Annotated in this window: 101 protein-coding genes, 1 tRNA gene and 1 pseudogene (2 of these 103 running past the window's edge); 56 read left to right on the top strand and 47 right to left on the bottom strand. The window is 41.1% G+C overall.

Annotated elements, in window-relative coordinates; genetic code table 11:
- The 6 genes and pseudogenes from GWK51_RS01755 to GWK51_RS01780 form a co-directional block, all read right to left on the bottom strand.
- Window positions 1–594: the 5' portion of a DNA-processing protein DprA gene (locus GWK51_RS01755; protein ID WP_161932435.1), read on the bottom strand. It extends 327 nt beyond the left edge of the window; the window shows 594 of its 921 coding nt (coding positions 1–594); its start codon is at window positions 592–594; the stop codon falls past the left edge of the window.
- Window positions 595–855: 261 nt separating this feature from the next.
- Window positions 856–1,257, bottom strand: coding sequence for a hypothetical protein (locus tag GWK51_RS01760; RefSeq protein ID WP_161932436.1), 402 nt, complete (start codon window positions 1,255–1,257; stop codon window positions 856–858).
- Between the two features lie 246 nt (window positions 1,258–1,503).
- A complete protein-coding gene (locus GWK51_RS01765) occupies window positions 1,504–6,234 on the bottom strand; it encodes an AAA domain-containing protein (RefSeq protein ID WP_161932437.1) in 4,731 nt (1,576 codons plus the stop codon).
- A 239-nt stretch (window positions 6,235–6,473) separates the two neighbouring features.
- A pseudogene (locus tag GWK51_RS01770) lies at window positions 6,474–6,827 on the bottom strand (IS3 family transposase); the annotation flags it as partial.
- A gap of 98 nt (window positions 6,828–6,925) precedes the next feature.
- The gene (locus GWK51_RS01775; protein ID WP_161932438.1) at window positions 6,926–9,295 is read right to left on the bottom strand and encodes a DUF262 domain-containing protein; all 2,370 of its coding nucleotides are present in this window, start codon (window positions 9,293–9,295) and stop codon (window positions 6,926–6,928) included.
- Complete coding sequence (locus GWK51_RS01780) at window positions 9,292–11,211, bottom strand: DUF262 domain-containing protein (RefSeq protein ID WP_161932439.1); 1,920 nt, start codon at window positions 11,209–11,211, stop codon at window positions 9,292–9,294. Before GWK51_RS01780 ends, GWK51_RS01775 begins: the two co-directional genes overlap by 4 nt.
- Window positions 11,212–11,602: 391 nt before the next feature.
- Between GWK51_RS01780 and GWK51_RS01785 the strand changes: the two genes are divergently transcribed.
- The 5 genes from GWK51_RS01785 to GWK51_RS01805 are packed head-to-tail and all read left to right on the top strand — an operon-like array spanning window position 11,603 to window position 21,851.
- On the top strand, window positions 11,603–14,347 hold the full coding sequence (locus tag GWK51_RS01785) for a nucleoporin FG repeat-containing protein (protein WP_161932440.1): 2,745 nt from the start codon (window positions 11,603–11,605) through the stop codon (window positions 14,345–14,347).
- On the top strand, window positions 14,347–15,354 hold the full coding sequence (locus GWK51_RS01790; protein ID WP_161932441.1) for a hypothetical protein: 1,008 nt from the start codon (window positions 14,347–14,349) through the stop codon (window positions 15,352–15,354). The genes GWK51_RS01785 and GWK51_RS01790 overlap by 1 nt, the downstream gene beginning before the upstream one ends.
- Before the next feature lie 12 nt (window positions 15,355–15,366).
- Window positions 15,367–18,573 carry a DUF1156 domain-containing protein gene (locus GWK51_RS01795; RefSeq protein ID WP_161932442.1) on the top strand — a complete coding sequence of 1,069 codons (3,207 nt, stop codon included), beginning with the start codon at window positions 15,367–15,369 and terminating at the stop codon, window positions 18,571–18,573.
- On the top strand, window positions 18,573–19,073 hold the full coding sequence (locus tag GWK51_RS01800; protein ID WP_161932443.1) for a hypothetical protein: 501 nt from the start codon (window positions 18,573–18,575) through the stop codon (window positions 19,071–19,073). Before GWK51_RS01795 ends, GWK51_RS01800 begins: the two co-directional genes overlap by 1 nt.
- Window positions 19,074–19,082: 9 nt before the next feature.
- Window positions 19,083–21,851 carry a DEAD/DEAH box helicase gene (locus tag GWK51_RS01805; protein ID WP_161932444.1) on the top strand — a complete coding sequence of 923 codons (2,769 nt, stop codon included), beginning with the start codon at window positions 19,083–19,085 and terminating at the stop codon, window positions 21,849–21,851.
- A gap of 442 nt (window positions 21,852–22,293) precedes the next feature.
- Here the strand turns inward: GWK51_RS01805 and GWK51_RS01810 are convergent, their stop codons facing one another.
- The 10 genes from GWK51_RS01810 to GWK51_RS01855 form a co-directional block, all read right to left on the bottom strand.
- Window positions 22,294–23,310, bottom strand: a complete 1,017-nt coding sequence (locus tag GWK51_RS01810) for an HNH endonuclease (RefSeq protein WP_161932445.1) — start codon at window positions 23,308–23,310, stop codon at window positions 22,294–22,296.
- Entirely contained in the window at window positions 23,311–23,901 is a 591-nt protein-coding gene (locus GWK51_RS01815; RefSeq protein WP_161932446.1) for a class I SAM-dependent methyltransferase, read from the bottom strand. It lies immediately after the preceding gene.
- A 76-nt stretch (window positions 23,902–23,977) separates the two neighbouring features.
- The gene (locus GWK51_RS01820; RefSeq protein WP_161932447.1) at window positions 23,978–24,208 is read right to left on the bottom strand and encodes a helix-turn-helix transcriptional regulator; all 231 of its coding nucleotides are present in this window, start codon (window positions 24,206–24,208) and stop codon (window positions 23,978–23,980) included.
- A gap of 86 nt (window positions 24,209–24,294) precedes the next feature.
- Entirely contained in the window at window positions 24,295–25,221 is a 927-nt protein-coding gene (locus GWK51_RS01825) for a recombination directionality factor (RefSeq protein WP_161932448.1), read from the bottom strand.
- A gap of 105 nt (window positions 25,222–25,326) precedes the next feature.
- Window positions 25,327–26,388 (bottom strand): YqaJ viral recombinase family nuclease, encoded by a 1,062-nt coding sequence (locus GWK51_RS01830; protein WP_161932449.1) that lies wholly within the window; start codon window positions 26,386–26,388, stop codon window positions 25,327–25,329.
- Between the two features lie 157 nt (window positions 26,389–26,545).
- On the bottom strand, window positions 26,546–27,598 hold the full coding sequence (locus GWK51_RS01835) for a DUF932 domain-containing protein (protein WP_161932450.1): 1,053 nt from the start codon (window positions 27,596–27,598) through the stop codon (window positions 26,546–26,548).
- Window positions 27,599–27,628: 30 nt separating this feature from the next.
- Complete coding sequence (locus GWK51_RS01840) at window positions 27,629–27,976, bottom strand: hypothetical protein (protein ID WP_161932451.1); 348 nt, start codon at window positions 27,974–27,976, stop codon at window positions 27,629–27,631.
- Window positions 27,977–28,081: 105 nt separating this feature from the next.
- Complete coding sequence (locus GWK51_RS01845; RefSeq protein WP_161932452.1) at window positions 28,082–28,462, bottom strand: hypothetical protein; 381 nt, start codon at window positions 28,460–28,462, stop codon at window positions 28,082–28,084.
- A gap of 342 nt (window positions 28,463–28,804) precedes the next feature.
- Window positions 28,805–29,764, bottom strand: coding sequence for a hypothetical protein (locus GWK51_RS01850; protein WP_161932453.1), 960 nt, complete (start codon window positions 29,762–29,764; stop codon window positions 28,805–28,807).
- A gap of 66 nt (window positions 29,765–29,830) precedes the next feature.
- A complete protein-coding gene (locus tag GWK51_RS01855; RefSeq protein WP_235941039.1) occupies window positions 29,831–30,829 on the bottom strand; it encodes a YagK/YfjJ domain-containing protein in 999 nt (332 codons plus the stop codon).
- Window positions 30,830–31,562: 733 nt separating this feature from the next.
- Between GWK51_RS01855 and GWK51_RS01860 the strand changes: the two genes are divergently transcribed.
- Window positions 31,563–32,624, top strand: a complete 1,062-nt coding sequence (locus GWK51_RS01860) for a hypothetical protein (protein ID WP_161932454.1) — start codon at window positions 31,563–31,565, stop codon at window positions 32,622–32,624.
- Between the two features lie 188 nt (window positions 32,625–32,812).
- Here the strand turns inward: GWK51_RS01860 and GWK51_RS01865 are convergent, their stop codons facing one another.
- Together GWK51_RS01865 and GWK51_RS01870 are read right to left on the bottom strand one after the other, a co-directional pair.
- Window positions 32,813–34,036: a tyrosine-type recombinase/integrase gene (locus tag GWK51_RS01865; protein ID WP_161932455.1), complete on the bottom strand. Its 1,224-nt coding sequence runs from the start codon at window positions 34,034–34,036 to the stop codon at window positions 32,813–32,815.
- 164 nt (window positions 34,037–34,200) lie between these two features.
- Window positions 34,201–34,277 (bottom strand) — tRNA-Arg (locus GWK51_RS01870).
- Window positions 34,278–34,456: 179 nt separating this feature from the next.
- On the opposite strand from GWK51_RS01870, the gene GWK51_RS01875 reads away from it, so the two are divergent.
- From GWK51_RS01875 to GWK51_RS01915, 9 genes are all read left to right on the top strand, one after another.
- Entirely contained in the window at window positions 34,457–35,392 is a 936-nt protein-coding gene (locus GWK51_RS01875; protein WP_161932456.1) for an ABC transporter ATP-binding protein, read from the top strand.
- Complete coding sequence (locus tag GWK51_RS01880; protein WP_100241047.1) at window positions 35,389–36,162, top strand: ABC transporter permease; 774 nt, start codon at window positions 35,389–35,391, stop codon at window positions 36,160–36,162. The genes GWK51_RS01875 and GWK51_RS01880 overlap by 4 nt, the downstream gene beginning before the upstream one ends.
- Complete coding sequence (queF, locus tag GWK51_RS01885; RefSeq protein ID WP_161932457.1) at window positions 36,162–36,977, top strand: NADPH-dependent 7-cyano-7-deazaguanine reductase QueF; 816 nt, start codon at window positions 36,162–36,164, stop codon at window positions 36,975–36,977. The genes GWK51_RS01880 and queF overlap by 1 nt, the downstream gene beginning before the upstream one ends.
- A 28-nt stretch (window positions 36,978–37,005) precedes the next feature.
- Entirely contained in the window at window positions 37,006–37,656 is a 651-nt protein-coding gene (locus tag GWK51_RS01890; protein WP_161932458.1) for a hypothetical protein, read from the top strand.
- A 136-nt stretch (window positions 37,657–37,792) separates the two neighbouring features.
- The gene (rodA, locus tag GWK51_RS01895; RefSeq protein WP_161932459.1) at window positions 37,793–38,935 is read left to right on the top strand and encodes a rod shape-determining protein RodA; all 1,143 of its coding nucleotides are present in this window, start codon (window positions 37,793–37,795) and stop codon (window positions 38,933–38,935) included.
- Between the two features lie 20 nt (window positions 38,936–38,955).
- Window positions 38,956–39,957 (top strand): lytic murein transglycosylase B, encoded by a 1,002-nt coding sequence (gene mltB, locus GWK51_RS01900; protein ID WP_161932460.1) that lies wholly within the window; start codon window positions 38,956–38,958, stop codon window positions 39,955–39,957.
- A gap of 292 nt (window positions 39,958–40,249) precedes the next feature.
- A complete protein-coding gene (locus GWK51_RS01905; protein ID WP_100241042.1) occupies window positions 40,250–40,861 on the top strand; it encodes a septal ring lytic transglycosylase RlpA family protein in 612 nt (203 codons plus the stop codon).
- A gap of 126 nt (window positions 40,862–40,987) precedes the next feature.
- Window positions 40,988–42,766 carry an amidohydrolase gene (locus tag GWK51_RS01910; protein ID WP_161932461.1) on the top strand — a complete coding sequence of 593 codons (1,779 nt, stop codon included), beginning with the start codon at window positions 40,988–40,990 and terminating at the stop codon, window positions 42,764–42,766.
- Between the two features lie 193 nt (window positions 42,767–42,959).
- Window positions 42,960–43,415 carry an Mpo1 family 2-hydroxy fatty acid dioxygenase gene (locus tag GWK51_RS01915; protein ID WP_161932462.1) on the top strand — a complete coding sequence of 152 codons (456 nt, stop codon included), beginning with the start codon at window positions 42,960–42,962 and terminating at the stop codon, window positions 43,413–43,415.
- A 62-nt stretch (window positions 43,416–43,477) separates the two neighbouring features.
- On the opposite strand, the gene GWK51_RS01920 is transcribed toward GWK51_RS01915, so the two are convergent.
- The 6 genes from GWK51_RS01920 to rpsB all read right to left on the bottom strand — a co-directional run bounded on the left by GWK51_RS01920 (window position 43,478) and on the right by rpsB (window position 47,909).
- Window positions 43,478–43,792 (bottom strand): AzlD domain-containing protein, encoded by a 315-nt coding sequence (locus GWK51_RS01920; protein ID WP_161932463.1) that lies wholly within the window; start codon window positions 43,790–43,792, stop codon window positions 43,478–43,480.
- A complete protein-coding gene (locus tag GWK51_RS01925) occupies window positions 43,789–44,502 on the bottom strand; it encodes an AzlC family ABC transporter permease (RefSeq protein ID WP_161932464.1) in 714 nt (237 codons plus the stop codon). Before GWK51_RS01925 ends, GWK51_RS01920 begins: the two co-directional genes overlap by 4 nt.
- 162 nt (window positions 44,503–44,664) lie before the next feature.
- On the bottom strand, window positions 44,665–45,495 hold the full coding sequence (locus GWK51_RS01930) for a helix-turn-helix transcriptional regulator (protein WP_161932465.1): 831 nt from the start codon (window positions 45,493–45,495) through the stop codon (window positions 44,665–44,667).
- Window positions 45,496–45,590: 95 nt separating this feature from the next.
- Window positions 45,591–46,070, bottom strand: a complete 480-nt coding sequence (locus tag GWK51_RS01935; protein WP_161932466.1) for a DUF3465 domain-containing protein — start codon at window positions 46,068–46,070, stop codon at window positions 45,591–45,593.
- Window positions 46,071–46,136: 66 nt separating this feature from the next.
- Window positions 46,137–47,012 carry a translation elongation factor Ts gene (gene tsf / locus GWK51_RS01940; RefSeq protein ID WP_100241035.1) on the bottom strand — a complete coding sequence of 292 codons (876 nt, stop codon included), beginning with the start codon at window positions 47,010–47,012 and terminating at the stop codon, window positions 46,137–46,139.
- A gap of 144 nt (window positions 47,013–47,156) precedes the next feature.
- Window positions 47,157–47,909, bottom strand: a complete 753-nt coding sequence (rpsB, locus tag GWK51_RS01945; RefSeq protein ID WP_100241034.1) for a 30S ribosomal protein S2 — start codon at window positions 47,907–47,909, stop codon at window positions 47,157–47,159.
- Between the two features lie 208 nt (window positions 47,910–48,117).
- Between rpsB and map the strand changes: the two genes are divergently transcribed.
- The 7 genes from map (at window position 48,118) to GWK51_RS01975 (ending at window position 55,977) form a co-directional block, all read left to right on the top strand.
- Window positions 48,118–48,963, top strand: coding sequence for a type I methionyl aminopeptidase (map, locus tag GWK51_RS01950; RefSeq protein ID WP_161932467.1), 846 nt, complete (start codon window positions 48,118–48,120; stop codon window positions 48,961–48,963).
- Window positions 48,964–49,270: 307 nt separating this feature from the next.
- Window positions 49,271–50,341, top strand: a complete 1,071-nt coding sequence (locus tag GWK51_RS01955; RefSeq protein WP_161932468.1) for an OmpW/AlkL family protein — start codon at window positions 49,271–49,273, stop codon at window positions 50,339–50,341.
- A 429-nt stretch (window positions 50,342–50,770) separates the two neighbouring features.
- Window positions 50,771–52,117: an MFS transporter gene (locus tag GWK51_RS01960; protein WP_100241031.1), complete on the top strand. Its 1,347-nt coding sequence runs from the start codon at window positions 50,771–50,773 to the stop codon at window positions 52,115–52,117.
- Window positions 52,118–52,209: 92 nt separating this feature from the next.
- Complete coding sequence (locus tag GWK51_RS01965; protein WP_161932469.1) at window positions 52,210–53,424, top strand: alginate export family protein; 1,215 nt, start codon at window positions 52,210–52,212, stop codon at window positions 53,422–53,424.
- 143 nt (window positions 53,425–53,567) lie between these two features.
- Window positions 53,568–54,779, top strand: coding sequence for an MFS transporter (locus tag GWK51_RS01970; protein ID WP_161932470.1), 1,212 nt, complete (start codon window positions 53,568–53,570; stop codon window positions 54,777–54,779).
- A complete protein-coding gene (locus tag GWK51_RS16435) occupies window positions 54,772–54,909 on the top strand; it encodes a hypothetical protein (RefSeq protein ID WP_171479137.1) in 138 nt (45 codons plus the stop codon). Before GWK51_RS01970 ends, GWK51_RS16435 begins: the two co-directional genes overlap by 8 nt.
- 108 nt (window positions 54,910–55,017) lie before the next feature.
- Complete coding sequence (locus GWK51_RS01975; protein ID WP_161932471.1) at window positions 55,018–55,977, top strand: TauD/TfdA dioxygenase family protein; 960 nt, start codon at window positions 55,018–55,020, stop codon at window positions 55,975–55,977.
- A 72-nt stretch (window positions 55,978–56,049) separates the two neighbouring features.
- Here GWK51_RS01975 and sthA read toward each other — a convergent pair whose 3' ends face one another.
- On the bottom strand, window positions 56,050–57,465 hold the full coding sequence (sthA, locus tag GWK51_RS01980) for a Si-specific NAD(P)(+) transhydrogenase (RefSeq protein WP_100241028.1): 1,416 nt from the start codon (window positions 57,463–57,465) through the stop codon (window positions 56,050–56,052).
- 195 nt (window positions 57,466–57,660) lie between these two features.
- Here sthA and lipA point away from each other — a divergent pair, with 195 nt between their 5' ends.
- The gene (gene lipA, locus GWK51_RS01985; protein ID WP_100241027.1) at window positions 57,661–58,674 is read left to right on the top strand and encodes a lipoyl synthase; all 1,014 of its coding nucleotides are present in this window, start codon (window positions 57,661–57,663) and stop codon (window positions 58,672–58,674) included.
- An 84-nt stretch (window positions 58,675–58,758) separates the two neighbouring features.
- On the opposite strand, the gene GWK51_RS01990 is transcribed toward lipA, so the two are convergent.
- Complete coding sequence (locus tag GWK51_RS01990; RefSeq protein WP_142769159.1) at window positions 58,759–59,016, bottom strand: hypothetical protein; 258 nt, start codon at window positions 59,014–59,016, stop codon at window positions 58,759–58,761.
- Window positions 59,017–59,258: 242 nt separating this feature from the next.
- Between GWK51_RS01990 and GWK51_RS01995 the strand changes: the two genes are divergently transcribed.
- Window positions 59,259–60,011 (top strand): hypothetical protein, encoded by a 753-nt coding sequence (locus GWK51_RS01995; protein WP_216071659.1) that lies wholly within the window; start codon window positions 59,259–59,261, stop codon window positions 60,009–60,011.
- A gap of 21 nt (window positions 60,012–60,032) precedes the next feature.
- Window positions 60,033–60,320, top strand: a complete 288-nt coding sequence (locus GWK51_RS02000; protein ID WP_161932472.1) for a hypothetical protein — start codon at window positions 60,033–60,035, stop codon at window positions 60,318–60,320.
- A gap of 127 nt (window positions 60,321–60,447) precedes the next feature.
- On the opposite strand, the gene GWK51_RS02005 is transcribed toward GWK51_RS02000, so the two are convergent.
- Together GWK51_RS02005 and GWK51_RS02010 are read right to left on the bottom strand one after the other, a co-directional pair.
- Entirely contained in the window at window positions 60,448–61,233 is a 786-nt protein-coding gene (locus GWK51_RS02005; protein WP_161932473.1) for a 3-hydroxybutyrate dehydrogenase, read from the bottom strand.
- Between the two features lie 58 nt (window positions 61,234–61,291).
- Entirely contained in the window at window positions 61,292–62,719 is a 1,428-nt protein-coding gene (locus GWK51_RS02010; RefSeq protein WP_161932474.1) for a GntP family permease, read from the bottom strand.
- Window positions 62,720–63,224: 505 nt separating this feature from the next.
- Between GWK51_RS02010 and GWK51_RS02015 the strand changes: the two genes are divergently transcribed.
- The 5 genes from GWK51_RS02015 to GWK51_RS02035 all read left to right on the top strand — a co-directional run bounded on the left by GWK51_RS02015 (window position 63,225) and on the right by GWK51_RS02035 (window position 67,431).
- Window positions 63,225–64,118, top strand: coding sequence for a LysR family transcriptional regulator (locus GWK51_RS02015; RefSeq protein WP_161932475.1), 894 nt, complete (start codon window positions 63,225–63,227; stop codon window positions 64,116–64,118).
- Window positions 64,119–64,330: 212 nt separating this feature from the next.
- Window positions 64,331–65,032, top strand: a complete 702-nt coding sequence (locus tag GWK51_RS02020) for a CoA transferase subunit A (protein WP_161932476.1) — start codon at window positions 64,331–64,333, stop codon at window positions 65,030–65,032.
- Window positions 65,033–65,034: 2 nt separating this feature from the next.
- Entirely contained in the window at window positions 65,035–65,691 is a 657-nt protein-coding gene (locus GWK51_RS02025; protein ID WP_161932477.1) for a CoA transferase subunit B, read from the top strand.
- 83 nt (window positions 65,692–65,774) lie between these two features.
- Window positions 65,775–66,956 carry a thiolase family protein gene (locus tag GWK51_RS02030; protein WP_161932478.1) on the top strand — a complete coding sequence of 394 codons (1,182 nt, stop codon included), beginning with the start codon at window positions 65,775–65,777 and terminating at the stop codon, window positions 66,954–66,956.
- Between the two features lie 85 nt (window positions 66,957–67,041).
- Window positions 67,042–67,431: a carboxymuconolactone decarboxylase family protein gene (locus GWK51_RS02035; RefSeq protein ID WP_161932479.1), complete on the top strand. Its 390-nt coding sequence runs from the start codon at window positions 67,042–67,044 to the stop codon at window positions 67,429–67,431.
- Between the two features lie 54 nt (window positions 67,432–67,485).
- Here GWK51_RS02035 and GWK51_RS16720 read toward each other — a convergent pair whose 3' ends face one another.
- Window positions 67,486–67,611, bottom strand: coding sequence for a KGW motif small protein (locus GWK51_RS16720; protein ID WP_268895757.1), 126 nt, complete (start codon window positions 67,609–67,611; stop codon window positions 67,486–67,488).
- 245 nt (window positions 67,612–67,856) lie between these two features.
- Here GWK51_RS16720 and GWK51_RS02040 point away from each other — a divergent pair, with 245 nt between their 5' ends.
- On the top strand, window positions 67,857–68,693 hold the full coding sequence (locus GWK51_RS02040) for an alpha/beta hydrolase (protein ID WP_235941041.1): 837 nt from the start codon (window positions 67,857–67,859) through the stop codon (window positions 68,691–68,693).
- 52 nt (window positions 68,694–68,745) lie between these two features.
- Here GWK51_RS02040 and purL read toward each other — a convergent pair whose 3' ends face one another.
- On the bottom strand, window positions 68,746–72,579 hold the full coding sequence (gene purL, locus GWK51_RS02045) for a phosphoribosylformylglycinamidine synthase (protein ID WP_161932481.1): 3,834 nt from the start codon (window positions 72,577–72,579) through the stop codon (window positions 68,746–68,748).
- Between the two features lie 426 nt (window positions 72,580–73,005).
- Here purL and GWK51_RS02050 point away from each other — a divergent pair, with 426 nt between their 5' ends.
- From GWK51_RS02050 to GWK51_RS02065, 4 genes are all read left to right on the top strand, one after another.
- On the top strand, window positions 73,006–74,343 hold the full coding sequence (locus tag GWK51_RS02050; protein ID WP_100241016.1) for a deoxyguanosinetriphosphate triphosphohydrolase: 1,338 nt from the start codon (window positions 73,006–73,008) through the stop codon (window positions 74,341–74,343).
- 114 nt (window positions 74,344–74,457) lie between these two features.
- The gene (gene ruvA / locus GWK51_RS02055; protein ID WP_016167371.1) at window positions 74,458–75,060 is read left to right on the top strand and encodes a Holliday junction branch migration protein RuvA; all 603 of its coding nucleotides are present in this window, start codon (window positions 74,458–74,460) and stop codon (window positions 75,058–75,060) included.
- 287 nt (window positions 75,061–75,347) lie between these two features.
- A complete protein-coding gene (gene ruvB / locus GWK51_RS02060) occupies window positions 75,348–76,355 on the top strand; it encodes a Holliday junction branch migration DNA helicase RuvB (RefSeq protein ID WP_100241014.1) in 1,008 nt (335 codons plus the stop codon).
- A 196-nt stretch (window positions 76,356–76,551) separates the two neighbouring features.
- Window positions 76,552–77,904, top strand: a complete 1,353-nt coding sequence (locus tag GWK51_RS02065) for an amidohydrolase (protein WP_161932482.1) — start codon at window positions 76,552–76,554, stop codon at window positions 77,902–77,904.
- 110 nt (window positions 77,905–78,014) lie between these two features.
- Here GWK51_RS02065 and GWK51_RS02070 read toward each other — a convergent pair whose 3' ends face one another.
- Window positions 78,015–78,587, bottom strand: a complete 573-nt coding sequence (locus GWK51_RS02070; protein ID WP_161932483.1) for a hypothetical protein — start codon at window positions 78,585–78,587, stop codon at window positions 78,015–78,017.
- 230 nt (window positions 78,588–78,817) lie between these two features.
- Here GWK51_RS02070 and ybgC point away from each other — a divergent pair, with 230 nt between their 5' ends.
- The 6 genes from ybgC to pal all read left to right on the top strand — a co-directional run bounded on the left by ybgC (window position 78,818) and on the right by pal (window position 83,629).
- Window positions 78,818–79,225, top strand: a complete 408-nt coding sequence (gene ybgC, locus GWK51_RS02075; protein WP_100241011.1) for a tol-pal system-associated acyl-CoA thioesterase — start codon at window positions 78,818–78,820, stop codon at window positions 79,223–79,225.
- 22 nt (window positions 79,226–79,247) lie between these two features.
- Window positions 79,248–79,946, top strand: a complete 699-nt coding sequence (gene tolQ / locus GWK51_RS02080) for a protein TolQ (RefSeq protein WP_161932484.1) — start codon at window positions 79,248–79,250, stop codon at window positions 79,944–79,946.
- Window positions 79,946–80,395, top strand: a complete 450-nt coding sequence (gene tolR, locus GWK51_RS02085; protein WP_161932485.1) for a protein TolR — start codon at window positions 79,946–79,948, stop codon at window positions 80,393–80,395. Before tolQ ends, tolR begins: the two co-directional genes overlap by 1 nt.
- A gap of 1 nt (window position 80,396) precedes the next feature.
- Window positions 80,397–81,581, top strand: a complete 1,185-nt coding sequence (tolA, locus tag GWK51_RS02090; RefSeq protein WP_161932486.1) for a cell envelope integrity protein TolA — start codon at window positions 80,397–80,399, stop codon at window positions 81,579–81,581.
- A gap of 159 nt (window positions 81,582–81,740) precedes the next feature.
- Window positions 81,741–83,024, top strand: a complete 1,284-nt coding sequence (tolB, locus tag GWK51_RS02095) for a Tol-Pal system beta propeller repeat protein TolB (RefSeq protein ID WP_161932781.1) — start codon at window positions 81,741–81,743, stop codon at window positions 83,022–83,024.
- Between the two features lie 32 nt (window positions 83,025–83,056).
- Complete coding sequence (gene pal, locus GWK51_RS02100; RefSeq protein ID WP_142769172.1) at window positions 83,057–83,629, top strand: peptidoglycan-associated lipoprotein Pal; 573 nt, start codon at window positions 83,057–83,059, stop codon at window positions 83,627–83,629.
- A gap of 54 nt (window positions 83,630–83,683) precedes the next feature.
- Here the strand turns inward: pal and GWK51_RS02105 are convergent, their stop codons facing one another.
- Window positions 83,684–83,875 (bottom strand): NF038105 family protein, encoded by a 192-nt coding sequence (locus tag GWK51_RS02105; RefSeq protein ID WP_161932487.1) that lies wholly within the window; start codon window positions 83,873–83,875, stop codon window positions 83,684–83,686.
- Between the two features lie 182 nt (window positions 83,876–84,057).
- Between GWK51_RS02105 and GWK51_RS02110 the strand changes: the two genes are divergently transcribed.
- From GWK51_RS02110 to GWK51_RS02130, 5 genes are all read left to right on the top strand, one after another.
- Window positions 84,058–85,032 (top strand): class 1 fructose-bisphosphatase, encoded by a 975-nt coding sequence (locus GWK51_RS02110; RefSeq protein ID WP_142769174.1) that lies wholly within the window; start codon window positions 84,058–84,060, stop codon window positions 85,030–85,032.
- A gap of 52 nt (window positions 85,033–85,084) precedes the next feature.
- The gene (locus GWK51_RS02115; protein WP_161932488.1) at window positions 85,085–85,861 is read left to right on the top strand and encodes a TrmH family RNA methyltransferase; all 777 of its coding nucleotides are present in this window, start codon (window positions 85,085–85,087) and stop codon (window positions 85,859–85,861) included.
- A 158-nt stretch (window positions 85,862–86,019) separates the two neighbouring features.
- Window positions 86,020–86,634, top strand: coding sequence for an RNA polymerase sigma factor (locus GWK51_RS02120; protein ID WP_161932782.1), 615 nt, complete (start codon window positions 86,020–86,022; stop codon window positions 86,632–86,634).
- Window positions 86,631–86,951, top strand: a complete 321-nt coding sequence (locus GWK51_RS02125) for a hypothetical protein (protein ID WP_161932489.1) — start codon at window positions 86,631–86,633, stop codon at window positions 86,949–86,951. Before GWK51_RS02120 ends, GWK51_RS02125 begins: the two co-directional genes overlap by 4 nt.
- On the top strand, window positions 86,941–87,345 hold the full coding sequence (locus GWK51_RS02130; RefSeq protein WP_100241000.1) for a DUF3106 domain-containing protein: 405 nt from the start codon (window positions 86,941–86,943) through the stop codon (window positions 87,343–87,345). Before GWK51_RS02125 ends, GWK51_RS02130 begins: the two co-directional genes overlap by 11 nt.
- A 123-nt stretch (window positions 87,346–87,468) precedes the next feature.
- Here the strand turns inward: GWK51_RS02130 and GWK51_RS02135 are convergent, their stop codons facing one another.
- The 4 genes from GWK51_RS02135 to cxpE all read right to left on the bottom strand — a co-directional run bounded on the left by GWK51_RS02135 (window position 87,469) and on the right by cxpE (window position 94,019).
- Entirely contained in the window at window positions 87,469–89,883 is a 2,415-nt protein-coding gene (locus tag GWK51_RS02135; RefSeq protein ID WP_161932490.1) for a CSLREA domain-containing protein, read from the bottom strand.
- A 15-nt stretch (window positions 89,884–89,898) separates the two neighbouring features.
- Entirely contained in the window at window positions 89,899–91,719 is a 1,821-nt protein-coding gene (gene rbtA / locus GWK51_RS02140) for a rhombotarget A (protein WP_161932491.1), read from the bottom strand.
- Window positions 91,720–92,081: 362 nt separating this feature from the next.
- Complete coding sequence (hda, locus tag GWK51_RS02145; RefSeq protein ID WP_161932492.1) at window positions 92,082–92,786, bottom strand: DnaA regulatory inactivator Hda; 705 nt, start codon at window positions 92,784–92,786, stop codon at window positions 92,082–92,084.
- Window positions 92,787–92,810: 24 nt separating this feature from the next.
- Window positions 92,811–94,019 (bottom strand): chloramphenicol efflux transporter CxpE, encoded by a 1,209-nt coding sequence (gene cxpE, locus GWK51_RS02150; protein WP_161932493.1) that lies wholly within the window; start codon window positions 94,017–94,019, stop codon window positions 92,811–92,813.
- Window positions 94,020–94,153: 134 nt separating this feature from the next.
- Here cxpE and purM point away from each other — a divergent pair, with 134 nt between their 5' ends.
- Window positions 94,154–95,224 (top strand): phosphoribosylformylglycinamidine cyclo-ligase, encoded by a 1,071-nt coding sequence (purM, locus tag GWK51_RS02155; RefSeq protein WP_161932494.1) that lies wholly within the window; start codon window positions 94,154–94,156, stop codon window positions 95,222–95,224.
- Entirely contained in the window at window positions 95,221–95,853 is a 633-nt protein-coding gene (purN, locus tag GWK51_RS02160; RefSeq protein WP_161932783.1) for a phosphoribosylglycinamide formyltransferase, read from the top strand. The genes purM and purN overlap by 4 nt, the downstream gene beginning before the upstream one ends.
- 48 nt (window positions 95,854–95,901) lie before the next feature.
- On the opposite strand, the gene GWK51_RS02165 is transcribed toward purN, so the two are convergent.
- Window positions 95,902–96,705, bottom strand: a complete 804-nt coding sequence (locus GWK51_RS02165) for an alpha/beta fold hydrolase (RefSeq protein ID WP_171519137.1) — start codon at window positions 96,703–96,705, stop codon at window positions 95,902–95,904.
- The gene (gene sppA, locus GWK51_RS02170; protein ID WP_161932495.1) at window positions 96,696–97,721 is read right to left on the bottom strand and encodes a signal peptide peptidase SppA; all 1,026 of its coding nucleotides are present in this window, start codon (window positions 97,719–97,721) and stop codon (window positions 96,696–96,698) included. Before sppA ends, GWK51_RS02165 begins: the two co-directional genes overlap by 10 nt.
- 130 nt (window positions 97,722–97,851) lie before the next feature.
- Here sppA and GWK51_RS02175 point away from each other — a divergent pair, with 130 nt between their 5' ends.
- Window positions 97,852–98,805: a lysophospholipid acyltransferase family protein gene (locus tag GWK51_RS02175; RefSeq protein ID WP_161932496.1), complete on the top strand. Its 954-nt coding sequence runs from the start codon at window positions 97,852–97,854 to the stop codon at window positions 98,803–98,805.
- Here GWK51_RS02175 and GWK51_RS02180 read toward each other — a convergent pair.
- The 3 genes from GWK51_RS02180 to GWK51_RS02190 all read right to left on the bottom strand — a co-directional run bounded on the left by GWK51_RS02180 (window position 98,795) and on the right by GWK51_RS02190 (window position 103,198).
- Window positions 98,795–101,200 carry a DNA internalization-related competence protein ComEC/Rec2 gene (locus GWK51_RS02180; protein ID WP_161932497.1) on the bottom strand — a complete coding sequence of 802 codons (2,406 nt, stop codon included), beginning with the start codon at window positions 101,198–101,200 and terminating at the stop codon, window positions 98,795–98,797. The two genes, GWK51_RS02175 and GWK51_RS02180, sit on opposite strands and share 11 nt — an antisense overlap.
- Window positions 101,201–101,283: 83 nt before the next feature.
- On the bottom strand, window positions 101,284–101,970 hold the full coding sequence (gene lolD / locus GWK51_RS02185) for a lipoprotein-releasing ABC transporter ATP-binding protein LolD (protein WP_161932498.1): 687 nt from the start codon (window positions 101,968–101,970) through the stop codon (window positions 101,284–101,286).
- Window positions 101,963–103,198 (bottom strand): lipoprotein-releasing ABC transporter permease subunit, encoded by a 1,236-nt coding sequence (locus GWK51_RS02190; protein ID WP_161932499.1) that lies wholly within the window; start codon window positions 103,196–103,198, stop codon window positions 101,963–101,965. Before GWK51_RS02190 ends, lolD begins: the two co-directional genes overlap by 8 nt.
- Window positions 103,199–103,223: 25 nt before the next feature.
- Here GWK51_RS02190 and GWK51_RS02195 point away from each other — a divergent pair, with 25 nt between their 5' ends.
- Window positions 103,224–103,793 carry a PilZ domain-containing protein gene (locus GWK51_RS02195; RefSeq protein ID WP_100240988.1) on the top strand — a complete coding sequence of 190 codons (570 nt, stop codon included), beginning with the start codon at window positions 103,224–103,226 and terminating at the stop codon, window positions 103,791–103,793.
- A gap of 9 nt (window positions 103,794–103,802) precedes the next feature.
- On the opposite strand, the gene GWK51_RS02200 is transcribed toward GWK51_RS02195, so the two are convergent.
- Together GWK51_RS02200 and GWK51_RS02205 are read right to left on the bottom strand one after the other, a co-directional pair.
- Window positions 103,803–104,714 (bottom strand): DMT family transporter, encoded by a 912-nt coding sequence (locus GWK51_RS02200; RefSeq protein ID WP_161932500.1) that lies wholly within the window; start codon window positions 104,712–104,714, stop codon window positions 103,803–103,805.
- A gap of 12 nt (window positions 104,715–104,726) precedes the next feature.
- Window positions 104,727–105,197, bottom strand: a complete 471-nt coding sequence (locus tag GWK51_RS02205; RefSeq protein WP_100241081.1) for a YaiI/YqxD family protein — start codon at window positions 105,195–105,197, stop codon at window positions 104,727–104,729.
- A 295-nt stretch (window positions 105,198–105,492) separates the two neighbouring features.
- On the opposite strand from GWK51_RS02205, the gene GWK51_RS02210 reads away from it, so the two are divergent.
- On the top strand, window positions 105,493–106,422 hold the full coding sequence (locus tag GWK51_RS02210) for a hypothetical protein (RefSeq protein ID WP_161932501.1): 930 nt from the start codon (window positions 105,493–105,495) through the stop codon (window positions 106,420–106,422).
- Window positions 106,423–106,841: 419 nt separating this feature from the next.
- On the top strand, window positions 106,842–106,982 hold the full coding sequence (locus tag GWK51_RS16440) for a hypothetical protein (protein WP_171334037.1): 141 nt from the start codon (window positions 106,842–106,844) through the stop codon (window positions 106,980–106,982).
- Window positions 106,983–107,038: 56 nt separating this feature from the next.
- On the opposite strand, the gene serC is transcribed toward GWK51_RS16440, so the two are convergent.
- Complete coding sequence (gene serC / locus GWK51_RS02215; RefSeq protein ID WP_161932502.1) at window positions 107,039–108,118, bottom strand: 3-phosphoserine/phosphohydroxythreonine transaminase; 1,080 nt, start codon at window positions 108,116–108,118, stop codon at window positions 107,039–107,041.
- A 121-nt stretch (window positions 108,119–108,239) separates the two neighbouring features.
- Window positions 108,240–108,884: a hypothetical protein gene (locus GWK51_RS02220; RefSeq protein WP_161932503.1), complete on the bottom strand. Its 645-nt coding sequence runs from the start codon at window positions 108,882–108,884 to the stop codon at window positions 108,240–108,242.
- 196 nt (window positions 108,885–109,080) lie between these two features.
- On the opposite strand from GWK51_RS02220, the gene GWK51_RS02225 reads away from it, so the two are divergent.
- Genes GWK51_RS02225 through GWK51_RS02240 form a run of 4 tightly spaced genes read left to right on the top strand, consistent with a single transcriptional unit; the run spans window position 109,081 to window position 113,983 of the window.
- A complete protein-coding gene (locus tag GWK51_RS02225; protein WP_161932504.1) occupies window positions 109,081–110,586 on the top strand; it encodes a TolC family protein in 1,506 nt (501 codons plus the stop codon).
- 18 nt (window positions 110,587–110,604) lie between these two features.
- A complete protein-coding gene (locus tag GWK51_RS02230; RefSeq protein WP_161932505.1) occupies window positions 110,605–111,762 on the top strand; it encodes an HlyD family secretion protein in 1,158 nt (385 codons plus the stop codon).
- On the top strand, window positions 111,762–112,892 hold the full coding sequence (locus GWK51_RS02235; RefSeq protein WP_161932506.1) for an ABC transporter permease: 1,131 nt from the start codon (window positions 111,762–111,764) through the stop codon (window positions 112,890–112,892). The genes GWK51_RS02230 and GWK51_RS02235 overlap by 1 nt, the downstream gene beginning before the upstream one ends.
- A 5-nt stretch (window positions 112,893–112,897) precedes the next feature.
- The gene (locus GWK51_RS02240) at window positions 112,898–113,983 is read left to right on the top strand and encodes an ABC transporter permease (RefSeq protein WP_161932784.1); all 1,086 of its coding nucleotides are present in this window, start codon (window positions 112,898–112,900) and stop codon (window positions 113,981–113,983) included.
- 88 nt (window positions 113,984–114,071) lie between these two features.
- Here the strand turns inward: GWK51_RS02240 and GWK51_RS02245 are convergent, their stop codons facing one another.
- Both GWK51_RS02245 and gyrA read right to left on the bottom strand, forming a co-directional pair.
- Complete coding sequence (locus tag GWK51_RS02245) at window positions 114,072–114,515, bottom strand: DUF3887 domain-containing protein (protein ID WP_161932507.1); 444 nt, start codon at window positions 114,513–114,515, stop codon at window positions 114,072–114,074.
- A gap of 183 nt (window positions 114,516–114,698) precedes the next feature.
- Window positions 114,699–115,343 carry the final stretch of a DNA gyrase subunit A gene (gene gyrA / locus GWK51_RS02250; RefSeq protein ID WP_161932508.1) on the bottom strand. The gene runs 2,337 nt beyond the window's last position, so 645 of the gene's 2,982 nt are visible here — the last part of the coding sequence; its start codon lies beyond the right edge, outside the window; its stop codon occupies window positions 114,699–114,701.

Here is a 115,343-nt window from a genome sequence, read left to right on the forward strand (position 1 = left end):
CAACCCATCTTGGTCTAAAATTCTTTTAGCAAGGGTTATGTTTTGCTTAGGATATATTTCTTGTAAACCATGAGCTAATACTGCACAAGTAAAACCATCTTGATTAAGTGCCCCTGTATGCCCCATAGCATCACAACCAAGAGCCAACCCACTAATTACATTAATATCTCTCTCAGCTAAAACTTCTCCAATTCTTAATCCAATTTTCTCACCATATTGTGTTGGTACTCGAGTACCTATTACCGAGATTGAAGGAGATGTAATTAATTTTTCTAAATTACCTTTATAATTTAAAATTAACGGAGGAGTCTTTAACATTTTTAATGCCTGAGGATAATTACTATCTGTATATATGATATTTTTTATATTATTCTGATCATTACTTTTAAATATTTGTTCATAAGTTCTTTGCCATTTCACATATTGTTCTGAATCAAATTTCTTGAGTTTATTCGGAATTAACTCTTGTATAAAATCAATTAGCTCTTTATCTGTATAATTACTTGAAGTCAATTTATTTATAATTGTTAATGCAGTTACATTACCAACTTGAGGTAAAAGTAAAATTTTTTGAATTAACTGATAAGTATTCATATTATTCAACTTTTCAATAGATTTATATTAAATTCAAACACTTAACCAAAGATAATATCAACAATTATTCTCCTTAACTATAGAGTCTTGTGTTAAATTCCTTATATTTTCAGGTTCATTTTGATGAAGTTAATTGTGTTCAAAATCCCCCCACTTTTCACTTCTACCAATTATAAACTAGAGGACTTCCCTCTAGTTTATAATTATTTCCTCATTCATCTGATAGTTAAATAGTCATATCCAAAAAAACTTATTTACTTTCTATAAAGCGGCTAAAAACTTCTGAATTTGGGGTGCTCTCTCAGAAGCATATTTGTATGTTTTTATTATACTTTCCAGCTGTTTTTTGGAACTAATAGGCATATGATAAGATCTAAGGCAAACTCCCTCTTTAAACCTACCAATACGTATACTCATCCCTAACTTACCATCTTTTGTGAATTCGCCACCACTTGGTATGGCTGATTTCAATTGTTCGTAGTCTTCCCAATTTTCTTTAAAGGCCAAAATATAGTCATTAATTGAACTGCCAGGAATCGAAACAAAAGTTCCATTATACCTAAGATCTACTCCAGCAAAATAATATGAAATCTCCCAAGAATTTTTATGGACTTTTAATGTTCCTCCACATGATAGTTCTTCTTGATAAGTTCCAACTGGCATTTCTTCATCCTCAAGATTTAACATTATTACAACAAAGTTTTCTAAAGTTCTAGTACTTAGAAAACCTAGCAATCAAAATTCAAATATTTTATCGTAAATATAATTGCTTTTTAAACTTAAGCCAAATTTACTTAAAATTAATTAATGTTCAAAGTCATTAATTCGTATCATTTAAAAAAACTACAAACCATATTTGGCTTTGCTGTGTAATGAAACAAAGCCAAATAATTCAAGTATATTAAACAATTACACCACTAATAAATCATCGTTAGTATCACTTTCACTAAAACTTTCAGCTTCACTATCCAACCATACTTTTTGTTCCACATCCTGCATGAAACTACTTGCTCCATGTGTAGGTTTTATACCCATTGCACCTAGTTTTTCCTTTAATGAAATAATCATATTTTCACGTTCAATTGACCAACTTGATGCAAAACATCTCCAGAATGTCCAACCTGCACGCTCCAAAGCTCTTTGACGAATCATGTCATCATGCCATTGTTCAGGTCCATGGTAACTATCACCATCACATTCGATGGCTAAACGTTGGTCTCCATCAGACTCAACGACTAAATCAATTCGATAGCTTCCAACCTTAACTTGTGGAGTAACTGTGTATCCCATTTCATGTAATACCACGAATACAGATTTTTCAAACTCTGATTCACATAACTCCAATTTCGCATCAAATGATGCTTTTTTATCTTCTTGCACATCATAAAAATGATTAAGTAAATTCAGCCTTAAATCTTTTGGAGATATATGATCACGACTCACCGAATGAACAAGATACATCCGTTCACGAGCACGACTTGCAGCCACGTTAAATCTCTGTTCATGATCGGTTCGACTCAAAGCATGACAATTTTCAGGATCTGCTACCATAGACAAGAAAATAATATCTCTTTCTGCACCTTGGAATGCTGAAGCATCTCCACAGGCAAATTGGACCTGAGTAAGAGCTCCTGCACCAAATTCATTCAAAGCTTCTGATTGAATGAACTCAGCCTGCGCTGGCCCTAACAACGAGATCACGCCAATTGATCTATTTGCATATCGTTCATCTTTAAGAAGTAGCTTCATTTCATCAATAATTGCTTTCGCTTCTATTCGGTTAATATGTTTGCTGTTTTTAGATTCTCTATACCCCTGCGGTGTATAAATTGCGACTAAAGCTGGACTTAACTGCTCAGATTTCTTCGATAATCGCATTGGCTTAATACGGTTACCATAAAAGTTTTTATTGCTGTAACTAATGATCGCAGGATGACAGCGGAAATGCTCTAGAAGCATCACACTTGACTCATAGATAGAAGAAGCCATGTCGTATAAAGACATATCTGGTGTTAAATATGCAGCATGTGGCTGACCATGTAGATAACGATTCCTTAATACATCAATTTGAGCACTTGCTAGGCCGACATTACTCGGAGAAACCTGCTTATTATCCCCCACAACTAATAACTTTTTAGCACGCATTAAAACAGGTAATACGTCAATTGATGATTGTGATGCCTCATCCACAATCACTAAATCAAAGAGACCTAATTCAGCAGGCATAGATTCAGATACCTGAAGATGTGACATGACCCAGCAAGGAATAGCTGCTGTTGCCTCTTTAAGGGCTACTTGAGCATCTTTTCGATAACGTGGAGCATTCTTGCCTGTCCCTTTTCCATAGTGTTGTACAGCAATTTTATAACGCTGTAATGCAACTAAAATCTTATCTGAGGCATTTTCCTTTAATGCCAACCACGTCTTGTTTGCTGCCAATTGAGCATAATTTTGAGACAGATTCTTCTCGTGAATACGACGACGCTCATACAAATTTTCAATTCGACTTGTATTACTAATCGTCATTACAAAAATCTCAAGACGTTTCCATTCCCAAGCCTCGAGCAATGTATTACGTAATATAGGGTCTTCCATTTCTTCGGCGTACGGAATCTCAAGAATCTCTTTGCTAAGAATCAAAGCATTTGTTTGGCTCAATTTAGTACTGGCTGATTTAACTCTTTCAAAATCTTCAGTTAAATCTTTCAAATGTGCCAATTGCTTTAATAGATCAGCATATTCTCTGAGTTCATTTTCATACAGCGAATCTGAATCAATCTGAGATACAATTTTTTGCAGGCGATTTGATATTTTATTATCAAACTCTGATAGATAAAGTATTTGATCAGACAGATGCTGCTGATAGACTTCTAAATTAAATATTTTTAACTTCTGGCCTAACAATTGAATCAAGTCATCAATATTTTTAGGTAATCCATAGAAATCAAAAGATTTAGCCCTACTAAAAACTTTTAGATAATTGGCACCAAATACATCCAAATACTTATTTTTAAAATCTAGGCATTTTTGGGTTCTACTGATGAGCTGTGTGAACTCTTTTAATATTTGATCGATACCACGATTATTTAACTCAATTAAAGGAATATCTAATTGTGCTGCAATACTATTCCATTTGCTCATAAAAATATTAAGAGTCTGCCTTCTATCAATATATTCTTTAACTCTTTTCCATTCATCTGCCGTATCAGGATATTTTCCAGAAACTTTAATTGACTTAAATAATTCTTGTAATTCAGCAGTACCAAAATGATACCAATTAAATGGCTTACCTGTATCAACAGCTCGTTGAACAGCTTGGTATTCTTTTGAGTTTGGGTATATCTCAAAATTCAGCTCTATGGGATCAGTTAATAGTGATTTTCTGTATTCCAATAAAGGTTGAACTTCTTGAATAAGGTTGGTATAGATATCCAGCTCCACAGCCTTATCTTCTGAATTTATCTTTTTGAAATAGCTCAATAACCATGGTTCTGAATGATCAAGAACAAGGTTTAGATCTTCCAGATAAATCTTTAACCAATCTCTTAGCTCATTAATTTCTACTTCAGAAGTAATTTCCTTGAATCTATGTTGGTCATTTTGCTTTAAGAATTCCTCAATCTCATCTTTTTCTTTTAAGAATTCACTTAATTTCTTGAGACTGGTCGAATCTAATAATCTCTCAGGAACTGGCAGAGGACCATAATTTATGTATGGTAAATCTGTACCTATTTTCTTCCTTGAGTCTCTCAATTGAATCAATTCAATCTGGGAAAAAGGAAATTGGTCTTTTTCCTCCAAAGTTAATTGGTCTGCAAACCATGAGTAAGATGCTCTACTTTCTAATACCGTTTTCACGATATCCATAGGTAATTTTTTATTACCATCCACCTCAATATTCTGATAATGCTTTTCTGCAAAGTTATATATTTCTCGATCAATCAACGCCATTTCATGATGGTTATGATCTATCTGTTGTTTTAGAACTTCGATCGTTTTTCGAACTTCTGCAACATTCATCTGGGTAATTTTTTGCACAATCAAATCAATTGAAGATTCAAGCTGATTTTTACTTTCTTTGCTTGTACCAATGCGACTGACTACTAAAGGCTTTAATTCATCAGGAATCTTTTCATGTACTGTTTTAAGGACATGTGACTGCTGTGCAGTGACCAGTACTTTTTTACCATTCGCCAAATAGTGACAAATAATATTTGCGATACTATGTGTTTTACCCGTACCTGGGGGACCTTGCACCACTACACCGCTGCTGGTTAGCAGATTCTGAACAATAGTAATTTGTTCTTTGTTATAAGGCAGCGGGAAATAAAGCTCTTCAACTTTTGATCCGAATCCTTCGGTACCAGAACGGCCCCTAAAACTGTAAGTCTCTTTTTGATTAATATCGTTTTTTAATTCTGTCACTAACGATAAAGGTTGTTCAGGTATAGCAACAGATGGATCATTAAGTTTAGTTTTCAATAACTCAATGTCATCACTTAAAATAGAATTTCTTTTAGGACGACTAAATAATACTGATGTTAATGTCACCACTAGATTTTTAGATGGTATCGCCCTATTTTCTGCTTCAACAATTACTCCTCTTGAAAAAATATTCGCAACGAAAGCTTCAACTAGATCAGAGTAAGTTTCCCCTTCAAATAGTTGTAATGAGCGACCATTATTTAAGTTTTCTTTTAAAGCTAATTTTACTTGTCCTGAAGTAGGCAGATCATCCTCTAATAAGATGGCATCCATTTCTATATTGGCACGTGTATCTTTGGCACCTACACGTATTAATCCATTTTTTTCTATCTCCATTTCTAATGGAATAGTAATGAGAGGATATGAATAAGATTTTTGAGTCGTTGGAAGTACCCAGTCAACTAAGCCTAAGCCTGCAACGATCTCTTCACCATCGCCTGTTCCACCTAAATTAATCGCTGTATTCCATGAGAATAATTTGTCATAAACAACAATAGATTTTTTAATCTCATCGTTATTTTGTTTCCAATCTTCCCAACTATTTTGATAGCTTTCGAATTCTTTGAACAGCTTCTGAAGTATGTCAATTTTAGTAATCAAATCACATGCCACGCTACTGTAGGGCAAGCGGAATTGATGAACTTTTTTGAAAGATACAATCTTATTTAAACTAGAAAAATTAACAGTAGGTTCTTTTTCGGCATCAACATGGATATAGGAAGAGAGTATTTCGGATGGTTTCGGCATCGATTTAAGCTGTAAGCGTTCAATTTGGAACCACCAATCGCCATCATTCAGAATCTTTAAGCCATGAAGTTTTTCTAGATCATGAGAATAAAATCTATTACCACTAATTTCATATTGAATTTTTTGAGTATCCTCAGCTTGGTGAGATACATAATCCAATAATTGAATCAGTTTATTCTTAGCAATGTTGTTCAATTCAAGTTCACAGTTCATCTTCGGTCTTTCTGAGTTTTTATCTAACGGCATTATAGCCAAAGACCAACGATAGGCTTCATCTTTTGAAAAAATATCTTGATTTTGATATAAGAAAGCATTCACCTCTTTCTTTTCAATACCAATAATTTTAGAAATTTCTCTGCCGGTTAGTTTAGGTTGGTTACTCAGAATATTCGTTATTAAATCCTTCACGTTATAAATTTTTCCAAATTATTTAAAAATAGATAAATTTTATCTTTGTTAGCATCTTAAAGGTATATTTCCAAATGCTTAGAAAGTGTTATTTTTTAGGTATATAAATTCAATGGTTTATTTATATTTAAACAGCTATTATTTAAGTGAGATAGCGTCAATTGAGCCAATATGACAATCTGAACCATACCGGGTTTTTCGGAGATAGTTTGTTTAAGTTAGGCAGCCTAATCTAAAGGTTACATTCTTTCATAATACATTGCTTCAAATTGAAATGGCGAAATATATCCAATCGCACTTTGTAATCGTTTTTTGTTAAATCAATCCTACCAATTCAACATCAGCTAAACCAATGTAATCAGATTTTAAATATTCAATCACCCCAAATTTATCTAAGCCATTCACTGTCTCAGCCAATGCATTGTCGTATGAGTCACCCATTGTACCTACTGATGTCTGGTATTGGCTGCTTCTAATCGATCAGTATAACGAATAGCCGAGTAATGTAAGCGTCTGTCGCTATGATGAATCACCTTTTCAGGCCTATCACTGCTATGAAGTGCTTGCTCAAGTACATCCAAAACCATATCCGTAGGACTTATTCATTTGGAAATTATATTGCTGAATAAGCCGTCATGAATTGGTTTGTGTAACAAAGCCTTAAAAAAGTGATAATAGATTTGACTGACTTTTACGCTACTCCCTCTATAGCATTTTTTACTTTAACCCAATTTACTATCTCATTTTGAACGTTATTGAAAAGGCTGAAGGGATCAATATCCTGATTCAATTCCAATAATTGTTCATTACCATGCGGATCCAGGCCATAAAACTCAGCTAAAAATTGACCTTGGTAAAATTTAATTTTTAATGTTCCATTGTTCCAATTTTTGAGTAAAACAGCTGGTTTATCGATACTATTTGCAACGTATTCATAATCGAGAGCCGCATTCGCATCATTTATTTTATTATTTATACCTTGTTGCTTTAGCTCTAAATATAGGGCATAAGTTCTTAGCTCGGCATGTGCACCATTCATCTGTCTAGAACTCAGTAAATAAATCTCATCATGGCTGATAAAACGGATTTGATATTTTTGACAGTAGCCAATCGCTTCAGGATGCTTGATAAAATATATTCGCCAGTCATCAACTTGAAATCCGTAGGTTTCAATAATGTCATCTAAACTATCCACATTAAAATCTACGGGAAGCTCATCCAGTAATCGCTGGAGTATTTGTCGTTTATTAGCACTATCAAAGACTTTACGCCAATTTTCGTTTCTATGTCGTACTGTTCTATATACTTCTCGACAGAAAGTTCTGTTCGCTCCATCTTTGGCCAGATAATTATCAAAACTCAATAAACTTCGTTGCAAACGGTATTGGTCATCATCTAAAAACTCTTTGGAAAAGAGTTTAAATGCTTTATCGGCATAGTTTTTAAATGTTTCTGGACAGACTTTTTGACTATTTTCATGTCTACTAAACTTAATTAAGAAATCAATTTGTCCATAAAAATAGTCATGTTGCTCGTAAGGCTTAAATAAGGACTTCCATTTTTCATCTTCCAAAATTAATTTTGATTTTTCAATTTCATGTACAAGATGATGGTCATCAAAAGCTATTTCAAATCTTTTAAATTCTTGCGAATCTTTTTGTAAAGCCGCAAGTTTTTCCAACACTGTCCCTTTACCAATAGAGGCCGCTAAACTATTTAAACCCTGAAGTACTTTAATCAAATTACTTTCAGCATTGTAGTAACCCTTCGCATTATTTACGAGTCTTGCGCTGATGTTAAACCAGTCACTAAATTGTTCGAATCGATCAATATGCTGAACGTAAAAGTATAAAATAGCAAAGTGGGCCTGATCTAAATATGAACTTGTTCCAGACTTGAACACTTGCCCGAGTATAGTTTCAATCTCTAATCCTTCGTTATGCTGAATTAGCAAATCAAATAATCGTGAAATATTCTTTAGGATTTCTTTTAGACTTCCATCAGAACTTTTTAAGATTCTTTTATATTCTTCACTTGATACGAATAAGTTCTTTCTTAACCGGCTTAACAATGATTTTTCATCAACTTCAGGTGTAGGATCTGATGATTGTTCAGACTGCTGTTTATTCTTATGGTCAATGTCTTCATTTCTGTAAAAATGACATAGCAATACTGATTTAAAAATTTGCATAAACATGAAATCAAAATCAAATACTTCATTCTTTTCCCTTGAATCCTCAAATTTACATTTCAAATTCCATAAAAAATCAGTCCACTCCCGATCCAATTTAGAAAAAAAATCTTTTCTGACCTGAGCATCAATTTTATCTTCAGTATAACCTTGTAGCCAAGCTTTAAAGTTTTCAAACTCTGTTAATTGCACCCCACGCGCATTCATTTTGATATAGAGTTCATCTGTTAATGCAAAGTCATCCATACGTAAAAAGTAAAATGTCAGTACTTGATGGGTGACCAAGTTGTCCCACATTTGTGCCGCATTATAAAGTTGTAAATTCTGCTCTTTAGCATGGAATTGCAAGTCTATTTCGTCCAGCATTTCCAATATAGATTGTACAGTCGGGTCTTTTTTCCAAATCGAAAAATACCACTCTTCATTCTCAATCTGTTCCGACAGCTTCTTCGCGTGGTCATGATTCCAAATACACTTTAAATTGGGTGCTTGCTCAATCAAACTTTTTATAAAGTCTCTTGAACTTGTACGAGTCTCATAGCTAAATCTCAGTAGTTTTTCTTGTATTGTTTTATCTAGAATAGCATCAGATTTCCAGCCTAAATACCAATGCAGCAAAAACAAGGTTGTTAATCGCTGCTGACCGTCCAGAAGTTTTAACTGCTCATCAACAACAGAACCGTAAACGAAGTCCAAATCAAATTTATGACTATTTTGATTTATCTTTTCAAATAAATGCTGGATAAAAGTTTTTCTGATTTGCTCAATCTTAAGATCATCCTTGCGGCCTTGCGCATAATCTCGCTGAATGATCGGTACGATAATTTTAAATTCTTCTACTAGACGCCAGAATGTATATTGACTGCTCATGCTTTGCCCCCAAAATCTAAACCATATCCTTTGAAACATTCCAACCATTGGGCTTTATAATTGCTGCGGTCGATCTCATCCCATTTGTACATTTGGCTGACATCATCACTAAAATATTTTGAAAAGACCTGTTGCGTAGCTAAAGGAATAAATTTTCCCTGATGTTCTTTCTCGAACTTGCCTTTATTTTCGAAATCCACAATACGTTGCCGTTTAGTCAGGAAGATCTGATTTCCGATGGATCGGTTCACCGATGCTGGCAATAGGCATAAATTGTCGAGTGTTTGGATTGCTTCTTTAACGTCACCAACAATTTTGGACAGCTCGTCAAGATATTCTTTTCTAAGTGATTCTGTATCGGCTGGCTCTACAGCTAAAGCTTGCTGATAAGCAGTCAGTTTGGTATCCAACAATCCTTTATAAGACTCCGGTACAGCATCGAGAATGGCTTTTTGCTCATTCAACCAGATTTCTCTTTGTGCATCACTTGGTAGATCCAAGCTTTGTTGTGCATGAATATGCTCAATATCCCATTGACAATTGTTATAGGCGTTAAAAGAAAATCTGGTTTTATGTTTCTCATTAATATAAATATTAAATAGCATCAGCAAACCAATAATTCTTGGTCTTTGACTAGATGAAAGATAATCCACTTTGGTAAAATCTAACCGTGTACTATCTTTATTCCCCTTAAATAATCGTTCAAGATAATCTCTCTGAATATGTGATTTTAAGATTTGAACAAATTGATCTCGTTTCGCTTTTTTGGACTCCTGCCAGAGTACGTTAATGGTTTTAATTTTCTGCCCAATGATAAAGCCAATCAAATGATATAGTTGATCCTCTTTAAACCACTCCGCTAAACGATGAAAACCCTGCAGTACTTCTGTCCACTGCTCTTCTATTTGGCAACTCGATGCATTTTTGAGTTGATTCGCAAAATAGAGAAATGTCTTATGATTTAATTGCTGTTTGTCTTTACTTTCTTCCGCCAGCAAATCAAAAATTAGCTCAATACGGGTATGTTTATTGGTTCCTTTATGCGGGCTTAAAAATGCCCAAAATTCATCATCCTGCAGTGTCTGTTCAATTAAGTCCCATTGGCTAGCCATTTCAAATTGTTTTTGTTTGCCAATCCCGTAATGATGATAAGCTTTTATTACTCTCTGTAGAAAAAGCGCTTTTATTAGTTCTGCATCTGTAAGGGCAATTTTTCCCTGATTGAGTCGAGTAAAGATTTCAATTGAATGCTGTTGGCTGTCCTTGTTGTGGTTACTGCGTGCCATGTACCAAATGACTTTTGTTTTGTGGAGCAGCTTATCACGCCATATATCCTTTTTTTCTTGTGATTTAGTTGCGAACCAATCATGAACAGTTTTATAAGCTTGATAGAAATAGTAGTTGTCAATATGACTAAACTTAGGTCCTTGTTCAGTATAGTTGAGTTGAACCAAGTCATTTAAGAATTGAGAACTCTCTTGTCGAGTTTCATAATGTAAAGTGAAATAGGGTTTATTTAATAAATAACTAAGAATAATGAAAATAGTGGTCATGCGTTGCTGACCATCAATTAATTCCCAAAAAGCAGTTTCTTTGCCTTCATGCTGTATAGATTTGCGCTTAACCACCACAGGCTGTAAGCAATAGAACTCATTCTCGTTTTTTGGCTCAAATTCCTCAATGTCATTCAGTAGGGCTTCGACTTGTTGCGTTTTCCACTTATAACCACGCTGATAACTATCGACAAAAAAATTACCTCCCTCCAGTTTTGCAATAGCTCTAAGTTCCAGTCTATTTTCTCTTGTCTTTAGATTCTCGATAATACCGTTTAGTGAAGTTTCAGCAAACTCGGTTAAATCCGGATTGTCATTGAGTAAATTTTTAATTTGAATAAGTAACTGTTCTGTATTCATCATTTGCCCTCCTCGTAGATATTCTATAAAGATTAATTTTTCATAACCTATTGATAGGACTTATCGTAACCACACGTGCCAAGTATATAAAAAAGTATTAAATGCTCTACAGTCGATTTGATTGAAATTCTATTTTCTATAAACCTTAAGTTGAATATTTACATGGAAAACTATACTCGAAGCATTTGAGGCAGCTTCAAGATGAAGTTATCTCATGTCTAGGGTACTGAGAGCAGTCCAAATATCAAGCTTTCGTTAGATTTTATATAATTTCGTTTAGTAATTTCAGTAATATGGATTGAGTAAAATTAAAAAATTATTCAGACTACTACAAACACTAAACACTTAATCTCATGGCCACTCTATAGTCTAAGAGATGAAATAGGAAAGCAAAATGCTAGGACTTACCCTACGTGATGAATTTCGAGGGAAACGCCTCAAAGGCACAGCCATTGAACTCTCTAATGACTCAAATACTGGAGCAACCCAAATTGCTGCCCAGCAATTTTTAGAAATTACTTACCCAACTCATGATCTTTTGAAGGGTATAGAAGCTGTAGGGCCACATAAAGGTAGACCGGTCGTTGTGATTGGTGAACGTGGTTTAGGTAAGTCTCACTTAATGGCTGCACTCTATCATGCTGTCAATGATCCAACATCAACTGGGTTATGGCTGAAATCTTGGGCCAACACCCTAAACGAATCAAACATCAGTAAGATCACCTTACGAGAAGGCATGTTAGTTATTGGAGAAAGCCTGCATCGTCAACGCTACAAATTTTTGTGGGACTTGCTTTTCGAACGTCACCCACGTGGTGAGTTTATCAAAGGGAAATGGGAGGGTATGGGAACAGCAAAAACTGATATCCCTTCCGATAAACTCATCATCGAACTTTTAGAACATACTCCAACGATGTTATTACTGGATGAGTTTCAAACTTGGTATGACGGTCTCACCAACAGCAAACAATATCCTTGGAAAAACTGGGCCTTCAATTTCATTCAAATTCTTTCAGAAATTGCAAAAGAAAGACCCGATTTATTAGTTCTGGTTATTTCGGTCCGTAATGGCAGTAGTGATGCATACCAGCAAGTTCACCGTGTCAATCCGGTAGCTATCGATTTCAAAGCTGGTGGAAATGCAGAACGGATCCAACAAGATCGAAGACGAATGCTTCTTCACCGTTTATTCGATAATCGATTACAGATTTCAGGAACCTTAATTGAGTCATTGATTGCTCAGCATGTTTCAGAGTATTTTCGTCTTTTGGATGTTCCACCAGCCGAACAAGATCGTAAACAAAAAGAGTTCACAGAATCTTGGCCTTTTGCACCTCACTTATTACGCTTGCTTGAAGAGCAAGTACTTATCGCTACTGATGCTCAAGAAACTCGAGACATGATTCGTATCTTGGCCAATCTATATAAAAGTCAGGGCGAAGTTGTACCAATACTAACCGCCGCTGATTTTCGCCTTGATGATGATGCGTCAGGTATTGGGGCATTACTTGATTCAGTATCCAATGAACACCATCGGACACTTCGAGAAAAAGCCCAACACAATATTATTTCGGTGACTGAAACAGTTTATGACCACAAACATATCACGCCACATCTTCAAGAGATAATTGGTGCTTTATGGCTCCGGTCAATTGCAGTTGGCAATCTCGCAGGAGCCGATCCCGCTACGCTGCAAATTGATATCACAAGAAATAAAACCGTTGATGACAATGCATTTCAAGTTGAACTAGCCACTATTGTTGAAAACAGTTTCAATATTCACCAAGATGGCCAACGCATGGTCTTTCGTGAAGAAGAAAACCCTCGTGCAAAACTAATGGCTTGCGCGCGAAACGACAAACTGTTCACTGATGGTTCAGATCAGTTCCATCTTACGAAACAAATCCGGTACGTCATAGGTGGAAGTGATGAAGTAGCAAAAAACTTCCGAGTGATTGCCCTACCCAAGTCTTGGCAAGCTACTCCGTGGGTATCACTTGATGAATCTGAGATCCCAGATCGGTGGGATGAGCGCCTACCTATATTGGTTCTACCAGAAGAACCTAATCAGATTGATCCAATATTGGGACGCTGGCTCAAGGATCATTTGCAAAAGCGCCGGAATACTGTTCGCTTCCTTATCCCACGCTCGGGCTCTACAAATGCATTCATGGATAGAGATCTACTCATCCTTGCTCGTGCAGAAATGAAAGCTCAAGAGTGGAGTGGTCAGAACCCAGAATTCAAGAAGTTGCAAAAGGAATTTGAAGGGATATTAAGAGACAATCTTAAAAAGCGCTTTGACCGTTTTGCTGTATTAGCCAGATACGATCACCAGAACCCTCAACAATCTATATTCAGCATAGAACACCTGAGAAAACAGGGTAATGAGATTCCTGAAAATATAGAAGAAACTCTGGCTAATGATTTATTTGTTCCAGAAGATTTTGAAGACTTAGTACTTGAAGCTGCCAAAGAAAATACTCCTCTTGGTAAACTCCTACGTGAACTTCAGGAACCTCGTCCTGCTGGTCAAGATTGTATCCCTTGGCTAGGTGAAACCTCTGTGAAGGAGCGTATCTTACGTTTATGCGCACGAGGTAAGATTGCTATAAATTTAAGACACCTTGAACAACTTCAAACTCACCCAGGAGAAGATGAAGACACCGCTTGGAAGAGATTGCGACCAAAATTATCTTTTACAGGACGTCAGCTTGATGAAGTGTTCTTAATGGAACCATCAGCAGTCTTGTCAACTGGCGGATCCACCTCACCGGCACCCCAAGCTCAAGATGCTGCAACTACTGGAAATATTTTTAATGGCAACCAAAGCCAACCAACAAGCCCTTCTAGTTTCGGAACAATTGCTTCTGGGGAGAATACAACGCCTAATGGTGGCAATATTTTTGGTGGAGGCACCGCTCCTACAACAAAACCTCGAACACCTTTTTACAACCCATCGACCTCTCCTCTTAATTTAATTGGCAAGCTTGAAGGTTGGGGAATCGGTCCTGCCACTCCTGTAACAGAAGTTTCACTCAAAATTTCAACGCTCAATGGTGCTCAATTAAAAGAGCTTCTTAAAAAGTTACCCGATGGTATGACTTTCGAATTGAGTCTTGAGAAGGAGGACAACTAATGACTCTCGATGCTGGTATCTTGCATAGCCTGACTAAGGGGACAACTTCTGATGCTTGGCGTTATATCATTGATCGTACTCTAGAAATTTCTTCAAAACCACTCACCGAAAGCAATGCATCTAATGAAATCATCAAACGTGACCGTGAGATTGGTAAACTAGATCTTTTCCTTGCCTCAAGTGGGTGGGATTTATGGCAAAATTTTGGTCAGAAAGATATCAGCGGTGTTGAGCGCACATCAGAACGGTTAGCACGATGGTGGACTGAGCCTTTTGCTGCTAAAGCAGTTTTGATTCTCGATGCTTTAAGCTTACGCGAACTTCCATGGTTATTGCAGGGTGCAAAAGAACGTGGCTTCACCCTGCATAATGTAACAGCCACAGCTTCGGAATTACCTAGTGAAACCAATGAATTTGCACGCGCATTAGGTTTAACTAGTCGCAGTCAGTTACAAGCAAATGGTGGTGGTTTGGGGCATTATCTTCAACCAGCTCAAACTGAAACCATCGATTTACCGTGGAAAGACTGTGAAAGCCTTATAAGTAACACGTCAGGTGCAAAAAACTGGGTGTTTTGGCATCACTGGCCTGATGCCAAGTTACATGATTACTGTGCTGGGCAAGGGCTTGAACTGTTAACTAAAGATGCGGCTCAACAACTTTCCAGTGATGACTTTTGGTCTTTTGTTGAACGGCTAGCCACAGGTCGACGTCTAGTGATCACTTCAGACCATGGCTACGCTGCAACAGGATACTTCCCTGATGTTGATGGTGAAGTTGCTGCCTATCTTAAAAAGACATTCTCTAGTGGTCGAAGTAAAGCTGGAAATGGCGATACCAGTCCATTTATGCCACCAGTTGCAATGCACATCGACAGCCCTCATGGGCCTCATTTGTTGGCGGTCGGCCGAAGAAAATGGCGCAGTCAAGGGGGCTACCCATCACTAACGCACGGAGGGCTTTCCCTGTTAGAGGTACTCTCTCCATTTATTGAGCTTACGAAATAAGGAATGCCCTGAATGGCCACTAAAAAAGAACTACTCCAACAAGAAGTTGCCAAAGCTGTTGGCGCGGGGAAAGCTGTCGCACTTGAAACCGTTGATTTCAACAATCCAAATCGCCCTAAGACTTGTCTTGAGGTCGACTTCCCTATCCTGCCAGTTAATCAGGTAGCAATTATAGAAGGCAATGCTGGTAAACCAATCTACCAAATGTCCAAATACTGGGCTCGGCGTAGATCAAGTGTTTTTCGCTCAATGTTAATTGCAGCAGCAACAAAAGCACCAGATGATAAATCACATGCAGCAAAACTTGTTTGGGACAACTACTACGCAAATCACCAAAAAAAAGGGGCTTTCAAAGATCTAAAAGTTGCTGACATTTTCATGGGTGGTGGTACCACCTTAGTAGAAGGGTCCCGTCTAGGCATGCAAATGATCGGCAACGATCTAAATCCCGTGGCGTGGTTCGTGGTCAAGCAGGAACTGGCGAACGTCGATCTGGAGGAAGTGAAAAAGCTTCTTGCCGATATTGAGGCCGAAGTCAAACCTCAGATCATGCCTTACTATTATTGCGATGGCCCAGAAGGTGAAAAAGGCTCCTGGACACATCTACCAACAGGCAAAGTCATGCCTAATGATTTTGACCCTCTAACAATCTCTCATGAAGAGCGAAAGAACTATAAATACGAAGGTCCAGAAGCTATCTATACCTTCTGGGCAAAGCATGGTCCATGTCAAGTGACCGGTTGTGGGCATCGTACACCAATCATGACTAGCCCAGTTATGGCTGTGAAGACTCTTAGTGTCAAATATTGGGAGTATAACTGTAACAAATGCAGTGGTAATTTCCATGTTGAAGAGAATGCAGCACGGATGGCTCCTGATGCCCCGTTGTTCGTAGCCCCATCAGAGCCCCCTTTCTCTATTCTCGACCATAGAAAAGGAGTAGTTTGTCCTCATTGCAACCATACTGAAATGGTTAATCTTGGAAAAGGTAAGAACAAAAAGGTAGAATTGAGCCTACTTGTACATCCGCAATGGTTAGCAGGCTCACCTAAGCAAAATGAGCATGGACAGCCTTATGGAGGCTCAGCTCAGGATGATGTAAGTTCAACGAATCGTTGGAATACTGAGCGCTCATCGAAAATTCGCCTACTAGAAGTACGTGGAACACTACCAGAAGAAGTGACTTGTCCAGAAACAAATATCTCTTTTTCACCCAAGAATGGAACAGTTCCAAAGAAATCTCATTATGCATGTGCAGCATGCGGTTCGGTGCAAGATGTATTAACTACAATCAAAGCAACAGGTAAAACTGGACCAATGGCTGCCTACGCAGTTCAAGGATATGCCCCAAAACGAGCAGGGGTGAGCAAACCATACAACGGCCGATTTTTCGCCCCTTTCAACTCTGCATTCTCACGACAATACGACGCTGCTCTTACTGAATGGGAAATACGAAAAGACTCCGACCTCAAAGATTATTGGCCTCGCTCAGAACTACCATATGGTTTCATGACTCACCACCTGCAAGGTGGAGTTCCAAACCATGGTTTCACTCACTGGTGGACGATGTTCAACCCTCGCCAATTACTAGCGCATGCTCAACTTCTTAAAGCGATTGTTAACATCGGGAACTACGACTGGCAAGTACGAGAATATGTACTTGGAGCTTTCCAAAACTTTTTAAGGAATCAAAATTCACTAGCATTTTGGCACATGAAACTCGACAAATTGGCACCAGCCATGTCGAACAGCAACTTCCACCCCAAAAATAATGTTGTTGAAGTAGGTGTCTTTCCCCCTATGGGCTATGGTCCTTGGTCTTCCACATTTGAAGTTTTGTTCAAGGGTGGTGAATGGGCAAAAACACCATGGGAAGTAGTTAGTGCTGAGTATTTAGGTCGTCATGCACCAAGCATCGCAGGTGAAATTTCTGGGAAAAGTGAGAAAGTTTACCCAGGAGACTCTCTGCTTGGGGCCCAAACATATTGTGGCTCTTCCACCGAACTGACCCAAATTGAGAACAATAGCCTAGATCTAGTAATCACTGACCCTCCTTTCGGTGGCTTACTTCACTATTCCGAATTAGCGGATTTTTTCTACGTCTGGCTGCGTCTGGCTCTTAAGGATAAATATCCAGAAATTTTTAGCCCAGAATACACGCCCAAGTCACTTGAAGCAGTCGCCAACCGAGCTCGTGAACCAGAAGATGCTGATGGTTTTTATCAGAGATTGCTAACTCAATGCTGGCGAGAAGCTAATCGTCTATTGAAACCTAGTGGCATTCTAGCCTTCACATTTCATCACAGTGAGGATGAACCTTGGGTAGCTGTATTAGAGTCTTTGTTTGAGGCAGGTTTCTATCTTGAAGCAACTTACCCTATACGCTCTGATGAAACAAAGGGCGAAGGAGAGTTTGGCTCAAGAACCATCGAATATGACATTATCCACGTTTGTCGAAAGCGCACCGAGGAATCTAAGCCTGTGAGCTGGGGACGAATGCGACGTGAAGTAATGGCCGATGTACGTCAGCTACAAGCAATGTTGGAAAATCACGCTAAAGAAGGATTACCTGCAGCTGATATTCAAGTAATCCGACGAGGTAAAGCACTAGAATATTTTTCACGTCACTATGGTAAAGTATATGTTGATGAAGGCCGAACTATTTCTGTAAAAGAGGCTTTGGTCGGTATCAATCAGCTTATCGATGACGATGCTGACAAAGGTAAAGAGCCACCGCCAGTGAACTCAGAACCTATGACTCGACAGTTCCTCCGTACCTTTGGTACTGCCAATGAGCTAAAGCGTGACCAATTACAAAAGTTTCTACGCGGTTCAATCACCACTACCGATGATTTTGTACAACGAGGATGGTGCAGCGAGGTGAAAAAGGTCTTCACCCGTACCTCTCCACTCGATTTCGCTAGAGACTGGCAGGGTAAACATAAACGTAAGCTCACTTCCGATCTAGACCAAGCTTTAGTTCTGATAGGGGCTTGCGTAGATGGTAGTGGTATTAACGCAGCAGACACGTTGAAGAATGAAAACTTCAAGCCTCATGTAGCATTAAAACCACTCTTAGAATGGCTGCAAAAAAATAGTCCAGATCAAATTACTCGAAATGCAGCCTCTCGAGCTGTATCAATTTTCAACACATGGCAGGCAAGCCTAGCTCCTAAGCCAATGCAAGGTTCACTGTTTGATGATGAGGAATATGCATAATGAGGCAGATTCTCGATACAGTATGGCAAAGACGCGGCACCAGCTGGCTATGGGATGAAGAAGCACGTAATACCGTGTGCAAAGCTAACGAAGTGTGGAGCTTACGCCAATTTTTACAAGCCTCTGCTCAATGGCCAGAAGACCTACCTAGCAATGACAACCAAACGCTAGTAGTTGCAGGATTGGAAGGTAGTCTAGATTTGTTGTCCCCTGAACAAGGTGAGCTTTGGCTTGGCGATACGATAAAACGGGCTATCCTTTCTTTCCAGGACGCCTTTGGCGGAGAGGCTGCTTTAATCTTCTGGCTACCTCAAGGAGATAGCCGTTTAAAGGTGCAAGTTCCAACTGAGGCTGTATCTTGGTTGTGCGAAGCACCTTTCAGAGGTAGTCAGCTAGACTTCGGTCGCCTGCTTTGGGGTGAGGCAAACGAATACCCTCAAGAAATTCTTTTGCGTGAAGGCGCAAAAGCAGCTGGGCTATTCCATTTACGCATTACTTGAGGTTAGTTCGTGATAGAAGAAGTTGCTTTTCAACCCGGTGAAAGAATCACACACCCTGAATTGGGTCAAGGTGTTGTTCTTGAGCCAACACGAGATGGCTACTTACGTGCATTCTTTAGCGTGGGTGAACGTCGTGTCCCTGTTGATTCACTTCAACGCCAACTATCGCGCTCCGAGCGTATATTGCGCAGTGTTGAGGGTGGTACTGAACGCTCGCGCAATGCGTGGCTTTCTTACGAGGCCCATGCCCTACCCATAATGGAAAGTGCATCTGCGCTTACCTCCGCTAAGATTGATCTTCTACCACACCAAGTAGTTCTAACTCACCGAATTGCAACCGCCTCTCCGCGTCGCTACCTGATAGCCGATGAAGTGGGGCTCGGTAAAACTATTGAAACTGCTCTTATATTGCGTGAGTTAGCCAGCCGCGGTGAACTAAATCGTGCGTTAATGGTGGTTCCTGCAGGGCTAGTAAACAACTGGCATCGTGAATTAAACGAGGTGTTTAATCTCAATTTTGAAGTATTCGGTTCTGAAGGGGATATTACCGACCGCAAAACAAATGCTTTTGCCAAACACGATAGACTCATTGCCAGTATCGACACCCTTAAGCGACCTGCACGTATTAAAAAACTACTTGATGCCCCACGATGGGATCTGGTTGTATTTGACGAGGCCCACCACCTCACGGCAATACGTACTGGTGGAAAGGTTAAAAAGACTGAGAACTACAAACTAGCTGAAGCATTAAAAGACCACTCTCGTGATTTGCTTCTGCTCTCTGCTACACCACATCAAGGCAATCATTTTCAATTTTGGATGCTTGCACAACTCTTAAATCCAACTCTTTTTGGTAGTCCAGATGAGATGTTGGAACATAGACACCGTCTCAATACGGTTATGTTTCGAAGAACCAAAGCTGATGCATGCCAACCAGATGGCTCCCCGCTATTTGCACGTCGATGGGTACATACCGAATCCTTTTTAATGAATCATGAAGAGAAAATCTTCTATGAAAAACTTAGAGAGTATTTAGAAGATGGTTTTGACTTAGCTCGTCGACAAGGAAATCAAGGACGTGCACTCGGTTTCTTGATGGCAATTTTCCAAAAAATTGCCGCATCCAGCTTTGCTGCTGTTCGTCGAACGCTCAAGCGCCGCTTACTCATGCTAACGCTTCACGAGGCGCATTTGCGTGATAAAGAGCTCGATATTGATGGACGTGAACGCCTCACCAATGAAGCAAGAGCAATGATCCACGAACAATATGATCTATCCCACGACATTATGGGGAGCAGTGAAGTTGATCGTATCCTTGCTGATTTGAAATATCGACTAATTAAGAAATTAGATGATGAAGCATTGGAAATGGCTTCCAATCCATACGGCAACGAATGCTCAGTGGCTCAAGCAGAAGAAGCCGCCTCAGACGTTGTAGAGTTACACTTACCAGAAGAACGCATGCGCATTGACGATCTGCTGCGTATTTTCCCACATCAGCGAGAAACCAAAGCACAGAAACTACTTGATGGATTAGGCTTTCTATGGAGACAAAATCCACAAGAGAAAATCGTTATATTTGCCACCTATCTCGGAACTGTCGATTTAATTGCCCGTGAAATTGAGCAAGCCTATCCTGGTCAGGGTGTAGCTGTACTCCGAGGTGGTGACCACGGAGCAAAGTTAGCTGCTGAGCGTAAATTCAGATTGAAAGACGGGCCTCGTGTACTTGTTTGTACTGCTGCTGGACGCGAGGGTTTAAACTTACAATTTGCACGAATCTTATTCAACTTTGATTTACCTTGGAATCCAATGGATGTAGAGCAACGTATTGGACGAATCCATCGGTATGGGCAAAACCACACGGCACAAGTATATAACCTCGTTTTATCCGATACCATCGAAGGTCGGATTTATCTCATGCTTGACGAAAAGCTGACAGAAATTGCAAGAACCGTAGGGAAAGTTGACGATCAAGGTAATGCTGCTGAAGACCTACGTGCTCAAATTCTCGGTCAATTATCCGAACGACTCAATTACGACCGACTCTATCAAGAAGCCTTGTCTGATCCAGAACTAAAAAGAACACATGTTGAATTGGAAGCAGCTTTATCTAACTCTCAAGAAGCTCGACAGGTCGTTTTTGATTTATTCCAAGATCTCGAAGGTTTCAGCCTCGATGACTACAAGCCATTCTCGGATGTTTCATCGAGCCTAGACCGCTTGGTACGCTTCTTATCAGCAGCTATTGCTGATCGACAGCAACGCTTAGTCAAAATAAGCGATGACACATATGACCTTGAAATGCGTGACGGGACCCGTCGTGCGAGATTCACTCTAAATCGTGACACTGCAACTAGCAATGAGAATATTGAATTGCTTGGAATTGATCACCCTTTAATTCAGGAAGAGCTTGGGCGTTGGCGAGGTCTACCTCCTGAAGATATTGGTCTAGCCGTTTCAGGCGATGTAAATTCACCTGTTTTACTTACTTTCTGGTTGGTTGAAACATCTACAAGCCATGGCGAACGTCGAATCATTATGCAACCAATTGCTGTAAAGCAAGATGGCAGCCGAATTCCAACTATTGAACGCCATGCTGAACAGTACTTACATGCACCTGCAAACAATCCAAAACTATCTTATAAGCAGCGTAAAGAACTCCTTAATCAGATAATTGAACCAACGTTGCAGCGTGAACTGAGACATAAAGGAGCTGCGACTGGTAATGGTAGTTATATGGCTGAATTAATTGGATATGTTGAGATCACAAACTGAAAGATAGTCTGAGTTTGTAAAACTATTATGATCAAACTGAATAAATCATAGCAGAAATATCCTTATAAAATTTGATTATTCAGGATGATACTTTATTGTCTCATTACAGCTCAGCATTGTTTTCATCAAGCACTAAAAAGCCAATGTCTTCGCCATCCACCAATTTATAGGTAAAGTTAATTGCTTTTCAAAAAAAAAGATATGCCCATAGACATGAAAATCGTCTGCACCTATTTTGCCACGTAAGGTATTGGCAATATGCCATCGTTGTTTTTGTAGCTGTTACAGTTGTACTTGGGTCATTGTTATAGAAATCCAAAGAAAATATTAAAGCGTAAATAGTTTACCGAAAATTAAAGATTTTTCAGCAAAAAAAAAGGGAGAAAGACAAGATTTGCCGTACTCCAATGAGATCGAGCTGATCTCAAAATTGTATTGAAAATTAACCACTCCACAGTATATATCCATTTTCTCGCGCTTGTTGGTAAGCCCAATCAGCGACACGATGTGATCGCTGTAAATCCGTTAAAAAGCCTAGCTGTGATATTTCTGTAGCAATGATGTGGTCATGTAAGTGATTACGCTCAACCCATAAAGCTCTAAAATTTTCAGAGGCTAAATAATTACTCTTTTTCGCATTACACTTGTCATCAGCAAGTACAAAATTATGTCCCGTATCTGCGGGATATAAAGACCATGGAATAAAATGATCCACTGCATGTTTAGAATGTTTCAGGTTTTTAGCACAGTAAAAGCATTTACCATCTTGCAAGTCTAATAAAATATGTGCCACTTGCCCTAACTGACTCCGAATCGGAGCAAACATAAACTCATTTAAATCAGGTAATCCGTCTAACACAACTAAATTTTGCCGATTCGCACGAATATAGTCGATCCATCGCTTTTGGCAGAGCTCTTCAATAATTTCACTGAATTGTCTTAAACAGTACATAGCTTGGGGCAACAAGTTCAGTTGTTGCTTTGAGTCTTGCACGCGATAGAGAAATTCATGCGATTGTCCATTAACATTTTGCAGGTAAACCACTGGCATTTGCTTAACTGTTGCCGCAATGGTCTTCTTTAGTTTTTCCCAATACAAAATATCTCTTCTAACTGCAGCGATGGTCTTAAATTGTTGTTGTGCATTTCGAATGATATTAACAATTGAGGCTTGCTTACCCGTACTTTGTTGAAGAATAAAAGGATCATGCTGATTAAACTGAAATGGCAAAGACTGCTTCCAATACAGATCAATAAACTTCTCTGCAATATCTTGGTAGCCCAGGCTTATGCTATCCCCGCAGTCTTGACCTTGTTCAATCACAAGACGAGTCAAACTCATCAATAAGGCAAATTTATAGGTCGACGTGAATGTGCCAGACTGCAGAATTTGTTGAATATGTTTTAGAAATCGTAATTGCTCTTGAGCTGTTGGAATTGTCTGATGTGCCGAGATCATTTAACCCACCTGCTTCTTTAAAAGTATATTGAGCCATTCTTCTGTTCGATCTGGGCGTTTATCTAAAGTAATCCATTGTTGTAAAAGCAGTACACCATCTAATGCTGATAATAAATCCTGTGCTTGCTGTTCATTTAAATCAGTAAATTGCCGTCCATCTTTCTCTCTATCATTTTCCCCATATTTAAATGACATATAGAGCACTCCATTTAGCTTTAATGCATTTATCATTCTTCCAACGACTTCATTTAATTGATGCCGCTCACAATGCAATAAAGATGCACATGCCCAAATACCGTTAAACTTAGACTGATCGGAAAAATCATAGAAGCTCTCTAATCGCACTTGCTGGCCCGTCTGGTGGCTTGCAAGTGCGACTAACTCTTTCGAATAATCGAGTGCTTCTACTCGATACCCTTTTCGCTTGAATGCTAAAGTATCTCGACCTGAGCCGCAGCCCAGATCGAGTATGAGTGCATCCTGAGGTAAATATTGTATAAAGGCTTGATATAAGCTTTCCATATCGACATTCAATGTCGCATTAAAAAATTCAGTAGCATTTTGATTGTAATAATTAAGCGTTTGATTCATTTGCTGCTTTCATTCTACTTTGAATGCAGTCTAGTCTACTAAAAAACAAAAAAATAAGGGAACCGAAGTTCCCTATTTATTCTCGACTCGCCAACTTGTCTTCAATCCACTGATTGATTTCCCAAGCTGACCAGCCAATTCGATTTTGTGTAATTTTAACTTTCTTTGGAAATGTAGGATCATAATACGGTGAATTTTCATCCATCATTTCATAAATCGTTGAACGACAGACCCCAACAAACAGTACAACTTGCTTAATATTCAATAATTGATTCATTTGAAATGTCTGACCTGTAAACGCATTCATGATGTTTTTCTCCTAATCATTGATGCGAGCGGCAATTCGCTCAGATCATAGGCACACTCCTTATTTTTTTATGTCAGCATGGCTGTTCAGGCTTTCCCTACCGCCCTGACACTCTGCTGTAAGCCCTGCTGAAGATCCTGAACTTGCGTGAGATCAGGCTCATTTTTGGGATTTTGCGATAATGCTTCTCCTGCATAAAACTCCTCCACGATCTCCAGTCCCTCCTCCCCATCCACCTCGAACTGGGCATTGGCATAACCTTGTCGTGCCATCTGATCTAAAGCGCTTTGGTTAAACCCAGCCGCTTTACTCTGCTGGTCAATTTCTTTGGCGGTTTGAATGGCTTCTTGTAAATGAACCCTATCTCTGAGTGTCAGGTCCACGTAATACACAGGCGTACGATAACTTTGAGTGGTAGATTTACCTCGAAGGGTGAGCTGTAAAGGTAGACAGGACAACAAGCCATTAGAGGCCGCATGGTAATAACGCAAGCGTGCTGCCAAAGTGCGGATACTGTTAAAGCCTGTGGTTCTAAAGATGAAGGTGCCAAACTCATCTGAGTCATCCAGATTCACATACAGTCGTCCATAGGGTTTGCACAGCCCGCCTTGTGCTAAAGGACAAAGGTCTGGCGATGGACAAGGATGCTGTTCAACACCTTGTTGAGTCAGTCTTTGGCAGGTTTCTCCATTTCCAATACACACGGGTCGACCTGTTTGTTTATCAAATAAGCTGTACTCGGCTCTTAAGTTGAGATCAGGATCATTAAAGATCATCCGTACAGGAATGCTACGGAGCTTCTGATTTTGAGCTTGAGTTTGATTTGAATTAGAGGCTTTAGCGCGAAGCTGTTCATCTAGAGGATGTTTGATCCATCCATCTTTGCTCTGGATTTGGCTGGTAATGGTAAATTGATCATCCTTTTCAGGCAGTCGTTTACCATTCTTTTCCACAATTTTGCCGATACTGATCCGACCGAGAATCGGTGGGGTAATCGCAAGTCCTTTAATCATGTTGATTTCCTCTGTTCATTCTTGATTTAAAATTGAATCGACATAAAAAAGCCCATGCCGTGATGGGCATGAGCACTTGTGTATGTAGGAACATTTTTGCTTAGGCTAAGTTGCATCACTATAGATTTGAAAACGCCGTGCGCCTTGTTTGGTGTTTGGAAATTGATTCAGATATTCTGGATGCTTTAGCAGTAAGGCTTTTGCATCTAAGCTGATGGAGTCTTTGGACTTCTTCCACGTCACCGAACCTGTTTTAAAGGTGGCACGTTCAGTTTTCTGCATCTTGGCTTGCAACTGATGTTTGAGTAGATCGAACTGTTCCTGATGCTTTTCGATTTGATTACGTGCTTGAAGCAGTTGCTCAAACTGTTGATTGGCTTGTTCGTCTTCAGACAAATCCGTGGTCGAAAGTGGCACATGTTCTGGATAGAGTAATTGCAAGGCTTTGGCGGCCGATTCACTGGCATCGGCTTCAGGGGGAATATCTTTTTCTACGCAGTCCCAGAAGTAGCGTTCCGCATTGACAATATGTTGGATCACCGATTCTGAACGGGTCACTTTAAAGATTCGGGTTTCATGTCCACAGAGTAAGATACAGATATGCGCGGCCTGTTTACCTGTCACCGCCAGTTGGTGTTGCACCTGACACAAGACATATAAAGGCACACCATCCCGCCACAGTTTAGCCCCATATTCCCCGGCGGTTTTACATTCCAGAATTTGTACTTCCTCACTCCCCACTACCGAGTAATCCAGATTGGCGAGCATGAAGTATTTATCAGAATCTGGGTGTTGTAGGACAGCATTGACCCGACGAACTTTAGAATTGGTGTGTAGGCTGTAGTATTCCGCGACTAAGGGTTCTAAACGCTTGCCCCAATACATCGGCGCATGGCCTTCACTTTCATCTTCAAAGTTAGGCTGAATCCGTCCTGTCTTTAGCATCCAAAGCTCTAGCATTGACATATAGGGATTGAGCCCACAGGCTGCAGCACAGTCACTGCTACCAATGCCCTGCTTACGGACTTCTAACCATTCGGCATAGTTTAGCGTTTTGGTATTCACTAAACGTTTCGCAGTCAAGGGTCGTGTTGATCGTGGCGGATGGGGATAAGGTTTTAAGGTATTGTTGTTGATACTGTTGTGTATTGGGTGGGGATGATTCATTGAGAAGCTCCTATTTCTTGCCTGATGGTAAAGTGAAATTTCAGGCATAAAAAAAAGCCACATCTGGGGATGTGGCGAAGAGGTATCATGAATTTACGGCAATCAGAACAATGCTGATGTCATAGGTTCATGATAAAAGTTGAAGATTAAATCTAACTTAAATGACCAAGCGTAATGCCTGTTCTAATCCACGTTGCTTTAATGCCGCACCTGCACCAAACCAAGCAGAATCCAGCCGATGATCCTGGCTCATGGCACGACGTTCGTGATCCGCAAATTCAGTAATACTGCACAGCAAGCCATAAGCAGTGTCTTTGGCTGAACTGAGTTCCGCCCCGCGTCCCTGTCCATTAAACATGGTCATGACTCTGGACATGGCACGTCCATTCGGTTCGGTTTTATTTTCGGCTTGGGGTGAACGATTCACTTGTACCTTGCTTGCCACATTGCGATAGAACTGAATAATGCTGTCATCCTGTTCAGATGTACTGAGATTGCTATTGTTAAATACTGCATCGAAATACATCGCGGCTTCTTGTTGACTGACTTTACGCTGACTGAGTTGTTTCATTTCATACATGTGTTCTTGCCATGCACGCACTGAAATCCCAAGTTGCTTTTTGATTTTATCCGCATCGAACTTGGTGCTGTGCGGGACTTTGACCACACCTGCACTACTGTTCTGTCCTTTAAGTGCGATTGCCAAGGTGTTGTTACACACCACACGGATACTGGTAAATTGAGCTGTGGTGGCTAGGGTGCCGTCACACGCGGTTGCCAATAAAATGTAGCCATTGCTAACATCCTTACCCTTGAGTGCCGATGACTGTCCTGTACGGGCCAAGGCCCAGAATTTCTTGCCACCTTTGAGTACGCCAGCAGTTTCCAGTTCAAAGCCTGATTGTTCAGTCAGGTCACGATAGAATTCTAAAATCTGTTTGGGTTGGACTTCCTGATAACGTTGGCTGACCACCGATAAGGGGGCATGGGTATCTGAACGATACAGTACCCGTTGTTCATCATGCGGCAGGATCAAGTTTTGTCCTTTGTGGTTGGCTGCCATATAACTGACATTCGAGCTTTCGATCTGCCAATCCATGCCGGCCTGTTGTGCCCAAACTTCAATCGATTGATTCGGGGTCAGTTGGTTACCGAGTCCATGCCATGGGGTTTCCCCTACATAGGCCATTTGTTCAAGTTGATGTGCCATATTGTTTTCCTCTTTATGCTTGAACCTGCTTTAAGCTCTAACATTAACTTTGACTTCGAAGGTTTCCTGACATTGCTCACATTGGTATTGCTGAATATGAATCGGTTTATGCGAGTTCAGAAACAGCAACACCACGCCACCGATCACCAGCCCCGTCATGCCACCGAGCATCGGGGGGAGATTGAGTCGTTTCGAGAGTTGTATTCCCACATTCGCCAAAGCCATGGGAGAGAAGTTTGCGACAGCTGTCGTAGGTACAGGTGTAGTGAGCTGATGTGAATCAATCAGTCGAGTATGGGAAGAGTGGCAATGTGGACAGATCGGATTCATTAGTCGATCCGACTGTGCCTGTGCTCCTGTCTGATAGAATGGGTTCATTGTTCTTTCTCCAATAAAGTCAGTTGAAATTAGCGGCATAAAAAAACCGTGCCTCTTCAGGCACGGTCAAATCAGATATTGAGTATGTCGACTAATTTAGGGAAATCATTTAAAGCTGTAACTTGCACTGCCTTGGTCGGTTTCAATATCAACCTGAACAATCGAGTCGTATGGACACTGCAGATATAAGGTGAGGACTTGCCCCATCTGGAAGTGAGCAGGCAAGCTGATGGCTTTGCCATAACGTTGTGTATAGCGACAACGTCCTTGATTGACCGCAACCTCAGTCACAGCAATAGGATCTGCAATCAAGGAACGGATCGTTAAAATGGTGTAGGTTCGATCAAAAGTGATGCCTGGACTATATTCAGAATTCAGCGTGACCTCAAACGTCTCTGGACGAAGTCCTGAACTACACCCCCATAGTGAGATTGTGGAAATTGCAGCAATGGTCACAAGTACTGCTGCTTGTATTAATCTTTTCATAATCAATCCTGTAAATGGTTTTCTAAAGCAATATGTGGCTTCCCCTTCGCTACACTGAGCAAAGAGTGGTATCTGCAAGTCGGTAATATGTATTTGAATTATTTTTATTTATGACTTTTGATGATGTAGCCCATTTCTTATCAGGCATATCGAGTGGCTACATCGGCTGAAAGGACTAAATCGGTAGGTATGTCATCGAATCAAGAATCATGTCGAACACAAGCTAATAAGGGCAAAATACTTGTAGAACTAAATTTATGCAATTCATTAACTATAACCACCCAAAGCGCCGCCCTCCTTTGCTTAAGTACAGCACTCTGAATAGTTACTTTCTACGCGAATTCAGCGAATTAACTGCCGCCCATGAAACAATTTAAAAGATTTTGGCATGACGCAAATCTTATTCATCCCTTCATCAATAGACGAAGTTGATTCAGGCAACATCTCCAAATTTTCAAGAGGATTTAAGGGTTCTGGAAACTCGATGATATCCCCTCGCCCAAAACCAAATGGATTTCCCCCTGGTCCTTTGGTGTCTTCATGTACGACAGTCAATAGCGTCCCGAAACCATGAGTAGCTTCCTGCCACAATTGCTGTATCAATGCAGCATAATTGATCTCACTCGAATACAGCGTATTTTGAAAGGTCAAATAAAAGCGAATCACATAAGCATTTCTAAAACTATCTCGGATCAAGTGATAAAAACTAAAAACAACCTGAGCTTGATACCAAGGCTGATTTTTTAACTTGTTCTCAAAGGAATTGAATGCCTTACAGACCTCATCAACGGTGCGGAGTAATTCCGTTCCAGCAGGATAGCTCAGATAGAATTTCAGATCAGGTGCATCCACACTGAATTTTCCAACACTTAAATAATTCTCACGGATTTGATCAATGCGTTTACAGTATTGATCGTTGCTATGATTTAAGTGTTCTAAGAATGTTGTACTGTCAAAACTATTCTTCAGCGTGGTAAGAATTTTTCCAATCAACCACTCTGCAGAATGCTTCGGATCTGGTTTGAAATAATGCAACTGCGGGTTGATCGGTGTCATGACTGAAATATAAGCGTTTCTAAATTGATCCAGCCAAAAGCTGAATTGGGAATCCTTACGCGCACACATCAACGCATTCCAATCCTTGAAGTAATCTAGAAACACTTGCATGGATTGCTCTTGAAGATTTTTTTCTTGCTCCTGATAACTCAAATCAGAGAATTTGAATCTCACTTGCCTGTAATAGGTTTGAATATCGGCTTCCAAACGAGGGGCAATCAGATGTTCTAGTGAAATAAGATCCATGGAAAATGTCCTATGTAGTTCTGCGTTACATAGGACAGTGCTATCCGTATTTTTTTATGGAACGATTTACTCGGATCCATTCAATAAATCTATGACATCTTGGCGATCCCAAATACCTGCCTCTTCCATAGTTTGCTTTTGATCAAATTTAGTCTGGTAGTTTCGACCATGTGATTTGTAAATAGCTTTAAAGAAGGTTCTTTTGCCACTCGGTTTAATCAACATCTGCTGTAAAATTTTTTCAGGATCTACCAAATAAGACGCAGCATTTAGAGCATTCTCCACTTCTTTCGAATTATCCCGATGAATCATGCCTATCCCTAACAGCCCATTTTTAGCAAATTTGTCTTTATTTTCTTTAGTATTGATATTCACCCCATAGCCCATACCCTCTGAAATGACTTGCCATTTTTGGATTACTTCATCTGCTAAGAATCGATCATTTTGACGCTCAGAACCATTATAAATCAGCAATAAATGTGCATGATATCCTTTCGTCGCCCCTTGCTCTAATGCCAGTCCATACCACAGTAATCCCTTAAAACAGCCATTCTTATCCTTAAGGTATTTGCATAAGGACTCAATATGCCTATAGAAGTCCAGAACCAAAATCTCAGGCATGAACTCTTTCAGATATCCTAAATCTACTCGGACAATCAGTACTTTGTAGCGATCAAGAATAATGCTTTGAAGGTATGCACGTAAGCCGACTTGATTATCGGTCTCTTGTTGCTTGAATTGACGTATGCCCTCCAAGATCAGAGTTCGACCTTCTACCAGGATATGCCGTAAGCATTTAATCTCTGCAACAGAAAGTTGAGTCAGATACTCCTCAATCGTGGATGAACCTCTTAACTCATCCACTCTATCAACAATTCTTCTAAAGACCTGTATCGAAGCACTGTATGCCAGATTACTCTGATCAAAAGCCTTGAATGCAGGAATCAATTGGCATAAGTGTGTAATGAAGTCATGCTGACGTAGATCAAGATGAAGGACCTGCTCCACGAAGACTTCTACTGCTGTCATCACAGCTGCTTGATGGGATAAATCTGAATACAACATTTTAAATACGCCTTAGTTATGTATGATGCATAACTAAAGCGATGACATTAATTTTTTATATATAGAAAAGATGTGATACAGCACAGCCCCCTATGTCACATCTGAGATGAGAGATTCTGTGTTGTGTATTCACTAAACTGGTTTAGCTGATTCATGACTAAATATTGTGTCATGTATTAGAGGTACTGCTATATCTACTCGTTGTATGTATGTATATATTCTATTGATATTAATAATATTATTTACCGACTTGTAACCCTCAAGCCAATTCAAAAAAACGATCGAGACTACAGAGCCCTTACCTAAAATACATCACGACGAATCCGTATAAATTGTGAAAAGTACACTTACGAGAGTTAAGGTAGAAATTCGCTTTTTCACATTTCAGAAATGTTGAAGAAGCCAACTTTTTTTGCTCTACCATCCTCAACTAAATTTTTGGCTAGAAACTTTACGTACATACATATTCATTGAAACAGGTGCTCAAACAAATGTATTAAACGAAGTAGAAAGCAAATGATTGTTGGAAAGAGGAAGTTCTCTAACTATAATGAAAATTACGATAAAAAATAAAAATTTAATTATTAAAACAATAACTTATAATATTTTTTCAAAAGTTTAACACTACACCAATTCTACATAAATATCACATAAATAAATTTAAAAATATCATCTAAATTACTTAAAAATTATTGTAAAATTACTTTTAAATATTTTATAAATGCGAAAAGAAATGCAAGAAAATTTTAACTATGAAGAATTTGAATCCTACATTAAAAATTTTGGAGAAAGAGGAAGTTTTCTAGCATGGTTTAAATATTGTGTTGTTGAACTCGCCCCCCAACAAAAAAATGATTACCTTGTTTCTTTGAATAATGGTCTCTTTATCACCATGCCATCCAAACAAGTAATAAAAGAAGATTTATTAAAAACAGTTAAAAACTCTATAGAACCACTTACATACTTAGAACTATTTAACTTATATATAAAAAATATGATTATCCCCGATGATCAACTTACTTTTATTGGTAAAACAGATATAAGGTTGATACACTGGCTATTGTTTGACCTAAAAATATTAAAAAATAATTTTATATCAACTCAAGTAAGTCTACCTATTAACAATATAGAAGATTATTCAAATCTGATTGATTTCCTTCTTAAAAGAGCGTACCTATACCCCGAACTAAGCCCTAAAATGGGATTAAGTAATAACTCAATTACCCCCAATGTTTTAATTGAATGGAAAAGAAATGATCCAAGTATCATCTTCAGAAAAGATGATTTTTATAATCAGTTAATTACTGAATATGATTTACTAGAAGTCGATTTTAATACCAAACTTACAGAACTACATAAGTCTATGTATAACTTCAATATATTAAAAACACAGGATGAAGAAATAGAGTGGCTAATTGCTAATGATGAGGGACAAATTTCTTGGGCAATAAATTATTTTAAAAAAATTAAAATGAATATTACCATCCTTGATAACTTTGAAAATATTAATCCATATGACCAACTAGTTTTAATGTTTGATAACATTTCAAGGTCCCCAACCTTAGATCGAACTACTTTTATTACAAAAATGAAGAAATCATGGGCTCAACAAAAGTTCCGTTCAGCTGGAAAAACAAAGAAAAATTATCATCTTCCACTTACTAATGACTGTAAGGAAAAACTGAGCAAACTTAGTGCTCTGTTTAATATGAGTGAAAATAAACTACTCGAGAAATTAATCAATGATAAGTATCAAGCCGAAGCTGTTGATAAAAATGGTAAATTCAAATATTAATTTTATTTCATTTTTAGGGATATAAATATTGATACTGAAAAAAGAGTAAATAATTTTCACAGTTAAACAACTCCAGAGGTAATCTCCCCTTAAACATCGATGTTTAAGGGGAGATTACATTCAGCTAAATTTCTCTGAATTAAATCTTTATGGAGGCAGCGACGGCTCAATAAAGACTTTAGTTGAGTCTATGCATTCACTAATTGGTCCAAATAATCAGACCAAGCCTGCATCATCACAGTACGCTCCTCCAGATATTTTGTACGATTATACGCACGACCATGCATATCGCGCACTTGATGCGCTAACTGCTGTTCTATACGCTCGATCGGAAACTTTAAAATTTCATCCAACAAAGTTCTGGCTGTTGCTCTAAAACCATGCCCAGTCGTTTCACCGTTTTCAAAACCATATTGCTTCAATCGCTTATTAATAGTCGAATCGCTAATTGTCTGACTACTATTCCGCATAGAAACAAAACAATACTCTGAGTACCCAGTTATTTGATAAAGCTCTTTAAACATCTCTAGGACTTGATTAGACAATGGCACAATATGCTGCAAAGCAGTCTGATTCTTGGTTTTTTGAGGCGTATAACTCCACCGTCTATTTTCAAAGTCGATGTCTACCCACTTTGCTGCACGCAACTCCCCAGGGCGCACAAATACATGAGGTAAAATTTTGACTGCATAATCAATAGCAATATCACCACGCCCTAGATTTTTATTGATATTTTTCAATAGCTGCCCCAGCTGTTGCTCATCTGTGATAGCAGCCCTGTGCTTTGTTTTACCCACTTTCAAAATGCCACTAATTTGATCAGCAACATTAAACTGACATAAGCCTAAAGCAATCGCATATCGAAAGACTTGCGATGCCTTACTTCTCATTCGCTTTGCTGACTCTGTTTTACCCTGTCTCTCATACAGTCGGCATACTTCTAAAATTTGGGATGGTGTAATATCGCCGATCGGATATCCTCCTATTGCCGTATACAACTTATCCCAAACAAATTGATTCCTGCGTTGAGTACTTGGCTCGAGCTCTTCTGTCTTACGATATTCATCTGCTATGAATTTAAATGTATTTTTTTGAATTTGCTTTGATTCGTCTTCTCGTTGCTTCTGAATTGCAGGATCAATATTTTGAGCAAGTAGCTCTCTAAACTCACTTCGTTTTGCACGAGCATTGGATAATGTACAACTCGGATAAATACCAATAGCAATAGTGGCTCTTTTCTTCGAAATTGGGCGAACATAATCAAAACGCCAATATGCCCCACCTTTCTTATCTAATAACAGATAAAGACCACCACCATCTGAAAGCTTCATATTTTTTTCAAATGATTTCTTTTGCATTGATATTGCAGATTTAATTTTTGAGTCGGTTAGACTGATCACTAATTTAGGCATCTTTTTACGGTATATTTTTTGCAAAAACGGGATATACCGTAAAAAATACCGTAAAACGTTACGGTATCCTAAAACGCCATCGGACAGCGACAAACAACCCAGTCAAGTAAGTTGCTTATTTTTAATGGTTTTAAGATTTCATCGGATGGGGTAAAACAGGAAATTGGTGCGCTCAGCGGGAATCGAACCCACGACCCCAAGCTTCGGAAACTTGTACTCTATCCAACTGAGCTATGAGCGCGCGTGGCACATCATAGCAAAAAAATAATAAAGTGAAAGCAACTCTTTAGAAATCATTCATTTTTATGCTTAGAGTTTAATCAATGTTCCGAACTTGCAACGCAGTATTCCCTGTAATTTACTTGGTTTATTGTTCAAGATCGCTCACAATAGCCTCACTCTTTATGCTGTGAGAACTTCATGACCGATGCATTACTGATCAGAGATTTGTCCAAAACTTATCGTAATGGCTTTCAAGCCCTTAAGGGAATTAATTTAACCGTACATGAAGGCGAGTTTTATGCCCTTCTTGGACCCAACGGTGCAGGCAAATCGACGACCATCGGGATTATCAGTTCTTTAACCAAAAAGACCTCAGGGACAGTCGAAATTTTTGGTCATAATCTTGATACTCATCCATCATTGGCTAAACAATGTCTAGGCGTTGTACCGCAAGAATTTAACTTCGGTCAATTTGAAAAAACCTTCGACATATTAGTGACCCAAGCAGGTTATTACGGCATTCCCCGTAAAATTGCAGAACAACGTGCCGAACATTATTTAGAAAAATTAGGGCTGTGGGAAAAACGTAATACTCAAGGTCGTATGCTTTCAGGTGGGATGAAGCGTCGTTTAATGATTGCCCGTGCCATGATGCATGAACCAAAGCTTCTGATTTTGGATGAACCTACCGCTGGTGTCGACATTGAGCTGCGTCGTTCAATGTGGGATTTCCTGACTGAAATGAATGAAAATGGTACTTCAATCATTTTGACGACCCATTATTTAGAAGAAGCGGAAATGTTGTGTCGCCGCATTGCGATTATTGACCGCGGTGTCATTAAAGAAGACACCACCATGAAAGCCTTCCTTAATCAATTACATGAAGAATCTTTCATTTTCGATTTAGTTGAACCGATTCAACCACTACAACTCGAGATTATTGGGGTTCGATTTAATTTAATTGATCCCGTGACTTTAGAAGTTACCATGGATAAAGCCCATACTTTAAACGAGTTATTCCAATTACTCGAAGCACAAGGCATTCAAGTTCGCAGTATGCGCAATAAATCCAATCGACTTGAAGAACTATTTGTCAAACTTGTGGAGAAAAATTTGGAAGGAGCTACACCATGAATATGACTCAAATGCGTGTTGCTCTTTACACTTTAGTTCATAAAGAAGTGCGCCGCTTTATGCGCATCTGGCCACAAACCCTGTTACCACCCGCCATTACCATGAGTCTGTATTTCGTGATTTTTGGTAATTTGGTCGGTTCACGGATTGGCTCAATGGGTGGCTTTAGCTATATGCAATTCATTGTGCCTGGCTTAATCATGATGGCGGTGATTACCAACAGTTATGCCAATGTTTCTTCGAGTTTCTTTAGTGCTAAATTCCAAAAAAGCATTGAAGAGCTGATCATGAGTCCAGTCCCTTTGCATTTGGTACTCTGGGGCTATGTCTTGGGTGGTTTATGTCGCGGCGTTTTGGTTGGTATTATTGTAACCGCCATGAGTCTGTTTTTTACTGACTTATATATTACCAACTGGTTTGTGACTATATATACAGTCATTGTGACTTCTTTATTGTTCTCACTCGGTGGCTTTATTAATGCCGTTTATGCCAAGTCATTTGACGATATTTCTATTATCCCAACCTTCGTCCTGACTCCACTAACCTATTTAGGCGGTGTGTTTTATGCCATCAGTGCCCTCAGCCCATTTTGGCAAAACCTGTCTTTAATTAACCCAATTGTGTATATGGTGAATGCCTTCCGTTTCGGAATTTTGGGTCATAGTGATGTGAATGTTTCGATTTCGCTCACCGTGATTACTTTATGTTGTGCTGTCCTTTACGGTATAGCGTATTATTTACTTTCTCGTGGCTCAGGAATGCGTGAATAATGAGTGTAGAACATTCTTTACTTGGTAAAGACACCCAGTATCCATCAACATATCAACCAGACATCCTTTTCCCTATTGAGCGTGCGCAAGCGCGTTCAAGCTATGCCCATATCGAAGGCATTCAGCAAGGTCAAGACTGGTGGCATGTGTTTGAAATTTCTTGGCTCAATGCGCAAGGTATTCCACAAGTTGCGATTGGTCGTTTAACGCTACCCGCAACATCACCCAATTTGATTGAGTCCAAATCACTTAAGCTTTACTTTAATAGTCTGAACTTTACTCAGTTTGAATCCGAAGCTGCATTTATTGCAACCGTAGAAAAAGATTTGTCGGCTGCCGCAGGTGCAACGGTCACGATTCAACTATTCCAAGTCGATGCACTGGAGATTCATCAGCCTGAAGGCATCTGTATTGATGACTTCGTTCCTGAACGTCTGGAAAATCATCCTGACGCTTCGCTACTTGGCTTTGACAGTGAAAATAGCGAACAAGTTGAGATTCAACTTTATTCACATCTGCTCCGCAGTAATTGTCCAGTCACGGGGCAACCTGACTGGGGTACGGTATTTATCCGCTATCAGGGTAAAAAGCCTTGTTATCGTTCACTTTTAGCCTATATTATCTCCTACCGTCAGCATAATGGCTTTCATGAGCAATGTGTGGAACAGATGTATGCCGATATCTGGCAAAATCTGCAACCTGAAAAGCTGATGGTTTATGCAGCGTATACCCGTCGAGGGGGTTTAGATATCAACCCTTGCCGCGTATCGGATTTAACATGGATGCCTCGCCCCATTCGTTTGGCGCGACAATAAAATGAATAATATTGAGGTTAAATAGCAAATGCCTTTTTTTGGTTTTGTTCCTTCTGAAACACTATTAAATAGTATTCAAACTGGTCAGCAAAAGAAAAATTCGAGTGAAGCACTCTACCCTTTACGTGACCAAACTGCGTTATTGATCAATGATGAAATTATTGATGCCATTTTAACGGAATTGGTGCGTCGTTTCCCGCCTAGCGATAAACGTGACACCGCCGAAAAATTGGCAGGATATGTCAAATCAACCGTTGCCGTGTTGTTAAAACAACTTTTGAGTAAAGCCTCAAATGATGTGGTCAAACAATCGATCGAGTTTTCTGAAAAAAGCTTGTTTAAAGATGCACAAGGTCAATATCGCGTGGGTGAACGTTTAGATGCAAGCTTAGTCACCAATTTAAAAACCGCGTTTGCCGACATTCGTGCAGGTGGCGACACCAATAAAGCAGTTTTGGTCGAATTGTACAAACAGTTCGCAGAAGCGACTGTACGCCATTTTATGAATGATTTTAACAAAACCCTCGATTTGGGCATGATTAAGCGTAAAGCAGCGGATATCGGCTCTGCGGCGGTCATTAAAGCGGTGCATATTGCGATTGATAAAATCTTCCCGCATTTGACCAAAGAAGAACTCACCATTTTAGCAGAGTATCACGATACGCTGTTCCATCATTGATAGAAAATTGAACTATCGGAAACCTAGCTTTTGCTAGGTTTTTTTATTGCTAAATATTGATATACAGCATCTATACACAGGTATAAGGTAGCAGGCGCAAAATACTGCCTAAGACTTTATTCTACCAATATCTTCCATGACTACTCCTCCACAGTCCAAATTCTTACGCCAAGCCCCTCGTGACGGTTTGAGTACAGCTTCATTGCCATCAAAGTGGCACAAATTACATCTCGACCCTTGGTTATGCCTCTATTTACTGTTAACTGCAATATTAGGTTTAACCGTGCTGTATAGTGCATCAGAGCAAGACTGGAGTTTGGTCTCCAAACAAGCCATGAGTTTTACCATAGGTTTTTTTACCATGCTAGGTTTGGCTCAAGTTCCACCAAAGGTATATCAATCTTTTGCACCTTATCTATATATAGTGGCACTGTTCTCCCTGATTGGGGTCAAACTGTTTGGGGAGGTGCGTTTAGGTGCGCAGCGCTGGATTGATATTCCAGGACTCGGCAGTGTGCAACCCAGTGAATTTATGAAAATTGCCATGCCATTAATGATTGCGTGGTTTTTAGCAAGACGTCCCCTGCCCCCAAAAATCAGCCAGATTGGCATATGTCTGATCTTTATTGGCATCCCCTTTATTTTAATTGCGGAACAGCCCGATCTGGGTACGTCATTACTGGTGTTCTCAAGCGGGATTTTTGTTTTATTCCTAAGTGGCTTGTCTTGGCGTTTAATTGCAGCTGCAATCGGACTTGCGGCACTCATCATTCCAATAGCTTGGCAATTTTTACTGCATGATTATCAACGGCAACGCGTTTTTACCCTAATCCATCCCGAAGCCGATGCGCTGGGGACAGGCTGGAATATTATTCAATCCGAAACCGCGATTGGTTCTGGCGGTATTTCAGGCAAAGGTTATCTTTTAGGAACCCAATCTCACCTACATTTTTTACCAGAAGGTCATACCGATTTTATTATTGCAGCATTTTCTGAGGAATTTGGGCTAATTGGCATTATCATATTGATTGTATTGTACTTTGCGATCATTAGCCGAACGTTTCAAATTGGATTAAACAGTTTTCATAACTTTGGCCGTTTAGTGGCAAGCAGTTTTGCTTTGTCATTTTTTGTATATGTCTTTGTCAATGCAGGCATGGTCAGTGGTATTTTACCCGTAGTGGGTGTGCCTTTACCTTTTATGAGTTATGGCGGTACTGCAATTATTACTTTAATGGCCACTTTTGGCGTTGTGATGTCAATTCATACACATCGATAATTTTTTAGGATTTAACCTATATGACACATTTGTCTATTAATAAAAAACTGAAGCGTTTATTTTTACTTATTGGTACATTTTCAGCTACCAGTTTTTGCCAAGCCAATGATTTTGCAAATGATCCTCAATATTCTAGTTTTAAAGAAAAAACCATGCGGAGCTATGGTCTCACAGCCGAACAAGTTGACTGGGCAATGAATGGTTCACGTAATCTTCCAAATATTATCAATATTATGAACCGACCTGGTGAAAGTAAACCATGGTATGACTATAAAACCAATTTCATGGCTGAAAGTACCATTCAGCGTGGCGTGCGCTTTAAAAGCCAATATGCAGACACCTTAAATCGTGCAGAGCAACAATTTGGTGTTCCACAATCGGTAATTCTGGGCATTTTAGGCGTAGAAACAGGTTTTGGTGCCAATAAAGGCAATTTCATTACCCGAGATGCTTTGGCAACGCTCGCATTTGGCTATGAACGCCGCGCAGCCTATTTCCAAGATGAACTGTCTGCTCTGATTGCTTGGACCTATAAAGATGGCATTCCAGCCAATTCTGTCGTCGGTTCTTATGCAGGTGCAATTGGTTATCCCCAATTCATGCCTAGCAACATTCCTAAATATGGTGTGGACTATGATGGCAATGGACATATTGACTTGAGAAATTCAGCTGTAGATGCCATTGGATCAATTGCAAATTATCTATCGCAACATGGCTGGCAACGTAATCAACCGATTGGTTTTGCTGCGCGTTACACAGGTTCAACTCCTGAAACCGTGATTGCTAAAAATTTAGAGCAACCAACACCGTATGGTGTGCTGAAACCACGCGGTATTTCACCGATTAATCCTGTGGTGCATATTGATGATTTAGATCTAGTTAATGTCATCCAACTTGAAGAAAATTATGGTCCAAGTTACTACATTACCTACCCAAATTTCCAAGTAATTACGACCTACAACAAGAGCCGAATGTATGCCACCGCCGTGTGGCAATTGGGCACTGAAATTGCCAGTCGTTAATCGATAATTTAAACAAAATTATAAAAGTCAATCTTTTTTTAAAGCTTAAAGTACGTATTTTAAGCTTTTTTTATATTATGTTACAATACTGTATATTTTTTAATCTAAAAACAATTTAATTACCTACTTTTTGTAACTATTTCAGTATAAAGACTAGACACTTTATTGGTGGCATGAATATTATCCATCTCGTCAAATGTAGTTGCACAAGTGGATAAATTGACTTGTTTGCTTGTATTTCAAGGTTTTATACCTGAATTACTGCTCTGCAAATCGGTCTTTAGGAGATTTTATGCATTCTTCAATGAAATATATTTTAGCTATCGCGACCACGTTCGCCCTGAGTCAATCACAGGCAGAATTGGTCCAGTCATCGTCGTTAAACAATGACAATGATAATTCACGTTTAGCAGCGCGTGTGTTAAACAAAGATGCTCAGAGTTTTAACTCTCACTTTTCAAACTTAAATAGCCTTTCAATTACTGAGAGTTCTGGAGATAAAATCCGTCGCGAAACAATCGCAGCGAAAATTGAGATCCCAGCAGACGAGCCTTCAGTCATTGACAAGTTAAATGATGTTGCGTCAAACACAGTTCGTCAGTTCAGCCAAACAGGTGTTGCTTCATGGTACGGACGCCAGTTCCATGGTCGTAAAACTGCCAATGGTGAAACATTCGATATGAATGCGCTCACTGCAGCACACCGCAGCCTACCACTGAACTGCTATATTCGTGTAACCAACAAGAACAACGGCAAAAGCGTTGTGGTAAAAGTGAATGACCGTGGTCCATTCCATGGCAACCGTGTACTCGATCTTTCTTATGGTGCAGCGAAACAGCTTGGTATCACCAATGCAGGGACAGCAAAAGTAAGCATTGAACGCGTTGCAGGTCCCAACTCTTAATTTCACTGCTGCAAAACATTTGACATAAAAGCCACTAAAAGTGGCTTTTTTTATTTTCTCGTTTATTTAATATGTTATTTTAAAAAAAAGACAAGAAATCGACGACCTCAGGGGGAAAACGATCCAATGACCAAATCAATCCAATGTCTTAATACTTCACATTTAAAAGTTTTAGCTCTGATGAGCACGGTTTTATTGTCTGCATGCAGCTATTCAATCTCCAAACACATCCATCGTGGTGAAAAGTCAGATCCCAAACAGGATGCAACCTTTATTCTGCATGGGGGTCCCATTCTCACCATGCAAGGTGACACCCCCACTTATGTGGAAGCCATGTTGGTTGAAAATGGCATGATTAAATTCACTGGGTCTTTTGATGAAGCCAAACGACTGAATCAGCGTGCACAACGTTTTAATCTAAAGAACAATACGGTGATCCCTGGGCTGATTGATGCACATAGTCATGCGAACAGTGTTGGACTACAACAAACTGTAGCAAATTTATATTCTCCTCCAGATGGTAAAGTGACGGACATCCCTTCTCTCATTCAAACCATGCAGGAATGGAAAAATAAGAATCCTGAATTTATTCAACAATCCTCGGGCTGGATTATTGGTAATGGCTACGATGATGCACAACTTGCAGAACAGCGCCATCCGACAGCGACCGAACTGGATGAAATTTCCACAGAGCAACCTGTCATTATTTTGCATCAGTCAGGACATTTAGCCACAGTCAACCACAAAGCGCTTGAACTGCTTAAAATTGATGCCAAAACACCCAACCCTGTTGGTGGCGTCATCCGTCGCAAAGCAAACTCGAAAGAACCGAATGGTGTACTGGAAGAAAGTATCGTTTTTCACGCCATGATCCAGATTTTCCAACATATGCCGCCTGAGGTGATGGAGAAAATGGCACTAACGGCTGTGCAAACTTATGTGAAAAATGGCTATACCACCATTCAAGAAGGTCGAGCGGATGCAGGTACTTCAGAGTTATGGCGTAATATCGCGCAAAAAGGCAAATTGCCTGTAGATTTGGTGGTCTATCCAGATATCAGTACAGAACAAACCTACATGCTGCAACATGGTACTTCACGGGACTATAAACACCACTATCGCATTGGTGGGGTTAAAATCAGTCTGGATGGGTCGCCTCAGGGTAAAACGGCTTGGCTGACTAAACCATATTTGGTTCCGCCTGAAGGTCAGAAAAAATCTTATCGGGGTTATGCCGCATTCCCACAACAAAGTACAGTTCAAAATCTGATTGATTTAACTTTCCAAAATAATTGGCAAATTCTGGCTCATGCCAATGGCGATGCTGCAATTGACCAGTATTTAACGACCATCGAGAATGCCACCGCTAAATTCCCAGCCCGAGATCGACGTAATGTGATTATTCATGCGCAAACCATGCGCGAAGATCAACTTGATAAAGCCAAAGAACTAAAACTGATTCCATCATTCTTTTCGCTACACACCTACTACTGGGGGGATTGGCATATTCACCAAACTTTGGGACTACAACGTGCCCAGAATATTTCACCAACAGGTTCGGCGCTGCGTAAAGGTATTTTATTTACCGAGCATCATGATGCCCCTGTTATTCCGCCGAATAGCATGATGACCTTAGATACGACGGTCAATCGAGTCACACGTAGTGGCGTCGTGTTAGGTGCCGAGCAGCGTGTCAGTCCTTATCTTGCACTCAAGAGCATGACCAGCTGGGCTGCCTATCAATATTTTGAAGAAGACAGTAAAGGAACCTTGAGTGCTGGGAAATTGGCTGACTTTGTCATTCTTGATCAAAACCCCATGACCGTACCCAGCAATCAAATCAAAAATATTAAAGTGCTCGCCACTTTCAAAGAAGGAAAAGAAGTCTTTCATGCTGCCAACTAAGCCAGCATAAATCACTTAAATGTTCACAGCAGTTTCAAGGTCTCTTTATACTGCTGTGATCCCTATCTCTCCAGCCAAACATCCATCTTAAGCACCAAACTGTCATTTTGACCTCACTTCAATTCTGTTTTATATTTTCGGTTAAATGAAGGAAATAAAAACGACAACACATCACACTTCGCAGGAGCGACTTATGAAAACCGTGACAGAATGGTTCGATGAATATAGCGAAAGTCACCAAAATAAAACCAACAAACTCATTCACTGGTTTTGCGTACCCACAATTCTATTTTCAATTATTGGCATCTTGGCGCATTTTAGCGCTTTGCTCACCGCACTGATTGTGATCTTAACCCTGCTCTTTTATAGCCGCTTGGATATTGTTTTGGCCGTTGCAATGGCTGCACTCATTGTTGTTATGGCATGGCTAATTTACATATTACCTGTCGGTGTTGGTTTTTATATTGCGCTGTTCGTTTTTGCATGGATTGGACAGTTTTATGGGCATAAAATTGAAGGAAAGAAACCTTCTTTCTTTAAAGACCTCCAATTCCTCCTCATCGGCCCAATTTGGTGTATGGATGCGTATCTAAGTAAACTAGTGCCTAAATTAAAAACCCATGCTAGAGCGCAAATGAACGCAATTTAGCGCGCATTTCCAATTTTGACTGTGGAAGAGCCCTTTCTTTAGCTTTTCCACAGTGAATTGATTCAAAAGACCAACATCTCTAATGCATAAAAAAACAGCAAACTTAAAGCCAAACTTAATAAAACCCGACGCAGAAATAAGGACACCAGTACGCAAAAAATCGTCGCATAAAAATAACTATTGCTAGTTAAGGATCGCCACTCACCTGCATCATAAAAAATAATCGGAATACAAATGGCGGTGAGCAAACAAGGCGCCGAATACTTCAACATGCGCTCAAAAAAAACGGGAAACCGAATGGCAACTTTAGGTTCTAAAAACACATAGCGATTAAAAAAAACAATCCCAGCCAACAAGAAAATAAATGCCCAACTCATGCCTTTTTCTCCCAGCGTTCCATATAGACCGCCACACCCATTCCCAGCATGCCCGAAATTAGGATGGCAGCATCAATATGTAAGGCGGTGAGGCAAAGGGAACTGATGATTGTTGTGAGTACCCCCAGCAAACTGACCCAATTTTTTATAAAAGGCACAATAATCGCCACCAGCACAGCAACAATTGAAAAATCCAGATGTAGACTGGATAAATTGGGGATGGTCGATGCTAAATAGATTCCCAACACGCTAAACAGCACCCATGCCAAATAGAAACTTAACCCTGCACCCAGCAGATAATATGGTCGACGCTGTGATTTTCGCATGGCAACCGCAAACAACTCATCGGTTAATAAAAAACCCAAAGGAATACGGTAATAACTCGCCAAAACAGAAATATCCTTGCGCAGCGTAAGTGCATAAATAAAATGCTGACTGGTCAAGAAAAAAACCGTTATTGCAATGGTGATTGCTGTGGCATCGGCCGACCACATTCCCAAACTGACCAGCTGCGCTGCACCAGCAAATACCACTGCCGACATCGCGACCGCTTGAGGGATTGTTAGTCCCGCATCAATTGCCACTGAACCCGCCAAGATACCCCATGGGAGGACTGCAATTGATAACGGTAAAATATCTAAAGCTCCTTGCATAAAATCTTGGGATTTTTGATTCGTTGTAGTATCCAGTTGCTGTTGAGAGAGATCCATAAATTACACATCTTCAAGAACACCCAAATAAAATAAGGGTTCTCTCACTGAGTTTTCTTGTATGAAATTGCTGACTGCTTTCGCTTTTATATTTATAAAGAATAATGAAATGATAGAGATAAGAAATTAAAATCTAAGAATTCAAATATACTCTCGTTTGAATTAACGCAGACTGGTCACATATTGCAAAGGTGTTACCCCCATGGCTTTTTTAAAATGGCGATTGAAATGACTCTGATCTGAAAAGCCACATAAGTCAGCCACCAAGGCAATGTTTTCGCCCCGTTTTAAAAGCTGTTTGGCACGATGTAAACGAAACTGAATTAACCATGCATGCGGCGGTAAGCCTGTATATTTTTTAAATTGACGTAAAAAATGCCAAGGACTTAAACCTGCAGTTTCTGCAAGTTCATTCAATGAAAAGTCTTTTTCAGGCGTACTTGCCAATAAATCCTTGATCATCAAGATTCGATTTTGCGCTTCGGGTAAAGGCAACTCACCCACTTTAATACGGCTATGATGCGACATCAAATACGCCAAAGTGGAGAGATATAAGGTTTGCTTAAACAGTTGATTATCTTTATTTTCTAATAAATCGAATAATAAGCTCAGTTGTTGTGCCAAACCTTCATCATGAATGACAGCATTCGGAAACCACGGCATTGTCCCCGAGGAGTGAAAAAAGTCCTGACTGACATCCTTCAGCATTTCAGGAGTTGGATAAATCGCACGATAACGCCATCCTGTCGCTACCGCAGAGGAGCCCGTATGCACTTCATCCGCATTGACCAAAATAATGTCACCTTTCGGTGCAACATGCAGCGCACCCGTCCTATAAAAAGACTGCGCACCTTCTTCAATCACCCCAATGCAATATCCTTCATGAACGTGTTTGGAAAATTGCTTTTGTACATATGACGCATTCAGCAACTCTAAGCCGCCTAATTCTTGTACATGCTTAAATTTCACAAACTCATGCTGTGTTTCATTCATACAATTGTTCATGCATACCCACTAAGTGCTGACCAATTGCAACATAACATGATTATTTTGGCTGTATAGAACAAAATTGCTGTCTACAATTTTCACTATTGGTAGGCTTTTCCCTGATATTTTAACCAGCCAGCAATATGACGTTGCTGCGGATCATGATGCGTCCAGTGAATCACCCCGCCTTTAGGGTTGTATTCATATTCCCCATAAAATTCAACCACATCTCCTTTCTTTAAATTTTCAATTCGTGGTGCTAAATCAATATTATGTGCCACCAACACAGTTAAACCATTGCTAAGCTCAAGAATAAATTTTTGATGCCGTGAACCCTCATTATCATCCTCTAAAACTGCTTTGACTCGACCTTCGGCATGCACTTGAACATTGCTTTGCTGCTGTTGAAATGCCTGTTGGATTTTTTCACTATCATCCAAAGTTGATTGTGTTTCGGACAGAACCACTGCTGACTGCGTATTATTCAGCTGCGGGTTTTGTTTTTGTTCCCGATCAAAACCTAAATACGCACCAATCAGCACCAGAATGACGATACCGATTCTTAAATTTGTTTTATTCATGTCTTGTTATCCTTTTTATTCGATATAAAAAAAGCCCCAAACGGGGCTTTTTTTTGCAAAATTAGATTATTTTGCAGCAGCTTGAGCAGCAGCAACTTCTTCAGCAAAAGAAAGTTCCGCTTTTTTCTCAATACCTTCACCCACTTCGAAACGAACGAATTGAGCTACAGTTGTACCAGTCGCTTTCAATACTTCAGCAACTTTCTTGTCGTTGTCGATTACGTACATTTGACGCTCAAGAACAACTTCGTTCAAGTATTTCTCAACTGAACCAGTTACCATTTTCTCAACGATGTTTGCTGGCTTACCAGATTCAATCGCTTTCGCTTCAGCAATTTCTTTCTCTTTCGCGATAAGATCAGCAGAAACGCCTTCAGCAGTTACAGCAACTGGGTTGAATGCAGCAACGTGCATTGCAACGCCTTTACCAGTTTCAGCAGAACCTGTGTAAGCAACTACAACACCAATTTTTAAACCGTGTTTGTAAACTGCAAGGTTTTCACCTTCAACAATTTTAGCACGACGTACTTGGATGTTTTCACCGATTTTTTGAACAAGAGCGATACGCGCTTCTTCAACAGTAGCACCATCTTCAAGTTTAAGTTCAGCAATTTTAGCAGCATCAGTTTCGCCAGCAGCAAGTGCAGCAGCAGCAACTTTAGCAGAGAAACCAGCAAAGTTTTCGTCTTTAGCAACGAAGTCAGTTTGGCAGTTTACTTCTAAAAGAATTGCTTTGTTGCCTTCTTGAGCGATAGTGATCGCGCCGTCAGCAGCGATGTTACCTGCTTTTTTAGCAGCTTTAGCTTGACCAGATTTACGAAGGTTATCAATCGCTAATTCGATGTCACCGTTCGCTTCTGTTAATGCTTTTTTACATTCCATCATTGCTAAACCAGTACGGTCACGCAATTCTTTAACCATGCTTGCAGTAATAGCAGTCATGTGAATCTCCTAAAAATCGGTAGAAAATGAATTCTTTTTAGAACAGAAACGGCCCAGAGGGATGCTCATGGGCCGTCTGCATACATGACGCTTACTTTGCCACCATCACATGTCGCAAAAATGACAAGCTTGCGTCAAAACGCATTAAGCCTCGGGAGCTTCTTTAGCAGCTTCGTCGCCTTTTGCTTGTGCATTTGCTTGAGTTTGAGCGTACTCTTTACCAGCAAGGATCGCATCAGCCATAGCAGAAGCGTAAAGTGTTACTGCACGGATCGCATCGTCATTACCCGGGATAACGAAATCAACGTTGTCTGGGTTAGAGTTTGTATCAACGATACCGATTACAGGAATACCAAGGTTTTTAGCTTCTTTAATCGCGATTGATTCGTGGTCAACGTCGATTACGAATAATGCGTCAGGTAAACCACCCATGTTTTTAACGCCGCCTAAAGCACGTTCAAGTTTTTCCATCTCACGAGCGCGTTCTAAAGCTTCACGTTTAGTAAGCTTAGCGAAAGTACCGTCTTGAGATTGAGTTTGAAGGTCTTTTAAACGGTTGATAGATTGGCGAAGTGTTTTCCAGTTCGTCAACATACCACCTAACCAACGGTGATCTACATATGGTTGACCAGCGCGTTGAGCTTGTTCACGGATGATGTTTGAAGCAGCACGTTTAGTACCAACGAACAATACTTTGTTCTTTTTGCTTGCAAGATTGTTAACAAAGTTCAAAGCATCATTTAACGCAGGAACAGTGTGCTCAAGGTTGATGATGTGAATTTTGTTACGAGCACCAAAGATGTATTGACGCATCTTTGGGTTCCAGAAACGAGTTTGGTGACCGAAGTGAGCGCCTGCTTGAAGAAGGTCGCGCATGCTTACGTTGTAATCTGCCATTTTCTTTACCTTAAAGTTTGGGTTAGGCCTCCATATATCCGCATTCTCCACCCTTAAAGGGCACCCAGAGTAATGTGTCGATATATGTGCGGATTTTTACCCATTTGAATCAAATAACTCGTGAAGATATTCACGAAAAAGCATTTGATAAAATGGGCGGCTATTTATACCATAGTCACATACAAATTTCCAAAAGTTTTTAGAGATCATGAACACAACTTATCAAGCTCCCCGTCGATTAATTAAAACTGCCGATGAAATTGAAAAAATGCGCGTGGCAGGACGACTGGCGGCGGAAGTGTTGGATATGATCAAACCGCATATCAAACCAGGGGTCACGACCCTCGAATTAGACACGATTTGTCACGATTATATTGTGAACGTGCAAAATGCGATCCCTGCATGTTTAGGTTATGGCGCGGCACCTGGTCGTCCAGCGTTTCAACATACCATCTGTACTTCAGTCAACCATGTGGTGTGTCACGGTATTCCATCTGAAAGCAAAATCTTGAAGAAAGGCGATATCTTAAATATTGACGTGACCGTGATTAAAGACGGTTTCCACGGCGATACCAACATGATGTACGTGGTGGGTGAAGAAACTTCTATTCTTGCGGACCGTTTATGTAAAGTCGCACAAGAAGCGATGTATCGTGGTATTGCAACGGTTAAGCCGGGTTCAACCATTGGTGATATTGGTTTAGCCATTCAGAAATACGTTGAGTCGGAGCGTTTTAGCGTTGTCCGTGAATATTGTGGTCACGGTATTGGCACGGTATTCCATGATGAGCCACAAGTCTTGCATTATGGTCAAGGCAACAGCGGTATGATCCTTGAAGAAGGCATGACCTTTACCATTGAGCCAATGGTCAATGCAGGTGTATGGCAAACCAAATTACTGGGTGATAAATGGACGGTTGTGACCAAAGATCACAAACTTTCTGCACAATATGAACACACAATTTTAGTGACCAAAGACGGCGTTGAAATTTTAACTGCACGTCCTGAAGAAGATTTATCTCGTTTTCAGACTGAAAACGTGTCATTGGCTTAAAAACTAAGTCAGTGGTCAAAAAGGTCACCTTCGGGTGATCTTTTTTTATCTCCAAAACCAACAAACCAAAACCATTTTATTATTTATTTTTAATTACTTATAAAATATTCAGATCGACCACTTTAAATCCCTATACAGCTTTTTGAAATAACACAATTGATTGACAGGTAACAGAATCATAAAAAAATCACGGTAATTTTCACAATTTTTTAAAAATATTCCTGTTCGAAAACAACAGTTTTCTTTTGCTTCAATATTGAATAATGCCCCTGAATAAAAATGATGAAAAATGGACATGGAGTCCCCTATGCAAAAATCAGGATTGGCGTTTTCAGTCGCTATTGCCCTTATGCCTACAATAAGCCAAGCAAAATCTCCATATTTTAGCCTGCAAGATGGCGAGGGTTTTAAACGCTTCTCTATTTCCGTTGGTGCACTGCACGTTATGCCTCAAGGACAGGCACAACCCTTTCGAGTCAATACTGCTGTTGCAGAAGGTGAAACAGCGAATGTCGGCAGCATTCAAGCACAAACTGTTTTAGACAATATTCGCCCAGACAGCGAAGTGAATCCCCTACTCAAAGCAACACTTGAAGGTTTGGCAGCAATTGATGCGCCTGTACCTTCAAGCCTAAGTGGTACTGCTGAAATACACGGTTTGAGTCAATGGGATAATGCAGGTACTGGACTTAAAGCCGACGATGTCACCACTTTAGGTATTATGAGCAATTATTTCTTTACGGACCATGTCTCTTTAGAGGTGAAAGCGGGCATTCCCCCCAAAGTTGATTTACAAGGTCAAGGAAAAATCTATGCACCCTTTTCAGCGATTGCCAGTCCATTGGGGAGTGCTTTGGGACAACTCGAATTAGAAAACGATATTTTAATTACCGACCTGTCTGCTCATGGAGCTGCCGCTTCAGCTCGAGCATGGACCCCTGCATTTGAATTGCAATATCACTTTGGCAAAACTGGGGTGAATAAATTTCGTCCCTATATTGGTTTGGGCGTGATGTATGCCTATTTCAATGAACTTGAAATGAACCCACGTATTGAACAGGATTTAATTGCCGCAGGTCATATGATTGCCAATATTAAAGAAGGTCATGCGGGCGCATCTTTGGAAGCTAAAACCAGTTCAGCCAATCCTCAAGTGGATCTTGAAGCCTCCGATGCCTTTGCACCGATTGCCACTGTTGGATTCACCTATGATTTTAATGCCAATTGGTTTGCTGTCGGCTCGGTCAGTTATGCACAGCTCAGTAATGACACCACCATTACAGTAACCGATGCCAAACTCGGTGAACTGATTCGCTCCAAAGCCAATATAGAAATCAATCCGATTCTGGCCTATGCAGGGATAGGTTATCGCTTTTAAAGCTCATACCACAAATACTTCATATTTATATGATATTTATTTAAATATTCTAAATGTAGTGAAATATCTATGTGGTTTTACCCAGCGCATTCATTCTCTATAGTGCATTGTTATGATGCACTTTAACTGAATACGTTAAAGAATGAATTATTTTTGATCAAATTTCATTCATCTATATTTAAAAAATCTCATCTCACTGTTTAGCCTTATATCAATTAATTTTCATGAGTATAATCAAGTATTTAATCGCAGTATGGGCTGAATAAAGGTTCAATTAGCAATTTTGGCATATTGCTTGCATTTTAATCTACAAGATGAATCAACGCAGATTCACACAGTAAATAGACGGCCAACGATGTCCGTTCTGATCGGATTACAAGTCTCTCGAAAAGCTTGTAAACAAAATGACGCTCAGTTCAGGGGATGGTTATGTCTTCAACAATAAACAGCGACGCTAAAAAAGCGACTCAAATTAAACTTTTCAGTTTCTCTACACCTGCGATGCGTGCTTTCCATATGTCATGGTTAGCATTTTTTGTCTGCTTCTTTGCATGGTTCGCCTGTGCACCATTGATGCCTGTGATTAAAGGCGAATTCAATTTAACCAAAGATCAAATTGCTAATATTAATATTGCGGCAGTTGCCATCACGATTTTAATTCGACTGATCGTTGGACCCTTGTGTGATAAATATGGACCCCGTAAAACCTACACCGCACTGTTACTCTTAGGCAGTATTCCTGTGTTTGGTGTTGCTGCAGCCAATACTTATGAATCCTTTTTATTTTTCCGTTTGCTAATTGGTGCGATTGGTGCAAGTTTTGTGATTACGCAATATCACACCAGCGTAATGTTTGCGCCGAATGTGGTGGGTACAGCCAATGCAGCTACCGCGGGCTGGGGCAACGCAGGTGGTGGTGCGACTCAAGCCTTAATGCCACTGATTTTGGGTGCAATCTTAATGTTTGGCGTTGAGCAAACCATGGGCTGGCGCATTGCCCTCTTGGTACCAGGCGTAATGATGGTGATTGTCGGGATCTTATACTGGAAATTCACACAAGACTGTCCACAAGGTAACTTTAAAGAACTCCGTGCACAAGGTATTGAAGTAGGCAGCGGTAAAAAAGGCAGCACCGCTATTCTTTTACAAGCTGCGCGTAACTATCGCGTCTGGATTCTATTTGTTTCATATGCTGCTTGTTTTGGGATTGAGATCTTTATCCATAACATTGCAGCCATGTATTACACCGAACACTTCAACATGGGGCTAAAAGAAGCAGGACTTGCTGCGGGGATCTTCGGTTTATTGGCACTGTTTGCGCGTGCCTTAGGCGGCATCGTTTCAGACAAAGTCGCAATTGCAAAAGGCTTAGATGGACGCACCAAAGTGCTTTTTACCTTTGTTTTGCTTGAAGGCTTATTCTTAATCCTGTTCTCTCAAATGAATACCGCGGTATTGGCGATTATCAGCATGACAGTATTTGCACTGTTCACCCATATGGCGTGTGGCGCAACTTATGCACTGGTTCCGTTTATTGACCGTGATGCCTTAGGCGGTGTCGCTGGGATTATTGGTGCGGGTGGTAATGTCGGCGCAGTGGCAGCAGGTTTCCTACTTAAAGGACTGTTAGATGTACAAACCTGCTTGTTTATCTTAGGCGGTTTGGTCACTTTGGCTGCCTTTAGTGTCATCTTAATTCGCTTCACTGTCGAACATAAAGCAAAAGAAAAACAACTCTTTGAACAGGCTGTTCTCGAACGCAACAGCATGGCTTAAATCTTCCAAATTTGGGGAATGGTAGAGCACTCGTCTCCTTCCCCCATCTTCCTTGCTCAAAATCTTAGACCTTTATACTTCAGGGAATTTCAATGAAATTACGTATGCTCTCTGTGCTTTCGCTCGCCCTCATTTCCTTAAATTCGGCGTCCGCTGCTGATGATTTCTTTTCCCAAACCAAATTTGGCTTGGACACGCGCTTACGTTATGAAATGGTCGATCAAGACAATCAATTAGAAAATGCAGATGCTGTTACGCTTCGTATTCGCCCCTCCATTCAAACGGGCAGTTGGCATGGTTTCAGTGGCTTTGTGCAAGGTGAAGGCACAATTGAATTAAATGATCGGTTCAACAGCACACGAAATGCAGAAACAACCTATAGCAGTGTGCCTGATCCTGAAAACCTGCAACTGAATCAGCTCTATTTAAAATATGTCAGCAATCCAAAACTGGATTTAACCCTAGGTCGTCAACTCATTAATCTGGATAATCAGCGTTTTGTTGGTTCGGTCGCATGGCGTCAAAATGATCAGACTTTTGATGCTATAGCGCTGAATCTCAAACCACTGACCAATGTCGGGTTGTATTATGCTTATATCAATCAAGTGAATACGATTTTTGGGAGTGAAAATCCTGAACCTAAATATGTGCGGGCACAGGTTGGCGAGCAAGACAGTGATATTCATTTGATTCAAGCCAAATGGAATTACACGCCTGCCTTGAATATGACTGCTTACGGTTATCTTATGGATTTTAATGATCTAGCCGCATGGTCCAATCAGACTTATGGACTGCGTGTGACAGGAAAAGTCAAAAATCTGCGTTATGTTGCTGAGTATGCCAAGCAATCCGACTATGCTGATCAGCCGATTGCTTATGATGCTGACTATTACACGGTAGAACTGGGATACAGCCTCGCAGCTAGCAATCCTTTGGGTGAAGTCGCACTGGGTTACGAAGTTCTTGGCAGTGATCATGGTCAAATGGGTTTTCAGACGCCATTGGCTACCAAACACAAATTTAATGGCTGGACAGATGTTTTTCTAAATACCCCTGCCAACGGTTTAACTGATCTCTATCTCAGTTCAAACATAAATATTCTGCGCCAAGGGAAATTGGCTACGGAATACCATCATTATCGTAGTGATGAACACAGTCTGGATTATGGACAAGAATATGCCGTGTCATTTAGCCATCCACTCCCTCTAAAAGGTCTCTCTGCACTGGCTAAATTTTCAAGCTATCAAGCTGAAGATTATGGGGTAAATACCGATAAATTCTGGCTACAACTGGATTACAAATACTGATTGAATGCTCCGTCCGTTCTACGCTAATAACGGATGGAGCCTACTTTATTACACTTTTCAAATATTTCATTCAAATATCGAATTTTATCGATCTATTGCGTACAATATCGAGCAATCCTCATTATTGTCGTGCAAAAGCTGCTATGTCTGATAGTCAATTTTCCAAGCCATTGATTTATATGCTCATCGGAAGTGCAATTATTTTGGCACTTTCATTGGGTGTAAGACATGCTTTTGGTCTGTATTTGGTTCCCATGAGCCACGAGTTTGGCTGGGGGCATAATGTTTTCAGTTTGGCCATTGCCCTACAAAACCTGATTTGGGGTGCGGTACAGCCTGTCACGGGTGCTTTTGCGGATAAATATGGCAGTAAAATCGTGGTAACAGTGGGCGGTGTGCTCTATGCCATCGGGTTGCTGTTGATGTCAGTCAGTTCAACAGGCTTCATGCTGAATGTCAGTGTGGGATTGATTTTAGGTTTGGCATTGTCTGCAACCTCTTTCCCCGTGTTACTTTCTGCGGTTGGACGTGCAGCACCGCCCGAAAAACGCAGTCTTGCCATGGGAATTGCCAGTGCCGCTGGCTCCTTTGGGCAATTCATTATGTTGCCATCGACCTTGTTACTCTTACAAAGCATTGGCTGGTCTGCCGCTTTGGTCGTGAGTGCCATTCTAATTGCGCTCATTGTGCCACTGGCGTGGATGCTTAAAGCACCGATGTATGTTGCGCCAAATGCCCAAGCATCTGCTGCTCCAGCACTGACATTTAAACAGATTCTCAACATTGCCAAAGCACATAAACCATTTTGGTTCTTGGCTTTAGGCTTCTTGGTCTGCGGCTTTCAGGTGGTATTTATTGGCATTCACTTACCAGGCTATTTAATAGATCACGGCTTTGATGCCACCACTGGCACCATCTTCCTTGCCTTGGTGGGATTATTTAATATCTTCGGGACTTACGGCGCGGGCTGGTTAGGCGGCAAATTTTCCAAACCGAAACTACTCATGGGCTTATATGCACTGCGTGGTGTTGCCATGATTGCCTTTTTAGCTTTACCACTCAGCACTTGGACCGTGTATAGCTTCGGCATCATTATGGGGCTATTATGGTTATCTACCGTGCCGCTGACCAATGGTATTGTTGCCAATATGTTTGGCATTCGCTATTTGTCGATGCTGAGTGGAATTGTGTTCTTTACCCATCAAGTCGGCTCATTCTTTGGTGGCTGGCTTGGCGGTGTCAATCATGACATGACAGGCAATTATCAGGCGGTCTGGATGATTTCAATTGCGCTTAGTGTCTTGGGTGTCTTGGTGCATTTCTTTGTCGATGAAAAGGCGGTGGTTCATGAATAATCCATCTCTATTTTGGCTAAAGACTTCGATCAGTGTGGTCGTATTGGGTCTGATCATTGCGGCCATTGCACTCTGGTCACAAACCCCACAACTGTTTGAATACTTTAACCAAGCCTTTTGCCCGCATTAATCTCTTAAATCGCTCACTCGATTTTTCATAAACTCAGCATTTATTGTTATTTCAAAAAATGCTGAGTTTTTCATAATTTAAAACAACAATAAATTTAGAGCTACAATAATGACCAGCCTGACTCAACTCTCTCAAGCCATTCATGATGCACCGCAATGGCATATTCCCGATGCCTTTCAAGCGAGTAATGAAATTCAAATTACCCCATTGAAAGACCAAGCTTTAGGTGCAGTGGTGACAGGCTTAGATGCACGCAAAGCCCAATCTGGTGAAACCATTTATCGGCTCAAGCAAGCTTTAGCAGAACACCTCATTTTAATCTTTAAACAACAAAGTCTGGATGATCTGCAATATTTAGCTTTTGCCAGTTATTTTGGCGCAATTTTCAGCCCAAGTGCTGACAATCCTGTTCTGGCAAGCCAATCCGATACAGGCACACCGCCCGATGTAGTGCCTGTTTCAAATGCAGTGGGGCAAGGCGACTACACTGGTCATGGCGAACTCAGCCCACATGCAGATCATCAATGGACACCTTTACCATCATTTGGTTCATTACTGTATGCGATTGAGTTACCTCAATCTGGCGGTGAAACCAGCTGGTATAACACCATTCAAGCCTATGATGCGCTGGCGCCTGAACTCAAAGCCCTTATTGATCAGCTTCAACTCATCACTTATAACCCGTTTGTCAGAGCCAACAGCAATAAAGGTTCGGACAACTATTCCAATAATAGCCCTTATTATCGCTTTAAGGATCAACCTATTTTAGGACATGCCTATCCGCATCCTCTTGTCCGCACTCATCCTGAAACGGGACGTAAGGCCTTGTGGTTAAATACCCGCTCAGAAGTGGAATTGCTTAATTATGATGATGTCGCAGGCAGTGCACTGATCGCACAACTGCGCAAACACATCTTAAAACCTGAATTTCGTTATGATCATGCTTGGGAAACAGGCGACATTGTGTTTTGGGATAACCAAGTGACCTTGCATTCTCGAACGCCCTTCCCCTCAGATCAGCGTCGCCTGTTAAAACGCATCAGTCTGGCAGGTGCTCGCCCTTTTTAGAGCTTTGGATATGTGTTCTTGAAATAAAAAAAGCCCATCATCAAGATGGGCTTTTTACAGAGACCTAATTACTTAGAACAAACGGTTCATACCATTTAAGGTCGCTACACGGTAAGCTTCCGCCATGGTCGGATAGTTAAATGTGGTTTCCACAAAATACTTGATAGTATTGTTTGGACTATTCATCACGGCCTGACCAATGTGAATAATTTCCGCAGCATTATTACCAAAGCAATGTACACCTAAAATTTCCAAGGTATCGCGGTGGAATAGAATCTTTAATTCGCCCACGGTATCGCCTGTAATTTGCGCACGTGCCAAGTGACGGAAAGACGCTTGACCCACTTCGTACGGAATTTTCTCTTCCGTTAACTGCTGTTCATTCTTACCAATTGAAGAAATTTCTGGAATGGTATAAATCCCTGTTGGAATATCTACCACAGGCTGAACACCTTCTTCACCGCTCATGTTTGCACCCGCACAACGACCTTGGTCATAGGCAGCAGAAGCCAATGAAGGCCAGCCAATCACGTCACCCGCAGCGTAGATGTTTTCAACTTCGGTTTGGTACTGATCATTCACCATGATTTGACCGCGGCTGTTTGGGGTAATCCCAACATTCTCCAGCCCTAGACCATCGGTATTGCCTGAACGACCGTTACACCACAAAATCGCATCGGCTTTAATTTTCTTGCCGCTGAGCAAGTGCATCACCACGTGATCATCAAAAGTTTCAAGGTGATCAATCTGTTCGTTATGGCGAATCAACACACCCTGCTCACGTAAGTGATATGACAAGGCATCAGAAATTTCATCATCTAAATAGCTGAGCAATTTCATTTGGGTGTTGATCAAATCAACTTTGTGATCTAGACCAATGAAGATAGACGCATATTCACAGCCAATGACACCAGCGCCATAAATAATGATTTTCTGAATTGAGAAATCCAAATCCAAAATTTTGTCTGAATCAAATACACGTGGGTGATTGAAATCCAACATTGCTGGACGGTATGGACGGCTACCCGTCGCAATCACCAACTGTTTAAACATGATGGTTTCTTTTACCCCTTCAGAGGTAAACACCAATACTGTATTCGCATCTTGGATATACGCACGACCGTGGAAAATATCAATTCTATTACGGTCATAAAAGCGTGAGTGGGTATCGACTTGTTGTTGAATCACTTTGTGCGCATTACGCAACACTTGCTTCATGGTGAACTGTTTCCAATCCCCAACTTTTTGGAACATTGGATCACGTTGGTAACGAATAATGCTCGATACCGTTTGACGTAAAGCTTTACTTGGAATTGTCCCAACGTGGGTACAGTTCCCCCCTAATTGCTCACGCATATCAATAATTGCAACACGCTTGCCCGATTTGGCAAGTTTCATTGCCGCGCCTTCACCAGCAGGGCCCGAACCGAGAACAACCGCATCGTATTTTACGAAAGTTCCACTAACGACCTCTTTCTTACGTGGCATTCAACGCTCCTTTTCTATAAATCTGTGTCTATTTTCGCTCTATTATGACTGAAAATAGGTGACTTTGCTGTATTTCATAGTCATATATTGAGTGATAACGACATTTAGAAAATGAATAGTGTTTTCGCCCTATCAATGTGCAATTCCGTTATAATGTGGTCATATCTCTCCGTGTAAACAGTGGAATAGTTGAATATGTCTGAAAGCCGTAAACCTGAACAGGGTGTTAAACTTCGTGGTGCAGAAAAAGTCTCACGTATTCCTGTCAAAGTTGTTCCTACGGTTGAAGTGCCTCGCAAGCCAGACTGGATTCGTGTCAAGATGACAGCGCCTGAGGAAGTTCAACGCATTAAAACAACACTACGTGCGCAAAAATTACATACCGTTTGTGAAGAAGCAGCTTGCCCGAATTTACCTGAATGTTTCGGTGGTGGTACAGCAACCTTCATGATCATGGGCGACATTTGTACCCGTCGTTGCCCGTTCTGTGATGTTGCACATGGTCGTCCAAATGCGTTAGACCCAGATGAACCACGCCATATGGCAGAAACCATTGCAAACTTAGGTTTAAAATATGCCGTAATTACTTCGGTAGACCGTGATGATCTACTGGATGGTGGTGCTCAGCACTTTGTGGATTGTATTAAAGAAGCACGCAGCTTAAGCCCGAAAACCTTGTTGGAAATTTTGGTGCCTGACTTCCGTGGTCGTATGGATATTGCTTTACGCATCATGACGGAATGTCCACCAGATGTGTTTAACCACAATATTGAAACTGTGCCACGCTTGTATAAAGCCATGCGCCCAGGTTCAGATTACCAGCACTCTTTAACGCTACTTAAAATGTTTAAAGAATATTGCCCTGATGTGCCAACCAAATGTGGTTTGATGGTGGGTATTGGTGAAACTGAAGAAGAAGTGATTGCGTTATTAGACGACTTACGTGCCCATGATGTGGACTACGTAACCATCGGTCAATATTTACAGCCTTCTAAAGAACATGCACCAATTGACCGTTTTGTCAGCCCAGAAGAGTTTGAACGCTATGCAGAGCATGGTCGTAAACTTGGATTTAGAAATATCTGGTCTGCACCTATGGTACGTTCAAGCTATTTTGCAGACCGTCAATACTATGGCGAACCAGTACCTGAGGTACGTCGTAAAGTTGATCCTGCCAAAAAAATTGCAGTACAAACCATTGAAGCTTAATTAAAGCTAAAATTGAAAAAACCCTTTAAATTTAATATTTAAAGGGTTTTTTATTGCCTAAAACTAATACATAGATGCCTGATCCTAAATCCAATAAACATTAAAACTGTAGAAAAATTCATTCACTTCAAAACGTACTTGGTACCCCAATTGAGTCAATTCAGCCGAAAGCTCCCGAATCTCATTTAAGGGCAAATGTTTCGGTAAAACCGCAAACACGGCCGTATTTCCTTGCTGGGCGCTTTCTTCTATTAATTTGGCAAGCCGTTCTTTATATAAATTGATATCTAACTTGGCAGTTGCGGAAAGAATTTTTGCCTGATCTGCTGTGATAAAACTCATCGTTGTTCTCATTATAGTGATGCGTAATTTTTAATCATAGCAAATGAAAAATAGAGAAACGAGAGATTTCGAATGACATTTTTCCTAAATCATCAAGTTCATTTCCTGTGCAAGACTGAACAACATACGACCTTAAAATTCACCATTCCTTACATCTCCTAACGCATTATCAACAGCATAAAATTGCTTAATTTATGATTAAAAAATAAACTAATCATATAACAAAAAAATGGAGCATAAGAATGATCCTTCGAAAGAAACAACTCCTGACCACTTTATTCATGTCGGTTTGCTTGCTACAAACACCCATGCTTTTGGCGGCAAGTGATATGCGCACTGAACAAGTCCAATTTAAGAAAGGTACCTCAAGTGCTGTGATTTCTTCCTCCATCAAAGGCTATGAAATTGTGGACTATGAACTCCGTGCGAATGCAGGACAAGTCATGAATACCAGTTTAGCCACCAAGCATGGCGCCACCTATTTCAATATTTTGGCACCAGGGGAAAATGAAACTGCCATGTTTGTAGGTTCTTCAAGTGGTAAACAATTTGAAGGCGTCTTACCTAAAACTGGCATATATAAGATTCGTGTATATATGATGCGCTTAGCAGCACGTAGAAATGAAGTTGCCCCCTATCGCCTAGAAATAATAATTAGTGGCAAGGCGACGCAAACCACCTCACATGATGCCAAAGTGGCAGGTACCCCCTACCATGCGACTGGTAAAATTCCATGCACTGCAATGTCTGGACAACCGATGGGAACTTGCCAATTTGGGGTAATACGCCAAGGCAACGGTAATGCTTTAGTTACAGTGACACATAACAATGGCAAAAAACGCGTCATCATTTTCCAAAATGGTCGAGCTACTGGATACGATCAGAGTCAGGCTGATAATCCAAAATTTAGCAGCAGTAAAGATTCCGACCTAAATATCATTAAAATTGGCTCGGAACGCTATGAAATTCCTGATGCCGTGGTTTATGGCGGATAACTCAGGATTGAGGAGGTTTCTATGCATTTTCTAGCAAGCCTATTGGTGGGGAAACCTCTTTCTATTTTCTTAATTGCGGTTGCATTTTTTATTGCATATTTGATCGTTCGTAATTTTAGCCACAGACGGCGTGCCAAATATTTGGGTATCACGACCATCTTCTGGCTACTCTATGCTGCATGGGAATTACTGATTCAAATCAAAACACCAGATGCCGATATCCGTGTCGATCTACTGGTGATTTGGCCTGTGATTTTTGTTCTGTCCCTGTTTTCAATTATTCTGTTGCTTTTTAAATGTGAAAAATAAAACTGAAATCCCTACACAAAAAAAGAACCAGTCGTTGCCGACTGGTCAAGGAAAAAACGACGACTCCATCTTAAGAAAGATCAATCCTTAAATGGCTGTATGAAGTCATTGCGAATGAATATTTTGATTATTGTGCGGTGTATCCACCATCCATCACCACAGCTTGGCCTGTAATGCCTGCACCTTTGTCACTGGCTAGGAAAATGGCATAGTCGGCAATTTCCTCTACGTTCAATAAACGTTTTTGTGGAACCATCGCCAAAATCACATCTTCAAGTGCAGAGTCCAAACTTACATTACGTGTTTTAGCCAAATCAGCAATTTGACCGCGTACCAACGGTGTATCCACATAGCCTGGGCAAAGTGCATTCACGGTAATGCCATCACGAGCACATTCTAAAGCGGCAACTTTGGTTAAACCAATCACACCATGTTTCGCACTGTTGTAACCCGCTTTGCCAGCAAATCCAATCAAGCCATTAATCGAAGCCATGTTAATAATACGACCCGATTTCTGCGCTTTCATAATAGGAAAGGCATGCTTGATGCCAATAAAAGAACCCGTCAACATCACCTGAATCAGTTTTTGATAGACTGCGGTTGGAAAGTCTTCAATTGGGGCAACGTGCTGGAAACCTGCATTATTAATCAGAATATCCAAAGTCCCGAAAGTCGCTTGGGTTAACTCAATTGCAGCTTGATACTGTGCTTCATCGGTTACATCACAAGGTGCAGAAAGTGCCTGAAAACCTTGTGCTTTTAGTGCATCTGCTGTTTCCTGACATTTTTCTGCATTCATGTCTGAAATCACCACTTTCGCACCTTCTTGGGCAAATTTTTTGGCAATTTCCAAACCAATTCCACTGGCCGAACCTGTAATAAATGCAACTTTATTTTCTAACTGCAAACTCATTACTTACTCCTTTTAGGCCTGAGCTAAATAAATAGGCACAGGCGCTATCAATCTGATCTTAAACAATGCCGAAAATCGTAAATGCTGCAATCACCACAAATACTGCTGTGGTTTTAATAATGGTGACAGCAAAGATATCTTTATACGATTGCTTGTGCGTTAAGCCTGTCACCGCAAGCAAGGTAATGACTGCACCATTATGCGGTAAAGTGTCCATACCCCCTGATGCCATAGACACCACACGGTGCATCACTTCTGGTGGAATACCTGCCGCCAAAATCGCTGCGTTGTATGTATCCGCCATCGCACTCAAGGCAATACTCATACCGCCCGAAGCAGAACCCGTAATCCCCGCCAAGACCGTCGTGGTCACTGCACCATTCACCAATGGATTGGTAAAGGTTGAGCTTAAACCATGACTAATCAAGGCAAAACCTGGTAATGCCGCAATAATGGCACCGAAACCATATTCAGAAGCCGTGTTCATCACCGCAAGTAAAGCACCGCTGATACTGGTGTTTACCCCATCTTTGAATTGCTCAATAACACGTTTGTAGTCATATAAAAATGCACTGATAATGCCGACAATTAATGCCAAGCCAACCGCCCAAATTGCACCTGTTTTAGCTACATCTACAGTGTAGTTCGCCAAACCAATGGCATTGAAATCAAAGCCATTTGGATACCATTTTGGAATAGCCGTGGATAAAAACTTGTTCATCACAGCAACTAAAATGAGCGGAACAAAAGCCAGAGCTTGACGCGCTTTAGAACCATTCGGTGTATCTAAAATATTCGATGTTGTTGCAGTAGATTCAGATGGTAGCTGTTCACTGGCAAATCCTGCATAGCCCTCACCTGCTTGTGCAGCTACACGACAACGCCATTGTAGGTACAACAAACCCATACATAGAACAAAAATGGCACCAATAATCCCAAGAAATGGCGCTGCATAAATATTGGTTCCAAAGAACGTGGTTGGAATCACGTTTTGAATTTGTGGCGTACCCGGTAAGGCATCCATGGTAAAAGTAAATGCACCAAGTGCAATGGTTCCCGGAATAAGACGTTTTGGAATATTCGCTTCTTGGAACAATTGGTTTGCAAATGGATATACAGCAAACACCACCACGAACAAGCTCACACCGCTATAAGTCAAAATTGCGCCTAACAATACAACCGTTAAGATTGCACGTTTAGCCCCAATTAAACTAACAATGGTTTTCGCAATTGAGGAGGCAATCCCCGACATTTCCACCACTTTTCCGAAAATCGCACCCAGCAAGAACACCAAGAAGTAATCTTTAATGAAGTTCACCATCTTGGGCATGAACACGCCTGAATAGAATGGCAATACATGGTTGGGTGCAATTAAAAATACAGCAAGCAAGGCACAGAGGGGTGCCATGAGAATGACCGAAAATCCTTTATAGGCTGTGTACATCAACAAGCCTAAAGACAGCAGGATGACAAATAAATCCCACATATTCTTTTCTCCCTGATAAAGAATACATAAGGGTGCACACATTGCGAAAACAATGTGATAGACCTTTATTTTTTGACCGAAAAATATGCTTAATTTTATTAAGAGTTATCCTAAACCCTTTATAAAAACGACAAGCAGAAATATTTTTTACTACCACTTATAGTATTTAAAAAAATATCATCAAAAAATAAAAAAACAACATTTAAATAGAATATATAATAAGATTAAATATATATAATTATCTATATCAATCACTTAAAGATGAAAATAAAATCACATTTATAATATATTTAAAAATATGATTAATTGTTTTAAAAAACTCATTAATCATATTTTTATAATACAAAAACACCCCAAGTTAATATTAAAATTTATTATAAACATTAAAGCATAAATAAATTTAATCTCCTGTAACTGCATTGTTTTTTTTGCTTTTCATGTGAAAAAGGATCAAAATTAAACCAGCTTGCTTTCTTCGCCTAACCCCCTTGGTACCTTTCTGCTCATGACCTTAAAACAATTAAAAGCCTTTCTTGCCCTCGCACGTAGTTTGAACTATGCCAATGCATCGAATGAATTACATCTGAGTCAGTCTGCCTTGAGCCTAACCATCAAAACCCTAGAGGAAGAATTGGGTGGGAAATTATTTAAGCGTAATACACGTCGGGTCGAGCTTACCTTTGAAGGAAAATCACTGATTCCCTATGCCAAAAAGTTACTGGCGAATTGGGAGGACATGGAGAAAGACGTCAAACAACGTTTTAAGTTACAACGTGGCACGCTCAGTATTGCCTCTATGCCCTTTGTCACACATGCCATCATGCCCAATGTGATTCAAAACTTTTTAACCTTGCACCCGAACATCAATTTTTCAATTCATGACATCACCAATGAAAAAATTATTGAAAATGTGCTGGATGGCATTTTTGAACTTGGCATCTGTTTTGAACCACAACAGGTCGACACCTTAGAATTTCTACCCTTGTTCAATGAAGACTTTCTTGCACTATTGCCCAAAAATCACCCTTTAGCCGACGCTAAGTCGCTGACGTGGAAAGCGCTTTGCGACAATCCTTTTGTAACTCTGCAACAACCCTCGATTGTGCGTCATTTGATTGAAGAAAACTGTACTAAAAACAATATTCAACTGGACTTAAAATTGGAATGTCACCAAATCAGTTCCTTATCCAGTTTTGTTGCGCTCGGCATTGGGGTCAGTGTGATTCCACGTCATTTCCAGCAATTTATTGATACTGAAAAAAATGTGCTGATTGAATTACAAGATCAGGACTTGATTAAGCCTGTTGGAATTATCTATAAAAAGAATTTTGAGATTTCCAATATTACGGCACAGTTTATCGAAACCCTGAAACAGTACAATTACAATAATCATATATAAATTAATGTATTAGATTAAATAAGCCGATTACCCCATGCACATACTCATTCTTAAATTACAAGATTCAGCCGTCGTTTATGCTGAATCTTGGCTGTTTTTTGCGCCATTATTGAGTTTTTCTGATTAACTGTTTGAAATTTTCAACTTCATTCTCCGCCAGTACGATGCTAATAATGAGTGCATACAAACCTAAGGGATTTAGAGAAGTTGATATGAATAAGTTATATTCAAATGCCACACTTGCTTTGCAAGATGTCGTTAAAAATGGACAAACGATTGCAGTTGGTGGTTTTGGCTTATGTGGTATTCCTGAAGCCTTGATTGAAGCACTCAAACAAACTGGGGTAAATCAGCTGACCTGTATTTCCAATAATGCAGGCGTGGATGATTTCGGTTTAGGCAAACTCTTACAAACCAAACAAATTAAAAAAATGATTTCATCTTATGTGGGTGAAAATAAAGAATTTGAACGCCAATATTTAAACGGTGAACTTGAAGTTGAACTCACTCCACAAGGGACACTGGCCGAAAAGCTACGTGCTGGTGGTGCAGGCATCCCTGCTTTCTTCACACAAACAGGTGTAGGCACCCTGATTGCCGAAGGCAAAGAACAACGAGAGTTTGACGGTAAACCCTATATTCTTGAAAACGCATTAACGGCAGATGTCGCCTTGGTTAAAGCCTACAAGGCGGATAAAGCAGGCAATTTAATCTTCCGTAAAACGGCACGCAACTTTAATCCAGAATGTGCAATGGCGGGTAAATTTACCGTGGTTGAAGTGGAACAGGTGGTTGAAATTGGCGAACTTGATCCAGATGACATCCATTTACCGGGCATCTATGTCAATCGCATTATTTTAAATGCCACCCCAGAAAAACGCATCGAACAATTAACCATTAAGCAGGAGGCTTAATCATGGCTTGGACACGCAATGAAATGGCTGCACGTGCTGCGCTAGAACTCGAAAATGGATTTTATGTCAATCTTGGGATTGGTTTACCGACATTGGTTGCCAACTATATTCCAGAAAACATCAATGTCTGGTTACAGTCTGAAAATGGTTTATTGGGCATTGGTGAATTCCCAACTGAAACAACAGTGGATGCCGACCTGATCAATGCAGGCAAACAAACCGTTACTGCACGTAAAGGTGCTGCCTTTTTCTCTAGCTCTGAATCTTTTGCCATGATTCGTGGTGGTCATGTCAACATTGCCATCTTGGGTGCTATGGAAGTATCTGAACAGGGCGACCTAGCCAACTGGATGATTCCAGGCAAGAAAGTTAAAGGCATGGGCGGTGCAATGGACTTGGTTGCTGGGGTACAAAAAGTGGTTGTTCTGATGGAGCACTGTGCCAAAGATGGTAGCCCTAAAATTGTAGCGCAATGTGCCCTACCACTCACAGGTCAAGGTGTGGTCAATCGGATTATTAGTGATTTGGGCGTGATGGACATTACCCCACAAGGTGTAAAACTGATTGAGCTAGCTAAAGATGTCAGCCTAGAACAAATTCAAGCAGTTACAGGCGTACAACTGATTGTCGATGACATTCAAGAAACTGTAAGTGCATAAATTAGATTGTTTAAAGCAGCTTCGGCTGCTTTAATTTTGACTCAACAAAAACGGAACACAGATATAAATACACGGAGATAAATATGAATAAAGACATCGTCATTGTTGCTGGTAGCCGTACCGCGATGGGAAGTTTTCAAGGTGCATTATCAAGTCTTTCAGCCCCAGAACTTGGCGCAGCCGTTATTCAGGACACATTAAAGCGCGCGAACCTCGCCGCTCAAGATATTGATGAAGTCATTATGGGTTGTGTATTGCCTGCGGGTTTAAAGCAAGGTCCAGCCCGCCAAGCTATGCGTCTTGCTGGTGTGCCCGATCATGTGGGTGCAACCACCATCAACAAAATCTGTGGTTCTGGCATGAAAGCCGTGATGCAAGCTGCCGATGCGATTTGTGCAGGCAATGCAGAAATTGTGATGGCGGGCGGTATGGAATCGATGAGTAATGCGCCTTACTTACTGCCAAAGGCACGTTCGGGCTACCGTATGGGTCACGGTGAAGTCATTGATCACATGTTCCAAGAAGGTTTGGAAGACGCAGAAACAGGTCTTTCCATGGGTGTATTGGCGCAAAAAATGGCCGATAAAAAAGGCTATACCCGAGAGCAACAAGACCAGTTTGCCATTCGTTCTTTAACTCGTGCGCAATCTGCAATCCAAAATGGTTTTTTGCAAGCTGAAATTGCGCCAGTTACTGTTTCTAGCCGTAAAGGTGATGTGGTTGTGGCGCAGGATGAAAATCCGTTTAATGCCAATATTGATAAAATTCCAAACCTACGTCCTGCCTTTGCCAAAGATGGCACCATCACCGCTGCCAACTCTAGCTCCATTTCTGATGGTGCATCTGCAATGTTGGTGATGTCGGCTGAACAGGCTACAGCTCGCGGTTTAACTCCACTGGCACATATTCGCGCTACGGCAACCAACTCTCAACATCCTTCTGAATTTACCATTGCGCCTGTAGCTGCGATTGAAAAAGTGCTGAAAAAAGCAGGCTGGTCTGTGGAAGATGTGGATTTATGGGAAATTAATGAAGCCTTTGCCATGGTCACCATGGCTGCAATCGATGCTTTCCATCTTGACCCTGAAAAAGTGAATGTCAACGGTGGTGCATGTGCACTGGGTCACCCATTGGGTTCATCTGGCTCACGCATTATTTTAACCTTAATCTATGCCTTAAAGCGTTTAGGTAAAAGCAAAGGCGTAGCTGCACTATGTATTGGTGGTGGTGAAGCGACTGCTATTGCAGTGGAAATTGTTGCTTAAGGGCTAAATTTCTGAAAAATGATACAGATCAAAGTGATAAACGGTTAAACTTTTATCACTTTTTTAATGAAGAAGAGTGACACAGATGTCTCAGCAAGATTATGAAAATGGATTAAAAGTACGCACCGAAGTAATGGGTGAAAGTTTTGTTAAACGCGCCCAAGACAATACCGTACCTTTTACTCAGCCACTACAAGATTGGATTAATGAACATGCTTGGGGCTCGACTTGGCAACGTGAAGGTGTGTTGCCGCGTAAATACCGCTCACTGATTACCATTGCTTTTTTAACTGCACAAAAAAGCCCGACTGAACTGAAAGGGCATGTTCGTGGTGCACTGAATAATGGTGCAACGGTAGAAGAAATTCAGGAAGTGCTGCTCCACAGCTTACCTTATTGTGGCGCACCTGCTACGCAAGAAGCTTTCCGTGCTGCTTTAGAAGTCATTACCGAATACCAAAATAACAATCCATAAATAACAGATGCTTTAGCACCCTCTGTTAAGGCGCTAAAGCATTGATTTTAAATCCTACATATTTTGTGCCATTGCATAGCCAAGGATTAAACTCAATTGCAGCGCAACGACAATGGCAAACCACTTCCAGCCTTTTTGCTTTAGTACGATCTTATTCGGATATGTTGCTGTTTTTATCATTCTCTATCTCCAATACATTTTTATTGCTAAAAAGAAAGAAACATCTATTTCGATTATTTATTAAGCAAATTCTACACCAACTTTTTCACTTCGTGCTTGCACAAGAGTGTTTCAAACTATATTTTCCAAATTTAAAATAATGGCTAAATACAATATTTAGAAATGATAAAATTTAAGCCATAACAATAAACTTTGTGATCATTATGAAGCACAAATCTTTTTTCGCTTTATTTCTGCTTATACTGATGGGCACTCAACTTTGTTATGCCGATTTCTTTCAAAATCTTGAGATTTTTCAAAGAAAAAATACGACCAGCAATATTGCGTATGGCTCGGACGCCTTACAAAAACTTGATGTCTATTTACCTAAATCTCGCGCACAAAAATCATCGAATCAGACATTAGCCCCCATTTTATTGATTGTACATGGCGGTGCTTGGAGTATTGGCGATAAAGGCCATCAAGGTTTAATTCAACATAAAGCAGATTATTGGAACAAACAAGGTTGGGTGGTCATTTCGGTAAATTATCGCTTAGTGCCAAATGTCACGGTGCAACAGCAGACGCAAGATATAGCCGATGCACTGAATTTTGTGCAAAAGAATGCCTCAAATTGGCAGGCAAATCCTCAGAAAATCATGATTATGGGGCACTCGGCTGGAGCACACTTGGTCAGCTTACTGTCTACCCATCCCAAATGGATCAGTAGTTTTCCACAACCATGGAAAGCCACCATAGCTTTAGATAGTGCTGCCTATGACGTAGAAGCCATCATGTCGAATCCACATGCGCAATTTTATGATCGTGTTTTTGGGGCTGCTAAAGAGAACTGGCACCTAGTTTCACCCAAAACTCAGTTAAAACATTCACTGCCTGCTTTTCTGGCCGTCTGCTCCACTATTCGTCCTGATCAGCCTTGTGTACAAGCGCATTCATTTATTCAACAAGCCAAAGCTTTAGGTGCTTCGACAGCCTATTTACCTCTGCCCTTATCGCATGCCGAGATTAATCGAAACTTGGGACAAAATAATGACTATACCCGTCAAGTGGATCAATTTATGCAGCAGCATCTCAAACATTAATATTAAGGAAATAAAAAAGCCACCCGAAGGTGGCTTTTGAATCAGTTATGGATTAACCAATAAACTTACGTGCATTACGGAACATACGTAACCATGCACCATCTTCAGTCCACTCTTCAGGTTTCCAAGAATGCTGAACAGCACGGAAATTACGCTCTGGGTGCGGCATCATAATCGTTGCACGACCATCTTTAGAAGTTACACCTGTAATCGCTTCTGGTGAACCGTTCGGGTTCAATGGATAGTGCTGAGTTGGGTTACCGTGACTGTCGACATAACGTAAAGTCACTTGGTTGCCCGCATTTAACGCAGCCAATTTATCCGCAGTTGCCACCACACGACCTTCACCATGGGCGACTGCAATTGGAAGAATCGAACCTTCCATGCCTTCAAGCAAGACTGAATGTGATTTTTCTATACGAACATTCACTGCACGCGCTTCAAACACTTCAGACGTGTTACGGTGGAAACGTGGCCAAGCATCTGCACCCGGAATTAACGGCGCAAGTTGTGACATCATTTGACAACCATTACACACACCTAAAGTGAAGGTTTCTTGACGGTTAAAGAATTTTTCAAACTGGTCACGTAAACGTGGGTTGAACAGGACAGATTTTGCCCAGCCACCACCAGCACCTAAAACGTCACCATAAGAGAAGCCACCACAAGCCACGAGACCTTCAAAGTCGTCCAAATCAACACGACCTGCAAGTAAATCACTCATGTGCACGTCAACAGTGTTGAAGCCGACTTTATCAAATGCAGCTGCCATCTCAGTTTGACCATTCACGCCTTGCTCACGCAAAATTACCATGCTTGGACGACGTAAATTAATAAACGGCGCTTCAACTGGCTCATTCAAGTCGAACGTCGGCTGTGCAATGATCCCTTTATGTGCATCATCCGCGATTAAGGCAAACTCTTGGTCAGCCGTTTCAGAGTTATCACGTAAACGTTGAATTTGATGTGAAACTTCAGCCCAAGCGTGTTGCAAGTCAACACGTGACAATGTTAAACCATTGATTGTCAATTGATCTGTGGTATTCACAGAACCCACGACTGAAATCGCATCTTTTAAGCTAGAAGTGGTGACTTCAAGTTGTAATGCTTCCCAATCTGCTGTCGCAATTTGGAGAACTGCACCAATTTCTTCAGCGAATAACGCTGCCGTGGTTTGCTTTTCTAATGCAACACCTAAACGTGAAGCAAACATCATTTCCGCAACAGTTGCCAATAAACCACCATCACCAATGTCATGGTAGGCTTGAATTAAGCCACGGTTGTTCCAGTCTTGAACCACATCAAAGAAGGCTTTGAAATCAACAAAACTGTCGACATCAGGCGTGACCGAACCAATCGCCTTATACACTTGCGCAAGGATAGAACCACCTAAACGGAACTGACCTTTAGACAAGTCAATACGTACCAATACAGAATCGGTATTTTTCAATTCAGGGGTTAAGGTTTTACGTACATCGTTTACAGGAGCAAATGCAGTAATGACCCCACTCATTGGTGAAGTTACTGACTTGTCCTGACCTTCATCATTCCAAGTGGTACGCATTGAAAGTGAGTCTTTACCGACTGGAATCGCGATCCCTAAAGCAGGACACATTTCCATACCAATCGCTTTCACACCTTCAAACAAGGCTTGGTCTTCACCTTTTTGCCCTGCTGCTGCCATCCAGTTTGCAGACAATTTAATGTCGCTGATCTGTTCGATGTTGGCACACATGATGTTTGAAATGGATTCAGCCACTGCCAAACGTGCAGATGCTGCTGGGTTTAACAATGCCACTGGTGGACGTTCACCCATCGCCATCGCTTCACCGGTATAACCTTGTAAGCTTGTGGTGGTCACTGCTGCATCTGCAACAGGAACTTGCCAACGACCCACCAACTGATCACGCGCAACCATACCCGTAATTGAACGGTCACCAATGGTGATCAGGAATGATTTAGACGCAACAGTTGGGTTCTTTAATACACGGAAAATCGCGTCTTTCAAGTCCACTTGCGATGCATCAAAATCGTCGCCTTTGCGTTCGATGGTTTCGTATGAACGGCTCATACGTGGTGTGCCGCCAAGCATCACTTGCATTGGCATATCCACCGCTTTGTTGTCAAACAATGGATCGTTTACAGTCAATTGACGTGCTTCAGTCGCTTCACCCAATACCGCAAATGGGCAGCGTTCACGCGCACAAATCGATTCAAATAATGCTAAAGATTCTGGTTTGATCGCAAGGACATAACGTTCTTGTGCTTCGTTTGACCAGATCTCCATTGGAGACATACCTGATTCAAGTGAAGGAATCTTACGAAGATCTAAAATTGCGCCTAATTCGTGGTCATTCACCAACTCAGGCATCGCATTGGAAATACCACCCGCACCGACGTCATGTACAGATACGATTGGGTTTTCATTTTCCATGCGCCAGCAAGTATCAATCACTTCTTGGCAACGGCGTTCCATTTCTGGGTTTTCACGCTGTACAGAAGCGAAGTCTAGGCTTTCACCCATGGTACCGCTGTCTACAGATGATGCAGCGCCACCACCAAGACCGATCAACATCGCTGGACCACCAAGAACGATCAGTAAATCGCCTGGTTGGATCGCATCTTTTTCGACGTGGTCAGGACGAATGTTACCGTAACCACCCGCAATCATGATTGGCTTGTGAAAGCCTTTCACTTCACCATTCACGTTTTGTTCAAAGGTACGGAAATAACCATTTAACGCAGGACGACCAAATTCGTTGTTAAATGCAGCACCACCCAATGGACCTTCAATCATGATTTGAAGTGGAGATGCCATACGCGATGGTTTACCGTAGTTTTCTTCCCATGGTTGTTCAAAACCTGGAATGTTCAAGTTAGAAACCGTAAAGCCTGTTAAACCTGCTTTTGGCTTACCACCACGACCTGTCGCACCTTCATCACGGATTTCACCGCCTGAACCTGTTGCCGCACCAGCAAATGGTGCAATCGCAGTTGGATGGTTGTGGGTTTCCACTTTCATCAAGATGTGAGCGGCTTGGCTCTTGTACTTATAAGTGTAATGACCCGTATCTTCATCTTTTTTCGGGTAGAAACGTTGTGTGTCATAACCCACAATCACCGATGCGTTATCTTTATACGCCGATAAAACGTCAGTTGGTGATTCTTTATAAGTGTTTTTAATCATTTGGAACAATGATAGCGGTTGAACTTCACCATCAATGGTCCACTCTGAACCGAAAATTTTGTGACGGCAATGTTCAGAGTTCGCTTGAGCAAACATCATCAATTCGATGTCATGCGGATTACGACCCAGCTTAATGAATGCTTCGGTTAAGTAATCAATTTCTTCATCAGACAACGCAAAACCAAATTCAGAGTTGGCTTGAACCAATGCCTGTTTACCTTGACCCAAAATATCAATTGAGTTTAAAGGTTTTGGTGCAGTTTCCTGAAATAATGCCGTCGCATCTTCAATACTGCTGAATACGCTCTCAGTCATGCGGTCGTGTAAAGCCTGCTTTACTTCATTTGATACTTCAGAAATACCTTTTAAAGTAAACAAAACACCGCGTTCAAGGCGGTGTATCGGGGTATTACAGTTGGCGAAGATATCCGTTGCTTTAGAAGACCACGGTGAAATCGTACCCACGCGAGGTGTCACCAAAATTTGAACTTCATCATTCGCAGCTTGGCGGACTTGGAAGCTTTCGCCTTCATTTAACAATTGTAAAGCAGATTGCTGCTGTTGCTCGTTGAGCGCTTGGTCAAACAGATAGACCCATTGGCTTTCTATTGATTGAACAGAACTAATTGACGCTAGACGTGATAATAGTTGAGTTTTCTTAAAAGAAGAATGTGCTGGTGCACCGGCCACGATAAACATGCTGATTTTGGCTCCACGGGCAAGTCTTTTGAACTTTACCGCAATGTGACTTTGAAGAGAGCACATATTCTACTGTGAAAAGGTCAAATCAGCTAGATAGATAACTCTATTTATGTGACCTATTCCTGTAAGAATTTCACATGTAACCGCTTTCTTACACTTTTTTAGAGAAAATGACATAAAAATAAATAACTAGATTGACTACTCAAGCTCAAAGCGCCCACATTTTATTCATTCAAAATATTGAATATTGCTGAAAATATACGCAAAAACTTCATACAAGATTGCACTGCGTTTTTCTCGCTTTCAATTTACTCCACCTCACCACTTTATTTACATTCCTACCGTCAAATCATGTCGCACTGCTCTAGTGCAACGGCAGGTTTTTTGGCATGATTTAGGCAATCCTTCTATGAAACATAATAAATGGAACAAATGCGTTGGTTAGAACTGCTTTCCACAGTTCGCATTGGCAGTAAAAAACAAAGTTCAGAACAAGCACGAAGCCCTTTTCATAAAGATTATGATCGTATTATCTTTTCGCAAAGTTTCAGACAACTCAATCGTAAAACCCAAGTTCATCCCCTGACCCAACATGACGGTATTCATACCCGTCTCACGCATTCACTCGAAGTTTCCTGTATTGGGCGTTCACTCGGCATGTTGGCGGCTGAGAAAATTAAGGACGAACTACCCGTCTGGATTTCCCCTGCCGATGTTGGTGCCATCATCCAAGCCGCTTGCTTGGCACATGATATTGGCAACCCGCCATTTGGTCATGCAGGTGAATATGCCATTCGCGAATGGTTTGATGATGCCTCACATGGTAATTTCTTGGCAAAACTGACCCCAGAAGAAGAAGCCGATGTGCGCCAATTTGAAGGCAATGCCCAAGGTTTACGTCTGCTGACCAAGATTGACTATCATCCCAACGATGGCGGTATGCGCCTCACCTACGCCACTTTGGGAGCGTACCTGAAATATCCGTGGTTATCCAAAACCATTGCCGAACAAGGCAATACCCCTGCCAGCATGCGGGCCAAGTTTGGCTGCTATCAGGCGGAAAAAGACATTCTCGGGCAAATTGCCGAACAACTCGGTTTAATTCAGTTGGCACCCGATCGTTATTGCCGCCATCCACTCACCTATTTATTAGAAGCCGCAGACGATATTTGTTACGCCCTGATTGATTTAGAAGATGGCATTATTCTCAACATGCTCAGCTATGAAGAAGTCGAACCGATCTTTCTGGACTTGATTGCAGATTATGGCAGACCTTCAGAACTTTCCATGGACACCACATGGCAACAAAAAATTGCCGCATTGCGTGGTCGGGTGATGAAACGTTTAGTGGATGAAGTCACCACCGCCTTTGCTAAACATCATTATGAAATTCTGACAGGTCAACTCAAAGGCAGCCTACTACAGTATTGTTCCGAAGATATTGAACTTGGCATTAACCGTGCCAAAGAATTGGCACGCGATAAAATTTTTGAACATCCGCAAAAAGCAGGTTTGGAAATTATTGCACATCAAAGTTTGCAGAATATTTTAGATGCCTTTATTCCGCTTACGACTCCGCACAAAACCTTAAGTTTTAAAGAGCAACGTCTGTTTACCATTTTGCAGCGTTCAGGTGCGCGTTTTGGCAACAATCATTATGAAAATATTATGCAAGTACTGGATATTATTTCCAAGTTTTCAGATCATCAAGCCTATAATCTTTCGCAAGAATTGCAAGGCAACAAGTCTGGCTTGATGTAGCACAAATCGCCGCACAAGAAATGCTTGCCATAGCATTTACGACGACGTCAGTGAGATACCCCTTAATTTGTCAGATTGGCAACCGTATACACCTAGAATAGTGAAGTTTTAAAAATGATTGGATGTTTAATTGGCGAAGTGTTTGCCCTCGAAGCCCCAACCGTCCTGCTCAATGTAAATGGCGTGGGCTATGAGATAGACACCCCATTGTCGACATTTTGCCAATTACAAAAAGGACAAAAAGTTACGTTATGGACCCATTTAGCGGTTCGTGAAGATGCGCAATTGCTGTATGGCTTTTTACATCAGCAAGAAAAACTGATCTTCCGTACCTTGTTAAAAGTGAATGGTGTTGGTCCTAAAATGGCTCTCGGCATTCTTTCAACTTTAAGCGTAGACATGCTGATTCATACAGTTGAACATGAAGATGTGAATACGCTGGTGAAAGTGCCGGGAGTTGGCAAGAAAACCGCTGAACGCCTGATGATTGAACTACGTGATCGCTTTAAAGCCATGTCGACAGGTACAGTGCCAAGCAACTCCACGGTTGAACAAATCCAATTTACAGGAAACTCAGCCGTTGCCGAAGCTGAAGCTGCATTACAATCTTTAGGCTATAAACCCTTAGAAGCGCAAAAATTGGTAAATGCAGCAAAAGGTGATTTTACTGAAGCCAGTGACATTATCCGTGCCGCACTCAAGTCGATGAATAAATAAAGTACTTCCTTTAAGACGTCATTCGATACACGTAAACGTCATTCGCAACTGTTCGAATCAGGAGACATTTGCACATCAATGTTTCTGCGATATAGTCGATACGAACTTTCATTCGATGAGTTTTGCGAATGACAATGGTTTTGCTTACTTTTGCCTAAACAAAAGTAAGGCGAACCGCAGGTTATGTCTGAATTTCGCCCGAAGCTGGAAAGACACTACACCAAGGTACACACTTTCTTTTCTGACATTTTGCTACGAAGCATATTCACTTGAAGTTTAAATAATATATGCAAGACCGTCTTATCGGTGGTTCCGAAAAACCCGAAGATCATATCGATCGTGCCATTCGCCCCACCTCACTGGAAGACTACATTGGTCAACCTGTGGTCCGTGAACAAATGGAAATCTTTATTGGTGCTGCACGTGGTCGTGCAGAGGCACTCGACCATACTTTGATTTTTGGTCCTCCTGGTTTGGGTAAAACCACGCTTGCCAATATTATTGCGCGTGAAATGGGCGGTAACCTAAAATCGACTTCAGGACCTGTCTTAGAGCGTGCAGGCGATTTAGCTGCCATGCTGACCAATCTTGAAGAAGGCGATGTACTGTTTATTGATGAAATTCATCGCCTTTCACCAGTCATTGAAGAAATTCTTTATCCTGCGATGGAAGATTACCAACTCGATATCATGATTGGTGAAGGTCCAGCAGCTCGCTCAATTAAATTGGATTTGCCACCATTTACCCTTGTCGCGGCGACTACACGTGCGGGTCTACTGACTTCCCCGTTACGTGACCGTTTCGGGATTGTGCAACGTCTTGAATTTTATTCGGTTAAAGATTTGACCCATATTGTCACGCGTTCTGCCAATTTAATGGATGTGCCCATTACTCACGAAGGTTCAGCAGAAATTGCCCGTCGTTCTCGTGGGACACCGCGTATTGCCAACCGTCTGCTACGTCGCGTTCGAGACTATGCACAAGTCAAAGGTACTGGCGAAGTGACACAAGATATGGCACAACGTGCACTGGATATGCTGAATGTCGATAAAGATGGATTAGACACTTTGGACCGTCGTTATTTAAGTATGTTACTTGAGCGTTTTGATGGTGGTCCCGCAGGTGTGGAAGCTTTAGCAGCAGCCATGGCGGAAGATTCTGGCACTTTGGAAGATGTGATTGAGCCATATCTAATTCAGCAAGGTTATGTGATGCGTACAGCGCGTGGGCGTATTGCCACCAATATGGCGTATTTACAGTTTGGGATGACACCGCCTGAACCGAAAGAAAAATGATTTTAAAGGGAGCAAGTCTCCCTTTTTTAATACCTTTCAAAAGATAATTTCCCCATTCAATTTTTCCATTCCATTGCTATAACTTTCACGCATACCTTTAAATCAATTAAATATACCTATAGGGTTTTTGCCTTCTCTCAAACTCAATGGCATGTTCTACAGCTCAATAATTATTTATCACAAGGCTGTGTATGACATGAAAGCATTTCCATTCTCCTGTTTTGCCGCTTCTCTTTTGCTCTGTAGCCCCTTAAGTTTTGCCGACTGGATTAATACTGCGGTCGAAAAAAATGAAGCAGAGACGATTCAACTCCGCCATCACATTCATCAACATCCAGAACTGGGAAACATGGAGTTTGAAACCTCAAAACTGGTGCAACAGCAGCTTAAATCTTATGGCATCGAAGTAAAAACAGGGTTTGCCAAAACAGGCGTGATTGGCATATTGAAAGGTGCAAAATCAGGTCCAACCATGGCATTACGCGCGGATATGGATGCCTTGCCTATAGAAGAAAAAACGCAGCTTGCTTTTGCCAGCAAAACGAAAGCCATGTATCAAGGCAAAGAGGTTTCGGTCATGCATGCCTGTGGACATGATGCACATACCGCTATGTTGCTGGGTGCGGCCAAAGTATTAGCAGAGCATCGTGATAAATTGGCAGGTACTGTCGTGTTTATTTTCCAGCCCGCCGAAGAAGGTGGTGCCGATGTAGATAATTTCACGCAAGGTGCTGAAATTGGCTCACGTAAAATGATTGCAGATGGTGCACTCAAGAATCCAAAACCAGAAGTGATTTTTGGCTTGCATGTGATGGCTGGCATGCCAAGTAACAATCTGTTCTACAAAGAAGGTGCGATACTCAATAGCGCGGATCACCTCCGCATTCAAGTCAATGGAAAACAAGTGCACGGTTCAATGCCATGGGATGGCCGCGATCCGATTTATGCCGCTTCGCTAATGATTAACAATTTACAAAGTCTGATTAGCCGCAGATCGAATCTAACGCAAGGGATGGGCGTGATTAGTATTGGCAGTATTCAAGGCGGCACAACAGGCAATGTCATTCCTGAACAAGTCAATATGGTGGGTACCATCCGCTCCAACAATGAAGACATTCGCCAGAACTTGTTAAAAAATATTCCCATCATGTTAGAACACAATGCTTTAGCCAATGATGTACAGGCGAAAGTTGAAATCGCTGCTTATGCACCTGTCACCTCAAACAATCCAACCTTGACCCGACTGATGCAACCGACACTGAAACAGGTGGCAGGTGAAAATAAACTTCATGTGATGAATAACAATGCGAGTGCAAGTGAAGACTTTTCATATTATGGTCAGCTTATGCCATCCCTCTTTGTTTTCTTAGGCGCAACACATCCTTCTCAAAAAATGGATCAGGCTGCGCCGAATCATAATCCTTATTTTACGGTGGATGATGCTACCCTAAAAACAGGTGTAGAACTGCATATTCGTTTTATTCAGGACTATCCAAAGTACGCAGCTCAAATCCAAAGCCAATGGAAGCAACCCAATCAAAAACTCTAATTAAGATATGATAAGCAAAAGGTGATCACGCAGGATCACCTTTTCATCCCTAAGACAATCTAGCCCCTCAAATCATTTCCGCCAAATCCAGTTCTCGAATGAACAGTGAACTAAAGCTCTCGCACTTCTTCCACCAGCATCAGTTCACAGGCCCCATTGCCTGTATCTTCACGACTGAGTGAACTGCGCCAAGTCCATCCATCCGCTGCTTTCACTTCCACCAAATGTCCTTTTAAATAAATCAGATCATCCTGATCCACATCGGCCAATTGCTTTGCGATTGTTGAATTGGCTGGAATCAAATGTGTATTGGCACTGTGCGTTTCAATTTCATGGTGCGGAATTGGTGGCTGATTTTCATAACGCCAGTAATACCAGCGATTACTTTGCCGTATCGAAATCTGTTTATAGACAGATGGATCTGCCATGGCTCCCCAACCCAGTGCAAAATCGACAGGACTCAGTTCAGCCTCGCGTCCCGAACGGTAATTTTCCCGTGAAAGCACTCGAAATTGCCCTTCATAATCCGCCAGATTGGTCATGGTATAACCATTAAAGGTTTGCACCTCACTGCTGACTCGCTGATAGTCCTGAGCACTTTCTACATTCGGACTGGGTTTCCACCAATACATGAGCCCAGCAACAATCACAATCAACCAAATCAAATAGGTGCGACGGCTCATCTTTCCCCCAAAATTATCAATGCAAAGTCAGCTTTATTATTCTTCAAACTCGGCCTCATCAGTTTTCAGATTGAAATCTTGTGCCATTGGACGGTCATTTCAAACTGCTAAACTTCAAGGCATTACCTAACCCATAATACTGACCAATCTATTTACTGCAATTCCTCCCAGCAGCTTTAGACCGTCATGGGTTTGAAACACAACATTAAATCTAGACATGGAACACTATCATGGCGAATAAGTTCGAATTTCAGATTCGTGTATATATTGAAGACACTGACGCAGGCGGTATTGTCTATCATGCCAACCATATTCGCTTTATGGAACGTACCCGTACCGAATGGTTACGTGCCTCTGGTGTAGACCATTACTGGCACCAAAAAGACTACAACTTCGTGGTGCATAAAATTAATGTCAAATATCAACGTCCAATTTTAATGGATGACTTAATTACTGTTACAGCAAGTGTAGTTTCGTGTAAAGCTACGTCTTTTGTATTGCAACAAAATATTTATCGTGGTGAAATCTTGTTGGCATCTGGCGAAGTGGAATTGGCGTGTATTAGTGCTGAAATGCGACCACGTCGTTTGCCAGATGAAATTCGCGGTCTAATTCAGAAAGAGTTAGAACAAATTTAAAAAACTCGACTCCAGTGTAACTATGGCAAATCAATTAGACACCACTCTTCACGTTTCAGACCTCATTTTACAAGCAAGTCCTGTCGTACAACTGGTGATGCTTTTACTTCTTCTAGCATCACTCTACAGTTGGTTTCTAATTGCCAAGTTACACCTGAGTTATAAAAAAGCTCAGGCAGATGATGAACATTTCCAAAAAATCTTCTGGTCTGGTGCCGAGCTGAATACCCTGTATAACAATGCCCAGCTCAACTCTAAACGTGTCGGGCTAGAAGATATTTTCTATCAAGGTTTGGGTGAATACCTCAAACTTAAAAAACGCCAAGCCGCAACGCAACAAACCATCGAAGGCACTGAACGTATTTTGCGTGTCGGTTTAAGCCGCGATCAAGGTCATTTAGAACAAGGTTTAGGCGCTTTAGCCAGTATTGGTTCTGTTGCACCCTATGTCGGCTTGTTCGGCACCGTTTGGGGCATTATGAATGCCTTTATTGGTCTGGCAGATGTCGACCAAGTCACTTTAGCGACTGTTGCACCAGGTATTGCAGAAGCCCTTATTGCGACCGCAATTGGTTTATTCGCAGCGATTCCAGCCGTTCTAGCTTTTAACCATTTTACCGCTAAAGGCGAAGCAGTTTATTCAGACCGTGCTTTGTTTGCGGAAGAAATGGTGGCGCTATTACAACGTCAATCAGTAGGTTCTGTTCAGGAAAATGACTGATGGCGATTCAACGTGCAGGACGCTTTGAGCGTATCAAAAAACCCTTAAAGAGCGACATGAATGTCGTGCCCTACATTGATGTCATGTTAGTGTTGTTGGTGATCTTTATGGTCACCGCACCCATGATCACCAGTGGCATTAAAGTCGATTTGCCGCAGGCCAATGGCGCGCCACTGCAATCCGAAGATGCACCTTCTATCGTCTCTTTAAAAGCAGATGGCACCTACTTCTTGGAGCAAAAAGGGCAAACCACTGGACCGCTTGAACTGATAGAACTGACTCAAAAATTGGTCGAGTCTCAAGCGCAGGCGCAACAAGAGAACAAAAAATTAAATGTTGTGATCAATGGTCATCAAACTCGTCCGTATGGCGAGGTCATGGCTTTAATGTCAAGCCTTCAAGACGCTGGCTTAACCCAAGTGGGTTTACTGACCGAACCTTTAAAGTAATATGAAGAATTTTCAACAGCCACCGTTTAAACAAAACGCAATTGCACTGGGTTTTACCTTCGGTGTACACGTACTTGCGGTTGTGGGCTTGCTTTATTTAGGAATGAGTAAACCACCTAAGCCACCAGAGCAAATCAAAACCATATTGATCAAACCGCAAGATTTACAGCCTACTCCACGCGAAGAAACTGAATTTACAGAAACTGCGCATGAGAATATTGCTCCTGAAATTACGCAAACTGCCGAACCCAGTGTAGAACCTGCGCCTGTCATTCCTGTTGCACCACCAAAAACCAATACAGCGGAGCAACAAGCAGCTCGTTTAGCTCAGGAAAAAGCGCAAGCGGATGCTGCTGCAAAAGCTAAAGCGCAGGCGGATGCCGCCGCGAAAGCACAAGCACAAGCACAAGCACAAGCACAAGCACAAGCAGATGCTGCGGCAAAAGCCAAAGCACAGGCAGATGCTGCGGCAAAAGCCAAAGCACAGGCCGATGCCGCGGCAAAAGCCAAAGCACAGGCCGATGCCGCTGCAAAAGCCAAAGCACAGGCAGATGCTGCTGCAAAAGCCAAAGCACAGGCAGATGCTGCTGCGAAAGCCAAAGCGCAAGCTGATGCCGCTGCAAAAGCTAAAGCACAGGCGGATGCTGCTGCAAAAGCCAAAGCACAAGCAGATGCCACTGCAAAAGCTAAAGCCGATGCTGCCGCGAAAGCCAAAGCAGATGCCGCCGCGAAAGCTAAAGCGCGGGCCGATGCCGCTGCCAAAGCACAAGCAGATGCCGCTGCAAAAGCTAAGGCCGATGCTGCCGCGAAAGCCAAAGCAGATGCAGAAGCAAAAGAACGTGCTGAAGCAGAAGCGAAAGCCTCATCTGCTAAAAAGGCTGCGGAAGAAGCCGCTGAGAAAAAAGCGGAAGCCAAACGTATTGCCTCTACGGCGAAACGAGACTTTGAGAACAAAGTCAAACGTGCGTGGAATCCACCTACAAGTGCAGCAGGTCAGAAAGCCAGTGCTCGTGTCACCTTGAGTGACAGCGGTGCAGTTCTATCGGTTGTGGTCAATGCCAGTGATCCTGATATGAAAGCCAGTGTTGAAGCAGCCGTTCGTGCAGCAGCACCTTATCCAATGCCTTCAGACCCTGATGCACGGCGTGAAGCGCGCATGTTTACCTCTTCATTTACTGCTCAATAATCGCAATCGCCATGTCAAATGCATGGCGATTAAGCTTTTTCACAGTGTTATAACAGTTTAGCCATAATGTAATGCTTTAAATCATGAAATTTCATGCCATTATGTTAGGCAATTTCATACAACCCACAAAGACTGACGTTTCAGAGTATACAGCGAATGATGGAAAATACGCGTAAACATCTACTTGGTTTAGCAATCATGACGGCACTCATGCCGCTACTTGTTCAAACCAGTCATGCACAACTTCATTTAGAAATTGCCAAAGCACCAGAACAAGCCCCTAAAATTGCGATTATTCCATTCAGTAATGATCAAACCATTTATTCGATTGTAGAAAACGACTTAAATCGTTCGGGTAAATTTAGTAGCGCCTCGCAAAACCTGCCTGCAACTGCCAGCATGGACAATCCCAATGCAGCAGCGTGGCAAGCCGCTGGCGTACCCTATCTGGTTACAGGGAATGTAAAAGCAACTGCTGCGGGCACCTTTGAAGTTCAATATCAACTGTATGATGTTGAGAAAAAACAATACCTGTTGAATGAACTACTCACTGTTCCTGCTTCACGTGTACGTCAAGCGGCACATATGATCAGTGATGCGATTTATCAGGCATTAACTGGCATTCAAGGTGATTTCAGTGGTCGTATTGCCTATGTCCTACGTAACCCTGCAACACCTGAGCAGCGCTACACGTTACAGATTGCCGATACCGATGGTGAACAGCCAAAAACCATTCTGACCTCGCGTGATCCAATCTTGTCCCCTGCTTGGACACCTGATGCGCAGAAAATTGCCTACGTGTCGTTTGAAAGCAAACGCCCTGCAATTTATGTACAAGACTTAGCCACAGGTCAACGCGAAAAACTGGCAAGCTTCCGTGGCTTAAATGGCGCGCCAAGTTTCTCTCCAGATGGCAAGTCGATGCTGTTTACCGCATCCATGCATGGCAATCCTGAAATCTATCAAATGGATTTAAGCACCCGTCAATTACAGCGTATGACCAATGACAGCGCAATTGACACTGAAGCACGTTATGCACCTGATGGTAAATCCTTTATTTTCACCTCTGACCGCGGCGGTTCACCACAGATTTACCGCTATAGCTTCGCAGATGGCAGCAGCAAACGAATTACTTTCCGTGGCGCATTTAATGCTCGCGGAACTTTAAGTGCCGATGGCAAAAAAGTGGCCTTGGTGCATCGTCCAAGCGGCAGTAGTTACAAAGTTGCCATTCAAGACATCAATACGGGCATCACCAATATTCTGACCCCAACCAGTCTGGACGAATCCCCGAGCTTCTCGCCAAATGGGCAAATGGTGGTGTATGCCACACGTGAGGGCAACCGTGGTTTGCTTTCCATTATGTCGGTCGATGGTCGTTTCCGCATGAATTTACCAAGTGAGCAAGGCGAAGTCCGTGAGCCAGCTTGGGCACCCAAATAACCTTTTAAAAATCAATCTATATGGAGATGAAGATGAACGCAATTAAACTGTTGGTTTTACCTGTTTTAGCATCCGCTATTGTGATGACAGGCTGTGCGAGCCGTAAACCTGCTGCCGAAATTCAAACAGGTCAAACACCAACTACTGCGGGCACAACCGTAAGCACTGAAGGACTCAGTGAAGATGCTGCGTTAAATGCACAAAATCTTGCGGGTGCATCTTCTAAAGGCGTAACTGCTGCCAATAAAGCGTTTTTAGCAAAACGCGTGGTGCATTTTGACTACGACAGCAGTGATCTTTCCAACGAAGACTATCAAACACTGCAAGCGCACGCGCAATTCCTTGTTGCCAATGCAAATTCTAAAGTGGCATTAACAGGTCATACGGATGAACGCGGTACTCGTGAATACAATATGGCACTCGGTGAGCGTCGTGCCAAAGCCGTAGAAAGCTTCCTCATTACTAACGGCGTAAGCCCAACACAATTAGAAGCGGTAAGCTATGGTAAAGAAATGCCAATTAATGCGGGTCATGATGAAAACGCATGGAAAGAAAACCGCCGCGTAGAACTTAACTACGAAGCTGTACCGCCTTTATTAAAATAAGGCCGTTTACAGACCTAAAAAAAGCGCTTTAATGTTAAAGCGCTTTTTTATTGCTTAAACAGGTTTGTGCTCATCTTCTTCATGCTCATGCTGCATGGATTCAATGAGGTCATGCTTATTAAACTTCTTATATTCAGGCTTGGCTTCGTAATCTTTCCAAGCTGCTTTCACGTTCTCTGGACTAATATCATCCAAACTAATACCTTCATTTTGCGTTGGCATGGCATCAAACTTTTGTGTAGTCATTCTGCTGCTCCTCAATTCTTCTTTATCCTTCACATCAACATAGCATTATCCCTAAAAGTTGCAAGGGCAAAATCAAGCCAAATAATCGAGTTTAATTTTTCTTTTGCGGCATTCTCATCTAAAATAGCCGTCTAAATTTTTTTTGCTCAACTTGATTGGTTTACACTCGGAGTTTTCCTGCCATGGCATACCTCACCCTTTCCCAATTCTTAGAACAACAAACTGGGAATCTTACACCTGAACTTGCAAAAGTGATTGCAACCATTGCAGACACGTGTAAAACCATTGATCAAGCTTTACAAAAAGGTGCGCTTGCTGGGGTATTAGGCAGTGCGCAGCATGAAAATGTGCAAGGTGAAGAACAAAAAAAATTAGATGTGATTTCAAATGACTATTTAATTGATGCCTTAAAAGTTCACCCACATGTCGGTGGCTTGGCATCAGAAGAACTGGATGAATTCACTCCTGCGCAAGAAAATGGTGAATATTTGGTGCTATTCGATCCACTCGATGGTTCAAGCAACATCGACATCAACATGTGTGTCGGTACCATTTTCTCAATTCTTCCAGCAAAAAATGCCGTGACGCAATCGGCTGATTTCATGCAAGCAGGTATTCATCAAGTTGCTGCAGGCTATGTACTGTATGGTCCATCAACCATGATGGCCTTAACAGTGGGTGCAGGCGTTGTGTTCTTTACCTTCGATCCTGAATCACAACAATTCTTGTTAACCACTGACAACATTCAAGTGGCAGCAGATACCAAAGAATATGCAATCAATGCATCGAATCAACGTCACTGGGAACAACCAGTAAAACGTTATATTGATGAACTACTTGCAGGTAAAACGGGTCCACGTGAAAAAGACTTTAACATGCGTTGGGTAGCGTGCATGGTGGGTGATATTCACCGTATTCTTTGTCGTAGCGGTATCTTCATGTACCCATACGATCTGAAAGATCCGAAAAAAGCAGGTCGTCTACGTTTAATGTACGAAGCAAACCCAATGAGTATGTTGATGGAGCAAGCAGGTGGTGCTTCTACTACAGGTCGCGTGCGTATTCTTGAAATTGAACCAACAGAGTTACACCAACGTGTCCCTGTGATCATCGGTTCAAAAAATGAAGTTGATCTTGTAACTCAATACCACCACTAATTTTTAAAAACAGAAGTAGGTGCTACACCTACTTCTGTGGACTCAAGCAAACATGCCTACCATTTTTTTAGAATCGAAAGACAATCCAAAAATTAAACACTTACGTGGCTTAATTGAGCAAAACACCTATCGTAAAAAGCAAGGTCAAACTGTGCTTGAAGGTACACATTTGTGTTTGGCATGGTTGCAAGAGCAAAAGAAAATCAATGCGATTTTTACCACAGAGCTTGCCTTACAACATCCTGACCTAGAAGAAATCCAACGTCAGTATCATGGTGCCATTTTTATTTTAAGTGAATCTTTATACAAAGACTTAAGCACCTTAGGCACCACGCTTCCATGTCTTGCAATTATCGATTTACCCTCTTCTTCTCAAGCTTTACAATACAATCTCGATACGCTCATTCTGGAAAATATCCAAGATCCGGGCAATGTCGGTACTTTACTCCGTTCCGCTGCTGCCGCTGGTGTTCAGCAAATTATTGCCACCAAAGGTACCGCATCACTCTGGTCACCACGCGTATTGCGCGCAGGTATGGGTGCACATTTCTCTCTAGATATTTACGAGAATGTAGCGCTTGAACAAGTCTTACCTCAATTTAAAATTCCTGTGTATGTAACCAGTTCACATCGTTCAACCAGCTTATATGGGCAAGATTTGACTCGCGCCTGCGTCTGGATCATGGGCAATGAAGGTCAAGGTGCTTCGGATTATGCCCTTGCACATGCGCAAGCCGTGACCATTCCGCAACCGGGTGGACAAGAATCACTGAATGTTGCCATTGCAGGATCGGTCTGTTTATTTGAAATGGTCCGTCAACGCATCTAATACATTTTTTATTTTAAATTGCCCCGCCCAATTTTAAAAATAGATTACACTTGAAAAAATAATAACGGATATTGTCAACCAAACCATTATTTCCAACGTTATTAAGCATATGTATTGGAAATAATGGTGATGATCCAATGACAGGGTTTTCCATCTCTATGGATTTAGCGCCGAAACAGTCTCAGTCGGAAACTTTAAGTGCTTTAAAAAGTACGGCTGAACAACGTCTGAAGAATTTTATGCAAGACGTGACTGGGCGTGCCTTAGTGATGATGGAAAATGCGACACAGGGTCAACAAGGCATTGCGATGGATCTTGTCCAAGAGGCATTTATTTCATTGCATAAATCTTATTCAGACAAATCTACTGAAGAATGGTATCCCCTGTTTTACACCATTTTGAATAACAAACTACAGGATTGGCGTCGTAAAGAAGCGCGCCGCTCGCAGCCTTTTTCTTTCTTCAAAAAGGTCAGCCTAGATAAAGATGATCTAGAAATCCAAGATGTTATTGATGAAACCACCCCTAGTCCGTTGGAGTTTCTGGATCAGGCAGTTACGGTTGAAGAAATTCAAGCCGCGATTCGCCAACTACCAGTCCGCCAGCAACAAGCGTTTATGCTGCGGGCATGGGAAGGATTTGACACGCAAACCACTGCTCAAATTATGAATTGTAGTGAAGGCAGTGTAAAAACACATTATCATCGCGCGATTCAAGGTTTGCGATCTGCATTATCGCATTTGAATCCATATTCGGGAGGGTCATCTGAATGAAACAAGATGATTTCTTAAAACAAGTTACTTCCAAACTTGATGGTCTTGCGCAACAGCACAAAGCAAAACCTGTTGTGATGACTCATGTACTGGATCATATCCAGCAACAGAAATCATCACGTTTTGCCTATTTTAAAATGACAGGATTCGCTTTAGCTGCAGCCATCGCAGGAATTGTGGTGTTACCTAATTCCGTCGATCTGTCAGAAAAACCGCAGAATCAGGTTGTGGTAACACCAAAACTTTCTCCGCAAATGGTGGAAGATTTGGAAATGTTAATGGTTTTAGGTGAGGACAAAGTTCCACATGGCAGCTAGAAGGTTAGCTTTTGCTTTTTGTGCACTCGGTTTCTTGCAAACAAGTTTTGCAGGATTTGAACGTTTTTGGTTTTTTTCCAAAGATGCCAACACCCAAGTGGCTGAAACTTGGGAAACACTGTCAGAGCAAGAACAACGTGCTTTGATTAAACGCTATCAGTCGCTCAAAGAAATTCCAGATGAGCAAAGTGATAGTCTGCAACAGCGTATGGACTGGTTTACCCAATTACCTGAACAAGAAAAGCAGAAAATGCGTGAAACTTGGCAACAAATGAGCAGCCAAGAACGCAACGACCTACGCGTGCGCATGCAAAAGGCGACACCTGAAGAACGGATCAATATTCGCCAAGAATACATGAACAAATATTTGCATCACACGGCAGAACAGCCATAATTTTCATGGGGTTCTGAGCATTTACTAAAAAAGCCAATCCAGAGAAGATTGGCTTTTTTATGGTTCACAATATTATGAACAAGAAGCTCATCAACATGGCGTGAGCTTCTTAAACTTCAACCCTTATGCTTTCTTGCCGCGGCGTTGATAACGATAGCCAGCCAATCCCAACAAACCCAATAAGCTAAACCATCCCATAGAACCGCCTCCACCACCAGAGGTCACTGTATTTTTTGCAGTATTGTTTAGATAAATTTTTGCGCGATTCGATGCCAGACCTTCTGCATCAAAGACGGTATATTCCATAACTTGATCAAATGGACTGTAGTTGTTTTTGACCTGAACCACTAAATTGCTGGAATAACAGGTATCGCGCATGGCACTGCCAGGGCAAGGACCGTTCGGCACAGATGGATCAACCAGCATCGCACTTGGCAAGCTGTCTAAACGAATAGCCAACTCCTGACCTGCTTCATTATGGTAGAAATCGGCTTTATTCAAACCAGCAATACTTGTTTTCGGACCATCATCATCAAAGTCATTTTCAAGTGGATGCAAGCTAATATTCTGATTTGTACCATATTCCAAGCGATAAGTATCATCTTTGGCAATCGGTGCAATATTGGCAAAACTTGCACTTAATAAACCTGTTGTGGTTTTGGTCGCATCCGTTTTGGAGGTAATGCTGTAGGTACATAAAGCATTCTCACCAATCGTCGAAAGATTATCATCTAAGCGATAAAACATGATGCGCTTGAGTTCAGCTATCCATTCACATTTTAAGTTTGGATCTTGATCACCAATGAATTGAAAGCTACTGCCTTCCCCTGAATAAGTTCCCACCCCTAAAACTTGGGTACTAATATTATAGTTCTCAGCATTCAAGGCTTGGACTTGTGATTGGCTGTTCATCCACTGCTCATCAGGTAATGCCAGCGCATACGGATCAATATAAATCGCGCGGTATTTGGCATGTTTTTCGGTATTGCTCTTCAAATCCTTAAATGCCGTTAGCTCCGCTTGGTACTGAGTTAAGTATTTAGCATCTGTTGATTGATCATCAATGCGTGCCTGATACAAATCGATGGCTTGCTGATAACCATCCATCATTTGTGAATAAGATAAATTCTTTAAATTAATGATATCTGCCGCTGTCAAGCGCATCAGTTCAACCGAACCAATATCACAGGTATTTTTCATGCTCGGATTTAAAATGAGCGTAGCATCCGTAATTCGACTAAAACCTCGTTGATCGACATCACTACAACCAATCGCCCCTATATTAACCAAATCATTTGCGGTCTGATTATCCCGTGGATAGTACAGCGGTAAATATTCTGTGCTTGCACTCGGTCCTGTATAGGCAGATAGCAACGTGCTCATCGAGATGTTGCTGACATCAATATTGGTATTGCTTCCAGAGGTATTACTTTCATAAGCAATTTTCGGCAAGTTACACTGCCCCGTCACCGCACCTAACTGCAAGGCATTGTTCATTGCAACAATATCAAGTTTTGCATCCGCCACATTGCCGTTATTTAAAGCATAGCGACAGGATTGCCCTGCATTGTATGCCATTACATTAAAGGAAATATTTTTACTGCCCAGTTGGTCATACAATAAGGTGCTGGCAGCATTATTTTCTACAATGGTATTACTTAATAAAACCAACGTACTGTTTTCACTTAAGTTCGGCTGCGCAGTATTGGAGGAAATACTCTTAATAATTGCACCCGTAATAGGATTTGCCTGATTTTTAGCAATGGTATTGGTTTGCAATAAAGTCGATGCCTCACCGCAAATTTCTAACATGCTTGCATTATTAATAACGCCATTGCCGACTATACTGCTGTTCTGAATGTTAATTGTGGGCTTGGTAAATAATAAATTGTTCTGACAGGTCATCGCCAAGACACTGCCCTGTGCTGCTTGATTAGCCTGTATTAAGCCATGATCAATATTCAGTGAAATATCGCCATCTAGATAAATAGCACCGCCCTGAGCAGCATGTGAATTGACGATCGCGACATTATTTAAATTAATATCTGCACCTGCATAAATGGCACCACCTAAGCCCGTGCTACTTCCATTCGCCAAAATGATGTTCTTAAATGAAGTCCCGTATTTCGACAATGAGCTATTAAAAATTCGGGTCTGATTTTCTCCACTGATAGTGGTTTTTAAGGCCGTCGTCGCTGGATAAGTATGAGTTAAGACATGTTTAGATGAATAATCCAGCGGCTCGGCACCATAAATTTCAAGCACAGATTGCGGCATCAGCTCACGTTTGAGTGTATAGGTTCCTTCTTTTAGCTGAATCCGATCTTTTTGACCTAAACGTGTATCCCCTGCATTACAGCCACCATAAGCCTTATTATCTGCGGCCGTCTTTATGGCTTCGCGTAATGAACATTGATTTAAGTTTTCCCCATCTTCATCATCAAAGGTGGTGACATAGATAAACGTATCTTCCGCTGCCATCAGAGACATGGCTGACAGCACCATTAATGTAAGTAAACCTTTTTTATAATTTTTCACGGTCAATTCCCTTGCCTATTTCTTGTAACGACGTAATCCAATCAGTCCCAATAAGCCCAGTAAGCTTAATATTCCCGCACTCCCTCCCGAAGTCTCGACCTTGCTACTTTCCATCTGTCCAGCAGGAGCCTGAGTGACTTGGACTTTGATCTCTAAATAAGGATTCTGAGAATCGTTAAATCGCGTCGTGGTTGTAACCAGTCGAATTTTAAAAATATCGGCTCCATGCCAATTACCATTCGGTGTGTACTGAATATTGCCTTCTTCATCAATAGTGACCCTTCCCTTCGGCTGAGTCGTGGTTGGAATGACTTGTAAACAACCATCTTGCCAAGCCTCACCTGTCGGATTGGCTCCCAATAATGCTTCACACTGATCTTTCGGTAAAAGCTCACCGTCACCTAATAATTCAGCCACCGACATTTTTGCAACTTCGCCGTAGTTGATATCGTCACCGATCAAAGAAATCGTGGTTGGAAACACCAGTTCAATCGCACCACGGTCGCAGAGCACATTATTGGAATCACGAACTTGTCCACGCTGATCACTGGACTCGCATTCCACCAAGGCTGTTTCTGAGCCAGTCCATTGTTTGCCTTTATTCACAATTAAGGAATCACTTAACTGCTGATAAGTCACCAATAATCGTGGTTTAAAATAACCGAGAAAATCATTGCTACTTTGATTAAACGGACACACTAAACTTTGTCGGTCTAAATTTGCACTGCTGCATTTTCCCTCAAGTGTGCTCCCTGCAATTAAAGCAGTTTGCGTCCAAATTTCATTGGGATACTCTGCCAACCCTTGCCCACAACCTGCTGAAACCAGATTGTTCTGCAAAATACTCTGATCGCCTGCTTCAAACTTACAATCCTGCTGCGTAGCTATTGGGTATGGATTACCAATCAAGATACTATTCGCAAGAAAAGCTTTACCCTGTGGTGCAACAAATTGAACGCCTTGCGCATTGCCAATCATGGTCAAATTATTTAAGCCAATGCCGTCGCGTAAATTCAGCAAATAGCCTTTATTCTGTAAAAAAGTACTGTTTTTAATATAATTTGCGACATTCAAAATCGAGCTGGGTAACTGTTCTGAATTAAATAATAAAGCGGCGTAAATATTTGCAGAAGCTGAATTGTTGGTCTCATTATGACGAATGACACTATTTAAGATTTTGTATGCAGGTCGCTGGGTATACAGTACAGCACCCTCAGCAGCATAATTCTTTTCAAACAAGCTATTTTGAATGACGACTAGACTATCGCTGGTATTTTCGACTGTTGAATTACCCACATTATAAATTGCTCCACCTTGGACTGCATAACCACCAGATAATCCTGCATAACTTAATTGTAGATATTCATTGTTATAAATTAATCCACCTTGTTGTGCGCATTGGGCTTGACCACAACCTTGTAGACTAACCTCGTACAACACAACACTAAGTAATTTTTCTTGCGAACCATCATCAATTCTTAAAATATTATCTTTTGCTTGCATTTGCAGCACAGCATTATTTTTACCTAAAACTGGCGTTTCATTAAAATCCACATCATAGTTGGTTTTAATAGTTAATTCTTTTTGAATATTTAAATGTGAATTCAGCTTATAGACTTTCTGTTTTTCCAACAAAATGACAGGACTGGCATCTTCCCCACCACAACCGAAATACCCTTCTTTAGGCATATCTTGGTTAATATAACTGACCGCTTCTCGTAGTGAACACTCTTGATCATCTTTAACGACATCTTCTGTGGTAGTCACACTAATATTCGCACTATAGGCATGCCCAGCCAGACACAACATTCCCACACCAATGCTCTGCTTGAGCATACGTCTCTCCTTAATTATTTTATTGATCTTGTTTTTCTAAATTGCTGCTTCCTAGCAATTTATCTACAGCCAATGGCGATCCCTTTGCTGTACAGCCTAAAAGATGAACGTAGAAATATAATTGACTAAATTGCCAAATTCTTTAGGCACAATTGCAACTATTAAAAGATAGGCTCAATAATTTGGAGTCTAGATGATGAGTTCGATGAGATGAGACGAATTGAAACTTCATGCTGATTTGCAGCATTTATGTTCTCCTTAACTTTACTTTCTATTATTTTTCTATGCTCGCAATTCCATGCGATAGGCATTTAAGCTGTACTTTGTCACAGCCATGCTGATTACTCAAGTGCTTTTATCGGTTATTGATATTCATCAATGAGTGCATAAATTTGTCTTAAAGTGGCATGACTTAGCTTGGTTTTCTCGCCTTTAAGGAGTTGGATCAACTGCTCTAAGGTTTGTAATAAAATCGAAGCCTGATGCGGACCATGCGCTAAAAGATAATCAACAATTTGCTGATCGATATGAATCCCACGTCGTGCCAATACTGAACTGACCAGAATCTGTCGATCTGCATATAAACTGCCATTCGGCACTTTCACACTCACTGCTTGAGTCAGTCTGGACTGTAAATCAGGTAGTTCTAATTTCAGCTCAATCGGGGCAAAACGCGAAGAGAACACCAATTGTCCACCCACTTCATTATTGTAATTAATGAGGTGAAATACCGCTTTTTGCCAATGCGGCACACCACAAATCGCTTCAATATCATCCAACGCCACCAAATCATAACGCTCGAGCGAGGTAATCGCTTCTGTAGGTGCATCTAGCAATTCTAATAACGAGACTTTAATCGCTGATTTACCCACATCCAGATAAGAATCACAAATTGCAGAAAGCAAATGACTTTTACCTGTACCCGCACCACCATAGACATAAAAACGATTCATTAGACCTGCATGTAACTGACGAATTGCATCAATGACATGCCCCCATCCCGGACCAGAGAAATCACTGATTCGGGCATCAAGTTGGGGTTCAATATCTAATTGCAGTTGACGCATATTCGTGTTTAAGCCTTATACGCTTTATGGTTTAGGTTCGATGTTACTTGATTTTTCAGCAACTTGCTGATCTTTTGCAGGGTGATCTTTAATTTCAATGTCTACTTCCAGTTGTGACGTTTCTATACTAATAGAATCTGCTTCTGCATTGGAAGTGAAGATTGTTTGCGTACCATACAACTGACTCTGCTCATACCATTCTCGTGCATGTTTAAGCAGCACTACAATCACTGCAGCGACGGGTAAGGCAATCAGCATGCCTAGAAAACCTGCCAGTTGCGCACCCGCCAATACCGCGAATACCACCGCAACAGGAGATAAACCAATCTTATCCCCCAGTAAAAATGGCTGCAGAATATAACCTTCCACTGCTTGACCAATCATGAATACAACAGCAACCAGCGCCAAGTGCATCCAGTCCAAGCCAAACTGGAATAAAGAAGCAATGACTGCAGCAATAATCCCGACAGCAAAACCCAAATAAGGAATAATACTGGCCAAACCAGCAATCATTCCAATGATCAATCCGACTTCAAGGCCAATTAATTGTAAGCCAACCGCATAAACAATACCAAGCAGCAGCATCACCAAAAATTGCCCTTTCACAAAGGCACCTAGCACGCTATGGCATTCACCCACAATCTTTAGTGTCGATTCTTCATAAGGACGTGGAATTAGTCGACGCATGCTGTCTAGCATACGATCCCAGTCCAACAGGAAGTAAAAAGCAATCACAGGAATTAAAACCACCGTGCCGCCAATTTGGATAAAACTTAAACCTGATTGTGCAATTTTAAGTGCCATTGCCTGAATGCTGTCAGCACTATAGTTAGTCTGAATATAGTCCATGACCGTCGTTGACAGTTGATGTGTATCAATTTCCATCTGCACCAGATTAAAGGTGCGCGACAACCATGGTAAAAAAGTATCATTTAACCAATGTATCCCCGCTGGAATACTCCCCTTGGCATACATTAACTGCTGCCAAATTAACGGCACCAAATATGAAATGGCTAAAGTCAAGAGGACCCCAATCCCGACAAATACAATACTGATGGCAAGCCATCTTGGTAAACCAATATTATGAAATTTTTCGACCAGAGGATTAAATAAATAAGCGATTAAAAATGCTGCAATAAATGGCAGTACCACAGGCTTTAATAAATATAAAACCCAAAGAATAAGTGCGATTCCCGCAAGGATAAAAATACGACGCAAGGTTCGATCGACCATAGAAACCCGCCTTTTTCAATTTAATCGTTATAAAAAGTAAAATATTTAAGTAAAGATAGCATTTTAGAGCATAAATAACATAAGAGTTTCGTATATTCGGGTTATAATCCCCGCGCAAATGCGGAGACTTCACTATGAGCAACTCAACTTCTACCCCAAACACTGGTTTAAGCTATAAAGATGCAGGTGTCGATATTGAAGCGGGCGACGCACTTGTCGATCGAATCAAATCTGTCGCTAAGCGTACAACTCGTCCTGAAGTGATGGGCGGATTAGGTGGCTTTGGCGCACTATGTAAAATTCCGAAAGGCTATGAAGAGCCTGTTCTCGTATCTGGCACAGATGGTGTCGGCACAAAATTACGTTTAGCTTTGAACTTAAACCGTCATGACACGATTGGCCAAGACTTGGTTGCCATGTGTGTAAACGACCTTTTAGTGTGTGGTGCAGAACCTTTATTCTTCCTTGACTACTATGCAACTGGTCACTTAAATGTTGATGTTGCTGCTGATGTGGTTACAGGTATTGGTAAAGGCTGTGAGCTTGCTGGTTGTGCATTGGTCGGTGGTGAAACTGCTGAAATGCCTGGCATGTATGAAGGCGAAGATTATGATCTTGCAGGTTTCTGCGTAGGTGTAGTTGAGCAAAGCAAAATCATTGATGGCTCTAAAGTTAAAGCAGGCGATGTTTTAATTGGTGTTGCATCAAGCGGCGCACATTCAAATGGTTACTCTTTACTTCGCAAAATCTTAGACGTAAAAAACGTCGATCTTGCACAAATCGTAGATGGTCGCCCACTTGCTGAAACAGCAATGGAGCCAACACGTATTTATGTAAAACCAATTCTTGAACTTTGCAAACAAGTTGATGTACATGCGATGGCGCACATCACGGGTGGTGGTTTACCGGGTAACTTACCTCGCGTACTTCCAAACGGCGCGCAAGCAATTATTAATGAATCTTCTTGGGAATGGCCAGAATTGTTCAAACTTCTTCAAAAAGAAGGTGGTGTTGAACAATTCGAGATGTACCGTACATTTAACTGTGGCGTAGGCATGGTGATTGCGGTAGATCCAGCAGATGCAGATAAAACGATTGCACTTTTAACTGAACAAGGTGAAAAAGCATGGGCAATGGGTCACATTGTAGACAATGCTGAATCTGTTGAAGGTGCTGACGAGAAAATCCGCGTAATCTTTGCATAATGAAAATCGCTGTCCTTGTTTCAGGCAGTGGCAGTAACTTACAAGCCCTGATAGACGCTCGTCTATCAGGTGAAATTGTTGGAGTTATCTGCAATAAACCTGAAGCGTATGCACTCACACGCGCTCAACAAGCAGGTATTCAAACTGCTGTGATTGAACATAAACAATATCCAACACGCGAATCATTTGATGATGCCATGCATCAACAGTTATTGGCATGGGATGTTGATTTAGTGGTATTGGCGGGTTTCATGCGTATTCTGAGTGCCAAATTTGTGCGTGCTTGGGAAGGTAAAATGCTGAACATTCACCCTTCTCTACTGCCGCATTATAAAGGCATGCATACCCATCAACGGGTATTGAATACTGGTGATGTATATCACGGCTGTACCGTACATTATGTTACCGCAGAGCTAGATGCAGGACATTCACTGGCGCAAGGTGTGTTAAAGGTTGGTCATCATGACCATGTCGAGCAACTCGCGCAGCGCGTACATGAACTCGAACATCTGATCTATCCTCAAGTGGTAGAATGGATTTGTACAGGCGCCCTGCAATATCAGAATGCAAATACCGTCATATATCGCAATCAAGCGTTGAATGAACCGATTCAATTTTGCAAACTGTAAAAATATGATTCAAAGAAAAAATGCATCCTCGGATGCATTTTTTATGTTCTATGATTTCTGAATCAGCTGTTTAATCAACGCTACTGTCGCTTCAGGTCGTTCTAAGGGAAACATATGCCCCCCCTCTGCCACACTAAATGGAATACCCACTTTTTTCTGCGCGACTTGGGGAAATTTATGTTTTAAGAACTCACTTTGATCGCCCACCACCAAATGCATCGGGACTTTTGGTTTCGACATGGGTAACCACCACCAAGATGGCGTATAACGAAAAATGGCAACCTCAGCAGCTTTGGGAATCGTCAAGGTTACCCCACCGCGCTCCGCATCTTCGGTCAGGGCGTGATCCAGATAAGCCTGAAAACACTCAGGATCAAATTTTTGATACAAGCTTTTCGGTCTTAACATTTCGCCTGCCTGCTCACGGGACTCCCAATGATCACGACGACGATTACTCAGACCTGCTGGCGTCATCTGATCCACCAGCTTTGGTTGAAACAGCTTTGCAGTATGGAACAACAAAGAAGCTTTACCCATAATCAGTGGCGGATCGAGCATGATCACTTGCTGAAATAATTCAGGACGCTTATAAGCGGTCATCATGGTCAGGACCGACCCCAAAGAATGCCCCAGTCCAATCACGGGACGCCCATGCGCCTGACGCACAATGCTGTCAGTCAGCTGATCCACCAAGTGCGGCCAATGATTGGTCACAGGGTAACGTTGGTCAGTTCCTATGAGTGGAACATAGACAATATCGTAATCATCGCGAAGTAAATGAAAGAGTTTTTCATAAACTTTAGAAGGCACACCATTGGCATGCGCAAAGTGGATCAGTGGTTTCATTGTAATTTTGTCGTTTGCTCTGCTTGAACCTGTTCAGCAAGTGAAGTCGCAAAACCTTTCCCGATTGAGCTTCCCATACGCCCGAGAACAGAATCCAATGGATTATATTGAACGGTATAGTCCACAGTTTTATCGATTTTCAGTTCACGTTTCAAGCTATTTAGGCTACCTGTACGGTCAGCAATTCCGAGTTTAACTGCTTGCTCACCAGTCCAGAATAATCCTGAGAAAATTGCAGTATCCTGAGATTTCAGTTTTTCCCCACGACCTTTTTTTACAGCCTCAATAAAGTGATCATGAACATTGTCTAATAAAGCTTGTACATGCGCTTTCTGAGCGGCATCAACAGGTTGTGTCATCGATAAAATCGCTTTGTTTTCGCCCGAAGTCATGGTGCGATCTTCTACACCCAACTTTTGCATCAATCCATTGACACCATAATTCGGCATAATCACGCCAATCGAGCCAACCAGACTTGATGGATTAACAATAATTTCATCCGCTGCCGAAGCGATATAATAAGCCCCCGATGCCCCTGTATCACCAATAATGGCATACAGTTTTTTATCTTTATGCTGCTGCTTCAGATACTGAATTTCCTGCCAAATTTCATCGGATTGTACAGGTGAGCCACCTGGTGAATTGATATTCAAGACAACAGCTTTACTATTGCTACTCTCAAATGCTTTCTTCAACGATTTGATGGTATCTTCACTGTTCACGCTTTGTTTATCTGCGGCAATCGTCCCAATAACATCAACAACCGCGATATGAGCACCTGTAGTTGAACTGACATCGGTCGTAGCCGTACTACAGCCTTTGCCTAAAATCACTAAAATAAAAAGAATATAAGCAAAGGTCAGTAATTTAAAGAAGATACTCCAACGACGAGCACGGCGCTGTTCTTCCACCGAAGCTAATACGGCTTTCTCAAGAATCTGCCATTCTTTTCCAGACTGCTTTTCTAAATTTTGTTGTGTAATATGACTTTCGTTTTGTGGTTTAGGTGGCCAATCGGACATATAAGATGATCCAATAATGAAGAAAATTAACCTCATTATATACATGCAGACGCAATAAACTATTTAAACCCTGTATTTTCGCCTATAATAATTGCTGTTTTATATTTCTTATCCCCATACCCATTAGGCAATGACTGATAAAACTCCAAAAACAATGACTGATCGCGTACTTCAATTTGTAAGTCGACAACCTATTCAAATTTCTCGCATGATTGCCCGTTCACTGGCTGGCTTGGTGAACCTGTTAAAAATATCTAAAACATCTCAAACCATTCGTCTTAACCTTGAAATTGCTTTGCCTGAACTCACGACAAGCCAACGTGAACAAATTACTCAAAATGCGATACGCAACGAACTCACCTCCTATTTTGAATTTTTCAGCATTTGGGGTTCTGAAAATCAAAAAAATATTTCCCGTATTCATTCGATTACTGGCGAACAGTATTTACATGATGCACTTGCCGAGAAAAAAGGCGTGGTCTTGATTGTCCCTCATTTTGGAACTTGGGAAGTGATGAATGCTTGGGTCGCTCAATTTACCGAAATGACAATTCTGTATAAACCTGTAAAAAATCTGGCAGCCGATAATTTTGTACGTAGCGCGCGCAGCCGTGAACAAGCACATTTAGTTCCCACCGATGAAACTGGTGTACGGCAGATTTTTAAAGCCTTGAAACAAGGTGGCACTACGGTCATTTTGCCAGATCATACACCGAACATAGGAGGAGATCTTATTCCTCTATTTGGCTTACCATTAGAATCTAGCAACTTAAGTGCCAAACTGATTCAAAAAACCAAGGCAAAGGCACTATTTTTATATGCAATTCGTAATGATGCTCATGGGTTTGACATGTATATCGAACCGATGCCTGAAAGTATTTATCAAGGCTCAGCCAATGATGGTACCCATGTGATTCATCAGGAAATTGAAAACCTAATTCATCGTTTTCCTGAGCATTACCATTGGAGCTATAAGCGCTTTAAAGCCAACCCTGAACTGCGTAATCTGTATAACTTGCCACATGAACAAGCAATGCAACTTGTGACGAAAGTTAGAACACAACAATTAGACACTAACGATTAAGCCAACGTTGCTGATCACGGTAAAACTGCATTTCTATCTGCTTCCCATTCTGAATAAACTGAATGCTACCCTTGTCGATTGTGGTATATAACGGAATCCCTAATGCCTGCAAGCGTTGTTGAGTTAAAATGCTCGGATGCCCATAGCGATTGTTAATTCCTGCTGATGCAATCGCAATTTTAGGCTTGAGCCGCTGCAAAAAATCATAAGCCGAACTATGCTTACTGCCATGATGTCCCAAGACCAATACATCTACTTTTAAATCTGGGTAGGCTTTTAGAATCTGATGTTCGGCTTCCCAGCCCGCATCCCCCATAAGTAAAAAGTTGGCATATGGCTGAGCATGTTCAACTTGAACATAGAGAACGCAAGACAATTCATTCTGCTGATTCGCAACTGCGGCTAATTGCTCCTGTCGTGGAGATAAGACCTGAATTTTAACATCATCAAATTGCCACACCTGCCCAGCGTGGCAATAGTGAAATTGAGAATTGGGCATGACCTCAACCCATTCATTACTGTAAATGGTTTGAACAGCTAAAGTTGAGCGTAAGGAAAAATATGAGCCACTATGATCTTGATCTAAATGGGTCAAAATGAGCTGATCCAGACTGGTAATCCCTTTACTATTTAGAAAGGGACGAATGAGTTGCTTGCCGACACTGAATTTCTGTTCATCATAATTACCGCCCATATCAATCATCATCTGCTGATCTTTCTTTTGTAAAAAGATGGCTTGCCCTTGCCCCACATCGAGAATGTGCAATTCAAACGGCTGCTTGGATTCATCCACAATAAAAATCGGCAACATACAAACCATCGCCCAACTTTTTGGAACCACACCGCGTGGAAGGAACAAAATACAAAGCCCTATTATCAGTCCGCCTAGCATCCCCCAGCTCAACGCAACATTTTGTACGGTTGAACCCAGCATTTGATCTGTACCATTGAGGATTGAAAGTAACCATGACACACTGAAATCATTCAGTTGAAACAGCAATACACCTAAAGGTTGAAGGATCCATAAACACAAGGTCGCAATAATGCTGAGAGGTACCACCAATATACTCAGCCACGGTAATGCCACAAGATTACTGAATGGCGCAATCCACACGACTTGTTGAAAGAAAATCAGCATCAATGGCAGTAATGCGATAAAAATTTTCCATTGCGACTCAAATAACAGCGCAACATATAACTTTAATTGACCTACACGAGTGTCTACGATTTGAGTAGGTTGCTGTTGTACCGTCTGATAAATTCTCAGAAGTACCAGACAAGCGCCGTAGGACAACCAAAAAGCAGCCGATAGAATGCTAAAAGGATCGAGAAATAATAAAATTGCAGCACTAAACAGCAGGACTTGTACAGGTTGAAGTTTAAATTTACATAAAATCAGAACAGCGATAATCAAACTGGTTAACAACGTCCGCAATGCTGGGATTTCAAAGCCGACAAAGGCTGAATACAGCAGTACCCCGATACAAAAAGGAACCACCAAAAGATAAGGCTTCGGATAACGCAAATACCAAGTTGGAGTAAAACGGATAATCAGATGGTGTAAACTCCAACAGAATAATGCCGCAAAGATCAACACATGTGGTCCAGAAATTGCCAATAAATGGCTCAACCCCATCCGTTTAAATAAATCTTCGATATCAGGACTCAGTAAACTTTGATCTCCCGTTAATAAGGCTAAAAGCAAACCTGCATTACGTAAAGACTGTTGCTGGAAAGTAAATCGTAAACTCAACCTTTGCTGTTCAATTGCCAATAACGTTTTAGCAATCAGCCCCTGTTGTTTCCGTACATAAGGCATTTGTCCTGCTGCATAAAGTGCTTGTTCCGTCAGCTCTTCCACTGCTTGAACTTGGAAAGTTGCCATAATGTTCTGTTGTAAGAGCCATTTTTCCTGATCAAATGCGCCTGCAATTGCATAGCTATGTGCAGGTAAAATCTGCCCGCGCAAACGGTAGTACTTTCCCAGCTCCAGTGACTGATTAGAAGAAGGCTGTAGATAAGCTAACCATTTCACAGGTTGCTTTCTATAATTCAGTACGGTGACAGGTTGCTTGATACGATTCGACTGAATCTGATTCATTGATTTGACATGCACAATAACTTCAGCGTGCTTTGTAATCGACTCTCGTAAATCCATACGCTGAGTGAGTGCAGCATCGGCATATAAATAAGCCAGATTGAAGCTAAATAAACATAAAAAAATGATGCTGAAAAATCTAAAAAGCTGAGGTTTAAAATTCGGACATTTAACCACCAGTATTTGAATCATCATCCAGAAGATAACAAACATGACACACGTAACAGTGGTGAGTGACCAGACCTTGCCCATGCCAGTCATGCCGAGAATCCAAGCGAGTAGTACATATTGCATCATTATGATTCATATTATTTTTATAAGTGCCGCACATCATAAAGCCCACCGAAGTGGGCTTCAAGGGAAACTAGATAATTCGTTTTTTATTCGGACTCAGCCCAAATACCATCCTGCATATGTAAGACTGAATCTGCCGCTTGAGCCAACTGTTCATCATGCGTGACAATTAACATCGCCATGTTAAATTCTTGACGTAAATCGCTCAGCAATTCAAAAATTTTAACCGCTGTTTTACGATCTAAATTCCCTGTGGGCTCATCTGCCATCATTAAGGCAGGTTTAGCCACTAAAGCACGTGCGAGCGCCACGCGCTGACGCTCACCACCTGACAACTCACCTGGTTTATGCGTTAAACGATGTGACAACCCAACGCGATTTAGCAAATACTCCGCCTGCGCTTTGACATCTTTATAGTTAGTGCCTTCACGTAACATAAGGGGCATTGCTACATTTTCCAGAGCTGTAAACTCAGGTAGAAGATGATGAAACTGGTAAACAAAACCTAAATGTTGATTACGTAAATAGCCGCGTTCGGCTTCGCCCATATGATCGAATCGCTGACCATTCAGCCAGACTTGCCCTTCAGTCGGACGATCCAAGCCACCCAACACATGCAACAAAGTACTTTTACCCGAACCACTCGAACCGACAATTGAAACGAACTCACCCGCATGAACTTTTAAGAACACCCCCTTAATCACTTCAACCGTAGATTTACCATCAGTAAAATGTTTCACCACATTTTTGGCTTCTAATACCACGTTACTCATAACGCAAAGCCTCCGCAGGTTGAATTTTGGCAGCACGCAATGCTGGATAAATAGTCGCCAAGAAACTTAAGATTAAAGATAAGCTGACAATAATCACCACATCTTGCCATCTTAAATAAGAAGGTAAATAGTTAATAAAATAGGCATCAAATAAATGCAGACCCAAGGCCGTATTCACCCAGTCAATAAAACCACTAATCCCCGTCGCGAAAATAATACCCAATACCGCACCTGCAACCGTACCAATGACTCCAATCACAGTGCCCTGCACCATAAAGATTTTGGTAATTGTCGCTGGAGAAGCCCCCAAGGTTCTTAAAATTGCAATATCCGCCTTTTTATCGGTCACCACCATTACCAGTGAAGATACGATATTAAACGCCGCAACCAAGACAATCAGGAACAGCAATAGACTCACCATTGCCTTTTCCATCTGAATGGCACTGAACAAATTACCATGCGTATAGGTCCAGTCAGAAGCATAATAGTTACCAGGCAATTCGCGTACAATATCATTACTCACTTGCGGTGCAGCAAAAATATTATCCAGTTTTAACCGAATCCCTTGTGCACCATCAGGTAAGCGAAGCAAGGTCGAAGCATCGTTCAGGGCGATATAACCCATCATGGAATCAACTTCTGCACCAATACTGAAAATACCGACAATTTTAAAACGCTTGAAACGCGGCACCACACCCGCAGGTGACGGTGTTGCTTCAGGTAAAACCAAAGTCACATTATCATTTAGCCCTAAGCCCAATGCATCTGTTAACTGTTTTCCTAAAACAATGCCAAATTCACCTTTCTTTAACTGATCAATGCTACCTTCGACCATGTGGTCTTGAATAATCGAGACTTTTTTCTCGTATTCTGGTTCAATACCTGTCACCATAACACCAGAAACTTGGCCATGCGCAGTAATCATGCCTTGTAATTGAGTAAATGGCGCGACACCTTTAACATGCTCATGCTGTTCAACTTTTTTTGCAAGTTCAGGCCAATCTGTTAAAATTTGTGTTGATGAAACAGTGGCTTGAGGTATCATGCCCAAAACTCGGTTTTTCAGTTCGCGATCGAACCCGTTCATCACAGATAATACTGTAATGAGCACAGCGACACCCAAGGTGAGACCGATCATGGAAACCAGAGCAATAAAAGAAATAAAGTGGTTGCTACGCCGTGCGCGAGTATATCTTAACCCGATGTACAGCGAGATTGGTTTAAACATACCATCTAGTCCGAGGTAATACATTATGGAAAATTTACAGCATCAAAGCGCCTCAGCGGAACGTCGCGTTATGTCACGTATCGATGCTGCCTTGCGAATTAATTATCAGATTATTTCTGATGATGTTGCTCTTAATGATCCTTACGATCCAAATTTTGTCTTGCCCCGCTATTTTCTACTACTCGCAGAATTAGATCAATTTGATCTGGCTTTAAACTACGAATTAGAACAATTAACTGAAAAAGATCAACAAATTGCTCGAATATTATCCTTATTCAACCAAAAATTAAACCTGATTACCGGTTCTTTATACGACGCAATTGTACAATCCATGTTACCTGTACCTGAACATGTCAATTTTTCAGAGAGTGGGTTCAGTTTTCACAGCGATCGCGAAATTCAGGAAGGCACCTATATTCATGTGACCTTGAGCCATCCTGAGAACTTCTTTCATATTGCTGCGACAGCACAGGTAGTGTACAGCCGCGCTGAAGGTAAAGGAAAATTCCGTACAGGTGCCTATTTCATTACCCTGCATCCACAAGACCGCGTCAAACTAGCAGAGTGTGTCAGCTTCGAACAAGCGAAGGACTAATTGCAAAGACTATTTGGAAGACTTTAATTTTAAAGCGAGTGCTCGGCTCGCTTTTAAATCTCGATAAAAATAGACAAATAAGCCAAACAATAAAATGCCTGCCCCAACAAACACCATCAAAGACAGCATTTCCTGATTCAGCACTGCCCCAATCAACATGGCTAAAATCGGTGTCATTACCGTAGTCAACGAGATGGTGGTCGGTTGTAAGTTTTGCACCAGTTTAAAGTAGCAGAACATGGCGATCAGCGATGCCATTACCACGGTATACAGCAATGCCAATATCGATTTCATTTGTGGCATCTGCGTTGGGGCATACTGCCAAATAAACGGAATCAGACAGGCAGCCACGATACTGGAAATCATGATCGATCCCGTAGCTTGCGCAATCGGATTAATCGGTGCGTTGACTTTTTTCACCCAAAACATCGACAAGGCATAAATAAATACACTGAGCAGCATCAACAGAATGCCTGTCGGATGTACGTGTTGTTGACTGCCTGTGAAACAGATAATTGCCAAACCCGTGACTGAAATAGACATGCCAAGCCATTGCAAGCGATGCAAATGCTGCTGAAAAGCAAAACGTCCAATCAATCCCGCCATAATCGGTGCTAGACCAAACATCAAGGCAATCATGCCTGAAGATAAATAGCGCGTTGCCAAATAGGTAAAGATTTGCGAGCCAATAAAACTTGCGGCACCTGCTAGATAACTTTGCAAACTGATCCGATCAAATGGCAAACGGACTTTCAGCAAATAAACCAACCCCAAAGCCAAAGGCAAGGCGATAAAAAATCGCAATACCAACGCCCACATTAAATGAATATCTGAAACACTCCACACAATCGCTAAAGGCGTGGTTGCCCAAATGAACACCAATAAGGCATAGGTGGACATCAAATTGGCTTTGGAAGGCATAGTCAATTCCAATTAAACGCTGGTTTTACGTTTTTGTTTTTGAATGGTCTGATCGAGGCTGCTCGAAAATTCACGCTTATCACGTTCAGAAATCGGTGGTGGACCACCTGTCTGCACCCCTGCTCCGCGCAAGGTATCCATGAAATCACGTAAATGCAGACGAGCTTTCACATTGGCAGTGGTATAAATTTCACCGCGCGGATGAATCGCAATCCCACCTTTCTCAATCACTTGAGCTGCTAAAGGAATATCCTGCGTGACCACAATGTCATTGGCTTGCATACGCGTGACAATTTCCTGATCGGCAGCATCTGCACCACTCATGACTTGAATTGAATTAATGCGAACTGAAGGTGTGATTCCCACGTTTTGATTGGCAACAAAAGTGACTTCTAACTGATAACGATCTGAAGCACGCAAAATCACTTCACGTAAAATTTTTGGTAATGCATCGGCATCTACCCAAAGTTTAAATGGCAGCACACGCACCTACGGCATGAAAAAAGAGCTAGCAGTTTAGCAAAAACTCAAGCATTACTCTGCTGTTGATTTGAAATATACTTGAAAAGTATAGTTTTATTCCAATTCAAGCATCATCATTGAATGCACCCAATCCCCCACTTTTATCCTCACAAATCTATAACACGTCTTGCATGCTGAATCCTCAATCTCGGTGTAGTTTAAATTTTTATCCTTAATTTCATTCAGATAGACTTGAAATATTCAAATCACCCTCGATTTAATAGATTAAAGCCACTGAACATTCAAAATTGTGCTTATGAAAAATCAAAACAGACCTGAAATGATCACGATTGAAGATCAAAACTTCGGCAGCCATATTGAGCATTGGAATCTGCTGACAGAAAATCCAACTTATGAAGTTCCCAAATGGCTAGGTCTGGCACTTGATGCACCCATTATGCCAATGGGACTTTGCCGTGAAGAATGTGAAATGGATGCCTCTGTATGGCTCATTCAAGGTCCGAGCAAAGAAAAAGTTCAACTTTGCCAAGTAATTGCTGTTGAAAACAATAAACCCAAAGCAGTAAAAACGGCCTTTCCAAGTTTTGAAAGCCCATATAAAGTCAAAGCCTCAATTGAACGGATTATTTCCTGTAAGTCCAACACCCAAGCTGTACTGCGCTTAAATTTGGGTGAAAACAGTATTGTTTATGCGTTTGATAGCTTATATAGCGTCAATCACGATCAATATCAAAAAGATCAAACCTATTTAGTTCAACTGAATGCATGGGCATATGAACTAGAAGCAGTTTCAGAACACGAACAATTGGTGGTAGATGATCCTGCTTCTATCAAACATCACCGTGCCTTGAATGATATTCTGGCGGCGAATGATGGGATTGCACCCGCGAACTTGCAAGAACAAATTGATGCTTGGGAACCCAAGTGTGAAGATGATAAAGCCCCTGTCACCGTCGATTTTTCCAAGATGGTTGCCTATCTGTATGGCGAAAAAATGGGACAAGAAGACGAAGCGTGGTTTCAAGGCAATATTGTCGGCAAAACCAGCCTAGAATTTATGGGACAAGAATATACGCTCTATGATGTGACGCTCATTCATGATGAAAATCAGGAAGCAACTCTGATTCGCATTGCTACCAAAGATGAGCAATATAAGCACTTTAATATTGGTCAATACATTCGTGGCAACATTTGGGTTCAAGCCAGTATCCATTCCAAAAATTAAATCCTTCTAGATTTATTCAGTGCTGATAACGGGATGTAGCACACTTTAAAGGTGTGTCTTACATCCCGTTTCTGCTTGAGAAGAGTTTAAAAATCAATATGACCATATTATGGTGTATATTTTATCCACAGATTTTCATATTAATACGATTTTTAAATTCAAATTAAAATAACTTATCCATAGTTTTAAATTTATTTACGACAAAAACTATGATTTATAAAAAAATGAATATAAACAAAATTTTATTATAATATCGCGAATATTTAATTCTTATTGATATTCTGTTTTGTGGATTAAAATTAGATTTATGAGTATTTTTTAATCAAAATCAATTAGTACTTTATTTAGTCAATTTTTTATGCTTATAATATGAGCAAGCAATAGGATTTAACGATAATATAGATCGGAATGAAATATCTATGAAAATCGTACAAGAAGAAAATTTACAGCGGGTTGAAACTCAACTTGAACAGCGCTTTCAATTAGACGTCATGTCGTGCCTTTTTTTTGTATTCGGCATGATGACCTCAGCGTATATCCTGCACCAGTTTATTCTTTAATTTCACCCTAAAAAGAAAAAACCCATCTTATTCAGATGGGTTTTTGCATTTTGGAATTATCCATTGCGTTGAGCAAAGTCATCCATAAAGTGAACCAATGCTTGCACACCTTCTAATGGTACGGCGTTGTAAATACTTGCACGCATACCCCCCACAGAACGGTGACCCGCTAAATTCAACAAATGGTTCTCTTCAGCTTCTTTCAAGAACAATTTTTCTAGATCTGGATTTGCCAAAGTGAATGGGACATTCATAATTGAGCGGTTCGCTTCAGCAATCGGGTTTGCATAAAAGTCACTTGAATCAATATAACCATAAAGCAACTTGGCTTTTTGCAAGTTCACTTGATGCATGGCATCTACACCACCATTTTCAAGTAACCATTCAAATACTAAACCTGACAAATACCATGCATAAGTTGACGGCGTGTTGACCATCGAATCATTTTTAGCTTGCGCAGAATATTTCAACAAACTTGGAATTTCTGGTTTCGCTTGATCCAATAAATCATCACGAATAATGACCAAGGTTAAACCTGCTGGACCAATATTCTTTTGCGCGCCCGCATAAATTAAACCAAATTTAGAAACATCTAATGGCGCAGATAAAATGCTTGATGAAAAGTCACAGACCAAAGGTTTATCTGTTTCAGGAATACCGGCAAACTGTAAACCACCAATGGTTTCATTGTCTGCATAATGGACATACGCTGCATCGGCAGATAAGTTCCACTCGCTTTGTGCAGTAATCGCGAGTTTGCCATCAATTTTAGTACCCGCTTCGATGACATTAATATCGCCATAACGCTGCGCTTCTTGCAACGCTTTTTCAGACCAAATCCCCGTATGGATATAGTCTGCTTTGTTGTTTTTGCCTAACAGGTTTAACGGAATTGCAGAAAATTGTAATGATGCCCCACCCTGTAAAAATAACACTTTGTAGTTTTCAGGAATGTTCATGAGCTTACGTAAGTCAGCTTCTGCCTTTTCTGCAACCGCAACATAGTCTTTGCTACGGTGGCTCATTTCCATAATGGACAGCCCTTTGCCATGCCAATCCAACAGCTCTTGTTGAGCTTTTTCTAAAACGGCAGTAGGTAATGCAGCAGGACCAGCACAGAAATTGTACGCGCGCATGTTTTTTTCCTTTCAGAGGTGAAACACAATAAAATGATGGCATTTAATCATATCTTGCTCAGGCTTGCAGTAAATTATCCTGAAAATATTTCAATGCTGTCGGGTATTTAAAGTCAAAACATCAATAAAGATCGGTTCGTTTTTTAGGTCGAATGGCTTTAATGAATGATTCACCTGCGACTAAGTAACTGACTATGCGTACAATTAAAGCAGGAATCACTACGATGGCATGAATCAATAATGCCAAAAGTAAATAAATAGCAAATTCGACATAACGATAGAAATGAATTGTTTTTATGGAATCATCACCAAGATGTCGCTGTTTCAAATCATTAATATTGCTCTCGCCATGCGCGTGAATCCACTGTCGTGTTGTCAGCGCATATAAATTACGACTATACACGCCGCGTTGAAAAGCCATCCACATACGCTTAGGTTTTAAGAAAAATCCTGTAGAAAGCGCAATTAAGTTCATGATACCCAATATAGGATGATTGAACATGGAACCTGTACCTAGCTCCCAAGCACTGACTTCGCCTTCACCAATTCTTCCAACGCTATAACCCGTTAAAATATGATGTAAATCATGATATTTAAGATACTTATGCCGCACCTTAATATTCGGCAAAGGCACCAGCAAACAACCATTATAAACATTCACCGTACACGGCTCTTGCTCAATTTGAATGGGTGCAAAACCATTCTGTTGATAAAATAAAGCTAACGCCTGATTAATACTCATCTGATCGAATGGAATTGAAGACATGGATGTGATTTGGGGGACATATTGAGTCATCAGTATTTTTATCTGTGTAATTATTTAAAAGTATAAATTTATCGTATTATAACTTTACAGAAAAACGAGTCCAGCCTTGGAAAAACGCGAAATGTAAACGCACTTGTTTACACCGATAAAATGAAGATCTGTATAATTCATGACAACGATAATGCGAGCTTGATGAATGTCACAGCGTTTTCAATTAAAACCAAGAAAATTAACGCTTACTATGAAACCTATTTTCCCGAGTCTTATTTCTTTATGTTCAAGTTTGGGCTTGATGTTGCCCTGTTATGCTCAATCGATCAGCTACAGTGAAGCTGAACAAAGCATCCTGACACAATCTTATAGCACACAAGCAGCCCAAGCTTTGCAGCAATCAGCACAATTGCAAGCCGAAGCCGTCAAAGGACTAGGTCTACCACGCGTGGATTTGAATGTGCGCGCCTATGCCTTTCATAATGAAGTCGATGTACCGCTTAATTCACTCAAAAACAATTTGGATAATACCCTGACTCAAGGCGTAAATAACCAAATTGATCAATGGCAAAATAATAGTGGCATCCCCAATGGTGTGACTGACACTTTAAAAGATGGTGTCGGCAACGTCATTGATCGTGGGATTGGGCTGATTCCCAATGAAGCAACTTTAAATTTGGATGATCAGGTTGTACGTCCTACCGTTTCGGTCTTCATGCCTATTTATACTGGCGGACTGACCTCAAGTGCCAAACAAATGGCACAGATACAGTCGGAACGTAGTGTCATAAATAATAAACAGCAACAAGATCTACAACGCTTTGAAGTTATTCAAGCCTATTTCAATACCCAACTGCAACAGCAATTATTAGCATCAAGCCGTTTTAATTTTCAGGCGATGCAAAGCCATTATCAAAATGCGCTCAAACTGGAACAACAAGGTTTTATTAGCAAAGGGCAACGCATGCAGTTTGAAGTCGCAAAAAACAATGCAGATCGTGTTATGCAAAATGCTCAAGCCAATTTACGCGCCAGCTTGTTCCAATTGAATAATTTATTGCAAAGTAGCCAAGTCACAGAATTAAGCACGCCGCTTTTTGTTAATACCGCACACAGCCAATCGATTAATCAATTATTAGCCAGTTATCCCGAGCAATCCTCTTTAGTGCAAAAACTACAAAAAGATACTGAACTTGCACAGGTCAAAGTCAAAGCAGAATCCGCTGCGAAAAAACCCACAGTCTTTGCCTTTGGTGAATACAGTTTAGATGAACATCAAAATTGGATTGTCGGCGTTGCTGCACAGTACAATCTATTTTCTGGCATCGATAAACAGAAAAATGTGCAAGCTGCGGAACTACAACGCTACGCCTTAGAATTAACCACGCAACGCACTAAACAAGAAATTGAAAATGTGATTTATAAATCATATAGCGAACTTGAAACTGCGCAGCAAAGTCATGTTTTACTGCAACAAAACATGCAAGCTGCGCAGGAAAATTTACGCATTCAAATGCTGTCCTTTAAAGAGGATATGGGCACCGCCACCCAAGTGATTGATGCGCAAAATGCCATGACTGCACTTAAATCCGAAATGGCACTGAATGCCTATAAATATGTGATGTCCTTAGCCACTTTATTGCAAAGTCACGGCAGCATTGCCGAATTTCAAAGCTACGTCAATCAAAAAAATACGCAATATATTCGTTAACTTTAATGGGGAAATCACATGACTCAAGATCAAACACCACCTGATCAAGAACCAAAAACCTCCTCATTAGAGGAGCAACATGCAGAACAATCTACACCCGAGACTTCGGAAGTTGGAAGTACAACAGCACCAGAAACTGAGAGCACCGAATCAGTAAATGATTCACCATCATCCGAATCTGAAGCGTCAAAGCCTAAAATCGTGAAAATGCTGGTGACGATTTTGATCATTCTACTGCTGGGGTTGATTGCTTTTGGCTTATGGAAAAGCTATCAACCGAAGCTGGTCGAAATCCAAGGACGCGTGGAAGCCGAAACCATTCATGTCAGTACCAAAATTCCAAGCCGAATAGAAGAATTGTATGTGCATGATGGGCAAAAAGTTAAAAAAGGTCAGCCGCTGATTCGCCTATACAGCCCAGAAATTGATGCGAAAAAACAACAAACTCTCGCCAGTTTACAGTCTGCTCTCGCCTTGCAATCGACTGCAGATCGGGGTTCACAACAAGAAAACATTGATACCTTATATGCCAACTGGCAAGCCATGAAAGCCCAACAACTCTTGGCTGAAACCACCTATCAACGCGGAGCTAAACTGTTTCAAGAGGGTGTCATTTCTCGCCAACGCCGCGATGAAATGCATGCAGCAGCGCAATCCGCTGCTCAACTGACGGAAGCGGCTTATCAACAATATGCACGCAGCAAACGTGGCAGTACCACCGAACAAAAATCAACTGCGGATGCGCAAGTTGAAATTGCTAAAGCCGCAGTTGCCGAAGCCAATGCCCTAGAGGCAGAAACCAAATTATTTTCACCGGTCGATGGCACCATTTCAAAAACCTACGGCAAAGTCTCGGAACTGGTCGCAATGGGCGTTCCAGTGATGAGTATTATTTTAGATGATGAGATGTGGGTGAGCCTGAATGTGCGTGAAGACCAATATGCTCAAGTGTATCAGGCCAAAATGCTTAAAGGTTTTATTCCCGCTTTAAATAAAACGGCGCAATTTAAAATTAAAAGCATTGATGCTGAAGGTGAATTTGCCACCATCAAAACCACTCGTCAAACAGGTGGATATGATATTCGTAGTTTCAAATTGCATTTAATTCCAAGCACGCCAATTCCCGACCTGAAAGTTGGAATGAGCGTATTATTTAAAGTCAAAGAGCAATCCTGATGTGGGCAGGTCTTTGGCGTGAACTGCGCTATTTAGCGACGCATAAGTGGGACTTGTGTTTGGTGACGCTCGCCCCGCTATTTGTAATTGTGCTGTTTAGCTGCATGTTTGCTCAAGGTAAACCTGAACATTTACCCATTGCGATTATTGATCAGGATCAAAGCAGCCTGAGTCGTAATATCGAAAAATATTTAGCCAACAATCAAAGCTTGTCGATTTACACCATCACGCCTGATATAAATCATGCCGAACGACTGATCAATCAAACCAAAATTTGGGGTTATGTCCTGATTCCTGCAGGTGCGGAACAGCGATTGGTACAAGCCAAAGATGCCGAAATTTCCCTTGCATTTAATCAAAGCTATTTTAGTGTCGGCAATTCCATTTCTTCTGCAATGCTCAGCAATACCCTACAAGCTATGGCAGATTATTTAGGACAAAATTATTTAGAAAATAATCTACCTTATTTAGAACTCCCCACACCGAATGTGAAAATTTCACCGCTCTATAACCCCAGTTTAAGTTACGAATTTTATTTAGAACCTTTTGTGATTCCCGCTGTTTTGCATTTGCTGTTGTGTTGTTGCGTCGCATTTGCAGTCGGTCAGGAGTTTCAATTTCATCACGCGCAGAACTGGCTGGGTGGGCAAAGAATTTGGACTGCATTACTCAGTAAAATTTTGCTTTATGTCCTGATTTTTAGTGTCTGGACTTGGCTGTGGATGTTTTGGCTTATTGAAATTAGAGGCTGGTTCGTCGCAGGTCAACTATGGCTGCTGTTATTCGCGCAATTTCTTTTTTATCTTGCCTATGCCTTACTCAGTGCCACTGTCGTTTTGGCTACCCAAAGTTTAGCCAAAACATTTGGCTTTTTGGCGGTATATGGCGGCTCATCTTTAAGTTTTGCAGGAGTGACTTTACCATTAAATAATGCCCCTGCCTTTACCAAATTCTGGGCAAATATTATTCCCTATACACCTTATGCCAAACTGCAAACTGAACAATGGGTCGTCGGTAGTCCAGCACAACAATCACTGCCTCCCTTACTGATTTTATCCATTTATTGTGTGCTGTATGCGCTGAGCGCTTATGCCCTGCTTAAGCGACGTGCCCGAGAGGTACTAGCATGAAAATAATTAAAGAATTTTTATATTATTATGCCAAAACCTTTCGTGACATTGCCAAAAATAGCTCGATTTTAACCACGATGATTTTGTCGGTATTGTTTTATAGCTTTTTCTATCCGACAGCCTACAAAGCCCAACATGCCGAAGCACTCCCAATTGTGATTGTGGATGAAGAACAAAGCACACTGACGGCCAGTATTATCAACGCGGCGAGCAACAGCCCAAACATTCAAGTGCGTGCCGTCACGGGAAATTTTTCTGAAGCAGAAGCATTAGTCAAACAACAACGCGCTGATGGTATTTTGCTCTTGCCTGAAAATCTATCCAATAGTCTTCATCGCGGCGAAGTGGGTGGTGTCGGCTTATATTTAAGTGCAGCCTATTTTTTAAGAACCAAGCAGATTGGCTTGGGCTTAGCAACCTCCATCGAAAATACATTAGCAGAACGTGCAGAGAAATTTGGGCAGGTCTCACATTTTTCCCCAGCGCTTTCAATTCATCAAATTCCCTTATTTAATACTCTTTCAGGTTATGGCAGTTATATTTTCCCTGCGATTGCGCCATTAATAATTCATCAGACCATAGTTTTGGGCTTGTGCATGTTGGTCGTATGTTATCGTAATACAGGTTGGCGAACTAAAAACACTGAATTTTGGGGCTTATTTGCTGCGGTGCTGAGCATTGGTTGCTTAGGCTGCTTCTATTTATTTGGTTTTACTTTCTGGCTTTATGATTATCCCCGTGGAGGAAACTTCACTGGAATGCTCCTTGCGGTGCCAATCTATATTGGTTGTGTGATCGGATTCAGTCTGGTTTTAGCGTCCTATCTGGATATTCCTGAACGTGCAGGACATCTGATTGTCTTTACCTCGATTCCGCTGTTTTTACTTTCAGGTGCTGCATGGCCACATGCCGCCATGCCCGAATGGATGCAGTACTTGGGTTTAGCGCTACCCTCCACCCAAGGCATTCAGATGTTTATTCAACTCAATCAAATGGGAGTATCGACCTCTATGGTCGTACCGAAGCTCATTTATTTGGCGACCTTCGCTGCTGTTTGTTTGGTCTGGAGTTATAGACGCTTAAAAAAATAAAGATATAAAATTAATCCAAATTTTATATCTTTAATTACGATTCAACTTAAAATCATCACGTGGCATTAGTACATTCTAATGCCTCTGCTTAATTGGTTGAGGCACCGAATACTTTGACATCAAATTTACGTATTTTGTTACTGCCTCCAGCCTGATCAAAGCCAACATCGTATTGAACTAAGTTTTTATTGCCATAAGCATATTCATAACTCACCAAATACAGGCTGGGTTTGTCGCTTGATTTTTCAATGTATTTCGCTGCAATTTTCTTGTTGGTGATTTCTTGCTGCGGAATCGATTTAGCAAATTTCCGCATCTCATGTTCATGCGCAATAAAATCTGCTTTTAATTCTGGTTCAAAATAAGTATAAAGCTGTTCAAAATCTGTAGATTTAAAAGCAGCATAAGCTTGTTCTGCCGCTTGCTCTTGTGCTGCACTCGGATTTGGTAGTGCATCTTGTGCATTCTGACCCATTTTATCGCAACCCGCTAACGCAAGCATACTGCTTAAAATCAGAGCTTTTACTTTCATTTTCAACCTTTACCCTCAGTTCATTGCCATAGTATATAAAAAATAAGCTGAATATATTTAATTCGTCACAAAGTTCAATGAGATCTTCTCTTCACACATCGAATATACAAGGACTCTGCACTTCGTTACTTTTGAAATAAAGAAAAGGACGCCTAAGCGTCCTTTTTCGATTTGGATTTATACTTATTCTTCTTCAGATTCATTCAAATCTGATTCATTTTCAGTGTCATCTACAATCGTTTCTTCATCAACTAAGGTTTCATTCGCCATTGCTGATTCAACAGACTCTACAGTTTCGACTTCATCTTCTTCGACTGCATCAATCGCCTCTACACCCACCAATGTTTCATCATCACCTAAACGGATGAGACGCACACCTTGAGCATTACGACCTGTTTGTGCAACTTCTGAAGCACGAGTACGTACTAAAGTACCACCATCAGAAATCAACATCAGCTCTTTGGTTTCATCAATCGCAACTGCACCCACCAACTCACCATTACGCTCCGAGGTCTTAATAGCAATCACGCCTTTACCACCACGTTTCTTGGTTGGGAAGTCATCTACTGGGGTACGTTTACCATAGCCATTCGCAGAAGCACACAGCACTTCGCCTGTTTCAGGTACCACAACTAAAGACACGATACGACTGATGAAATTTGCATCGGTTGCATCATCTTCATCTGACTCAACTTCCTCTGCTTCATCTTGAGCCGAGCCCATGGTAACACGCATACCACGCACACCTTTGGCTGAACGACCCATTGCACGCACATCAGTTTCAGCAAAACGAATCGCCTTACCTTCATTCGAGAACAACATAATTTG

Source organism: Acinetobacter kanungonis, from assembly GCF_009939195.1.
In the GTDB taxonomy this organism is placed as follows: Bacteria; Pseudomonadota; Gammaproteobacteria; order Pseudomonadales; family Moraxellaceae; genus Acinetobacter; species Acinetobacter kanungonis.

Bases quoted from the DNA above. Each gene is read 5' to 3' on its own strand.
- GWK51_RS01760 (WP_161932436.1), bottom strand. From the start codon at position 1,257: ATGCCAGTTGGAACTTATCAAGAAGAACTATCATGTGGAGGAACATTA.
- GWK51_RS01775 (WP_161932438.1), bottom strand. From the start codon at position 9,295: ATGAGCAGTCAATATACATTCTGGCGTCTAGTAGAAGAATTTAAAATT.
- GWK51_RS01780 (WP_161932439.1), bottom strand. From the start codon at position 11,211: ATGATGAATACAGAACAGTTACTTATTCAAATTAAAAATTTACTCAAT.
- GWK51_RS01785 (WP_161932440.1), top strand. From the start codon at position 11,603: ATGCTAGGACTTACCCTACGTGATGAATTTCGAGGGAAACGCCTCAAA.
- GWK51_RS01790 (WP_161932441.1), top strand. From the start codon at position 14,347: ATGACTCTCGATGCTGGTATCTTGCATAGCCTGACTAAGGGGACAACT.
- GWK51_RS01795 (WP_161932442.1), top strand. From the start codon at position 15,367: ATGGCCACTAAAAAAGAACTACTCCAACAAGAAGTTGCCAAAGCTGTT.
- GWK51_RS01800 (WP_161932443.1), top strand. From the start codon at position 18,573: ATGAGGCAGATTCTCGATACAGTATGGCAAAGACGCGGCACCAGCTGG.
- GWK51_RS01810 (WP_161932445.1), bottom strand. From the start codon at position 23,310: ATGATCTCGGCACATCAGACAATTCCAACAGCTCAAGAGCAATTACGA.
- GWK51_RS01815 (WP_161932446.1), bottom strand. From the start codon at position 23,901: ATGAATCAAACGCTTAATTATTACAATCAAAATGCTACTGAATTTTTT.
- GWK51_RS01820 (WP_161932447.1), bottom strand. From the start codon at position 24,208: ATGAATGCGTTTACAGGTCAGACATTTCAAATGAATCAATTATTGAAT.
- GWK51_RS01825 (WP_161932448.1), bottom strand. From the start codon at position 25,221: ATGATTAAAGGACTTGCGATTACCCCACCGATTCTCGGTCGGATCAGT.
- GWK51_RS01830 (WP_161932449.1), bottom strand. From the start codon at position 26,388: ATGAATCATCCCCACCCAATACACAACAGTATCAACAACAATACCTTA.
- GWK51_RS01835 (WP_161932450.1), bottom strand. From the start codon at position 27,598: ATGGCACATCAACTTGAACAAATGGCCTATGTAGGGGAAACCCCATGG.
- GWK51_RS01840 (WP_161932451.1), bottom strand. From the start codon at position 27,976: ATGAACCCATTCTATCAGACAGGAGCACAGGCACAGTCGGATCGACTA.
- GWK51_RS01845 (WP_161932452.1), bottom strand. From the start codon at position 28,462: ATGAAAAGATTAATACAAGCAGCAGTACTTGTGACCATTGCTGCAATT.
- GWK51_RS01850 (WP_161932453.1), bottom strand. From the start codon at position 29,764: ATGGATCTTATTTCACTAGAACATCTGATTGCCCCTCGTTTGGAAGCC.
- GWK51_RS01855 (WP_235941039.1), bottom strand. From the start codon at position 30,829: ATGTTGTATTCAGATTTATCCCATCAAGCAGCTGTGATGACAGCAGTA.
- GWK51_RS01860 (WP_161932454.1), top strand. From the start codon at position 31,563: ATGCAAGAAAATTTTAACTATGAAGAATTTGAATCCTACATTAAAAAT.
- GWK51_RS01865 (WP_161932455.1), bottom strand. From the start codon at position 34,036: ATGCCTAAATTAGTGATCAGTCTAACCGACTCAAAAATTAAATCTGCA.
- GWK51_RS01875 (WP_161932456.1), top strand. From the start codon at position 34,457: ATGACCGATGCATTACTGATCAGAGATTTGTCCAAAACTTATCGTAAT.
- GWK51_RS01880 (WP_100241047.1), top strand. From the start codon at position 35,389: ATGAATATGACTCAAATGCGTGTTGCTCTTTACACTTTAGTTCATAAA.
- queF (WP_161932457.1), top strand. From the start codon at position 36,162: ATGAGTGTAGAACATTCTTTACTTGGTAAAGACACCCAGTATCCATCA.
- GWK51_RS01890 (WP_161932458.1), top strand. From the start codon at position 37,006: ATGCCTTTTTTTGGTTTTGTTCCTTCTGAAACACTATTAAATAGTATT.
- rodA (WP_161932459.1), top strand. From the start codon at position 37,793: ATGACTACTCCTCCACAGTCCAAATTCTTACGCCAAGCCCCTCGTGAC.
- mltB (WP_161932460.1), top strand. From the start codon at position 38,956: ATGACACATTTGTCTATTAATAAAAAACTGAAGCGTTTATTTTTACTT.
- GWK51_RS01905 (WP_100241042.1), top strand. From the start codon at position 40,250: ATGCATTCTTCAATGAAATATATTTTAGCTATCGCGACCACGTTCGCC.
- GWK51_RS01910 (WP_161932461.1), top strand. From the start codon at position 40,988: ATGACCAAATCAATCCAATGTCTTAATACTTCACATTTAAAAGTTTTA.
- GWK51_RS01915 (WP_161932462.1), top strand. From the start codon at position 42,960: ATGAAAACCGTGACAGAATGGTTCGATGAATATAGCGAAAGTCACCAA.
- GWK51_RS01920 (WP_161932463.1), bottom strand. From the start codon at position 43,792: ATGAGTTGGGCATTTATTTTCTTGTTGGCTGGGATTGTTTTTTTTAAT.
- GWK51_RS01925 (WP_161932464.1), bottom strand. From the start codon at position 44,502: ATGGATCTCTCTCAACAGCAACTGGATACTACAACGAATCAAAAATCC.
- GWK51_RS01930 (WP_161932465.1), bottom strand. From the start codon at position 45,495: ATGAATGAAACACAGCATGAGTTTGTGAAATTTAAGCATGTACAAGAA.
- GWK51_RS01935 (WP_161932466.1), bottom strand. From the start codon at position 46,070: ATGAATAAAACAAATTTAAGAATCGGTATCGTCATTCTGGTGCTGATT.
- tsf (WP_100241035.1), bottom strand. From the start codon at position 47,012: ATGACTGCTATTACTGCAAGCATGGTTAAAGAATTGCGTGACCGTACT.
- rpsB (WP_100241034.1), bottom strand. From the start codon at position 47,909: ATGGCAGATTACAACGTAAGCATGCGCGACCTTCTTCAAGCAGGCGCT.
- map (WP_161932467.1), top strand. From the start codon at position 48,118: ATGAACACAACTTATCAAGCTCCCCGTCGATTAATTAAAACTGCCGAT.
- GWK51_RS01955 (WP_161932468.1), top strand. From the start codon at position 49,271: ATGCAAAAATCAGGATTGGCGTTTTCAGTCGCTATTGCCCTTATGCCT.
- GWK51_RS01960 (WP_100241031.1), top strand. From the start codon at position 50,771: ATGTCTTCAACAATAAACAGCGACGCTAAAAAAGCGACTCAAATTAAA.
- GWK51_RS01965 (WP_161932469.1), top strand. From the start codon at position 52,210: ATGAAATTACGTATGCTCTCTGTGCTTTCGCTCGCCCTCATTTCCTTA.
- GWK51_RS01970 (WP_161932470.1), top strand. From the start codon at position 53,568: ATGTCTGATAGTCAATTTTCCAAGCCATTGATTTATATGCTCATCGGA.
- GWK51_RS16435 (WP_171479137.1), top strand. From the start codon at position 54,772: ATGAATAATCCATCTCTATTTTGGCTAAAGACTTCGATCAGTGTGGTC.
- GWK51_RS01975 (WP_161932471.1), top strand. From the start codon at position 55,018: ATGACCAGCCTGACTCAACTCTCTCAAGCCATTCATGATGCACCGCAA.
- sthA (WP_100241028.1), bottom strand. From the start codon at position 57,465: ATGCCACGTAAGAAAGAGGTCGTTAGTGGAACTTTCGTAAAATACGAT.
- lipA (WP_100241027.1), top strand. From the start codon at position 57,661: ATGTCTGAAAGCCGTAAACCTGAACAGGGTGTTAAACTTCGTGGTGCA.
- GWK51_RS01990 (WP_142769159.1), bottom strand. From the start codon at position 59,016: ATGAGTTTTATCACAGCAGATCAGGCAAAAATTCTTTCCGCAACTGCC.
- GWK51_RS01995 (WP_216071659.1), top strand. From the start codon at position 59,259: ATGATCCTTCGAAAGAAACAACTCCTGACCACTTTATTCATGTCGGTT.
- GWK51_RS02000 (WP_161932472.1), top strand. From the start codon at position 60,033: ATGCATTTTCTAGCAAGCCTATTGGTGGGGAAACCTCTTTCTATTTTC.
- GWK51_RS02005 (WP_161932473.1), bottom strand. From the start codon at position 61,233: ATGAGTTTGCAGTTAGAAAATAAAGTTGCATTTATTACAGGTTCGGCC.
- GWK51_RS02010 (WP_161932474.1), bottom strand. From the start codon at position 62,719: ATGTGGGATTTATTTGTCATCCTGCTGTCTTTAGGCTTGTTGATGTAC.
- GWK51_RS02015 (WP_161932475.1), top strand. From the start codon at position 63,225: ATGACCTTAAAACAATTAAAAGCCTTTCTTGCCCTCGCACGTAGTTTG.
- GWK51_RS02020 (WP_161932476.1), top strand. From the start codon at position 64,331: ATGAATAAGTTATATTCAAATGCCACACTTGCTTTGCAAGATGTCGTT.
- GWK51_RS02025 (WP_161932477.1), top strand. From the start codon at position 65,035: ATGGCTTGGACACGCAATGAAATGGCTGCACGTGCTGCGCTAGAACTC.
- GWK51_RS02030 (WP_161932478.1), top strand. From the start codon at position 65,775: ATGAATAAAGACATCGTCATTGTTGCTGGTAGCCGTACCGCGATGGGA.
- GWK51_RS02035 (WP_161932479.1), top strand. From the start codon at position 67,042: ATGTCTCAGCAAGATTATGAAAATGGATTAAAAGTACGCACCGAAGTA.
- GWK51_RS16720 (WP_268895757.1), bottom strand. From the start codon at position 67,611: ATGATAAAAACAGCAACATATCCGAATAAGATCGTACTAAAGCAAAAA.
- GWK51_RS02040 (WP_235941041.1), top strand. From the start codon at position 67,857: ATGGGCACTCAACTTTGTTATGCCGATTTCTTTCAAAATCTTGAGATT.
- purL (WP_161932481.1), bottom strand. From the start codon at position 72,579: ATGTTTATCGTGGCCGGTGCACCAGCACATTCTTCTTTTAAGAAAACT.
- GWK51_RS02050 (WP_100241016.1), top strand. From the start codon at position 73,006: ATGGAACAAATGCGTTGGTTAGAACTGCTTTCCACAGTTCGCATTGGC.
- ruvA (WP_016167371.1), top strand. From the start codon at position 74,458: ATGATTGGATGTTTAATTGGCGAAGTGTTTGCCCTCGAAGCCCCAACC.
- ruvB (WP_100241014.1), top strand. From the start codon at position 75,348: ATGCAAGACCGTCTTATCGGTGGTTCCGAAAAACCCGAAGATCATATC.
- GWK51_RS02065 (WP_161932482.1), top strand. From the start codon at position 76,552: ATGAAAGCATTTCCATTCTCCTGTTTTGCCGCTTCTCTTTTGCTCTGT.
- GWK51_RS02070 (WP_161932483.1), bottom strand. From the start codon at position 78,587: ATGAGCCGTCGCACCTATTTGATTTGGTTGATTGTGATTGTTGCTGGG.
- ybgC (WP_100241011.1), top strand. From the start codon at position 78,818: ATGGCGAATAAGTTCGAATTTCAGATTCGTGTATATATTGAAGACACT.
- tolQ (WP_161932484.1), top strand. From the start codon at position 79,248: ATGGCAAATCAATTAGACACCACTCTTCACGTTTCAGACCTCATTTTA.
- tolR (WP_161932485.1), top strand. From the start codon at position 79,946: ATGGCGATTCAACGTGCAGGACGCTTTGAGCGTATCAAAAAACCCTTA.
- tolA (WP_161932486.1), top strand. From the start codon at position 80,397: ATGAAGAATTTTCAACAGCCACCGTTTAAACAAAACGCAATTGCACTG.
- tolB (WP_161932781.1), top strand. From the start codon at position 81,741: ATGGAAAATACGCGTAAACATCTACTTGGTTTAGCAATCATGACGGCA.
- pal (WP_142769172.1), top strand. From the start codon at position 83,057: ATGAACGCAATTAAACTGTTGGTTTTACCTGTTTTAGCATCCGCTATT.
- GWK51_RS02105 (WP_161932487.1), bottom strand. From the start codon at position 83,875: ATGACTACACAAAAGTTTGATGCCATGCCAACGCAAAATGAAGGTATT.
- GWK51_RS02110 (WP_142769174.1), top strand. From the start codon at position 84,058: ATGGCATACCTCACCCTTTCCCAATTCTTAGAACAACAAACTGGGAAT.
- GWK51_RS02115 (WP_161932488.1), top strand. From the start codon at position 85,085: ATGCCTACCATTTTTTTAGAATCGAAAGACAATCCAAAAATTAAACAC.
- GWK51_RS02120 (WP_161932782.1), top strand. From the start codon at position 86,020: ATGGATTTAGCGCCGAAACAGTCTCAGTCGGAAACTTTAAGTGCTTTA.
- GWK51_RS02125 (WP_161932489.1), top strand. From the start codon at position 86,631: ATGAAACAAGATGATTTCTTAAAACAAGTTACTTCCAAACTTGATGGT.
- GWK51_RS02130 (WP_100241000.1), top strand. From the start codon at position 86,941: ATGGCAGCTAGAAGGTTAGCTTTTGCTTTTTGTGCACTCGGTTTCTTG.
- rbtA (WP_161932491.1), bottom strand. From the start codon at position 91,719: ATGCTCAAGCAGAGCATTGGTGTGGGAATGTTGTGTCTGGCTGGGCAT.
- hda (WP_161932492.1), bottom strand. From the start codon at position 92,786: ATGCGTCAACTGCAATTAGATATTGAACCCCAACTTGATGCCCGAATC.
- cxpE (WP_161932493.1), bottom strand. From the start codon at position 94,019: ATGGTCGATCGAACCTTGCGTCGTATTTTTATCCTTGCGGGAATCGCA.
- purM (WP_161932494.1), top strand. From the start codon at position 94,154: ATGAGCAACTCAACTTCTACCCCAAACACTGGTTTAAGCTATAAAGAT.
- sppA (WP_161932495.1), bottom strand. From the start codon at position 97,721: ATGTCCGATTGGCCACCTAAACCACAAAACGAAAGTCATATTACACAA.
- GWK51_RS02175 (WP_161932496.1), top strand. From the start codon at position 97,852: ATGACTGATAAAACTCCAAAAACAATGACTGATCGCGTACTTCAATTT.
- GWK51_RS02180 (WP_161932497.1), bottom strand. From the start codon at position 101,200: ATGATGCAATATGTACTACTCGCTTGGATTCTCGGCATGACTGGCATG.
- lolD (WP_161932498.1), bottom strand. From the start codon at position 101,970: ATGAGTAACGTGGTATTAGAAGCCAAAAATGTGGTGAAACATTTTACT.
- GWK51_RS02190 (WP_161932499.1), bottom strand. From the start codon at position 103,198: ATGTTTAAACCAATCTCGCTGTACATCGGGTTAAGATATACTCGCGCA.
- GWK51_RS02195 (WP_100240988.1), top strand. From the start codon at position 103,224: ATGGAAAATTTACAGCATCAAAGCGCCTCAGCGGAACGTCGCGTTATG.
- GWK51_RS02200 (WP_161932500.1), bottom strand. From the start codon at position 104,714: ATGCCTTCCAAAGCCAATTTGATGTCCACCTATGCCTTATTGGTGTTC.
- GWK51_RS02210 (WP_161932501.1), top strand. From the start codon at position 105,493: ATGAAAAATCAAAACAGACCTGAAATGATCACGATTGAAGATCAAAAC.
- GWK51_RS16440 (WP_171334037.1), top strand. From the start codon at position 106,842: ATGAAAATCGTACAAGAAGAAAATTTACAGCGGGTTGAAACTCAACTT.
- serC (WP_161932502.1), bottom strand. From the start codon at position 108,118: ATGCGCGCGTACAATTTCTGTGCTGGTCCTGCTGCATTACCTACTGCC.
- GWK51_RS02220 (WP_161932503.1), bottom strand. From the start codon at position 108,884: ATGTCTTCAATTCCATTCGATCAGATGAGTATTAATCAGGCGTTAGCT.
- GWK51_RS02225 (WP_161932504.1), top strand. From the start codon at position 109,081: ATGTCACAGCGTTTTCAATTAAAACCAAGAAAATTAACGCTTACTATG.
- GWK51_RS02230 (WP_161932505.1), top strand. From the start codon at position 110,605: ATGACTCAAGATCAAACACCACCTGATCAAGAACCAAAAACCTCCTCA.
- GWK51_RS02235 (WP_161932506.1), top strand. From the start codon at position 111,762: ATGTGGGCAGGTCTTTGGCGTGAACTGCGCTATTTAGCGACGCATAAG.
- GWK51_RS02245 (WP_161932507.1), bottom strand. From the start codon at position 114,515: ATGAAAGTAAAAGCTCTGATTTTAAGCAGTATGCTTGCGTTAGCGGGT.